The sequence below is a fragment of the Paraburkholderia solisilvae genome (assembly GCF_902859875.1).
In the GTDB taxonomy this organism is placed as follows: domain Bacteria; phylum Pseudomonadota; class Gammaproteobacteria; order Burkholderiales; family Burkholderiaceae; genus Paraburkholderia; species Paraburkholderia solisilvae.
Window position 1 is genome coordinate 1 of sequence record NZ_CADIKF010000008.1, and the last position, 115,343, is coordinate 115,343.

Here is a 115,343-nt window from a genome sequence, read left to right on the forward strand (position 1 = left end):
TGCTGTAATGCTGGCCCGGATCGGCCCCACAGGCGCCGAGGACCAGCAGAAGCGAGAGCGCGCCGCCGAGCCCGAGCGCGCGCAGAACGCGCGAGGCGTGCCGCGGCTCGTTCGGGGTAGCGTCAACTGGCGCAGACGCCGGTACAGAAGTGGCATGTCCGATGTGATTCATCTGTGCCCCCTCAATATAGGGCGATGACATGCCCGAACATGCCAGACACGACGAGGTACGGTGCGAAGCATTTCAGCCTCGACAAATGGGTTGCGCAGACGTTCCTTGAATGCCGACCACCAGGTCTTGTGCGAATCAGCATCGCTTTGATCGTGCGCCGCCGCGGTGCCGCACACGGCAAACGGATAGGCGGCTTGATTCCGGGCGCCTTCCAATTCGATTTCGCTAAATGGCAAGCGCGTACGTGCCACCAAATGGCGCTGTCGATATTCGGGAGCAAGCCTGTTTGCGTTGCCGTAGGAGCCAAGCGCGATCATCGCGATCACCTCAACGTCGTCTGGAATCTCGAAGTTACGACCGAACTCATTAATGTTGAGGCCGCGCATCTGCTGCAGAGCAAGATCGGACGCGTGCGCCTGCAACGCCATGTTCGCTGGCATCCAGTGATTTGTCAGCGCTTACGTACTCATCTTCGCCGCGTCGCTTCTCGACACTGAAGCGAACGCCGAACCGAGCGATCACCTTTCTCGATACTTTTTTGAGGGTGGCGCCGCTATACAGGTCCGGCGTGACTATATCGATAGTCGCTGACATGGATCAATCCGATTAGAGGGATATCACTATATATACGAAAGTATCATCATACATATAAAAATGTCAACGATGGTTCGCTTGCGGAACTGTGCAATATTGGTTCACGCCCAGGCGTTAAGTTGATGCAAGCGCCATCTGTTTCTTGAGTTTCCCATTTGAAGGCAATAAGTAGCATGCAGATAAACGACAGGGAATCTACCGTTTGTTTAAGACGCTCGTGACCTCATCCTTTCGCGGGGTTTAAACGAGATTCTCAATTGGAAGTTTCATATGAAAGACAAACCGTTTCAGGCACAACGCCTAAGATTGACGTGCTACACGGGCAACTTATAGTAGCAACATGCGGTGTCTTCGCCGCCGGTTCCAAAGGCTAATACGATGCAGCCACCAGGCAGATGCTCAGCCCGTGATCTGGGTCGCCGCCTTTGCCTCGAACGAGCGTCCTGTGACGGCCCCGCTGCCAGCAGCGTGCAGTTCCAGCCAGCGCTCAGCGATCATCATGGTTGCAGCTTGCGGGTTCGCTGACGGCAGCGAGGGCATAACCGAAGCGTCGACGACAGAAAGCCCGTCGACGTGGCGCACGGACAGTCTCTCGTCAACCACCGACTTGCAATCGGATCCCATGCGACAGGTTCCCGCCGGATGGTAAACAGTCGTGCCATTCGTCCTCGAGAATGCCAGCAGCTCATCATCTGGACAACGCTGATCATCGGGAAACCTCGTCGCCAGCACGTAAGACGCAAATGGCTGTGCCCAGCGAATCCGCTGCCCTAGCCTCGCTGCCGCGATAACGGCCTTTCGGTCCTGTTCCGCGCTGAGATAGTTAGGCTGGATCCTCGGAGCGTCGAGCGCATTCGGCGTCTCCAGTCGAATCGTCCCACGACTGTGCGGCCGGCACTGATTGAAACTGAACATAAAGCCCGGCTGCTTCGCAAGCACATAGCTCTTTCCGTCGATATAGAAATTCGTAAAGTGATACTGTGCGTCCGCTTCAACACTCGACGGAGACGTTCGCGCGAAGAGCGTTGCCTCCGTTACGCTGCGAATCAATGGGCCATTCTGCGAAAGCGCATATTGCAGCAACATGCCCGCCTTGCGCATCGGGCTAGCCATGATCTCGTGCAACGTGCCTGCCGGCTTCGTCAAAAATGAGAACCGGGTGGCAAAATGATCCTGGAGGTTTGATCCGACGTCCGGCGAATCGGCGACCATCGCGACGCCAACGTCCTGAAGGTGGTCGACCGGCCCCACGCCGGAGGCAAGCAGCAGTTGCGCAGACCCAATGACGCCGGCACATAGAATTACCCGCTGCGATGCGTCGATACGGAACGACGATCCGTCTGCGCGGCGGCCCTCGACGCCCGTCGCACGCCGCCCCGAGAAATTCACCTTCGTGACGGTCGCGTCGGTGATGATCCGAAGATTTCGGCGCGACATCGCCGGCGCTAGATACGCTCGCGCCGTACTGGATCGAAAGGCCCGGCCAACATTGATCTGTGCCGGCCCCACGCCAAGTATCTGGCCGCTGTTCATATCGCGATTGCGCGGCATCCCGAGCGACTCGCACGCCTCGATAAAGGCTTGTGCGCCCCGGGAAAGACTCGCCGGGTCTCGCACCCGAATCGGGCCAATGCCGCCGCGGGTCTCGCTCTCGCCGCCCTCCCAGCGCTCAAGGCGCCGGAATGCCGGAAGCACAGCCTGGTACGACCAGTCCGGACCGCACGTCTGGGCCCATCGGTCAAAGTCGTGCGACGATCCGCGAAGGAAAACCATTCCGTTCACTTCGCCGGAGCCACCAAGGACCCGGCCACGAGGCCATGGCAATAAACGTCCATTGAGTTGACGTTCCGCATCCGTGCTGAAGCGCCAATGAAAACCGCCCATCTGGAAGAGCCGGCCATATCCGGCAGGAATCCGAAACCAGATATTGCTGTTTTTCGGACCTGCTTCGATCAACGTGACGTTGACCGCCGGATTCTCGGTAAGCCGGGCTGCAAGCAGACAGCCGGCCGTGCCCGCGCCGACAATAACGTAGTCTGGGTTCAACAGGTATCTCCGGATACGCCGCGCCGCTTCTCGCGATCAATCGGTGTTGAGAATCAAGGCCTTGGTCTGCAGGTATTCGTCTACGTGATGGATACCGCCTTCACGCCCATATCCGCTCATCTTGTAGCCGCCGAACGGAACGGACGGATCCATGACGTTGTACGCGTTAACCCACACAGTCCCGGAGCGAATGCGTCGAGCGACCTTGTGGGCCTTGCCCACGTCCGTCGTCCACACGCCGCCGCCCAGACCGAAGATCGTGTCGTTCGCGCGCGACACGACGTCGTCGATCGTGTCGAACGGAATGGCGCTGATCACCGGGCCGAAGATCTCCTCACGCGCGATACGCATGTTATCCGTCACATTGCGGAACACAGTCGGCGCTACGAAGTTGCCTTTGCCGTAAGCGCCTTCGGTTAGCCGTTGTCCGCCTGTGACGGCTTCGGCGCCTTCCTGCGCGCCGATGGTCAGATACTCGGTGACCCGCGCCAGTTGTTCTGCCGACACCAATGGACCCATCTGCGTGTTGATGTCTAGGCCGTTACCCACTCGCATCCTGGAACCGAACTCGGCAACCCTCGCCACGAATTCGTCGTAGATCGAGCGCTCGACGAACATGCGCGTGCCCGCGCAACAAATCTGACCGGCGTTATTGAATGTCGCCATCGCGGCACCGGGCACAGCCTTGTCGAGGTTCGCGTCGGCGAAAATGATATTCGGCGATTTGCCGCCGAGCTCCATCGACAGGCTCTTCACGCTGCCGGCCGAAGCCCGGATAATTTTCTGCCCCGTAAAGTGCGAACCGGTGAACGCAATCTTGTCGACATCTGGGTGCGCCGCCAGCCGCGCGCCCGCCGTCTCGCCGAAGCCCGACACGATATTGACGACGCCCGGCGGAATGCCCGCTTCGAGACACAACTCCCCGATTCGCAGCGGCGTGAGTGGCGCTTCCTCTGCGGGCTTCAGCACCAGCGTGCATCCGGCCGCCAGCGCGACGCTGATTTTCTTGACGGTGGCAAAGAGCGGGCTGTTCCAGGGGATGATTGCTCCCACCACCCCGATCGGCTCTTTCAGTGCGCACGTGAAGAATTCGCCATCCAGTGAATTTTCGATCGTCTCGCCATGAATCGACATCGCTTGCGCGGCGTAATAACGGATCGAACCCACGACACGCTCGCGATTCTGGATACTGCGGCCGATCGGCATGCCCATGTCGAGTGTGTCGAGGATGCACAATTCTTCGTAATGCTTCGACACCAGTTCAGCCAGCGCCAGGATCAGATTCTGCCGCTGGTCGGGCTTAAAGTTGCGCCATGGGCCTTCAAACGCGCGGCGCGCGGCTGCAACCGCGAGATCGATGTCCTGCGCGCCGCCTTCGGATACTCGCGCGAGTATTTCACCGGTGGCCGGATTGGTCGTATCGAAGGTCCCCCCTGCTTTCGCCTCGACCCAGCAACCGTCGATAAACAGCTTCTTCACGGTACCGTCGAGGAATGCGGGATTCGCGTTGAACATCGGATTGGTCGTCATCTGAATTTATCTCCATTGCGGCATGCGGGCGCCCGACGACCGGATTTTTGTCGGACGCTGATCACTACATGAGGAAAACGCCTTTACCCGTCTTGCCCGCTTCGAACATTTCGTAGGCCGACTGAGCGTCGGTCAGTGCATAGTCGTTCGTGAAAATCGCGTCGACATCGACGCCATGGTCAGCCACAAACTCAGCGCACTGAGCCTGACCCACCGTCGAGAACGTCCAGTGGCCGAACACCGTCATCTGTTTGCGCAGCATGTCCGGCCCGACGTTGAGCGTTACCTGACCGCCCGATCCGACAAAGCACGCACTTCCCCACACTTTCGTGCAGCGCACCGCGCTGGCCCGCGCGAGCGGCGAAGCGGACGTATCAAGTGAGCAATCCGCACCGCGCCCATGAGTGAGTTCCTTTACGCGGTCAATCGGATCTTCTTTCAAAGGGTTGATCAGTTCCTGAGCACCGAACTCCGACGCTCGGGCAAGTCGTTCGTCACGGGTGTCAAGCGCGATTACCCGCGCCCCCATGACACTGGCAAGCTGAGTGGCCGACAGGCCAACCGGCCCCTGCCCGAAGATGACGACAGTGTCGCGGCCCGATACCTTGAGGCGTTCGAGGGCTGCGTAGGCCGTCCCGGTACCACAGGAGATCGCAGCGCCGGCGCGGAAGCTCAACGCTTCAGGAAGAATGACGCACGTGTGCGCGGGCACTTTCATGTACGGAGCGTGACCGCCGTGATCGCTCGAACCGTATGCGGCAATGGGCGTGCGCTGGCAAAGCTGCGGCCAGCCGGTAAAGCAGTGTTCGCACGCCCGACAGCCTGAGTAGTGGTGAACCATCACACGGTCGCCCACTTTCACCTGGCGCGAATCGACGCTCTTGCCGACTGCCGCGACGATGCCGCACGGCTCATGACCGGCGATAACCGGCCCGTCGGGCGTCGGCATGCCATTGCTGAACGCTTCTCCAGGCGCCTTACGGTACGCCACCAGATCGCTGCCGCACATGCCCGACGCCTTCATCTGCAGCACGACTTCATCCGGACCCGGCGTCGGGTCCGGGAAATTCATGAGCGTGAGCTTCTTGTCGCCGAGAAATACGATGCCTTCCACTAGCCTCTCCGTCAGTTAGCCAGGCCCGAGCCTGAGTTCATTTCAGCACCTTGATGCGGTTCATCATGCGGCGCGGCTTCCTGTTTGCAGGGCGGCCTCCGGACGAACAGCGCAATGCAGATCGATCCCGACAGCGCGATGACGCCAGCCAGGGCGAAAGCGCTCGTGAAGGATCCTGTCTGTTGCACGATGAATCCGGTCGCCGTGGGCGCCAGGACACCGGCGAAATTGCCGAACATATGAACGTAGCCGCCCACTGCGCCGACCCTTGCCTCTTCGATCATGTCGAGAATGAGCGCCCAGTAGCTATTGGCCGACATATAAAGGAAGAAAATTGAAGTTCCCATCAACGCAACAGCGGACCAGACTGCCGTTGCAAAACCGGCTAGCGCGACACAGACTGCTGCGACAAGAAGACCGATCACCAGCACGATCTTTCTGGCGAACACCGCGCGCCCCGTGATCTTCAGAATCCAGTCGGAAGCAACGCCGCCCGCGATGTATCCGACGAACCCCATCAGCCACGGAAGCATGGACACGCCGCTCATATCCCTGATGCTGAGATGACGCTCCATAGTCAGATAAGACGGGAACCAGCTGAGAAAGAAATACAGCAGGTAGCCGAACCCGAAAAAGGCAAACGCAATCGCCAGCACCGCTGGCTGCCGCAGGTAACTGCCTAGCGACCGTGTTTCGGCATCGACGGGGCGCGCGACCGCATGGTCGCCGCGGACTGCAACGGCTCGCGCGGCGGGGGCATCCTTGCCGATCAGAAGCCAGCCAATGATCCACAAAATCCCAATGGCAGCGATGGCAATGAACGAAACTCTCCAACCATATGAAAGCGCGATCACGCCCACGACCGGTCCGGCGATCGCTCCGCCAAGTGTCGTTCCGGATTGCGCGACGGAAATAGCCATCGCCCGGCGTCGAACCGGAATCCAGTTGCCGATCAGCTTGTTCGCGTTGGAGAGAAACGGCCCTTCGGCCATGCCGAACAGAACCCGGATGACAAGCAGGGAAACAAACGTGGTGGAGGCCGCAGTCAGTCCGCAGAAGAGAGACCACAGCACCATGGCCCAAAGCAGCACACGCTTTGGGCCGAAGCGGTCACCCGCCATCCCGCCAAGAAAACACAGAAGCGAGTAGCCGATAAAGAAGGCGCTAAAAATAATGCCCAGGCTGGACGTGCTCAGATTCAGGTCGCGCAGAATCATCGGAGCCACAATCGACAATGCGGCTCGATCCAGGAAGCTTATTCCCCCCGCTGTGAAAAGCATGACGACCATCACCCAGCCTAACCGTTTCTGCATCTTGTCTCCTCGCTTGATTTTGTATGCGAGCCGTCGCCTGTCATTGTCGAAAACAGCCCCGGCTTTTATGTAGATTAACCATGACGGGGTGCAGCGACAACTGACGAAAGAGGCCTGCGAGACCAGGCAGAGGTTGGTCATGGCCGCACGTCCAGACCGGATCGTGGTACTAGTCAGTATTGACGATGAGCGCTTTGGTCTGCAAAAACTCGTCCACATGATGCATACCGCCCTCTCGCCCATAACCGCTCATTTTGTAGCCACCGAAAGGCACGGCGGGATCGAGCACGTTGTAGGCGTTCACCCAGACCGTACCTGCCCGGATACGGCGCGCGACTTTATGTGCCTTCCCGACGTCACGCGTCCACACGCCGCCGCCGAGCCCGAATATTGTGTCGTTTGCGCGCTGCACCACATCGTCGATCTCGTCGAATGGCAGTGCCGAAATGACCGGGCCAAAGATTTCCTCGCGCGCAATAGTCATGTCGTCCGAGACCTGGCTGAAAACCGTCGGCGCGACGAAGAAGCCTTTGGCGTAGGCACCCTCTGTCAGCCGGCCGCCCCCTGAAGCGGCATTGGCGCCCTCTTCCTGACCACGTTTCAGATAGCCTGTCACACGCTCCAGCTGCTTTTCCGAAACGAGCGGACCCATTTCGGTATCCGGATCCAGACCGTTTCCCACCCGCAAGCTATTGCCAAAGCGAGCGACGCGCGCGACAAACTCGTCGTATATCGATCGCTCGACATACATGCGCGTGCCCGCACAGCAAATCTGGCCAGCATTGTTGAAGACGGCCATAGCCGCACCCGGTACGGCCTTGTCGAGATCGGCATCGGCAAAAATGATGTTCGGCGATTTGCCGCCGAGTTCGATAGAAAGCCGCTTCACATTGCCGGTGGATGCCTGAATGATCTTCTGGCCCGTGAAGTGCGAACCGGTGAATGCCACCTTGTCGACGTCTGGATGCGCCGCGAGATGAGCACCGGCTGTGGCGCCAAAGCCCGTTACCACATTGAGCACGCCCGGCGGAAAACCGGCTTCAAGGCAAAGCTCGGCGAGCCGCAACGGCGTCAACGGCGCTTCCTCCGACGGCTTGAGTACCAGCGTGCAGCCCGTGGCCGCGCATACCGCGATCTTTTTCAACGTCTGGTACAACGGACTGTTCCACGGAATGATCGCACCGACGACGCCGACCGGTTCCTTCAACGCGCAGGTGAAATACTCGCCCTCAAGCGAGTTCTCGATGGTTTCGCCGTGAATCGACATCGCCTGGCCGGCATAGTAGCGAATCGTATTGACCACGCGATGGCGGTTACCGAGGGTGCGTCGCATCGGTACGCCCATATCGAGCGTATCGAGCACACACAATGCTTCGTAGTTCTCTTCGACCAGATCTGCGAGCTTGAGCAGCAGGTTTTGGCGCTGGTTCGGTTTGAACGTGCGCCACGGTCCTTCGAACGCTTTGCGCGCGGCGCGAACTGCCAGATCGATGTCCGCGGCATCGCCTTCGGCGACCCGGCAAAGCAGTTCGCCTGTGGCCGGATTGCGCGTTTCGAAGCTGCGGCCGGCTTGCGCTTCGACCCACGTGTTGCCGATCAGCAACTTCTGCACCTTCCCCTCAAGAGAACCAAGCACCGATCCTGCAATTGGATTGATCGTCGTCATATTAGTTACCAGGGTTTTCAGGAGGACGCGCGGAGCGTCCGCTTGCCATTCGTTACGTCCGGGCGGCCTGGCCGGTCGCATACAACGCTCTCGCCTTCGGCCCACGCGGAACGAGGACTGCGACGCTGACCGAGCCGACCAGTGCAACGCCGCCGGCAAGCAGGAACGCGCTAGTGAATGAACCGGTTGCCTGCACGATAAAACCTGTAATCACCGGAGCGAGCACGCCCGCAAAATTCGCGATCATGTGAATGAAGCCACCGACCGCGCCAACACGCGATGCCTCGACCATGTCGAGAATGATCGCGAAGTAGCAGTTCGCCGATACATAAAGAAAGAATACGGAGAAGCCCATCAAACCGGCGGCCATCGTCGCCGTGGTAGCGTGCCCGGCCAGCGCCACGCACACGCCGGCAACCAGAAGACTGGTGACGAGCGTCATCTTGCGGGCGTACAGCGCGCGACCCGTTTTACGGCATAGCGCATCAGTGACCAGTCCGCCCCCCATGTATCCAAAGAAGCCCATGACCCATGGAATAATCGAGACCGCGCTCATGTCGCTCAGGCTGAGGTGGCGCTCCATCGTCAGATACGACGGGAACCAGCTAAGAAAGAAATACAGCAAATAGGCGAAGCCGAAGTAGCCGACGGCTGTCGCGAGCACCGCCGGGTTGCCGATATACGAGAGAACCGTCTTCTCGTTAGCCATCCTGTCGGGGCTCCTGACGTCCGCTGTGTGCAGTCTGCTCAACGGGCTGTGATCGGGCGTGTCCTTTGCCACGAACATGAATCCGACAGTCCAGACAACGCCAAACAATGCGATGACCGCGAACGATACTCGCCATCCGTGCGAGATCGCCAGATATCCCGCAATCGGTCCCGCGATCGCTCCTCCCAGCGTCGTTCCTGACATCGCGATTGAAAGGCCGGTCGAACGTTGGGTGACGGGGAACCAGTTACAGATAATTTTGCTGGACGTGCTGAGGAACGGCCCCTCTGCCATACCGAAGAACAGCCGGATCACGAGCAACGAGACAAACGATAGGGCAACGCCCGTCAGACCGCAAAAGAGCGACCATAACAGCATCGCGCAAATGAGCACTTTGCGCGGGCCGAATCGATCGGCCGCCATCCCGCCGGCCATACAACACATTGCGTAGCCCGCGAAGAACACACTGAATACGACGCCAAGGCTTGCGGGCGGGAGCTTGAGATCGCGCGCGACAAGCGGTGCAAGAACCGACAGCGCGGCCCGGTCCAGATAGCTGATGCCGCCTCCGATAAACAGCATCGCTGCAATGAGCCACTTCCTACCGCTATCCATGTCGTCTCCTGACGTTTTATTGAATTGTTCGCGGTACGCTCGCTTTACCTGCCCGTTCACGCTGCCTCGCGAGTCCGCCACGTTTCCTCTCAATCTATCCGCGGCATCCGTTGAGGGCAATTAACAAATCAGTGCCATACGCAGAACAATTTGTTGGTCGGACTCTCGCGCCTGCTAGCGCGTTGTCGATGACCCACGTCGAAGGTGCTCATGGAGCAGCTAAACGTTGGGTGCGATGAAGTGGGTCCGATGCTACATTTGGCGCGGCAGGCGCAAACGGATTGGCACAACGCGAGGAGACGTCATGGCGATACAGGTCAATGGTGTAGTCGTGAAGAAATTGGGATTCATCGGTCTCGGCGCGATGGGCGAGGCAATGTGCCGAAACCTCGCCGCGCGGGCCGCAATGCCTGTGCTCGGCTACGACCTGCGTTCAGAGCCGCTGCAACGACTCGCCGAAGCGGGGGTAGAAGCTTGCGGCTCGATTGCAGAGATAGCGCTTGAATGTGAACTCGTGTTTATTTGCCTCGCAAGCGACCAACAGGTCGACACCGTCTGCTTCGGTAGCGACGGCGCGATACAGCGAGCGTCGAACGTGAAAGTCATTGTCGACTGCGGAACGACATCGGTTGCTTTCACTCGCGATGCGGCGGCCCGTTGTCGTGAGTTGGGCATCGTATGGATCGATGCACCGATTGCTCGCGGAAGGGAAGGCGCGCAACGGGGCACGCTGGCTTTCATGGTCGGCGCGAAGCGGGACGTCTTCGAAGCGGTTACCCCACTGCTCTCTGCGATGGGAACCGATGTCATTTTCTGCGGCGATGTCGGTTGCGGCCAGATCGTGAAAATTCTCAATAACAAAGTGGTGCTTCAGCAGGTGCACGCACTCGCCGAGGCACTCACGATCGGAGAATCGCTCGGCGTGAACGGCAACGTGCTTTTCGATTCGTTTGCCAAGGGCTCGGCCGACTGTAAGGCCTTGCATGCCCAAGGCACGCATCACCTTCTGACGGGTAATTTCCCCCCGCGGACCTTTTCCACGCTGTACGCCCTCAAAGACATCGGCCACGCGATTCAGCTTGCCGACGAAGCTCAGGTTAACGCCGGTCTGGCGCGAAGCACACGCGACCTGCTCGAACGGTCGCGCGATGCCGGCCACGAGGAGGACTACTACCCCGTCTTCGTGAAGTTGCTTCACCGTCCCTACTGACTCATGCAATTGTGCAACCGGCGCTATCGCCGGATTTGCACGCGCCGATAGCGCAGAACCAGATGACTGTCACGGTCGATGAAGTCACATTCGTACTGCACGAAGATTGCCCACCCGGACATGGTTTCGCGCTCGGTGATGCCTTTATAGCGAGCAATGAGGAAGATCTCTTCGCCGTGGTTCACGTAACGAATGAACTCGACTTCGGTACCGCCATTGACAATCGGGCTGCCGACCAGCGGAAGCGGCGGCAATCCGAAACTCGACGAGCCGACCACACCATCGAAATCCGGATCGTTCGCTCGCTCATGCAAAAGATCCTGGGCGCCGAACGGCAGTCGCAACATCGCAGATGGAAATAGCGGAGGCGCCACCGGCGTGCGGTAACGCGTCGAAGCCGCGTATTCCGGGTCCATGTAGATAGGATCCGGGTCCATCACGGCTTGAGCGTAGCGCCGAACAGCGCCGCGCTCGACAACATCGCAGCATCGCTGAACTTCTGTCTCGATGCCGATCATGCTACGGATTTCTTCGGTCAGTCTTGGCATATCTTGCAAGCTCCTATACGTAATGGCATGCAAGAAATCTACCGACTGCGCGACGCGGGGACAACAGAGAATAGGGTCGCCCATGCCCGATCAAAAGTTATTCGTCGCGCTACCGCAAAGGTTGGGCTTGCTCGAGCAGCCATCGCAGGAAAGCGTCCGTAGCAGCGGAGGTGGGACGGTGGGACGGGCGTACGATGTAGTAGCCTCCAGGGCTTCGATAGACATGCCCGAATGGCGAGACAAGCTGGCCGGAATCCAGATGATGTTGCACGAGCTCCTGAATACCCATCGCCACGCCCATGCCGCCCAAAGCAGCATCAAAGGCCATGGCCGAATTTTCGAATCGCAACCCTCGCGTCGTGACGACCGTATGGCATCCTGCGCTATCGACCCAGGCATCCCACGCACACGGGCGCGACAGCGAGTGCAGCATCGTGAAGCGCCCCACGTCCTCCGGAGTAAGGGGTTCGCTCACATCCGCAAGTAACGCGGGACTGCAAACCGGAAGCAGGTGACAGGGCGTGAGAAATTCGCTTGTCTGCGTCTGCGGATCGCCAGGCGCCGACGCGATGACGGCATCCAGATTTTGCCGGGCAAAGTTGACCGGCTCGAGCGATGCGGTCAGACGCACTTCGATCTCGGGATGCGCCTTGCGAAACGCCGCGAGTCTCGGGATCAACCACCATTGTGCGAAGGTCGTGTAACACTGCACTGAAACGACATTGCGACGCCCGCGCATGCTGACCTGCGAAACAGCGCGTTCGAGTTCGGAAAACGCGACGGTCAAGCCGGACATCAACCTCGCGCCTTCTGCCGTCAACTGGAGCGAGCGTGCGCCACGCTCGAATAGCGCAACCTCGAGATATTCCTCGAGCACAGCAACCTGGCGGCTGACTGCAACCTGGCTCACACTCAGTTCTCTAGCGGCCAGCGTGAAGCTCAGGTGACGCGCTGCCGCCTCGAATGAGCGAAGCGGATTGAGTGGCGGTAGCACCCTACGCATACTGACAATGTCTCCCTCTCACTAGCCTGTTTGTTATCGTAAGCGATTAGCATCTATTTCTCCAGAGCCGCTCGCGCTTCTCCGGCTTTACCCTAGTTCTTGAGCGGCACATTCATATGCAGCCGGTCGGGGTTTCCACCGATCACCATGCGCTACCTGATGACGGGTACACACAAGCCCGCGTGACGGTCGCGGCCTGGCTCTTTTCAGAGGTTTCCAGCCTCGTAGCGGCGACGCGTTTCCTCGCTCATCGGATAAAGGCCGGCAAGCGCGCCGCCTTTCTGTACTTCCGCAAGAATCCACGCTTCCTGACGTTCCTGTTCGACGCCTACCTTGACGACCTCGTCGACGAGCGCCGCCGGGATGACAACGGCGCCATCGTCGTCGGCGACGATGATGTCGCCGGGCAGCACGGCGACACCACCGCAGGTGATGGGCTCCTGCCAGCCCACAAAATGCATGAACGAAACCGCAGGCGGCGCCGCGACGCCCGCGGCCCAAACATTGAAGTCCAACGCGCGAATCCCCACCGCGTCACGAACTGCGCCGTCAGTGAGGAGCGCCTGGACGCCACGCGCCTGCATACGGGCGATCAGGATATCGCCCACGGCGCCGGCGTCCAGACATCCGCCCGCCTCGACCACCGCGATGGACCCGTCGGGCATTGCCTCTACGCAGGCTCGCGTCGACTTTGGCGAACTCCATGCAGCTGGCGTACACAGATCTTCCCGATAGGCGATGAAACGCATCGTGAACGCGGACCCGACTGCACGGACTCCGTTGCCGAACTGATGCCGGACTCCGCGCATCCAGACATTGCGTAGACCCTGTTTGAACAGGATAGTCGTGATGGTGCCGGTTGAAATCTGCTGGAGTTGTCCGCGGCGGTAATGGTCGAGTGTCATCTGCTATTCCTTTGGAAAAAGGAAGGCCGGCAACCCTCACCGGCCTTCGAGAATGGTCGCCTGAACGCGTAGCGTGACGTTTTTTCCGGCGCCCGCTCAGACGTTGGCCAGCATTCCGCCATCCACACGAATCACCGACCCTGTGATGTACGTGGCCCGCTCGCTAGCCAGGAAAGCGATGCAGTCCGCGTACTCGTCGGGCTTTCCATAGCGCTTCATCGGAATGCTTGCGGTGCTTGCCGCGGCGACGGCCTCCGCGCTCGTGCCGTCGCGCTTTGCTTTGGCTTCGTCCAGCTCGACAATCCGGCGCGTGGCAATGCGTCCCGGCACGACGACGTTACAGGTGATCCCATCACACGCGACTTCACGCGCCAATGTCTTCGACCAGCCGACGAGCGCCGAGCGCAACGCGTTGGAGAGGCCGAGGTTCGGAATCGGCGCGATCACGCCCGACGAAGCGCTTGTGACAATGCGCCCCCACTTGCGCTCACGCATCCCCGGCAACAGACGATCAGTCAGCGAAATCACCGACAACACCATCTCGCGAAAGTGTTTCTCCCAGGACTCGCCTGGCTGGCCCGATACCAGTGTGGGCGGCGGGCCACCCGTGTTGTTCACCAGGATGTCGATATTGCGGAAGCCCTCGGGCAAGCCCGCATATAACTCGTCGAAGGCGCCCTGCTCTCCGAGATTCCAGACGGCGGTATGGCTGGTTCCGCCGGTCTGCGCGATCAGCCTCGCCGTTTCATCGACGCTCGCTTGATGAACATCGCCCAACAGACAACGTGCGCCGTTTTCCGCCAGCCTGAGCGCGATCGCGCGTCCGAGTCCACCTCCGGCGCCCAGCACAAGTGCGGTTCGGCCTTCAATTCGAAGGTTCATGGTCGTTGTGGTTCAAGTGGTTGATGATTCGTATAGGGGCATTACGCCGGGCCACCGGACACGGCAGATTCCGCACCGATGTGAACTGCGCCGCTTGACGCCAGAGCGTCGATTTCTTCGGTCGAGTAGCCCAGTTTTGCGAGGATTGCCGCGGTGTCCTCCCCGACGTTTTTCTTACCCAGCCAGCGCATCTGTGCGCGATTTCTGGAAAACTTGGGCACGACATCCTGGATGCGGACCTCGCCAAGCACAGGGTCTCGCATGGTTGCCAACGTACCGCGCTCGCGAACGTGCGGGTCGGCAAAGATCTGCTCGACATCGCACACCGGGCCTGCCACGACTTCCGCGGCCCGGAAAGTCGCAAGCACTTCTTCTTGCGTCCGCTCGGCCACCCAGCTTGCAATCGCGCCGTCGCACTCGTCGATGCGCTTGACGCGGTGCGGATTCGTCGCGAGGCCCGGATCATCGGCAAGATCCGGCCGGCCGATCGCGCGAAACAATCGTTTGGCCACCGAGTTGGCCGCACTGGAAACGGCCACCCAACGATTGTCTCTGGTCAGGTACGCATTGCGGGGAACACTCCAGTTCGAGCGATTGCCGTGACGCGTGGCGACATATCGCAGTTGATCGTAGTCGATCACCATCGCGCCCATCAACGACAGCATCGGCTCGTAGAGACTCAAATCGATCTCGTCGCCGCGGTTGTCCCGGTTACGCGCATGAAGTGCGGCAAGCACCGCATAAGCACCTGTGATCGCCGCCACGCCGTCGGCAATCGGAAACATCGGCAGAGACGGCGGTGCGTCCGGCAGACCGATCGTATGCGCAAAGCCGCTAAACGCTTCGGCCAGCGTGCCCATGCCGGGACGCTCGCGATAAGGACCGGTCTGGCCGTATCCGCTGATGTGCAGCATGATCAAGCCGGGGTTGGTCTTCGCCAGATCGTCGTAACGAAAGCCCCATTCCGCCATCCGGCCCGGCCGGAAATTCTCGATCAGAATGTCCGCACCGTCGATCAGGCGGAGCAAAACATCGCGGCCCGCTTCGGTGCGAATGTCTACCGCCGCAAGTTGCTTATTGCGCGCGGTGACTCGCCACCACAGCGGTTCGCCATCGCGAAACCTCCCCACGCGACGCACTTCGTCGCCCTTGGGGTGTTCCACCTTGATCACGGTCGCGCCCAGATCGGCGAGCAGCGTGCCCACCAACGGCCCCGCAAATAGCATCCCGACATCGACTACCGTAAGACCGCTCAAGGGACCCGTCGACGCGTTTGTTGTCTCGCTCATTTTGTTTTTTTCACCGGTTGATGCGTTGATCTCGTCATATCGTCAAAGCGCACGGCGCAAGTCATCGAGGCTGCCGCCGCGCATGACCGAGCCGGGAAGCGGATGCCCGACGATCTCTTCGGCCAGTTGGGCTGCCTCGATTAGCTTGCCCAGATCGAGACCCGTCTCGATGCCGAGTTCCTCGCACATGAATGCAAAGTCTTCCGTGCACAGGTTGCCCGCAGCGCCCTTGTGCGCGGCGAAAGGGCAACCGCCCAAGCCGCCGATGGACGCATCGAACCGCGACACGCCAGCGTGCAGTCCTGCCAGCGCATTGGCCATACCGAGCCCACGCGTGTTGTGCAGATGAAGAATAATTTCGGTATCCGGATATTTATCCTGGAACGCCGTCACCTTCTCGGTCACCATCGCCGGATGGGCCCAGGCCATCGTGTCCGCCAGCACAAATGTCTTGAGCTTCAGCCCGAATTCATCGGCAATAGCAAACGCATCTGCTGCGCCTTTCATCATCAGGTCAGTACTGATGTCGCCTTCAAAGTTGCATCCAAAAGCGGCTTGCAGTCCACCGTGCTCGACAGGCACGCCGTGGTCGAGATAAGCGCGCACCTGCTCGCGATGCGAGGCCAGGTTTTCTTCAGGCGTGGTTTTTTGATTACGCATCAGGAACGCGGGCGATGCGCACAACACCAGACGACCTCGCACGTCAAGCCGATCGGTCGCAAGCGCGCGACGGAAGCCCTGCTCATTGAGCCAAAGCGCCGTGTAACGCACGCCGTCGGTGCGACGGAATCCGGCGACAACCTCGGCCGCGTCCGCCGCGCCAGGCACACGCTTCGGATTCACGAACGACGTGACCTGGATCTGTTTGAGACCCGTGGTCGAAAGCTTGTCGATCAGTTCGATCTTGCGCGCCGTCGGAATCTGGGCGCCTTCAATCTGAAAACCTTCGCGCGGCCCTTCCTCATTGATCCGCACAGCCTTGGGAAATCCGCTCATCAGAATGCTCCGGCGAAATCGACAGGCGGCACGAACGGATACGGCACGCGTTTGCCGCGATAGGGAAGTGCGACGATGGCCTTGCCAGGCGTCGACTCACGGCCCTCTTCGTTGACAATGCCGAGCTCGAGTTCTACAAGCCCGTACTCCTTCAGTTCATGCGTTGTCGTCACACGCGACCAGACCCAGAGCGACGTGCCCGCAACGTCCATCTTCCGAAACTGGAAGGACACCTTCCAGACCCATCCATTGAGACCGACCCAATCCTTCAATGCTTGCACGATGAAGTTCTGCTTGAACGATCCGTTGACAAGCAACCCTGGCAGCTTGTCATGTGTGATCGAAAATTTTTCGTCGTAGTGAATGCGATGCCAGTTTTCCATTGCTGCCGACCATCGCATCAGATGCATGGTGGTCAATGGCGCCTTGGCGAGGCGCGGAGGTTCATCGCCGACCGATACATCTTCGAAATGCAGTTGCACCGCCTTGATGCTTGTGCTCACATCGATCTCCATTTTGTTTGCGCGACACGATGCCGACCGTCCGGTGCAAGGTGTCTCACTATCAACAGGATTCGCCCGTGCATCGGTGGGTGAGAATCGCTGCAGTCAGGGGAAAATATAACGACCCGCCTGCGCAGCAACAACCAACAAAGCAGTGCGCGAAGATAGAGAAAATGTTGGTCATTAGAGAAGGCGGCGGCGGTGGCCTCTGGCTCGAACCGGCTAGCCGGCGGATGGCCAATTTTTTGTAGGTCATGGCTCACAGTTTTGTCATTTGTGGGGTTGTGCAACACCGCTTACGATCGAACTGTGTGATCTCCGGCCCATCGTCGATTCGATTCATTCCGGATGAGAGCGCTCTAATACATAACTAAACGGAGACTATCGTGACCGCATTGATATGCATGGCGTTGCCCTTTCTCGTGAGCGTCGAATGGATGCGTGCAATCTCGGTATTCGATTCGAACACACCCGGCGATCTTCGAGGCGCCGCCCCTGCGCCTCGCCCTAAGACAGCCGCCCCACTACAGGCGCGAAGATAAAGTCAATCTGACCGTCTCGCGGTCGAGTCGTCCGTTACGTTGATCTGATTGAAGCACTGAGTACTCGCCTCACTGCAACTACGCTTCGAGAGTGGCCAGACGATCCCATTGATATTTCAATGAGCCATTTTGAGAACCGGTTCAAATAATCAGGTATGCGAATTATTACGGAAATCGATAAATATTGGGCCAACCCATGCAACCTCGCGACACTCACTTAATGAAAAAAGTTCTCGTTCTTGCAGCAAGCTCGGTGGCGGCGACCTCGGTGTTTGCACAAAGCATGGTCACCCTGTATGGGACCATGGACGATAGTTTTGCGTATAGCAGCAATCAATCAGGCCAACACGACTATCAAATGAGTCAAGGAGGTCTCGGCAGCAGCAAGTGGGGACTCTTGATCAAGGAAGATCTGGGCAGTGGCTACAGCGCCGTTGCGCGGATGGAGAACGGGTTCGACGCCAACTCAGGCAAGTTGAACAACAATGGGCGGCTCTTTGGTCGTCAGACATATGTCGGCCTGAGTGGACCATTTGGCAGTGTCCTGCTGGGTCGCCAATATGACCTCGTCGCGGATGCTTTGCTGTTCGCCTCGTCTTCGCTGAAGTTTGCCGGTATCTGGGGGGCTCACGTAAACGATGTCGACAATATCTGGTGCAGCTATTCCCTTAGCAACTCGATCAAGTACCTCTCGCCCACCTTCGCGGGCTTCCGCGCGTCCGCTTTGTTCAGTTTTGGAGGAGTGCCGGGCGACTTTTCTTCCGGCAAGAAGGAATCGGTGAGCCTGTCTTATAACTATCAGTCATTCGATAGCAGCGTGGTGTTTTCACGCATCAATAATCCGGCGACCTCGATCTACGACGCCACCGCGCAGCCGGTTTCCGGCGGTTCGTTCGCCAACACCATCACTGTTCCCGCGTTCTCCGGATATGCGTCCGCCCAAAAGCTGCAGGTCATCGGGGCCGCACTGAACTACAAGTTCTGGGGAGCCTCGATCGGCGCCGAGTACACGAACACCCGCTTCCAGGATGTGGTGAGGACTTCGAGCACACCGTTCGCGGGCACCGCAACTTTCAATACTTTCGATCTCAATGCGACCTATCTCATCACCCCAACTGTGCAAGTGGGAGCGGGTTACACCTACAGCAAGGCTGAGACTGCCCGCTACGGCCAACTCAACCTCGGCGCGCAATATTACCTGTCAAAGCAGACGCTACTTTATCTCGTTGGCGCCTGGCAACATGCGACCGGAACGGACTCGACGGGTAAGACGGCTGTCGCTCAAATCTATGGCCTTTCGCCGTCGTCGACTTCGAACCAGCTTGGACTTAGGGTAGGCATCCGGCATAACTTCTAGCGCCTCGCCTTCCATGCTGTCGATACGCGGGGCACCGCTCAATCCGCAGGCCCGCGCACACCGTTATTGGAATCTGATTCAGCACGGCTTTGCGAGCTCATCGGACGCGGCGCGAAAACTCGCGTGACGGACGACCGCCATGGAGGCAGTGAGTTCGGTCAGGCTTGGACGCTCATTCATGGCGTTTTACCATCAGTTCATGCAAATTTTGGCGTATAGACCCGTCAATCGCACCCACCTATAGTCCCAAGCAGACAACGGACAGCTCAAAGCCAATCGCAGCCGATATTGCGATTCGAGCTTCCCGCCCGAGGACCCGCTTCGCTTGCATACAAGTGCCAACCCGATGACTCGACGCATGACCGCGCCTCTGCTGGCAATGCTTTTCATCGCGACGGTGCTTGCCGGTCGAGTCCTTGCCGAATCTCCTTTCCATTTAAACAGGACAATGGCTTCATCAAACAGAGCGGCAGTCGAATCCATGTTCAACGCATGGATGGCCGGCGACAGTAGCGCCTTTCCGTTGCTCCTCAGCGACGATATCGAGTGGACCATCACGGGCAACTCGCTCGCCGCCGGAACGACGCGGGGACGCACCGAACTGATGGCGAAAGTGCTAGGTCCGTTCGGCGCACGTTTTGTGCACTCCGGCGACGGTTTTCGCCCACGCCACATCCACGGCGTGTATGCGGACGGCGACACGGTCGTCGTTCATTTCGACGCGGCTGGCACCGCCAACGACGGCAAGCCTTACTCGAACAGCTATGTGTGGTTACTGACGATGAACAACGGGAAGATCGTCCGGGCGACCGCGTTCTTTGACAGCATTGCATTCGATGACTTCTGGCGACGCGTGCAGCCGGCGCAGAACTGAACGCCGACCTTCCCTCGTCCTTACCGATCGAAGCCGTCAGGAAAAAATAGAATGACTACCGTCAACGCATACGCTGTTTCTCAACCGAAGGGACGCCTCGTCCCGTTTCAGTATGAACTCGGGCCGCTGGCCGCGAGCCAGATCGACATCCGGGTAGAGTCATGCGCGCTCTGCCACTCCGATCTGTCGATGATCGACAACGAGTGGGGCATCAGCTCCTACCCGCTCGTGCCCGGCCATGAAGTGATCGGCACCATCGCCGCCGTGGGTGCAAACGTCACGACCCTGGCGGTCGGACAGCGAGTCGGGCTGGGCTGGTTCAGTTCGAGCTGCATGCATTGCCGACAGTGCATGAGGGGCGACCACAACCTTTGCCCATCGGCCGAATCGACGATCATCGGCCGCTTCGGCGGGTTCGCCGACCGGATTCGCTGCCACTCGTCGTGGGCGATCGCCCTGCCATCCGGTGTCGATGCCGACAGTGCCGGCCCGCTCTTCTGCGGCGGCATCACCGTGTTCAATCCCATCGTACAGTTCGACGTAAAGCCGACGCATAAGGTCGGCGTCATCGGCATCGGTGGACTTGGGCACCTCGCGCTGCAGTTTCTGAACAGATGGGGATGCGAGGTGACGGCCTTCACTTCCTCCGCCAGCAAGACAGAAGAAGCACGACGGTTGGGTGCCCATCACGTCATCGACTCCGGCGACAGCAAACGCATGCAGGCACTCGCGGGACAGTTCGATTTCATTCTGAACACGACGAACGTCAGCCTGGACTGGCCAACCTACCTCAATGCATTGGCGCCTCGCGGTCGCTTGCATACCGTGGGCGTGGTCACCGAGCCGATCGGTGTGCCAGGTCTTTTGATGAATCTGGGGCAACGCAGCCTCTCGGGTTCCCCGATAGGCAGTCCGGCAACAGTTGACGACATGTTGCAATTTTGTGCGCGCCACCAGATCAACCCGCTTATCGAGCAATTCCCGATGTCTCAGCTCAATGAAGCATTCGATCGCCTGCGTTCCGGGGCCGCACGCTATCGCGTTGTCGCCAGGAATGATATGTAGGGCAATCGCTCTGACGCTCATCATGCAAGTGAACGGCATACCGGCGTAGGTCAGTTGGCAAGCAGACCCGATGTGATGGTGTTTTGACCGCGCTTAAACTCTCGGCGGAAGGCAGCCGGAGTCGAACCGACCAGAGAGTGTCTGACACCCCCTACTGGGTTTGAAGCCCAGCCGCACCACCCGATGCGTATGCCTTCCTCTTTCAACCCACACAAAAACAGGTTGCTGTCACAACGTTTCCCCCATGCGGCTATCGGCGCGCAGCAGATGGACGTCGCGCTGAAAACGGGTATATCCAACGCGATCGAAAAACTCTAAAACCTGAATCGCGCGCTTGCGCCCGAGCCCCGTCGCGTCGCGAAATGCCGCCGCACTCAATACGCCGCCCTGCTCCGCAGCCGCCTGCGCCACCAGACGCGCAAGCTCCCGCATCGAATCACGGTGATAAAAAAGATCCCGCACAACCTGATACACATCACCTCGCCTCGCGAGCTTGCGCAGCAACGCGCGCACGTCGTCCTCATGCCGATGCACCGCGCGCGCCAGCTCGCGCACCCACGGCGGATCGTAGCGGCCTTCGACGAGCAACGGCAAGAGCATCTGCTTAAGCGCTTCCTCCTGCTGATCGAGCGACACCGCGTGCGCGGGCAAATGTAGCCAGGGGCCGCTCTTCGAAACAACACGCTCGTCAATCAATGCATCGATCAATACGCGCCATAACGCATCAGGCAACAACGGCGCGGCAATGCGCCGCAAGCGCGCCGCATCCGGGCCCTGCTCATCCGCAAAGCGCGCATGAAACTGCTGAAGCGCACCGATAGCCTGCTCTCGCATCCGATCCCAATGACGGCGCAGCACAACGAAGCCGTCACCGGAGGCCTTGCCGTGCAACGCAATATCGAGTGCGTCGTCGGGCAGCTTCAGCGCGTCGTGCGGCAAGCCTGTCAACGACAGCAGCATCGAGCGCTGCATGCCGCGCGGCGCCTGCTCGAGCAGCGGCTCGATGCGTGCGTCGTCGAGCCACGCCTGCAGCGCGTCGAGCCATACACGCCGTTCCGCCGTTCTGCGTTTGCGCGCGGGTCCGAACGGATCGAGCACGCGCCCGCCGCCGACGGTGCGTGTCGCCTGTGCGTTGCGCACGATAAAGCGGTCACCCGCCAGCGCGCAAAGCGGCGTGTCGAACACCAGTTGTGCGCGCGCGTTCTGCCCTGCGGTCAACATATCGCCGTCCAGCAACACGACGTGTGCGACCCGATGCGTCGTGCCGAGATGAACATGCAGCGGCGTCCAGTGTTGCAAGACGATGCCGGCATCGGCGAGCATCGTCAGTTCGACGTCGATCCGTTCGGACGGATTCGCCAGCCGCGCATCGACAATCCAGTCTCCGCGCGCGATCGCCTCCTTGTCGATACCGGCAAGGTTGAGCGCGCAACGTTGTCCCGCATGCCCGCTTTGCGCCGCGCGATTCTGTGCGTGGATGTCACGTACGCGCACTGGCTTGCGTGCCGGCGCGAGCACCGGCGTGTCGCCGAGGGCGATCCGTCCGGCGAACACGGTACCGGTGACGACCGTCCCATGGCCCGCAAGCGTAAAGACGCGATCGACCGCGAGCCTGAACAAGCCGTCGTCGCGCCGCGCACGCAACGCGAGTGCGGCGTCGCGAAGATACGCGTTGAGTTGTGTGACGCCTTGATCGCGAGCGGACGTCGCATTGGTTTCGAACACCGGCGCTTGCGCCAACGCGGTCGACGCAAGCCACGCATCAATCTCGCCGCGCACCTGCGCAACGCGCGCCGCATCGACGCGGTCGACCTTCGTCAGCGCAACCGCACCGCGCGTCACGCCAAGCAGTTCGAGAATCGCCAGATGCTCACGCGTCTGCGGCATCACGCCATCGTCGGCGGCGATCACCAGCAGCGCGAAGTCGATTCCGCACGCGCCCGCCGCCATCGTATGCACCAGCTTTTCGTGGCCCGGCACGTCGATCACACCGAGCACGTCGCCATTTGGAAGCGGCGCATACGCATAGCCGAGTTCGATCGAAATGCCGCGTGCCTTCTCTTCCTTCAGGCGGTCGGTGTCGACACCGGTCAACGCGTGCACCAGTGTCGTCTTGCCGTGATCGATATGGCCCGCGGTGCCGACGATCATAGGCGCAGCTCCGCGCATTGCGCGATAAACGCTGTCTCGTCCTCTGCTTCGAGGCAGCGCAGATCGAGCCGCAGCGCATCGTCGGCGATACGGCCGATAACCGGGCGCGGCAACTCGCGTAGCACTTTTTCGACTTGCATCAGCGCCCGCCCGCCGCGTTTCGCGGCCGCCACGCGCACCGCGAGGCCGTAACCGGGCAATTGATCGACCGGCAGCGCCCCGCTGCCGATCTGGCTGAACATCGGCTCGACCGTCACCGCATAGCGCTCGCCGAGCGCCCGCTGCAGTGCAGGTTGCACGCGCAGCGCCGCTGCGTGCATTTCAGCGGCAGGCCGCGTGAGCAGCCGCAGCGTCGTCAGCCTTTGCGCGAGGAATTCCGGTGCGCGGTATAACTGCAACACGGGTTCAAGCGCCGCGAGCGTGAGCTTGCCGACTCGCAGCGCGCGCTTTAACGGATGCTTCCTGATCTTGCGAATCAACGCTTCGCGCCCGACGATCAAGCCGGCCTGGGGACCGCCAAGCAGTTTGTCGCCGCTGAACGTGACTAGATCGGCGCCCGCGTCGATCGTGCCGCGCACGGTCGGTTCGGCAGGCAGCCCCCACTGTGCGAGATCCGTCAGCGTGCCGCTCCCCAGATCGAATGCGACCGGCAGCGCATGACGGTGCGCAATCTGCGCGAGTTCATCGATATCGACGCTCTTCGTAAAGCCGCTGATCGCATAGTTGCTGCAATGCACTTTCATCAGCAACGCAGTACGCGGACCGATCGCCTCTTCATAGTCTTTCGCATGCGTGCGGTTCGTCGTGCCAACTTCGCGCAGCCGCGCGCCGGCGCGCGCCATGATGTCGGGAATGCGGAACGCGCCGCCGATTTCGACCAGTTCTCCGCGCGAGACCACCACCTCTTTCCTGGACGCCAGCGCCGAGACCATCAGCAAAACCGCAGCCGCATTGTTGTTGACGACGGTCGCCGCCTCGGCGCCGGTCAATTCGCAAATGAGGGCTTCGATCAGATCGTCGCGGTCGCCGCGCGCACCTGTGGTCAGATCGAATTCGAGGTTGACCGGATGCGTGAGCGCATCGATCACGGTGCGCACCGCCTCATCGGGTAGCAATGCGCGGCCGAGGTTCGTATGCAGTACTGTGCCCGTCAGGTTGAACACCGTGCGCAAATAACCGCGTGAGCGCTGTTCAAGGAAATGAGCGGCGTGCGCAACGATGCGCGCTTCATCGCCGGTGGCGGCTAACGCATCGGCATCGTCGTCCTGACCGTCGGCAATCGCCCGCAATTCGCCGCGCAGCGCCTCGAGCGCGGCACGCACCGCCGCGACCACCTGCGTGCGTCCATACACGTCAGTCAACGTCTGCACCGCGTGCATCGACATCACACGTTCGACCGACGGCATGCGCGCAAGACGCGCGTGCCGCCGTTCACTCATCGCCGCATCGTTCACGCGCGCCTCCGGCTCAACGGTCCGACGGTACGTCAGGCCACAGCAGCGGATTCGGCCCGCTGCGCTGGTAGCCCGCTTCGTTCATCAGCAAATCCAGCGTGAGGCTCGCCAGATCGTCCGCGAGCGGTTCGATATCGACGTCCTTTTCCTGGTAGCCGATCTTTCGATACGTATGACATTCGTCGCACGACTCAGCCTTCAGCGCGTCGCTGCCGCCCTCAACGCCGTGATACGCGATGCCCTTGGTCGAATCGCAATTCGAGCATTTGACCCGCACGCTATGCGTTTCAGTACCGCATAGCCCGCATTGCAGATAGCGATAACCCTGGTACGGACCGCCAATGCGCACGACGCTCGCGACCGGTTGCGCGCCGCATACGGGGCACGTGCCCGGCACGTCGACGTACGGGATATCGGGCACGTCGAACCGGCTGGCGAGATCGGTCCACACGACCTGCAAGGCCGCCATGATGAATGGTGCGGTGGCGGGTTCGACCTCGTTGAAGCGCTGCGACACAATCGCGTCCGCTTGCGCATCCAGTTCCGCGGCGCTCTTCAGACGCAGCGCATCGATCACACGCGCGAGCGCCGGCGCCACCGCACCCGCGGCTTCGACTCGATCGAGCAGGCGCTGCAGCACGTCGCGCCACGCCGGATCGCGCTGCGGCGACGATGCGGGCACCAGCGGCATCGAGTTCTGCTGCGCCTGCGCGATCGCATCGGCGGAAGGCATCGCCGCGGCGAACTTTGCGAGCACTTGCTGCTGCGCGTCGGCAAGCGACGCCATCAGCCGCAAATAGCCGCCGATCGCATTGCCGTTCGCAAGTGTGCGCAACCGCCTCGCGCGCGTCGAAAAGAAAGTCGCCCGCTCGGGCAGACGGATGCGTGGAATGGCGGAAGGATCGAGCGACTCGATCTGCCCCGGGTCGAGTATGCGCTGCACCAATTGCGTGGCTCCGGTTATGCGTCGCTCAGTTGGCTCGCTCAATCGGGTAACTCGATTGGGTAACCTGACTGGGCAACACAGTCTGCACACTTAAGCGTGTGACTACCGATTCTCGCGTCGGTTTCACCGATCGGCAAGAGGAGCAAAAACCCGCAGCCGCGCGCACGCAAGGCGTACGCGCTATTTGATGCTCTCCCGGAACCAGCGCGGATGATGTTTCCTCGCCCAGCCCAGCGTGACCGTGCCGCGCACCATCGCACTGACCGAGCCCTTCACCCACAGCGCCGCATAGATATGCACGACAATGCCGACGATCAGCACAAACGCCGCGACGGCGTGCATCAATGCGGCCGCCCGCACGATACCGATCGGAAAATAAAACGAGAAATACGTACGCCAGATCACGATGCCGCTTACCAGCAACAGCACGAGGCACACCACCATCACAAAGAACAGCAGCTTCTGCCCGGCGTTGTAACGGCCGACCTCGGGCAGTTTTTCCTCGCGATTCGCGAGCACGTCGTTCATCTGCCGCATCCATTGCCAGTCGTTGCGGTCCAGATAGTTGTGATGCCAGAAACGCATAGCGAGAATCAGGAACGACACGAACATCACAAGACCGACGAACGGATGCAGAATGCGCGTCCATTGGCCGCCGCCGAACAGCGCGGACAGCCAGAACATCGCCGGATGAAACATCGACAGGCCGGACAGCGCAAGCAGCACGAACGTAATCGCGGTAATCCAGTGGTTCGTGCGCTCGTTGGCCGTATAGCGCACGATCAGGTTCGGATCGCCGTTTTTCCCATAGTTGCTCATTTGGTCGGCTCCTCGGTTTTGCCTTCCGGCCTGTCGACCGTTTGCGAACCACGCTGCTCCCTGATTCTGCGCGCCTCGTCACGGGCGGCTGCTTCGTCGTCTTCGGTCACTTCGTTCGGTCCGATGCGCGTGTAGTGGAAGAAGCCTGCCAGCGCCGCCAGCGCGATACCGGCCAGCGCGAGCGGTTTTGCCATGCCCTTCCAGACTCGCACCATCGGGCTGATGGACGGATCGTCCGGCAAGCCGTGATACAGCGACGGCTGGTCCGCATGGTGCAGCACATACATCACATGCGTGCCGCCCACGCCCGGCGGATCGTACAGACCCGCATGCTCGAAACCGCGCTCCTTCAGGTCGACGATGCGTTCCTCCGCGTGCGCGATCATGTCCACCTTGGTGCCGAACACGATCGCGCCGGTCGGGCAGGTCTTCACACAGGCCGGCTCCTGCCCGACCGCGACGCGATCCGAACACAGCGTGCACTTGTACACGCGATGATCGGTCTTCGACAGACGCGGAATATTGAACGGGCACCCCGCAATGCAATAGCCGCAACCGATGCAATTTTCCTCATGAAAATCGACGATGCCGTTCGTGTACTGGACGATCGCGCCCGGCGACGGACACGCCTTCAGGCACCCCGGATCCTCGCAGTGCATGCAGCCGTCCTTGCGGATCAGCCATTCGAGATTGCCGTCCGGATTCTCGTACTCCGCAAAACGCATCACCGTCCACGAATGTTCGGTAAGGTCGTGCGGATTGTCGTAGACACCGGTATTGAAGCCGATTTCGTCGCGCAGGTCGTTCCATTCCATGCATGCGGTCTGACATGCCTTGCAACCGATGCATTTGGTAACGTCGATCAGCTTCGCGACGCTGCCGGTGACCGGCTCGCGCACCGACGTCGGCTGCACGGTGGTAGCCGACTGACGCGTGATATCGAGCGATTGCAGTGCCATGGCGCCCCCTATGCCTTCTCGACCTTCACGAGGAACGACTTGAACTCCGGCGTCTGCGTATTGCCGTCGCCGACGAACGGCGTCAGCGTATTGGTCAGATAGCCGGGTTGAGTCAGGCCTTTGAACCCCCAGTGCAGCGGAATGCCGACGGTCTGAATCTTCTTCCCGTCCACCATCAGCGGTTTGATCCGCTTCGTCACGACCGCCACCGCAACGATATAGCCGCGCTTGCTCGACACCCTCACACGATCCCCCGCGACGACGCCGACCTCCTTCGCGAGGTCTTCGCCGATTTCGACAAACTGCTGCGGCTGCACGATCGCGTTCAGGCGCGCGTGCTTGGTCCAGAAGTGGAAGTGCTCGGTGATCCGATACGTGGTCGCGGTGTGCGGGAAATCGGCTGCCTTGCCGAAGGCCGCACGATCGTCGGGGAAAACCCGCGCGCCCGGGTTGTTGGTGGCCAGCGGATTCTGCGGATGGAACGGGTTATAGCCGAGCGGTGTTTCGAACGGTTCGTAGTGCTCGGGAAACGGCCCTTCGTTCAAGCCATCGCGCGCGAAGAAACGCGCGACGCCTTCCGGGTTCATGATGAACGGACCCATGCCGGTATCGGGATTCTCGTCCGCCTTGTAGTCCGGAATATCGGGGCCGCTCCACGCCTTGCCGTTCCAGGCGACCAGCTTGCGCGCCGGATCGAACGGCTTGCCGCTCGGGTCACACGACGCGCGGTTATACAGCACGCGCCGGTTTGCCGGCCACGCCCACGCCCAGCCGAGAGACTGGCCGATGCCGCTCGGATCCGCGTTGTCGCGCCGTCCCATCTGGTTGCCCGCCTGCGTCCACGAGCCGCAGAAGATCCAGCAGCCGCTCGCGGTCGTGCCGTCGTCCTTCAGTTGCGCGAAACTCGAGAGCTGCTCGCCGGCCTTGACGAGCACCTTGGTCGCATCTTTCGGGTCGGTCACATCGGCAAGCGCCTTGCCGCTGAACTCCATCGCGATCTCTTCCGGCGTCGGGCTATCGGGATGCGCGTACGGCCAGCTCAGCCTGAGCAGCGGATCCGCATACTTGCCGCCGTTCTTCTGGTACAGCGCGCGCATCCGCAAGAAAATGCCCGACATGATTTCGAGGTCGCTGCGCGCGTCTCCCGGCGCTTGCGCGCCCTGCCAGTGCCACTGCAGCACGCGCGACGAACTGACGAGCGAGCCGCGTTCTTCGGCAAAGCAGGTGGTCGGCAGGCGGAACACTTCGGTCTGGATCTGCGACGAATCGACGTTGTTGTATTCGCCATAGTTTTTCCAGAACTCGGACGTTTCGGTCGCGAGCGGGTCCATGATCACGAGCCACTTCAGCTTCGACAGCGATGCGGTCATCTTCGCCTTGTTCGGCGCCGACGCGAGCGGGTTGAAACCCTGCGCGAGATAACCGTTCACCTTGCCCTGCGACATCAGCTCGTAGATCTGCAGCATGTCGTACGGCTTGTCGAGCTTCGGCAGGTAGTCGTAGCCCCAGTTGTTGTCCGCGCTGGCCGCGTCGCCGTACCAGGACTTCATCATGCTGACGAAGAAGGCGCGATAGTTCTTCCAGTAGCTGAGCTGATTCGGCCGCAACGGCTGCGCGGCGCGCTTCGTGATGTACCCGTCGAAGTCCTGTTCGGCCTCGGTCGGCAGCGTCATGTAGCCGGTCAGCAGGTTCGACATCAAGCCGAGGTCGGTGAGCCCCTGAATATTCGAGTGGCCGCGCAGCGCATTCATCCCGCCGCCCGCGATGCCGATGTTGCCGAGCAGCAATTGCACCATCGCGCCGCAGCGGATCATCTGCGAGCCGATCGAGTGCTGCGTCCAGCCGAGCGCGTACAGGATCGTGCCGGCGCGGTTCGGCGCCGCGGTCGTCGCGAGCATCTCGCAGACCTTCAGGAACTTGTCCTTCGGCGTGCCGCACACCTTCTCGACCATTTCCGGCGTATAGCGGGAATAGTGCTGCTTCATCAGGTTGTACACGCAACGAGGGTTCTGCAGCGTCGCATCGGTCTTCACGAAGCCATCGTCGCCCAGCTCGTAGTTCCACGAGGACTTGTCCGCGTACTTGTGGTTTTGCGCGTCGTAGCCGGAATAGATGCCGTCGTTGAACGCGAAATCCTCGCGCACGAGGAAGATGAAGTCCGTGTAGTTCTTCACGTATTCGTGCTGGATCTTGTCGTTCGTCAGCAGATAGTTGATCACCCCGCCGAGAAACGCGATGTCGGTCCCGGTGCGAATCGGCGCGTAAAAGTCCGCGACCGATGCGGTGCGGTTAAAGCGCGGATCGACCACGATCAGCTTCGCGCCGCGATGCGCCTTTGCCTCCGTGACCCATTTGAACCCGCACGGATGCGCCTCGGCCGAATTGCCGCCCATCACCAGAATCACGTCTGCGTTCTTGATGTCGACCCAATGGTTCGTCATCGCGCCGCGGCCGAACGTCGGGGCAAGACCTGCCACCGTCGGGCCGTGTCAGACACGCGCCTGGTTATCGAATGCGAGCATCCCCGTTGCGCGGATCACCTTGTGCGTCAGATAGCCGACCTCGTTGCTGCTCGCGGATGCGGCGAGCATGCCGGTGGTCAGCCAGCGGTTCACCTTCTTGCCGTCCGCGGTGGTCTCGATGAAATTCGCATCGCGGTCGTCCTTCATCAGCTTCGCAATGCGGTCGAGCGCATCGTTCCATGAGATCGGCTGCCAGTCTTTGGCGCCAGGCGGCCTGTACTCGGGAATCAGCAGACGGCTTTCGCTATGGATGAAATCGATCAGGCTCGCACCCTTCGGACACAGTGTGCCGCGATTGACCGGATGATCCGGATCGCCTTCGATGTGAATGATGCTCGCGGTAGCGTTCTTCGCACCGTCGCCGAGGCCGTACATCAGAATGCCGCAGCCGACCGAGCAGTAAGGACAGGTATTGCGGGTTTCGGTGGTGCGCGACAGCTTGTACTGCCGCACTTCGGCAAGCGCGACGTCGGGCGAATAACCGAGCAGAGCCAGGCTCGACCCCGCCAGCGTGGCGGCACTTACCTTCAGGAACTGACGCCGGGACATCTGTAGCATGGCGGCCCTCGCGTTCTGTGGTGGGGTACTAAAAAGTATAAGTCGTTTCCGATCGCTCGCATCGACTTCCGCGTCAACGTGACTGCGGGAAAACACGGGGTACCTCCGATCGACATGTCGTCGACGTGGCAGGCATAGCGATTGCACCGACGAATGACGAACTGCGGAGGCTGACTGCGGGGCTGACGGCGAGGGCCGACTGTGGGGCCGACTGTGGGGCCGACTGTGGGGCCGACTGTGGGGCTGACCGCGGGGCTGACCGCGGGGCCGACCGCGGGCGCCCGTTGCGCCGCGTGTGCGCCCACCCGCACGCGCCGCCGCTTCCTGTAGATTCCGTATCAAGCGCCCATCGGAAGGACCGCTATGGAACTCGAAACGATTTCCGCCGACAAGCTGCAACATGCTGCGCGCATGCATGCGTCATGGGCCGTCGGCGCGTTGCGCCAGTTCATCGAAAACCGCTGTCCGGCGCTGGCCGCGGGCATCGCGTTCTACGCGGCATTCTCGCTCGCGCCGACCCTCGTGATGGTGATCGCCGTAGCGGGCTGGTTTCTCGGCGGCGAAGCGGCGCGCGGCGAGTTATATCGTCAGGTGCACAGCGTGCTCGGCAACGACGCGGCCGCCGCCATCACGACCATCGTGCAGAATGCGCACCGCAGCGGCAGCGCGGGTGGCGCGGCCGCGATCATTTCGTTCGCCATGCTCGCGATCGGTGCGTCCGCAACCTTCTCGTCGTTGAACAGTGCGCTCAATATCGTGTGGCCGGCTGCCGGGCCGCGCGCGTCGAGCGTGATGGCGCTCGTGCGGGTGCGCCTGATCTCGTTCAGTCTCGTGCTCGGCGTCGCGTTCCTGCTGATCGTATCGCTCGTGCTCGATGCGACGATCACATTCGTCGGCAACTGGCTGTGGGGCGATTCGCCGTACGTCGCGATCGGCAACCTGCTGCAACTCGCGGTCGGACTGCTCGTGCTGTCCGCGGCCTTTGCCGCCTTGCTGAAATTCCTGCCGGACGCGCCGGTGCGTTGGCGCGATTCGCTGGTCGGCGGCTTTGTCGCGGCGCTGCTGTTCTCGGCGGGCAAAAAACTGTTCGCGCTCTATCTCGCGCATGCCGGCATGGCCAATTCCTTTGGCGCGGCAGGTTCGCTCGCGGTGCTGTTGATGTGGCTGTACTTCTCGGCGCTCGTGCTGCTGCTCGGCGCGGAATTCGCCGCGGCACGCGGACGGCTGCATGACCCGCGCGGCGCGTGGGCGTTCCTGCATGCGACGCCGCCGGGAAGCCGCGCGATGATCGCGTCGATGATGGCGGCGTCGACAGCCGGCGTGGATCCGGCGCGCCGTGGCGCCGCAAGGCGCGACCCCGCCGCGGTTCCAGCCGGGTCCGTGCAGACTGCGCGGCCTGCGGACGCGGCGGAACACGCTGGCGCCGACGCTCGCTCGAACTCGGGCGGCAAGCGCGCCGACACCTTCGTCAAGGCGAGGGACATGGGGCGTTCCGTGCTGAATGCGGAAACACGCGCCACCCATGCAGCCGCGGTCACGCTCGTGCAGGCGGGACGCACCGCGGCGGCCGCAGACCGCTACGTGCGCCGTCATCCGTGGGGATCGGTCCTGCTCGCGGCAGGCGCCGCGATGATCGTGGCCGCCATGACCGGCCGACACAACGGCGAGCGATGAGCGCCAGACCCTAGGCGCCGCTGCCCCATTTGCCCGTCGCCGCCCGCCGTCCAATCCGAAAGCAAACGGAAATGCTTCTTACAGCGTCAAGGTAAGCGGCTGCTTCGTTTAGACAAGTACATTACATATTACTTTCGTAAAACGACAACTTATGCAATTCTGCAGCAATATAGACCGCCGAAAGAACAATAATGCGAGGTAGACGATAAAACATTGTCAATATCGCAATAATCACGTTTAGGCTTGTGAGACAAGGGTTTCCGCCACCTGTCACATTTTAGATACACCTTTATTTTTTTCGTTTCTTGTGGGTCGACCCCCGCGTTATTCTCCGTTTCGCAACAGCAAGCAACAACTAAACAATCATCTGCGTGGAGATTTGGATGAAACGAATCGCACTGTCTACCCTCTCGCTGGCTCTGCTAGGTGCGACCAGCGCGGCGCACGCCCAGAACAGCGTGACGCTGTACGGCATCGTCGACGACGCATTCCAGTGGGTGCACAACGCCGACCCCGCGAACAACAACCTTTACCATCTGCAGTCAGGCAACATCCAAGGTAATCGTTGGGGTTTGAAAGGTACTGAAGACCTCGGCGGCGGCCTGAAGGCGATCTTCCAGCTGGAAAGCGGCTTCGATCCGAACAACGGCAAGATGCAACAGGGCGGCCGCCTGTTCGGTCGTCAGGCATACGTCGGTGTGACGCAGGATGCGTACGGTACGCTGACCTTGGGCCGCCAGTACGACCCGCTGGTCGACATGATCCAGCCGCTCACGGCCGATAACTTCTTCGGCTCCATGTTCGCCACGCCGGGTGACGTCGACAACAACGACAACAGCTCGCGTACGAACAGTGCGGTCAAGTATGTATCGCCGGTGTTCAGCGGCTTCCAGTTCGAAGGCATGTACGCGTTCGGCGGTGTGGCCGGCACGACCGGTTCCGGCCAGTCGTGGGGCGGTGCCGCGACGTACGGCACGGGTCCGTTCAACGTCGCCGCGGGCTACTTCCGCATGGACAACGCCAATGGCTTTGCAGCGCGCGGCGGCGTCAATCCGTCGCTCGCGAACCCGACCGGCACGCTGCCGGGCTGGAGCACGGGCGCGACGTCGGACGCCACGTTCGACGGCTCGACGATCAACAGCGCGTATGCATCGGCCAAGTCGATCAGCATCTCGTCGGCGGCTGCGCAATACGTGTTCGGCCCGTTCACGTTCAACGCGCGTTACAGCTTCGCGCAGTACAAGCCGGATGCATTCTCGGCGTTCTCCGAGCAGGAGAAGTACCAGGTTGCGGGTGCGTATGTCGGCTACCAGATGTCGCCGGCCCTGCTGCTGGGCCTTGGCTACACGTACACGCACGGCGCGGGCGACACGTCGTCGAACTACCACCAGGTGGCAGCCGGCGCCGACTACTCGCTCTCGAAGCGTACCGACATCTACCTGATGGGCACGTACCAGCACGCGAGCGGCACGCAGCGTGTCGATGCGACGACGACCACCGACGCGAAGGCTTCGGTCGGCTCGTACGGCTTCCAGTCGGGCACGAGCACGCAGGAAATGGTCAGCCTCGGTATCCGTCACAAGTTCTAATAAGCAACAATACGCTGCGCAGCTGACGTTCCACGCCGCGCTTCAAAGCCAGCCAGAGGCGCAAGCCGAAGGCTGGCTTTTTTCTTGATGGTTGCGCGAGGCATCGGCGCGTGACTGGACGGGCGGCGCGGGCATCAGGTGCGGTTTGGATTTTCGACCTGGCGCGTGGTGTTGGCGCTTCAACCGGGTTGTGCTGCGGGCGCAACCGGCCGCGCGCGGTGACGGGTTTGCGTGCGTACGCGAAGTATGTGCGGCGGGGCGGGGCGACGGCGTGGCACAGGCGTTTATTTTCAGCGCAGCGGTTCTGGCATGGCGCGGCGGTTTCTTGCTGGCATGGCCATCGCGGCATGGCGCGGCAGTCTCTTGCTCGCGTGGCCGTCACGACATGGCGCTGCGGCCTCTTGCCGGCGTGGCGGTTCCGGCATGGCGCTGCGGTCTCTCGCCGGCGTGGCGGTTCCGGCATGGCGCGTCGTTTTCTTCCCAGCGTAGCGGTCGCAGCGCGCTGCGACCCCTTTCCTAGCCCCGCGCTTTCGGCTTGTCCGCCTGCGCGAGTGTCTGCGCGGGCCGCGCATCGGCGGCATCTTGCGCGGCGCCTGAAGGTGCACGAAACAGCATCGTCTCGCCTTCCATGGAGAGGCGCGGCGGCTCGGCCGTGTCCTCCCAGTCCGGGTCCGGAATCTCGCCGAACACCTGGCGCAACCGCTCGCCCCACGTGCGGTGGATCATCTGGTAGTACGCATTGTCCTGCGTGATCGTCACGAAGCGCGTCACGCGCAGCGTGTCCTTCTGATACACGAGCAGATCGAGCGGCAGCCCTACCGACAGGTTCGAGCGCAGCGTCGAATCCATTGAAATCAGCGCGCATTTCGCGGCTTCGTCGAGCGGCGTCTGCGGCACCAGCACGCGGTCGATAATCGGCTTGCCGTACTTCGATTCGCCGATCTGGAAGTACGGGTTCACGCTCGACGCTTCGATGAAATTGCCGGCCGAGTAGATCATGAAGAGACGCGGGCGCGGCATCGCGGGCGAGCCGTCGCCGCTAGCGCGCGGCGCGATCTGGCCGCCGAGAATAAAACTGCAATTGAACTCGACACTGAATTCCTGCAGCGAATGCGCCTCGCGCTGATGCACGTCGCGCACCGCGCGGCCGACCACCCGCGCCGCATCGGCCATCGTTTGCGCGCTCCACAGCGTCTCCGCGTGCGGGTCGTCCGGCGGTTCGGACAGCTCGCGCAACACCGCCTGCGTGAGCGACAGATTGCCGGCGGCGAGCAGCACCAGCACACGGTCGCCCGGCTGCTCGAAAACGGACATCTTGCGCGCCGTGCTGATATGGTCGACACCGGCGTTGGTGCGCGTATCCGACAGAAACACGAGCCCTTCATCGACGCTCAGTGCGACACAATACGTCATGACAAGATTCCTGGATGCGACTGGACGCCGCTATTGTAATCGCGGTGTGCGTGTTCGGCCCACCCGCGCCCCACCCCGCGGCCCATGCGCAACCCACCCCGCGACCCACGCGAGGCGCGCGCCTGTTGTGCTGTTATTGCGGCGACTGCAACTGCGCGCTGACCGCGACCGACACATCGAGCCGTTCGCCCTGACCGCCGATGCGCCGGCCGCGCACCGGCGACGCGGCTTCGTAATCGCGCGCCGCCGCGAGCCGGCAATAGACATCGGTTGCGAACGCCGCATGCGTGACGTCGACCGACACCCAGCCGAGGCCGGTCAGCCAGACGTCGACCCACGCATGACTCGCGGCATCGTCGACTTCGCCGGGTTCGATATAGCCGCTCACATAGCGCGCCGGCACGCCACGCGCGCGGCAGCACGCGAGCATCAGATGCGCGTGATCCTGACACACGCCGCGGCCGAGCGCGAGCGCCTGCGCCGCCGTGCTGGTGACCTCGGTCACACCCGACTGGAACGGCACGCGTTCGACGATGCGCCCGGCGAGCGCCAGCAGCGCGGCGGGTGTGTCGAGCGGCGGCGCCGAATGCGCGAGCTCGCAGACGGCCGGGTCGGCGTCCGTCAAACGCGTCGCACACGTGTAGTGTTCGAGCGGAATCGGACCGGCGGCGTCGTTCAGGCGCCCGTCGAAAAGCGGCATCGTGTCGACTTCGCCGGACACGTGCACGCGAATCTCGTCGTGCGGCTGGTTCAGCACCAGCGTATGCAGCACGTTGCCGTACGCATCGAAAGTCGCATCGAGCTTGCCGGGCGCGTCGAGCAACCAGCGCCGCACGATCTGCGCCGCGCCGCTCACCGGCGTGAGGCGCAGCTGCTGGATCGAGTAATGCACGGTCGCGTCGTAGCGATAGACCGTGTCGTGGCGGATCGTCAGAAACATGCAGGCACTCCGTTACGCGACGGGCAACAATAGATAGGTGCGCGCGACCATGTTGCCGAGTTCGAACACGCGCGCAAGGAACTGCGTGAGCCATGCATGCAGCCCCGCTTCGAAGATCTGCCGGATATCGGCATACGACAGCTCCGCGCGCAGCTTGCCCGCGAAGCGCTCGCACTGGTTCGAGCCCTGCGTGCGCAGCATCGCGAGATTCGCGCACACGCCGTCGAGCGATGCGAGCAGCGAGCGCGGCATCTGCGAATTGAGGATCATCAGCTCGACGACGCGCGCCGGCGTCACGACATCGCGATACACCTTGCGGTAAATTTCAAGCGCCGAAACGGAACTCAGGATCGACGTCCAGTAATAGAAGTCTTCGAGCTGACGCGCGGCATCGCGCGAATTGGGCGCCGCGTCCGCGAAGCGCACATCGAGAATCCGCGCGGTATTGTCCGCGCGCTCGAGAAACGTGCCGAGCTGCGTGAAGAAGAATGCGTCGTCCTGCAGCGCGGTGCCGAGCGTCACGCCGCGCGACAGGTGCGAGCGGAACTTCACCCACTCGAAGAGCGCCGCCAGATTGCTGGTCTGTTGTCCGGCCGCGGTCCGCTCGTTGAATTCGAGCCAGGTGTCGTTGATCGTCTCCCACCATTCGGTGGTCAGCGTGCCGCGCACTGCGCGCGCGTTTTCGCGCGCCGCGTGCAGGCAGGAATGGATACTCGACGGATTAGCCGGGTCCGCCACCATGAAATCGAGTACATGCTCGCGCGCCGGTTCCGCATAGCGCTGCGAAAACGCGTGTTCGAGCTCGGAAATGCGCAGCACCGCGCGCTGCGCGCGTGCTTCCTGGTCGGGCGTCTGCGGCAGCAGTTGCGCTTTCAGGTTGATGTCGAGCATGCGCGCGGTGTTCTCCGCGCGTTCCATATAGCGGGCCATCCAGAACAGGTGGTCGGCGGTGCGGCTCAGCATGGTGGCCTTCCGTTATGATCGATCGGCACGGGATGCAAACTGCGCGCGCGGGTGACCCGTGATGCCCCACGCGCGCGGCGGGCGACGCTGACGCCCGCCATCGCGGCGACTGATGCGCGGCGAACGCGCTCAGTCGACCATCCAGGTGTCCTTCGTCCCACCTCCCTGCGACGAATTGACGACCAGCGATCCTTCCTGCAACGCAACCCGCGTGAGCCCGCCGGCGACCATCGTCACCGTCTTGCCGGACAGCACGAACGGCCGCAGATCGATATGACGCGGTGCAATGCCCGCTTCGACAAAGGTCGGGCAGGCGGATAGCGCGAGCGTCGGTTGCGCGATATAGCCCGCCGGCCGCGCGATGAGCCGCGCGCGGAACGCTTCGATCTCGGCCGCCGTCGCCGCCGGACCGACCAGCATCCCGTAGCCGCCCGCGCCGTGCACTTCCTTCACGACGAGTTCGGGCAGATGCGCGAGCGTGTAGGCGAGATCGCCCGGCTTGCGGCATTGGTAAGTCGGCACATTGTTGAGAATCGGCTTTTCGCCGAGATAGAACTCGATCATGTCCGGCACATACGGATAGATCGACTTGTCGTCGGCAATGCCGGTGCCCATCGCGTTCGCGAGCGCGACGCGGCCCGCGCGATAGGCGGTCAGCAGGCCCGGAACGCCAAGCGCCGAATCCGGGCGGAACGCGAGCGGGTCGAGAAAATCGTCGTCGACGCGGCGGTAGATCACGTCGACGCGCCGCGGGCCCTGCGTCGTACGCATGAACACATAGTTGTCGTCGACGAACAGGTCCTTGCCCTCGACCAGTTCCACGCCCATCTGCTGCGCGAGGAACGTGTGTTCGAAGTACGCCGAGTTATACATGCCCGGCGTCAGCACGACCACCACCGGATCGTCGACGCCCGCCGGCGCCACCGAGCGCAGCGTGTCGAGCAGCAGGTCGGGGTAATGCGCAACCGGCGCAATGCGGTTCTGCACGAACAGCTCGGGAAAAAGCCGCATCATCATCTTGCGGTTCTCGAGCATGTACGAGACGCCGGACGGCACCCGCAGATTGTCCTCGAGCACATAGAATTCGCCGTCCATTCCGGCGCGCACGACGTCGACGCCGGTGATATGCGCGTACACGCCGAGCGGCACATCGACGCCCTGCATCTCCGGCCGGTACTGCGCGTTCGTATAGACCTGGTCCGCCGGAACGATACCGGCGCGCACGATATTGCGCTCGTGGTAGACGTCGTGAATGAAGAGATTGAGCGCTTGCACGCGCTGCCGCAGGCCCGCTTCGAGCGTCTGCCATTCGCCGCGCGGGATGATGCGTGGAATCAGATCGAACGGAATCAGCCGCTCGGTGCCGGACAGATCGCCGTTCACCGCGAACGTGATGCCGACACGCCGGAACAGCAGATCCGCCTCCGCGCGCTTGCGCGCGATCGGTTCGGCGCCCTGCAGCGTCAGCCAGTTCGCGAAGCGGGCGTAGTGCGGCCGCACGCTTTCGTCGAGTTGACGCATCTCGTCATAGCATCGCATGTCACGCCCCGCTTTTTTTGTCGGATAGAAGGCGAATGCGCTGCGCATTCGGTGTCCGGTTCGTTCAAGCAAGCGTTATGCCATTGGCGTCGCGCACGCACTGCGCTCATGGAAGATTTTCAGGCTGATGCGAGGGCACGGCGGCGGTATGCACTGCGAACGCGCATGCTGCCCGCGCACCGGCCCGATGTTTGAGCGCGACGGCGAACGGCCTGTTCTGATCGTACTGCGCCGGGCATCAATGCGCTACCGCGGTGCGCGGGGCAGCGCACGCAGATCAGTTCGATGCAGCGGCGAACCGACTTAGGGAATAAAAAAATCCCCGCGAGTGTTCTTCGCGGGGATTCGGGATGTTGCCGAAAAATCAGTTGCGACAGAGACGGCCGCAACGGAGATAGCCTTTATGCAGACATCGTTACGCCGGCATCATGGCGTAGCCAGCCTGGCGAAGGCATCGACATGACCGCTCGCCGCCGCCCGAAGACGGCGGCGAGACAAGCCATGCGATGCAACCGCTTAGCCAGCGGCTGCGTCCTTCAGCTTCTTCAGCGCGCGCGCCTTGATGCGCACGGAAGCCGGCTTGGCCGGGAACCAGCGCTCTTCGCCCGTGAACGGGTCTTTGCCGAAGCGCTTCTTCTTCGCCGGCACAGCTTGCACAACGATCTTCAGAAGACCCGACAGCGTGAATTCGCCAGCGCCTTTCTTCTGGACCGAGCCGAGGATCGTGTCTTCGAGCGCGGCCAGCACGGCCTTGGCGGACTTCGGTTCAACACCTGAACGCTCTGCGACGTGAGCAGCCAGCGAGGCCTTCGTGAAGGTGTCCTTGATCGGCGACGGTGCGCCGGACGCCTTCACGGCGACCTTCCTAGCCGCGGCTTTCTTCGCGGGAGCCTTCGTAGCAGCAGCCTTTTTGGTCGCTGCGGTGGTCGCCTTCTTGGCAACCTTCTTTGCGGAAGTCGGCATGTTTCTCCTACCTGTTGTTGGTCAGTGAGCCACGAAACGCGCACGACATGTGCACGCTTCACGCGGGATTCTACAAGCGTCAAGGCATTTAACGCGAATCTTTTATGCGTCCATGTGCTCTTTTGTTGCGTGCCGCAGACTACACGACACATTTTGACGCTTGTTTTACGGGTTAAAAGTCGTCACGTCGCATTTTGTAGGTACCTGTACATCACCATTTCGCTTTCGGACCCGGCCTGGATGTGCGCGCCGGTTCGGCGAAACGGCCGTCAGGTTCAGCGGCGAGCGCGGGCAGCAGTTGGGCGAGTCGGGTCAGCGCGGCGTCGATCTGCGCGGCGTCGATGTTGCCGTAACCGAACAGGAAGCCTTGGCGGGAATCGGCGCCCTGATGGAATGGCGCGAGGCCGTGTAGCGCGATCGACCCGCGACGCGCCGCTTCCACGACCATGGCTTCGGTCAGCCCAGGCTTGAGCAACGCCGCGAGGTGAATGCCGGCCGCCGGCACGATCGGCTCGAACCAGCGCGCAAGGCCGCCTTGCAGATGCGTGAGCAACTGGCCGCGGCGAGCCGCGTACAGCTTGTGCATCCGCTTCAGATGCCTGGCGAAGTCGCCGTTCAGCATGAACCGCGCGAGCGCGGTCTGCGTCAGCATGCAGCCATGCCAGTCGGTCACCCGCCGCGCGTTCACCAGCGCGTCATGCAACGAAGCGGGCGGCACCACATAGCCGATCCGCAGGTCCGGAAACATCGTCTTCGAGAATGTGCCGACATACGCGACGAGCCCCGCACGGTCGAGGCTTTTGAGCGGCTCCATCGGCCGCCCCTCGAAACGGAACTCGCAGTCGTAGTCGTCCTCGACGATGGTTGCGCCGCGCGCCTGCGCCCATTCGAGCAGCGCAACGCGCCGCTCGAGGCTCATCGGCATGCCGAGCGGGAACTGATGCGAAGGCGTCACATAGACGAGCCGAGCGTCGTTCGGCAGCTTGCCGACCACCAGACCGTCACGGTCGACCGGCACCGGCGCCACCTTCGCGCCGACCGCCGCGAACGACGCGTGCGCAGGCGGATAGCCCGGGTTCTCGATCGCGACGACATCGCCGGCGCGCAAGGTGACGCGCGCGAGCAGATCGAGCGCTTGCTGCGCGCCCTGCGTGACGATCACGTCATCCCAGTTGCTGACGACGGCGCGGTTGAACGCCAGATAACGCGAGATCGCGACACGCAGTTCCTGTTCGCCGGCCGCGTCGCGATAGCCGCCGCCGCTGCGCGCCTGCGTGCGCAGCGCGTGATTCACGCAGCGGCGCCACACATCGAACGGAAAATGCGACTTGTCGGTCATGCCGCCGGCGAAGTCGTAGGTCATGCCGGAGGGAGACGGCAGCGGCGGCAGCAGCGGAATGTCCCAGACCGGTTGCGGGCGCGCCCCCGGCTTCGTGGGCGTGCGAGCCTGTTGCACGGCTCGCGCATGCGCGGAGCGCTGCGCGGGCAAGCGCCGCATCCCGTCGGCGACGAAGGTGCCGGCGCCGGGCCGCGCGTGAAGAAAGCCTTCCGCCAGCAGCCGCTCGAACACATCGAGCGTCGTCTTGCGCGACACGCCGAGCTGCGCCGCGAGATCGCGCGTCGACGGCAATTGCGTGCCGCCCGCGAGCCGCCCTTCGACAATGCCCTCTCGCAGTTGCCGGTAGATCTGGCCAGCCAGGTCGTGGCGCCCTTCGACGGTAATGTGGATATCCATCCGGCTCAGTAGGTCCGCTCAGTAGGTCCGCTCAGTAGGCCCGCTCAGTAGGTCCGCTCAACAAGTCCGCTCAGTGAGTCCGCTCAGTAAGTCCGATAGGCGGGGTCGACCAGCTGCGCGCAAACCAGCAGACCCGGCGCCGGCAGCGCGAACAGGATGAACAGCGCGACCTGCGCCGCGAGTCGCGCGCGCCGCGTTGCCACCCAGACGAACGCGACCGCGAACTGCAGCGCGCAGAAGAGCCACACCGGCAAGCTCGTCAGAATGCTCGCGTCACGGGCGCCGCCCCACCCCAAACCCGCCGGCACCGCCACCGCCACAAGCAGCACGAGCGCGCGAAAGAGCGCGCGCTCGCGCACGCGCCGGATGAATAGCGACACGGCAAGCGCGCCTTGCGCGGCCGCGGCGCCGATGATCAGGCGCGGCAGCATGCTGCCGGTTCGATAGGCATGCGGATCGATCAGATAAGCGGTATAGACGATTGCCGTTCGCAATGTATCTGTCATCGTATTGCAGGGGATAGGCAGGCGCACGCGGCAGGAGAATGGCACACGGGCGGGCAGGCTCAGACAACCACCGACGCGACGATTGCGAGCCAGATGAAAGCGACCCCCACGATAAACATGCGCCGCGCGACGCGCACTTTCGCATCGCTGGTGTCAGGTTCGACGGGCGCGGTCGCCATCCATGGCACGAGTCCGAGGAGTGCGAAGCCGAGCAGCGCAAGCGCCGCGATGACGCGGTCCATGCGGGTCCAGCCGCCGGGCTCGTTGATCCCCCAGTAGCCGAGGAACACGATGCCGATCGAGAACACCGTTGCCGAAGCTGAACTGAGCGCCACCACCGACCCTTGAGGACTCGGCATGATTCACCTCCTGTCGCAAGGCTGATTCGGGTGCCGTCGATTCTACTTCAAGCGGTTTGCCGTTCGAGCGCGCGACGCGCCCGCCCGACGGCGCGTGGCGGCGAGCGCGCGCGATTCATGCCTCAATTTTCGAATTTTCCGCCGCGCCGGGGCCGCCGCGTATTTCAGCCGCCGCGCGCCTCGCGTGCCTCATACGCTTTCAGATGGGTATACGCGACGCGCAGCAGCGAAAGCGGCGAACCGGCCTGCTGCGCTTGCGGGCCGCGCGCGATCAGGTCGCCGACAATATGGTCGGCCTCGATCTTCGAACGGTTTTCGATGTCGCGCAGCATCGAGGCGGTCATCGGCGAGCCTTCCTTGAACAGCATCGCGCGGGCGCTCGCCTGCGCGCCGTCGCTCATCGGAAACCCGTTGTGCTGCGCAATGGCGAGGCATTCGCCGAAGATGCCTTCGATCAGCTGCCTGCCTTCCGGCGCCCGCAGAATGTCGCCGATCGACGCGCGGGTGACGCTCGTGCTCGCCGCGAGCGTCGCGAGAAAGACCCACTTGTCCCACATTTGCGCGCCGATATTGTCGGACGCGTGCGCTTCGAAGTTCGCGCCTTCGAACGCGCGCTCGATGTCCCGCACGCGTTCGGAGATTCCACCGGCAAGTTCGCCGTAAGCGATCGTGTGCGTATCGTTCAGATGCTCGATTTCACGCTCGCGGTTGAGCGTCGCGGCAATCAATGCGCGGCCGCCCAGCACGTTTGCCGCGCCGAACTTCGCTTGCAGCATGTCGATATGACGCATGCCGTTCAGCACGGGCAGAATCATCGTCGACGGGCCGACGGCGGGCGCGAACGATGCGATCGCGTCATCGAGGTTGTACGCCTTGCAGCTCAGCAGCACGAGGTCGTACGGCGCGTCGATACGGTCGGCGAGCACGGTCTGCGGGTCGCGCAGCGTCGCGTTGCCGTACGGGCTTTTGATCACGAGACCGGCGCGCTTCAGTTCCTCCGCGCGGCCGGCGCGTACGAGGAATGTCACGTCGCGGCCCGCCTGAACCAGACGTCCGCCGAAATACCCACCCAGCGCGCCCGCGCCCACCACCAGAATTCGCATCGTCATTCCTTCGCTCAAAGATTGCGTAAGTGTACGCAAGAGTTCGCCTGAACAACCGTCAGGCATGCACAGGCCCGCGGCGTATGCCGCGAGCCGCGTCGCTTGCCGGCAGGCGTGCGCGATGGCGCGCACGCCTGCGTGCGTCAGAGCATTTCCAGCGCGAGCGCGATGCCCTGGCCACCGCCGATGCACAGCGTGACAATGCCGCGCTTGATGCCATCGCGACGCATCGAATGGATCAGGCGAGTGGTCAGAATCGCGCCGGTCGCACCGATCGGGTGACCGTGCGCCACCGCGCCGCCGTCGACATTCACCACGTCTTCAGCGAGGCCCAGTTGCTGGATGATCGCAAGCGGCACCGCGGCAAAGGCCTCGTTGATCTCGAAGCGTTCGACATCGGCGAGCTTCCATCCGGCGCGCTCGATGGCCATGCGCACCGCCGGCACCGGCCCGAGACCGAACATGCCCGGCTCGACCGCCGCGACACCGTATGCGACGAGCCGCGCGTGCGGCTCGATGCCGTTCGCTTCCGCGTAAGCGCGCTCGGCCACCAGCATCGCCGCGGCGCCGGCGTTCAGACCCGGCGCGTTGCCGGCGGTAATCGTGCCGTCCCGCCGAAACGCCGGGCGCAGTCTGGCTAGCGTTTCGACGGTCGTATCCGGGCGCAGCTGCTCATCCTGCAGAAACTGGATGGTTTCCTTGCGGCCCTGCACCTCGACCGGCACCCGTTCCGCTTCGAATGCGCCGCGCGCTTGCGCGGCCGCGAAGCGCTGATGCGAACGCGCGGCCCAGCGGTCCTGCGCGTCGCGGGTGATGGAAAGCTGCGTCACGAGATCTTCGGTATGCCAGCCCGAATGCTCGCTCGAAAACGCGTCGAGGAGACCGTCTTGCAACGCGCTGTCGTAGATCTGCGCGTTGCCCATCCGGTAACCCCAGCGGCCTTTGTCGAGCAGATACGGCGCGCGATCCATATTCTCCATGCCGCCCGCCACGGCGAGTTCGCCGAAGCCGAGCCAGATCTCCTGCGCAGCCGATACGATGGCCTGCGCGCCCGAGCCGCACACGCGATTGACCGTCTGCGACGGCACCGACACCGGCACGCCGCCGCCGATCGCCGCCTGGCGCGCCGGGTTCATTTTGTTGCCGGCCTGCACGACATTGCCCATCACGACCGAGCCGAGCTTGCCCGCCTCGACGCCGCCGCGGCGCACCGTTTCGCGCACCACGAGCGCACCGAGTTCGGTGGCGGGCACGTCTTTCAGCGTGCCGCCGAATGCGCCGATCGCGGTTCTAACCGGGTTGCTGATCACGATATCTCGAGTAGTCATCGCTGTTCCTCACACGGAAGTCAGACACGTAAAAGCCTCGCCGCGGCGAGGCGCCTTGATTCGTGCGGCGGCTCGCCTCGCGAGAAGCGAGGCTGGCGTCGCATCGCTCAGTTGACACGCTCAGTTGACACGCCCAGTCAACACGATCAGTTGACGGCGACGGCAGCCGCGGAAGGCTGCGCCGGCGGCGTCACAGAAGCCGGCTGGGCCGCCGGTGTCGCCGCTTGCTTCACATCGGCCGGCTGGCTCGCATTCGCAGCCGACGCGTCCGCCGCCGTCGCATCCCAGCCGCCGCCAAGCGAGCGGTAGAGCGCGACCGCCGCCTGCGCGTGCGAGCGTTTCGCTTCGTTCAGCGCTTCGGCATCGATCAGATACGCCTGCTGCGCATCGAGCACGTCGAGGAAGCTCGACGCGCCGCCCTTGTACAGCTGCGTCGACAGCTTCAGCGCCTTGTCGGAAGCGCCTAGCGCCCCACCCAGCCGCTCCACCTGGGTCGCACCGCTCACCAGGTCGCTGCGCGTATCCTCGATCTCCTTCAGTGCGTTGAGCATCGTCTGGTCCAGCGCAAGCTGCGATTCGCGCATGCGGCTCTCGCTCGCGTCGATATTCGCGGTGATGCGGCCGGCGTTGAAGATCGGGCTGGTCGCGCTCAGCGCGGCGCTGAACAGGTTGTCGGTCAGCGTCGGGGTGCCCACCCACGACGCGGCAAGCAGCCCGTCGCTCAGATTGAGCTCGAACTTCGGATAGCGCTCCGCACGCGACACCCCCACCTCCGCGGCACGCTGCTCGACTTTCGCGTACGCGTTGCGCACGTCCGGGCGGCGCAGCAGCGCGTCGGACGGCAGCGTCACGGGCACCCCCTGCGAGGGCGCCGGAATCGGGCGCGCATCGGTCAGCACGAGCTGGCTGACGCTCTCCGGCGTGCGCCCCGAAAACACCGCGATCAGGCTCAACTGATGCTGGATCTCCGACTGCACGCGCGGCATGCGCGCCTGCAGGTCCTGCAACTGGTTCTGCGCGCGCGCGACGTCGAGCTGCGTCGACAGGCCGTAGCGCAGCCGGTCCTGAGTCAGTTTCAGCGCGCGGCTGCGGATCTGTTCGTTATCGCTGAGGATCTGCCATTCGGATTGCGCCCAGCGCAGGTTGATATAGGCGGCCGCGGTATTGGCCGCCAGCGCGAGGCGCAGTTCGTTGAGCGCGGACTGGCGGCCCGACACCTGGGCCTGCGCGGCGAGCACCGCCAGCCGCTCGCCGCCGAACACATCCGGCTCCCAGCTGGCGGCAAGGCCCGCGCCGGCCGCGTCGACGTAGCCGAGCGGCGGCGGCAGGATCTGCCGCGTATGGGCGAGGTTCGCAGTGGCGTCGAGCTCGGGCAGCAGCGCCGAGTGGCGCACTTTCACGTCGTCCTGAGCCTGCTTCACACGCTCGACGGCCGCTTTCACGTCGAGGTTGCCGTTCAGCACCGACTGCACGAGTTCGTGCATCGCCGGATCGCCGAACTGCGTCCACCAGGTATTCGCGTCGATTGCGTCCTGCGGGGCGTCGACGCTCCATGCGGGCGGCGCGATGGTTTTGACGGTCTGCGGTAAATCGTTGTGCGTCGCGGGTTGCACCGCGCAAGCCGCGAGCGTCAGCACAGCTGCGGCGGCCAGCACTTTCAGAAGAATCGGTTTCATGTCGGTTCCTTCAATGAGCGTCGGGCGGCGGCGCGCCATTCACGCTGAACGGCTTTGAAAACAGCATCGCGAGCAGCGCCACGCCAAAGCACAGCGCCACCGCAAGAAACGTATCGGCGAAAGTCAGCGTCAGCGCCTCGCGCATCAGCAATTGATGCAGCACCACGACGCTGCCTTGCACACCGTTGACGACATCGCCGCCCGCCGCGGTCAGTTGAGCGGCGCCGCCGCGCAGGAACGACTCGACGATCGGCCGGCCCGCCGTCACGTGCGAGTCGAGCCGTTCGTAGTGGAGGTTCAGCCGGTCGTTCAGCATCGTGCTGACCACCGCGATACCGATCGCGCCGCCCAGGTTGCGCATCAGATTGAACAGGCCGCTTGCCGACTTGAGCCGGGATTGCGGCAGCGAGCCGAGCGCCATCGTGACAATCGGCGCGATACAGAACTGCTGACCGAAGCCGCGCAGCGCCTGCGGAACCAGCAGTTCGCGCCAGCCCCAATCGTGCGTGATCGGCACATACAGATAGCAGCCGAGGCCGAACAGGATCAGACCGAACACGAGCAATATGCGCAGATTGATAAAACGCGCTGCCGTCGAATACATCACCAGTCCGATCAGCTGAAAAACGCCGACCGACAGCAGCGCGAGGCCGATTTGCAGCGAATCGAAGCCACGCACGCGCGCGAGGAACACGGGCGTCAGATACACCATGCAGAAGATGCCGATGCCCGTCACGAACGACAGCAGGCTGCCGATACCGAAGTTGCGCAACGCCAGCGCTTTCAGATCGACGATCGGCTCTTTCGCGGTGAACGCATGCACGAGGAACAGGAAGCCTGAAATCGCGGCAATCCATGCACACGCGAGAATCGCGTCGTCGCCGAACCAGTTCTTGCGCGGCCCTTCCTCGAGCACGTATTCGAGGCAGCCGAGAAAACCGCACATCAGCACGATGCCGAGATAGTCGCCGCGCTTGAGCAACGACACGTCGGCACGGTCGACGTGCACGAACTTCGGCACGAGCACCGTGACCAGCACGCCCGGCGCGAGATTCAGATAGAACAGCCAATGCCACGACCATTGATCGGTCACCCAGCCGCCGATCACCGGGCCGATGGTCGGTGCGATCGTCGCAAGCGTGCCGATCGTGGTGGATGCAATCAGTCGCTGACTGCCCGGAAACATCATGAATGCGGTCGTGAAGACGGTCGGGATCATCGCCGCGCCGAGCGCGCCTTGCAGCGCGCGAAAGATGATCATCGAATTGATGTCCCATGCGAGGCCGCACAGCATGCTCGTCACCGTGAAGCCGAAGGCCGATGCGGTGAACAGCCAGCGCGTCGAGAACACGCGCGTGAGCCAGCCGGACATCGGAATGACCAGAATCTCGGCAATCAGATACGCGGTTTGCACCCAGGACAATTCGTCCTGGCTCGCGGACAGTCCGCCGCCGATGTCTCTCAGCGACGACGCGACGATCTGGATATCGAGGGTCGCCATAAAAAAGCCGACGCACATCAGCGTGAACGCGAACACCTTCTCGCGAGTCGGCAGATTCATCGGGTCGATCGGCGCTTGCGCGGGGTGGGTCATGGTGAGCAGTCTCCGGGGGCGTGCGATGCGAAGTCGTCGACGGTTCGATCAGGCGCCAGAGCGCTGTTTGTCCAGATGCACTTTCACCGTCGCCGAAAGTCCCGGCCGCAGCACGTGCATCCCGTTCTTCGGCACGTCGAGCACCACCCGCACCGGCACGCGCTGCACGATCTTCGTGAAGTTGCCGGTCGCGTTCTCCGCCGGCAGGATGCTGAAGGTGGCGCCGGTCGCCGGGGCGAGACTCTGCACCACGCCGGTGAGCGGCGCGCTCGATGCGTCGAGCTGCACGTCGACGCGGTCGCCCGCCTGCATCTGTTTGAGCTGGTCTTCCTTGAAGTTCGCATCGACCCACAGGCCATGCGCCGGCACCACGGTCAGCAGCGACACGCCGACGTTCGCGAGCATGCCCACCCGCGCGGTGCGATTGCCGACATAGCCGTCGACCGGCGCGCGGATCGTCGTGTATTCGACGTTCAGTTGCGCGACCCGCTGCGCAGCCTGCGCGGTCGCCACGCGCGCCTGCGCATCGGCGATCTGCGCATCGAACACGGTGAGCTGACGCTGCGCGGCGGTGAGCGCCGCGCTGCTGCTGTCGAGCGCGGCGCGCGCCTTCTGCAGGTCGGCATCCGCGCGCTCGACCACCTGGTCGGACACGGCCTCGTCTTTCACCAGTTCGCGGTAGCGGTACTGGTCGGCGGCGCTGCGCGTGAGCTCCGCGCCCGACGCATGCACGCCGGCCGAGCGTTCGTTGATCACCGCCAGTTGCAGCGAGCGCCTCGCCTCGAGCTCGGTGACAGCCGCCTGCGCGCCCAGCACGTCGGCATTGGCCTGCGCGAGGCGCGCATCGTAGTCGCGCGAGTCGATACGGATCAGCAACTGGCCCGCATGCACATACTGGTTGTCCTGCACCGCCACGTCGGTGACGAAGCCGCTCACGCGCGGCGCCATCACGGTGACGTCGCCGCCGACATACGCATCGTCGGTGGTTTCGATGAAGCGGCCGACGAAGTACCAGTACGACCCGGCGCCGGCCACCGTCACCACGACGCAAAGTACCGCCAGCCACATCCATGGAATGCGGCGCGTCTTTTGCGCGGTACCGGCTACGGTCGGCGGCGCAACTGTCGATGGAGTTGAGCTCATGATTTTGTGTGCGTATGCACTTTAAATAGTTGAAAAAATGCGCCGTGGGGCGCCATCCCTGGTTAATTCCGCTTCTTCGTCAAAGCGAACAGTTCCTGCCTCAGCGCTTCAGCGCGCTCTTTGCCAAAGCGCTGCTCGAATTCATCCTGCGCCGCGTACCAGTGGTCCGATGCCGTCTCCAGCCTCGCGAGACCCGCCGGCGTCAAATGCATCTTCAACGCGCGATGGTCCATCTCCGACACGTCGCCGCGCACCAACCCATCGCGCTGCAGCGGCTGGATCGCCCGGACCAGCGTCGTGCGCTCCATCACCATCCCGTCGGCCAGTTCCTTCATCGTGATGCCGGGCTTGCGCCGGATCCGGTTCATGATCGAATACTGCGTGATCTTCAGACCCGCCTTGCCGAGATGGCGGTCGTACAACTGCGACACATAGCGCGCGGCCTGGCGGATCGCGAAGCAATCGTCATCAGGAGGCAATTGCCCGGGCATCGGATTTTCATCTAAGTGCATATACACAAACACCGTGTCATGGAATCGAAAACCGGGCTCGCCCGGCCGGAAAATCAAGCAGTGAGATTGAACAGTTCGCTGCGCAACGCCTTTGCGCGAGCCCGGCCGAACTTCGATTCGAATTCGTCCTGCGCGTCGCGCCATGCGACGGCCGCCTGCTCGAAAAGACGCTTGCCCGCATCGGACAAGTTGAACAGATAGGTGCGCCCATCGTGCTCGGATGGCTCGCTGACCACCAGCCCGTCACGCTGCAGCGGCTTCAATGCGCGGACCAGCGTGGTACGCTCCATCACCATCAGATCGGCGAGGTCGACCATGGTCAGGTCCGGCTTGCGCGCAAGCTTCGCCATGATGGTGAACTGCGCCGCCGTCAGGCCGACCCGGCTCAGATGCCGTTCGTAGACCTGCGTCACATAACGCGCTGCCTGGCGCAGCGCGAAGCAGTTGCAGTCGTCATGGGCGATTGGCTTGTTCATGTCCGGAAGTGTATATGTGCGTACGCACACTGTCAATGTCGTTCGCGGAAAAATGTCCGGCGGGCGTCCTTCATCGAAGCTGACGGGACGATTACAACGCCGCCCGTCCTCCCCGTCCCGATACGGGCGCGAACCTTGCGGCCCATCAGCACGGGCCGTATCCTGCGGACGGTAAACTCACGGCAGACGCGATGAAACCCTTTCACTGCAATCGGTGCGGCCAACGTGTGTTCTTCGAGAACATCCGTTGCGAGCGCTGCGGCGCAAGGCTCGGCTTCGTGCCGGAGTTGCGCGAAATCAGCTCGTTCGAAGAAGCGGACGGCGGTTTGTGGCGCAGTCTGCACCCGGACACGGCCGGCCGGATGTACCGGCCATGCCATAACTACGCGGTCGAAAACGTCTGCAACTGGATGCTGCCGGCCGACGACCCGGCGCCGCTGTGCCGCTCGTGCCGGCTGACGCACACCATTCCCAACCTGAACGTGCCGGACAACCGCTATTACTGGTACCGGCTTGAAGTCGCGAAACGGCGGCTTTTGTATACGCTCGTCCAACTGGGCCTCGGCTTCGCATCGCGCGCGTCCGACCCGCAGCACGGGCTCGAATTCGAGTTTCTCGAAGACCCCGTCAACGGCGAGCGGATCATCACCGGGCACCTGAACGGCCGCATCACGCTGAACATCGCCGAAGCGGACGACGCCGAACGCGAACGGATGCGCACCGCGATGGGCGAGCCGTCCCGGACGCTGCTCGGGCACTTCCGCCACGAGTCCGGCCACTACTATTTCGAGCAGTTGATCGCGGGCACACAATGGCTCGCGCCCTTTCGCCAATGCTTCGGCGACGAGCGGGCCGGCTATGCGGCGGCGCTCGACACGTACTATCGGTACGGCGCGCCCGCCGACTGGCCGCAGCGGTACATCAGCGCCTACGCAACGATGCACCCGTGGGAAGACTGGTCGGAGACCTGGGCGCACTACCTGCTGATCGTCGACGTGCTCGACACGGCGACGTCCTATGGTCTTGCGCTGCTGCCGGGCGGCCCGCACGATCTCACGCTGACCGACCAGACTCCGGTCGCACAGGCGAGCTTCGATAATCTGATGCAGCGCTGGTTTCCGCTGACGTATGTCCTCAATGGACTGAACCGCAGCCTCGGCATGGCCGACGGGTATCCGTTCGCGGTGGCGCCGCCGGTGGTCGACAAGCTGCGTTTCGTGCATCGGGTGATCGCCGCCGCCGCGGCGGCACGTCAGACCGGCGCAAGCCCGCACACGGGCATCGCAGATACCGGCGACGCGGCACACTAAACGGTCGCGGCGCGACGGGGAGCGGGGTGCGAATAAGCGCCGCCGCCGAACGAATGCGCCGCGCTCGCATCAACGCAGACCGCGCATAGCAGCACCGCCGCGCGTACCCGCCCGCTTCACTCGCCGAACGCCCCGCTTACGTCTTCTTCTGCAGCAGCGCCTTCAACTCCTGCACGTTCTCCTCCACCCGCTTCGCGATCACCGCATACGAATCGGCCTGCGACCGGTACGCGGCCTGCGCGAGCTGCTGCATGTCGGCAAGCGCCTTATGCAGCGTCTGCTGAACGAGTTCGGCGGTTTGCGCGGACGGCACGCCGCCGCCAGCCGCGTGCTTTGCCGCGAGCGACTGCAATTCGCCAAGCGTCGAACGCAACATGTCGGCCTGCTGTTGCGCAAGCGACTGCATGCCCTGCAGCGCGGTCTGATTCGCGGCGATCAGCGCTTCGACGTCCTTGCGCCGTGCTTCCATCACCGCCGGGACATCGAAACCGGGTAATTTGAACTGCTCCAGCATCTTGTTGAATTCGGCAAACGGATTGGCTGCGTCTTTGGGTTCCATGCTCGATTCTCCGGAAACGATGCGTCGAAAACAGTGGGACGCACGGCTAGCCGCGGCGCGACCGGCTATCCGCACGTGAACGGATCATGCACGTTCTGTTCCCGATATGCCAGCGTTTGCCGGTATCCTCGCACGCGGCGCACGCCTCGCATCGCGCAAAGACTTGCCAACCGCATACAATGGCGCCGAAGTATTGATCCGAGCAGAATTTCGCATACGCGGGCTGGCTATAACGAACCCGCGATTCACGGCGCGTTTGGGAAACGCCTCGCGCTCCACCGGAGACCATCCATGAGCAGCACCGCAAGCGGCAACACGAATCAGACCGACGGCGCACGGGTGCGCCAACTCAGCGATCTGCCGTCGCCGAAAGGCGCGATGCCGTTAATCGGCAACCTGCATCAACTCTCGCTGCGCACGTTTCACACGGATCTCGAACGCTGGGGCCGCGAACTGGGCACGCCATACGTGTTCCGCATGTTCGGCAAGCAGATCGTCGTGCTCGGCGACACGAACCACGTGCAAAGCATCTCGCGCGAGCGTCCACACCGCTATCGCCGCTTCAAACCGGTCGAAGCGGTCCTCACCGAGTTCGGCGCGAACGGCCTCTTCTCGGCGGAAGGCGCGGCGTGGGAACCGCAGCGCCGGCTCGTCATGCAAGCGTTGTCGATCCCGCAAATCCGCGCGGTCTACCCGACGCTCGCCGAGATCACCGGCCGGCTGCACCAGCGCTGGCTGCGCGCGGCGCGCGAGCAGCGTACGGTCGACATGGTCGAAGAGATGAAGCGCTACTCGGTCGACGTGACGAGCGCGCTCGCGTTCGGCGAAGACCCGCGCACGCTCGAGCGCGACGGCAACGTGATCCAGGAGCACCTGAAGCTGGTCATGCCGATGCTGATGTCGCGCACCCAGGCGCCGTTTCCATACTGGCACTACGTGAAGCTGCCGCAAGACCGGCGGCTCGACCGCGCGCTCGTCGAAATTCACCGCTATGTGCGGCAAATGATGGAGCGTGCGCGCGAACGCATGCGCGACGAGCCGGCGGAGACGCCGCGCAATCTGATCGAAGCGATGCTCGCGATGCGCGATCAGCCCGCTTCCGGCATCACCGACGATCAGGTCGCCGCCAATGTACTGACGATGCTGCTGGCCGGCGAAGACACCACCGCCAATTCGCTCGCGTGGTCGACGCTGTTTATCGCCACCGAGCAGCCGTTGCAGGCGCGACTGCTGAATGTGGCGCGCGCGGTGCTCGGCGACGCGCCGGTGTGCACCGACTATGCGAAGCTCAAGGAGCTCGACCTGTTCGAAGCGGTCAGCACCGAAGCGGGCCGCTTCAAGCCGGTGGCCGCGCTCAGCTCGTACGAACCGCTCGAGGATGTGATGATGGGCGACGTGCGGGTGCCGGCCGGCACCTTCATGTTCTTTCTGAATCGTCCGCCGATGCACGACCCGAACAATTTCGTGAACCCCGAACGCTTCGACCCGGACCGCTGGCTGCAGGCACGCGACCCGGCGCGCGGCGCACACGAACCGCGCGCCTACCTGCAATTCGGCGCGGGACCGCGCGTGTGCCCGGGGCGGCATCTGGCCGGCGTCGAAATGCGCGCTGCGCTGTCGATGCTGGTCGCGAACTTCGAGGTGACGCTCGCCGTCGACCCGTCGGAAGTCGAGGAAATCAACGACTTCATCATGAAGCCGAGCAGCATGCCGATCAATCTGAAGATCCGCTCCGACGCGGCATGACCGATACGGCGGACACAACAGCACGTCACTGAAATTACGGACACCACGGCATGGACCGACTGCAGGCAATGACCGCCTTCGTCACGGTCGCCGAGACCGGCGGCTTTTCGGCGGCCGCACGCAAGCTCAACGTGTCGCCGTCGGTGGTGAGCCGCATCGTCACCGAACTCGAGGAACATCTCGGCGCGCGCCTGCTCACGCGCACCACGCGCATCGTGCGCCTGACCGACACCGGCGCGTCCTACTTCGAGAACTGCCGGCGCATTCTCGGCGAAATCGATGAAGCGGAGCAATCGGCCACCGGCGAACACACCGCGCCGCGCGGCGTGATGACGATCACCGCGCCGGTGCTGTTCGGCGCCGCGTATGTGACGCCGATCGTCGTCGAGTATCTGACGCGCTATCCGGAAGTCGATGTGAACTGCTGGTTTCTCGACCGTGTCGTCAATCTCGTCGACGAGGGCATCGACGTCGCGGTGCGCATCGGCGAGCTGCCGAACTCGTCGCTGCAGGCCATTCGCGTCGGCTCGGTGCGGCGTGTCGTATGCGCGTCGCCGGCGTATCTCGAACGCCGCGGCACACCGCTCGTGCCCGACGACCTCGATGCGCACACGATCGTCTCGACGCATGCCGCGTCGACGGCGCCGGAGTGGCGCTTCAACGTCGAGCGCCGCCCGTACACGCTGCGCGTGCAGCCGCGCATGACCAGCACGACTAACGATGCGGCAATCGCCGCGGCCGCCGCCGGTTTCGGCATCGTGCGGCCGCTCTCGTACCAGGTCGCGAGCCATCTGCGCGCCGGCACACTGCAAGTGCTGCTCGAGCAGTACGAACTGGCGCCGCTGCCGATTCACGTCGTGCATCGCGAAGGACGTCATGCCACGCAAAAAGTACGCGCGTTTCTCGACCTTGCGATCGAGCGGCTGCGCGCGGACCCGGCGCTGAACCGGACCTGACGCGCCCGCTTCCCGCTTTGAGGGTGCTACAACCCCCAGCTGATATCGGCGTCCTGACGGTACGCTTCGCGCATCATGTCGAGAAACGGCCAGGCGCGCTGCGCAAGCCCGCCGCCCGCGTCCTCGTTGCGATCGCGCGCGTCATGCAGCGCTTCCAGCGCGGCTTCCGCCTTGTCGTCATCTGAAATCGCCGTTTCGAGGCGGCTGATCGCGCCGGGCAATTCATCATGTGGAATGACGCCGCGCGTATCGAGCCGTTTGCCGACCAGACCCAGCAGATATTGAGCGAGATCCCTCAACATCACCACGTCGGGCGTGGCGCGGGATTGAAATGTGATCATCACGATGCCTCCTTCCCTGAGCGTCGAGGCGCCTGTAAATGACGCCCTCCGCTCTGGCTCCCGGATGTCCATCCGGAATGTCCCTCTTTCATTTTATGTCATGCCGTGACCCGTTTCAGCGAGCCGGGCATGCTGTCTTTGTGCTGCAAGGCCTTGACGGATGGCTTTTTCAATCACCCCGGGTTTCCACGAGATTTTCAATTTATATCACATTGAAATATAATTATGAGCCGTGTTCGACCCATCTCGAACGTCGTTCTCTATAACATCGCGGAGGAGGCCCGGCTCTGAATCTGGCTGGCAGCACCGTTGTTTGCTCGCTGTTCGCCCGTTGCTTGCCTCGCTATTCACCGAGTCCGGCGCTTTCGCCCTTCACTCTTTCCATATCCGCTCATCGTGACCCGCACCAACGTGATTCGCTGGCTCGGCAGCTTTGTGCCCGGCCCCGTTCTTCTCAAGTGGCCCGAGCGGCTGCGCTCGGCGGCCGGCGCGTTCGTCGGTCTCGCACTGACCGCCACGCTGATGCAGGTGGTGTTCGGTTCCAACGCGGCGTTTCCCATGCTGATCGCGCCGATGGGCGCGTCTGCGGTACTGCTGTTCGCCGTGCCCGCGAGCCCGCTTGCGCAACCCTGGTCGCTGATCGGCGGCAATCTGGTGTCGGCCACGGTCGGCGTCACGTGCGCGGCGCTGATTCCGGATCCGGTCATCGCCTGCGCACTGGCGGTCGCCAGCGCGATTGCCGCGATGTTCACGTTCCGCTGCGTGCACCCGCCATCCGGCGCGGTTGCGCTGACTGCCGTGCTCGGCGGCCCCGCCATTCACGCACTCGGTTTCCGCTTCGTGCTCGAACCGGTGTTCGTGCAGTCGTTCATGCTGTTCGGCTCCGCGCTGTTTTACCACGCGATTACCGGACACCGTTATCCGCATGTCGCGCTGGTCTCGCGCGAAACGGCGAGCGCCGATCCGGCCACGCATCATCCGTCGCTGCGCGCGGACCTCGAAGCGGTACTGCGCCGTCGCAGCGAACTGCTCGACGTAAGCTCCGACGACCTCGAAACGCTATTGCGTGAAACCGAAATGCAAGCCTATGCGCGCAACTTCGGTGAACTCACGTGCCGCGACGTCATGTCGAATCCGGTCATCACCGTCACCGAGGGTACGACGGCCGGCACCGCGTCGTATCTGCTGAACCAGCATCGCATCAAGGCGTTGCCGGTGATTACCGAAGACCGGCGCGTGATCGGCATCCTGACGCGTGCGAACCTCGCCGGCAGCACGTCGGACCGCGCACCGCGCTTTATCCGACGGTGGTCGCGGCGCTGGTTCGCACGTCGCACGGGCCTCGGCATCGCGCGGCCCGTGCGCCGGACCAGCGTCAAGGCGCTGATGACCTCCGAGGTCCACACGGTTTCCGTCAACACGCCGATCGTCGAACTCGTGCCGTTGTTCGCGACCCATGGGCACCACCATATTCCGGTGCTCGATGCGCATCGGCGCCTCGCCGGCATCATCACGCAAGCCGATCTGATCTCCGGGCTGTATCGCCGCACGCGTGCGCCCGATTACCGGGCCGCCTGAGCGGCTCGCAAAAAACGCACGAAACAGCGGCGATAGCGAATGGCCGTCACGACGGTCAGCGCATCGTCGCCAGCCGGGCCCGTTCCGTGCCGGCCATCTCGTCATTTTTTATATCACCTCGTGATATATTAACGGTTTCCTTCTGTTCGACACGCCCGCATGAAAACCCTCGCACGTGAGTTGACCAAGACCGACTTCGAGCAGCTATCGGAATTCCGCTACCAGATGCGGCGTTTCGAACGTTTCTCCGAACAGGCCGCGCAAGGCGAAGGCATCACGCCGCTGCAATACCTGTTGCTGCTGCATGTCAAAGGCTATCCGGACCGCGCATGGGCGACCATCGGCGAGCTGGCGGAGCGCCTGCAGGCCCAGCATCACGGCGTGGTCGCTCTGGTATCGCGCTGCGAAGCGCTCGGGCTTGTCGAGCGCCGCGTCAGCGAGTCCGATCGACGGCAAGTTGAAGTGCACCTGCTCAAAGCCGGCGAGCGCGTACTCGCGCGCCTTGCCGAACTGCATCGCGCCGAGCTGAAATCGCTCAAGGGCGCGTTCACGATTCCGCAAATCGATCTGTAAACATCATGAGTCTCGACGCCCACAAGCGCGATTTTTCCAGCAACGCCCGTCTGCCCGGCATTTCCGCGCTTGCCGTGGTGATCGGCGCGCTCAGCACGCTAGCCGCATTCGTATTGCTGAGCCTGATCCACCTGTTCACAAACCTGTTCTTCTACGGCAGCTTTTCCTTTGCCGACCATTCGCCCGCGCTCAACACGCTCGGCGCGTGGGTCGTGCTCATTCCGGTCGCGGGCGGCCTGATCGTCGGCATGATGGCGCGCTACGGCTCGGAGAAAATTCGCGGCCACGGTATTCCCGAGGCAATCGAGGCCATCCTGTTCGGCAAAAGCCGCATGTCGCCGAAAGTCGCGCTGTTGAAGCCGCTGTCGTCGGGCATCGTGATCGGCAGCGGCGGTCCATTCGGCGCGGAAGGTCCGATCATCATGACGGGCGGCGCGCTCGGCTCGCTGCTCGCGCAATGCTTCAAGGTCACCGCGGCCGAACGCAAGACGCTGCTCGTCGCCGGCGCGGCGGCCGGCATGACCGCGGTGTTCGGTACGCCGGTGGCCGCCGTGCTGCTCGCGGTCGAACTGCTGCTGTTCGAATGGCGTCCGCGCAGCTTTTTGCCGGTCGCACTCGCATGCGCGGTGGCCGGCTTCGCACGCGCGCTGTTCTTCGGCACCGGGCCGCTGTTTCCACTGCAGACCGCGGAGCCGAGCGCCATCTCGCTCATCTCCTGCGTGGTCGCGGGGCTGTTGTCGGGCGTGCTCGCGTCGGGACTGTCCACGGCACTCTACAAGGTCGAAGACCTGTTCGCGCGGCTGCCGCTGCACTGGATGTGGTGGCCAGCGCTCGGCGGCCTCGTCGTCGGTATCGGCGGGTTTGTCGAACCGCGCGCGCTCGGCGTCGGCTACGACGTGATCGGCGATCTGCTGCATCAGAACATCGCGTTGCAGCTCGCGGTCGCATTGCTGATCGTCAAAGCGGTGATGTGGGTCATCGCGCTGGGCTCGGGCACATCGGGCGGCGTGCTTGCGCCGCTTTTGATGCTTGGCGCGGGCCTCGGCACCGTGCTTAGCCATGTGCTGCCCGGCAACGAGCCGGCGCTATGGCCGCTCGTATGCATGGCGGCCACGCTCGGCGCGACGCTCGGCGCACCGCTTACCGCCATCGTGTTCGCGTTCGGCCTCACGCACGACGCCAACGCGCTGCTGCCGCTGCTGGCGGCCACGCTCGTCGCGCATGGTTTCTCGACCGTCGTGATGAAGCGCTCGATCATGACCGAAAAGATCGCGCGGCGCGGCTATCACATCTACCGCGAGTACGGCATCGACCCGCTCGAGCGTCATTACGTGGATGAAGTGATGTCGCGCACCGTCGAAGCCATCGATGCAAATGTGACGGTGCGCGATGCGCTCGACACCTACTTCGGCGCCCGGCAGAAACGGCGTGCGTACCCGGTGATCCGCAACGAAGCGGTGCTCGGCGTGATCGACCGCGCCGCGCTGGAACGGGTTCGCGAGACCGCGGCCAACGCCACGGCGAACACCTCTGCAGCCCATGACGCGCCCCGCGACATCGTCGCCGATCCGCTCGACATGCGTATCGGCGACCTGCTGCTGGACACGCCGGTCGTCGCGCTGCAGCACGAAACCTGCCGCCTGATCGCAACACGCCTCGCGGTGCACGGGCTCGAACGTCTGCCGGTGGTCGCCGATCGCAAGTCGTTGCGCCTGACCGGCATCGTATCGCGCAGCGATCTGATCAAGCCATCGCTCGGATACTTCGAAGAAGAGCACAAGCGAGAACGCTTCCGCTATATCGGCTTCGGGCCGAACACCGCCAGGCGTCCGGTCGCGGCCATGCAAAAAGACACGCACAACTGATCCAGGCAAGTCCGCTAGCACAGTCAACTCGTGCTAGCGGACTTCAGCGTTCCCGCAGTCGCGTTCAGCCCGCCTTCCTGCCCGCTTCAATTGCCGACAGCGCCTTCGTGACACCCGCGCCGTAGGCCGGATCCGCCTTCGTGCAATGCTCGACGTGCAGGCTCTGCACCGCCTTTGTCGTGCCCTGCAATGCGCGCGCCGTATTGTCGAACAGCACCTGCTGCTGCGCCGGCGTCATCTTGCGGAACAGCGCGCCGGGCTGCGAGAAGTAGTCGTCGTCGACGCGATGGTTCCAGTGATCGGCCGCACCCTCGATCGACAGCGGCGGCTCGCGGAAGTCCGGCTGCTCCTGCCATTCGCCGACCGTATTCGGCTCATATGAAGCGGTGCCGCCCTTGTTGCCGTCCACGCGCATCGTGCCGTCGCGGTGATAGCTGTGCACCGGCGACTGCGGCGAATTGACCGGAATCAGATAGTAGTTCGCCCCCAGCCGGTAACGCTGTGCATCCGCGTACGAGAAGAGACGCCCCTGCAGCATGCGGTCCGGCGAAAAGCTGATGCCCGGCACAACGCTCGACGGCGCAAAGGCGGCCTGCTCCGTTTCCGCGAAAAAGTTCTCCGGGTTGCGGTTCAACTCCATCACACCGACTTCGATCAGCGGATAGTCCTTCTTCGGCCAGACCTTGGTCAGGTCGAACGGATTGATGTGATACGAACCGGCTTCCTTCTCCGGCATGATCTGCACATAGAGCGTCCAGCGCGGGAAATCGCGGCGCTCGATGCTCTCGTACAGGTCGCGCTGGTTGCTTTCGCGATCGGTCGCGCACACCTGCGCCGCTTCCGCGTCGGTCAGGTTCTGAATGCCCTGCTGCGTGCGGAAGTGGAACTTGACCCAGAAGCGCTCGTTCTGCGCATTGATAAAGCTGTACGTGTGGCTGCCGAAGCCGTGCATATGCCGGAAGCTCTTCGGAATGCCGCGCTCGCTCATGATGATCATCACCTGGTGGAACGCCTCGGGCAGTTGCGTCCAGAAGTCCCACTGGTTTTGCGCGCTGCGCATCCCGGTACGCGGGTCGCGCTTGATCGCATGGTTCAGGTCGGGAAACTTGAGCGGATCGCGGAAAAAGAACACCGGCGTATTGTTGCCGACCAGATCCCAGTTGCCCTCGTCCGTATAGAACTTCAGCGAGAAGCCGCGGATATCGCGCTCGGCATCCGCCGCGCCGCGTTCGCCCGCCACCGTCGAGAAGCGCGCGAACATCGGCGTCTTCTTGCCGATCTCCGAGAAAATCTTCGCGCGCGTGTACTTCGAGATGTCGTGCGTGACCGTGAACGTGCCATGAGCGCCCGCACCCTTTGCATGCATGCGCCGTTCCGGGATCACTTCGCGCGCGAAATGCGCGAGCTTCTCGATCAGCCAGACGTCCTGCAGCAGCGCCGGGCCGCGCGGGCCCGCGGTCTGCGTGTTCTGATTGTCGACGACGGGAGCGCCGAATGCGGTGGTGAGTTTGCTCATGGGGATTCCTTTGAAATGTTGACCCAAGCTGGTTCAAAAACGTCCAGTCTGCGCGCCGGCGCAATCGACGCCGGTGTCACGGTCAGCCATGCTTGTGCGATGGGTCATCGCAGTGCGCGCAGCCGTGCGCATCATCCACCCACGCATTGCCGAGGATGATGCTGCAGAAGTTCACGCGCCGGAACGACGGATCCTTCAACGCGAGCACGTCGTCGTTGACCGTGCCGAACGTCGATTCCGGGCGATGCTTCATGCCTTCGTTGAAGGCGTCGATAATCTGTTCCTTGAAATTCATCGCGCGCGGATGGGCGGCTACCACCTGACGCCGCTGCTCTTCGCTGAACTCGTTGTACGCAAAGCCGAGCACGTCCATCTCGACGCCGGCCGTCACCAGTTGCACAACCGGCTTCTTGAACGGAGGAATGCCCGGCGTCGTATGCAGCGCGATCGCATCCCAGACCATTTCGACATCCGTTTCGGCGATACCATGCGAACGCAGGAACGAGGCCGCGGCGTTTGCGCCGTTCACTTCGAAACGATCCTGCGAAGTGCGGTATGCCTGCGTGAGACCGATGTCATGGAACATGCCGCCGATATAAAGCAACTCAGGGTCGTACTTCAGCTTCCTGCGCTCGCCGGTCAGCGCGCCGAACAGGAAGACCCGCCTCGAGTGGTGAAACAGCAGATCGGATTCGGTGTCGCGAATCAGTTCGGTCGCTTCCCGCGCCAGCTTGCTGTCGGGAATCTTGATGCCGGCGATGACGTTGTTCATTGCGTTGCTCCTAAGGTTGGATGGCCTCCGGTCCGCTGCCCGCACTCTGTGAAGCGGGCGGCTTACCCTGTCTGGACTACGCAACAAGTGTCGTTTACCGCCATGATTCACTCAACGGGATCGATCCATCGAACCATGCCAATCGCACCGCAAGTTCTGCCACATGGCTGTTTTCGGGGGCCGGCCTTCCGGGTAACGGCGAACCGGGGGCCCGCCGGCGGGCCGATCATCCGGCGGCACCGCAGAGCCACCGCACTCCATGCAGCAAGCTGACCGTTGCGCGCGCAACGTCCCCGAGTATTGAGCCGATAAACGCTATCAATGCGTTACGACGTCAGCGTGACAATCCCGTGGCCGGCCGTCGGGGGCCGGCAAATCCGCGAGGCCCCAGCATGATGAAGCGCGATGCCTGCCGCCTTCTGCGATTTTGCACAATGCCTATCCGAAACGCACGATTGACTGTCACAGGTCGGCACGTGCGAAGGCGATAGGCCTACGCATACGCAGACTATCGGAACAGTCAACGAGGAGCGCGACGTGCGCCTCGCCGGCACGGACCGAAGTGGAACGCCTGGTGGAAGCGTTCGCAGACGTTGCTAATTGACTGTGTGGAAGGTGGCGAGTCGGTCGGCGTCACGCTGCCGCTGCCGCGTAAACGGACGCTCGCGTTCCGGCGCGGCGTCACGCAAAGCGTGACGCGCGGCGAATGCACATTGTGGGTCGTGTGAAACGATGGATGCGGTGTGCATCCCCAGCCGATGGCCGGAAAGAGACGCATGTTCGCATGACGGCCATCGGTCAGCCGTTGCCGGTCACAAATGTCGCAGCGACGGTCGCGGCCGGCAACGGAAGATCGACACCAGCCGGTCGAGCCAGCGATCGGTCGTCGCCAGTGCGCCGAAGTAGTCGCTCGTCACCGAAATTTCCGCGGTGCAACCGGCGTCGGTGCTGATGCGGATGCGTTCGCGTTCCGGCAAGCGAAGCACGCCACCCGGTTCGAGCCAGTAGTCGTAGTCGCAATCGGGGCGCGTCAGCCAGACGCGCTCGCTCAGCGTGCGCACTTCGGAACCTGGGGCGCAATCCCAGTAGAACACTTCGCCCGGTTCAACTGCGAAGTGATAGGTGATTTTCGGAAGTCGCACATTCGAATGGATGTGCTGCACCAAGTTTTGCATTCTGCCTCCTTTTCCGGCCCGTCCGGGACCAATGGGTACCCGGTACGCCCGAGTCGACTTACGCCGTTCGGTTCGATCGAATGGCGGCAACGTCACACGTCATCAACAGAACACCTGGCTCGGTACGACTATTCCCACTCCTGAGCATTTCCGCTGCCGGACCGGTGAGCCCACGACGTGTTTGCGATTGAACAGCTTTTACCGGTATTACATCCGTGTGACGTAAATGGATGGCGTATGCTTTATTCTGGTGCATCGCATGAGTCGTTCTTCGCGACGCACGACGCGGCATTACATACCGTCTTTGGAGGAGGCTTGATCAAATGGATCTATTCGCGCAGCGGATAACCATGCGCATATCGTCCGGGCACGCAAGCAGAAGGATGCGAGCGCTCACCGCAAGGTTCATGCTCGTGCTCGCCTGCGTCATACCCATTAAGCCGTCATTCGGCGCGGACACCGAGGCCGCGCTTCGCGACACATACCAGAGCCTCGCGCCACAGCTTGCCAACAACCCGTTTCATCGTCCGCTTCATCTCGATTCGACCGAAGCGCCGGACGCACTGAAGGGAGACATCTATGCGGTGGTCGACTATCCGTTCGCCACAGTCAACGGCGCGCTGAACGATCCGGCCAAAGGCCCCGAAAACTGGTGCGACGTGCTGATCCTGCATCTGAACATCAAGTATTGCCACGCGACGACGACCGGCAATGGTAGCGGCGGCAGCACGCTCAACGTGAATCTGGGAAAAAAGGTCGAGGAGAAACTCTCTTCCACGTTTCGCGTGACGTTCGACTATCGCATGGACGTCGCGCGCGCCGATTACTTCCGGGTCGACCTGAGTGCGGACAAAGGCCCGATGAGCACGAAGGACTATCACATCGTGCTGGAAGCGGTCGCGATCGACAGCACGCACACCTTCATTCACCTGACCTATTCGTATGGTTACGGCACCGCCGGACGGCTCGCGATGAAAACCTATCTGGCCACGATCGGCAGCGACAAGGTGGGCTTCTCGAAGTCAGCCGACAGCGGCGGCTATATCGGCGGCGTACGCGGGCTGGTCGAGCGCAACACGATGCGCTACTACCTCGCGATCGACGCCTATCTCGCGTCGTTATCGCTGCCGGCCGGCCAACGCCTCGACGCCCGGCTGAACCGCTGGTTCGACGCAACCGAAGCGTACCCGCGCCAGTTGCATGAAGTGGAGAAGGACGACTACATCCAGATGAAGCACCACGAGTATCAACGCCAGCAAACAGCGCAGTAGCGGCGCGCAGAAACGCGGGCGTCGGGACTCATTCGAGCCGTGCGCGCCTTGCGGCGCGACCGCGAGTCCAATGCCGCTCAGCCTCCGCCGAAATACACATTGCAGAAGCTGATTGGGCCCACGCAATTGCTCGCGTTGTTGCCGTGACTGTACCAGGGCCAGCCATGTCGATACGTGCCGCTCGCCGTCATCCCCGTCATGCCGGGCCCCTCTCCGGAAGCATTGCCGGGCGCGCTCATTCCGGCGCTGGCGGGTTGTGCGCTCGACGGCTGCGCGTTGGTCGACTGGGCTGATGCGCTCGTGACAACACCGGTCAGTGCGAGCGCGGCCACCGACGTCGTGATCAGGAAAAGCTTTCGCATCACTTCCTCCTTCGATGCAGGACGTGACAGGTCCGACAGACCGCACCCGTCACTTCAGAACTTAGTCAAAAAAGCGCGCCCGCCAGTTCACATTCGCTACGCTATTTCAAATCCGCACGACCTTACGCGCCGACTGACGTTATCCAGACATGCGCGGGCCCGTCGCGTTCGGTGTCTGAAAACAGCGCTGACGTTGAATGTCGATCGCCGCTCGTCGCCGCGACTGCCCATTCCGCGTACGCGATGCACAACGTGGCTGGTCATCGCGGACATCAGCGTACTGATGGAACTTTCGGCCGGTTCATCTGGATTCCTTTTTATGACTCGCTGATATCGGCATATTCATCCGTATTCTTTCGGCAAACGGTGCGCACGACTGCATCTAAGAAGCGGATGACACCACCGCGAGCAATAAAGAAAACCAGCGGCAACAGCATTGCGCCGCGACGCGCGCGAATCGGGCCGCTCATCCGAGCTTCCAGCTTGTCGTGCCGGAAGATATGACGCGTCGTCATATCGGTTAACCCCGCCGGAGCCCGATTATTCCGCTGCGCATGCGCCAGAAAATTCGCTCACACTCACGCATCCACGCGCGGCGCCCAGGCACGCATCGACAACGACGCTTATCGAGTCTCGCCGGAGCCGAGAATCGACTGCAGGCAGCGCGTGAATTCCGCCGCGTCGATCGGCTTGTGAAGAAAGTAGCGCGCGCCATTCTCGCTAGCGCGGCGTCGTGTCGCATCGGAAGGAAACGCAGTCACGAAAATGATGGGCAAGCGCATGCCGTTTGCGATCAGTTGTGCCTGCATCTCGAGACCGGTCATACCGGGCATCTGGATATCGCAGACCACGCATGCTGTGCTGACGCACGCGTTCGAGCGCAGAAACGCGTCAGCGGACGCATAGACCTGCGCGGACCAGCCCAATGATCGAATCAGGCTGGCTGTAGCAAGCCGAACCGATTCGTCATCGTCGACGATCGAAACAAAGGGAGCCGTGACCAAGCTGCACATCCTTCCCGAGGATTGACAAAGCGGGCCTGACGTCGCGCCCCCTTGAAACAGCGGATTCAATCTATCCGCAAGGGCTTTTAGCGTAAATCATATGTAAGTATGAAGCCGTTGACGCATCGGTTATAGCCGACGCATCGGCTTACGTATACGCATCGTCCGCGCGCTGCTCAATGCGATTTCAGCGTATATCGATGCGAATGATTTCGAGTTGCAGCGAGCGACGTGCACTGAACGCGACACGTGCAGGGAATAAACGAAGCGCTGTCCGGTTAACGCATGGACAGGCTGTGCTCAAACAACGCGGTTGAATTTCGCCACGGCAGGTGATGGCACGGCAACGCCGGCAGCGGCAAGAGTGCGCGCTGCCTTTGATCGGACAGTCTCCCAGGGACCGGCCGTGGTCCCCTTTGCGCTGCTCGCTGACTACTGCGAGCAGCGCATTTTTTTGCATGCGCCGACGCGTCGATGGTGGAGTCTGCGTGAGACGTGCGCACGGCCGACGCTACAGCGCGTTATGAAAACCATCCGCCTTAGCGCGGGTCTTGCGCCAGCCCGCCGGCGGCATACCGAACTCCCGTTTGAACGCGCGATTGAACGCTGCCTCCGATTCGTAACCGACCTGCTCGGCGACCGCGGCGAGCGTCTTGCTGCCGGACGCGAGTTCCTGCGCGGCCATTCTCAGGCGCCAGCTCGCGAGATATTGCATCGGCGGCTGGCCAAGCAGATCGGTAAAGCGTTGCGCCAAAGCGGAGCGCGACAGGCCGACCTTGCGTGCGAGTTCGTCGACGGTCCAGCCATATGCGGGCTGTGCATGCAGGCTCGCCAGCGCGCGGCCGACGAAGCGGTCGCGCACCCCCGCAAGCCACCCCGTGCGATCCGCCGGCAACGCATCGATGCAGCGGCGCACCGCTTCGACGAACAGCAGTTCGGAGAGCCGCGCGAGTACCGTCGCACTGCCTGCCCGCCACTGCGCGGCTTCGGCCGTCGCGAATTCGAGCGATGCCTCGAGCCACGCGGAGCGCGGATCGTTGCGCATATCGATCTTGAAGATGCGCGGCAACGCCGACAACACCGGATTATTCGACGTTTCGTCGCAGGCGAGAAAACCGCACAGCAGCCGCGTGCTTTCGCCCCCGCCGCCGAGCGACAGGCGCAGCACGTCACCCGGCGACGACTGCAACTGACTCTCCAGCAACGGCGCGGCAGGCAGGGGCGTGAGATCGGGCGCGCTGCCCATCACGTGTGCTTCGCCTTGCGGCACGACCAGCAATTCGCCGGCTTCGACGCGTATCGCCGAGGCGGGGTCGCCCGGCAATTGCGCCCAGCAATGCCCCTCTGTGATCAGATGATACGAGACCACGCGTTCGACGCGCGGCAGGAAACTCGCGCACAACGTCGCGTCCGGCTCACCGCTCATGCACCACGGCGCGGTGAATTCGCCGTTCAGATAGAGCGCGCCGGACAGGCGCACGAAGCGCAGCACGTCGGATACGGCATCCATGTTCAGTGAATCCTGCGAACCTGCGTGAGGTCGAGTTCTGGCGTTTCGCGCAAAAAATGTGGAGGCCAGATCATTCATCGGTAAGGTCTTTGTCAAGATACTACTTCCACGTACAGCTGCAACAGCATGCATCCGACGCAAACGACGATGCACGCGGAAACGGTCATCCGTGATTTGAAGTTGAACGATCAACACGTACGTTTTTTCACGTCCCGGAGGGGTTGATCGGCATCAGGCGGCGCAGCACTCCGACATTCGACCGTTCGACTCTTCAGGAGCACTATCATGACTCGCAGCCGTTTCACCACCATCGCCCGCTCGATCGCCTGCGTATTCGCATTGCGCGCGCTCTGCGCGCCTGTCTTCGCAAGCGGCTACGGCCCTTCGCCCCACTATCAGCCGAATGACGGCGCACCGGTATCGCAGCGCGGCATCAGCACGCAGACGCTATCCGCCGAACAGAAGTCCGGCCGCTCAATGAATGAAACGGACACTGCGGATGCCGCGCAGCACGATGTCGCAAAGCCGATGATCACGGTAAACGAAAGACGCTAGCCGTCGCCGTAAGCGCCGTACCCGACGATCCATTCGATACGGCGCGCGCATCGCCCAAAGCACGAAGGGCCGGCATGCATCGGCACGCCGGCCCTTCGACGCCACGGCGGCTACGGCCTGCGTCAGCCCGCGCCCATGCGCGTCTGATCGACGAACTGCTCGGTCGCGTCGTCGATCTTGCGGCCCTTGCGGCCGACCGGGCCGTGGATATAAAGCGTCTTCGCACTGGTGCGCGTTTCGGTGGACGAGGTCTCGGGCGGCGGCGTCATCTGATAGCGCACTTCGCGCGCGTGATCGGCAAGCTGCAGGCGCGGATCGAACACGGAATTGAAACGCCACAGCATCCGCACGAAATTCGTCTGGCCGCGCAACAGCAGTTGACACGCTTCGCTCGCCGCACCACGCAACGCGGCCCAGCCGAGATGCTTGCGATTGAGCACCTGTTGCGTATTGACCAGTTCCCGGTAGAACTCCGGCAGTGGCAAGCGGGTCGGCAGCACCGCGTGCTGGATGTCGTACAGACGATAGTCGAGGCTCGTCAGCCGCCGTTGCTCGCGCAACCAGATCTCGGTGCCCGGATAAGGCGTGTTGACACTGATGTTCACAATTTCAGGAATATCGAGGCACCATTGCCGCACCGCTTCGAAACGGTCGTGATCCCAGTCGGGGTCCGCGATCAGGTTGATCGCGACCGTGATGCCGAGCGAGCGCGCGAACTCGAGCGCTTCGAAATTCTTGTCGATATCGATGCGCTTGCGAAACGCTTCGAGGCCTGCCGTGTCGATCGCTTCCATGCCGATAAACATGTATTGCAAGCCGAGCGTGCGCCAATACTGAAAGACCTCCTTGTTGCGCAACAGAACGTCGCCGCGCGTCTCCAGGTAATACTTCTTGCGAATCCCGCGGCGTTCGATCGCCTCGCCGATCGCCATACCGTGGTCCGCATGCACGAACGCGACATCGTCGACGATAAACACGCCCGGTTCGCGAAGCGACGCGAGTTCGTCCGCGATCACCTCGGGGCTGCGCGAACGATACGTGCGCCCGTAGAAGGTCCACGCGCTGCAGAATGTGCAATCCCACGGGCAGCCCCGCGCAAATTCGATCGACGCGCAAGGATCGAGCACGCCGATAAAGTACTTGCGGCGATGCCTGAGCAGATCGCGCGCAGGACGGATGTGATCGAGCGATTCGACAAGGCCCGGCGGCGGTCCCGAGCCGTCGCGCGTCACGACGCCCGGCACGCGCAGCAGGTCGCCGCGCTGTTGCAGCGTGTCGAGCAGCAATGCGACCGACGCCTCGCCTTCGCCTTTGAGCACGCAGTCGATCGCGCCTTCGGCATGGCGCAGCATATCGGCCGCGACAAACGACACGCTATGGCCGCCGACAAACACGAAGCAGCCTGGCCGCTTCTGCTTGATCGCTTTCGCGAGGTCGACAATTTCAGGAATATTCGCGAGATAGTTGCCGGAGAAACAGACCACATCCGGCTGCCAGTCGCGTATGCGGCGATGGAGATCGCGATGCGTCTCGACTTGCAGGTCGAGCAGGCACACGTCATGGCCCGCTTCGCGGATCACCGCCGCCACGGTTTCGAGACCCAGAGGCTCCAGGCGCAGGAACACACGGGTGTACATCAAGCCACTGGGGTGAACCGCAAGCACTTTCATGCAATCTCCTCGCGGCCGCGATGGCACGCCAAGCGCGGCAATGGTCAACTGCCGCCGGTTACGATGAAGTTTCCTGCGCGCATCGTCCGCTACCGGTCATGCAAGGGCAGCGGACATGCTGCGAAGTTGGCGCCCCCGCTCAACTCTCCTCCTTCAAGGCGATTCTACTGTCGAAGCGGACAACTCTGCGCTCGAGCATGCGCGAGCCCAGACCGGCAACACCGGCAGCCGCTTGTGCACGCCGCATGGCCGGCTTTGCCGTCCCATGCTGTGTTGCGCGCTGCCCGCCTGCCGACGGCCTGCATCGCGGCTTTCCCCGCATGTTTCCACGCATTCGTTTGCCGCCCACACAAGGTCAGCGAGCTCGACGTCACACGCCAGACCGACGTCGCACATCAAAGCCGCACACCGACGCGGCGGCAACAGGCATACGCCGCCACCCGCCAGACATGGCCCGGCGTCTCTACGTCAATGAATGGTCGGACTCGCACAACGCGTATTTGTTCTTCAAAAGGCGCTGAAGCGGGCGCCGTCGAGCATGGCGCGGCTAATCGAGGTCGCGCGTTTCCAGTTCGACCGACTGGCCGCCATTGCGCTCGAGCACGCGCTGCGCGGCCGCTTCGATGCGCGGCCGGTTCGCTTCGAATGACTGGATCAACTCGTGGGAAGAGGTGCCCGTGTTGCCGAAATGATCGTTCAATGCATCCATCGATACGCTGCACCAGACTTCTTTTCCGCGGATCTTCGCTTCGAATGCGACACGCGACGCCGCCACGACATGGCGCCGGCCGGTAAATTCGATCGTCATTTTGCTTGTCCTCGTGTGCTGCAACCGTTGCACGATGAATCAGTCGCGCAGCAAGGATCGCTCCTGGATGCCAGCGATCGTGCGACAGCGCGGGACCGGGCGTGGCGCCCTGCGTCATCGGACAGCGTATGCCGTTCGCTGATGACACACAATAGCCGCTCTATAATCGGACACTGGTGTTGAACCGTGTTGCCGAACTCATCCGCGGGCCGCGCCGGCATACGGGCATGGGCGCCCTTTCATGCCATTGCGCACCGCATAGGATCGCTACCCATGTATATCGCAATGAATCGCTTCAAGGTCGCCCTCGGTTCCGAGGCCGCGTTCGAGCAGGTCTGGAAAAGTCGCGACTCGCGTTTGCAGCAAGTGCCGGGCTTTGTCGAATTTCACCTGTTACGGGGCCCGCAGAAGGAGGATCACGTGCTTTACGCGAGCCATACTATTTGGGCAACCCAGCAGGCGTTCGTCGACTGGACGCAGTCCGACGCGTTTCGTGCGGCGCACCGCGATGCCGGCACCAACCGGCCGCTCTATCTGGGCCACCCGGAATTCGAAGGGTTCGAGGTCATCCAGACCATCGAGCGGTAAGCGCGCGGCGCGCTCAGGCCTGCCAGTAAGACTCGTCAGCGAAGAGCGCCGCATAGAAGTCGAGGAATGCACGCACTTTCGACGAAACGGTCTTCTTCGGCGGATACACCGCCCAGATCGCGGGCTCGCCATGGGACGTCTGCGCGTCCCAGTCCGGCAGCAGTTGCACGAGCCGCCCTTGCCGCAATGCGTCAGCCGCGCTCCATGTGGGCAGTAGCGCGATACCGCAACCGGCAATCGCGAGTTCGAGCAGCGCGTCGGTATCGTTCGCGCGAATCCGGCCTCTCAGTTGCACCGCCACTTCGTTCTGCCGTGCGTGACGTCGCGTGCTCCGCCGTAAGCCCTGCGAGTGCGCCGAGTCTGGCTGCCCCGGCCGGCTCGATGCCGTACGCGCCGGCGCCGCCTCGCCGCTGCGCTTTACCAGTATCCACTTGTCGTCCGGTGCGAGCGAAAAGCGCAATGCCGTATGCGCGGGCAGGTCGGCCGGCGCGGCAGGCACACCATGCTGCTTCGTATAAGCCGGACTCGCGCAGATAATGCGTCGATGCCCGGCCAGCCGGCGCGCGACCAGTTGCGAATCGGGCAGCGCGCCGATGCGGATCGCCAGATCGATGCGCGCTTCGATGATATTCAACGGTTCATCGGTGATCACCGCATCGATGTCGATATGCGGATAACGCTTGATGAATCCGGGCAAGTGCGGAATTACATGCCGGCGCCCGAACGACGCCGGCATCGTCACGCGCAGCACGCCCTGCGGCGAGGCATTCAGCGATGACGCCGACTGCCGCGCTTCATCGAGGCTGTGCACCGCGGTCAATGCGTGCGTGCGAAACACGTAGCCGCCTTCGGTCAGCACGAGCCCGCGTGTCGAGCGGTTGAAAAGCGCGATGCCGAGATCGGCTTCGAGTTCGTTGATATGCCGCGACACCGTCGACGTCTTGACCTCCATCCGCATCGCGGCCTTGCTGAAGCTGCCGAGTTCCGCCGCATGAAGAAACGCGCGCACCGCAGCGAAATAGTCCATGGTGATGAGCAGGTGGTCGAAAAGGTGAATGACGCGAGGCCGAAATGCCGCTGCGAGACCCGCATGGGCTCGAACCGGTGAGCGCACCGCTGCGTGCACGGCGTTGCAACGGAACATAACGTTGCAGCGCGCAATTGGCTAGCCCTTTTTTGCAAAGCAGATTCGCGCTTGCGGCCGTTCAACGCAACGCCGGCCCGTCCTACAGTGACGTCAACGCAGTCACTTAACGGAGGGCAATCATGCTGGACCAAACCGATGCTGCAACCCTGGCAATGAACGATGCGCTCGGCGCCGACGCGCAATACTTCGAGTACACGTCTTCGGCGAATCCGATCGGCGCGAAGCTGATCTCACGCGTGCCTTATCGCACATTTCACGCGTCGCTGTACGACAGCGGCCCGACGCGCATCGTGCCGCTCGATCTTTCCGCGGAACTCGGCTGCGCGGCGCCCGCGACCGGCCCCGCACTTGCCGCGCACTTCGTGCGTATCGTCGCGGGCGAGCAGACCGAATTCGCACCCAATGCGACATCGCTGCTGTTCTATGCGATCGACGGGTCGGGCATCGCATCGCAGGGCGACATACGCTTCGCGTTTGCCAAGGGCGACTTCTTTACGATGCCGGGCGGCGCGCCCGTGCGGGTTACTGCCGATTCCGCGGCTGATTCGACCACGCGCCTCTACTACGTGAACGACGCGCCGCTGCTCGCGTATCTGGGCGTGAGCGCGAGCGTCGCACGCTTTACACCGACGCTGTACCCGGCGGCGCGCGCCGAGGAAGCGCTGCGCAAGGTATCGGGCGCGCCCGGTGCGAGCCAACGCAATCGCGTGAGCATCCTGCTGGGCAATGCGCGCTTTCCGCAAACGCGCACGGTCACGCATTCGCTGTGGGCGATGTTCGGCGTCGTCGCGCCGAACACGATGCAAAAGCCGCATCGCCATCAGTCGATTGCGCTCGACTTCATCTCCGCTTGCCAACCCGGCTGCTATACGCTGGTGGGCACCGAGCTCGACGAGCACGGACAGATCGTGAAGCCGCAGCGCGTCGACTGGGAGCCCGGCATGGCGTTCGTCACGCCGCCCGGCTACTGGCATGCGCACTTCAACGAGTCGGGTGAAAACGGCTATGTGATCCCGATTCAGGACGCCGGCTTGCAGACTTATCTGCGCTCGCTCGACATCCGTTTTGCGCACTGATCCGCACGCGCTTTTGTGCCCCGCCGGCGGGTCGCTCGGCTCGCGGCAGAGCGGCAGCGCACGCGCCGACGCGCCGCGCGCAGCGCCCCGGCGAACGCGTGCGATTGCTCATACGATCGCACGCGAGCCCTGCCCCGCAAGCCTTTGCCGCTCATGAAACAGCTCGACATAGTTTTCTAACAGACTTCGCGAGGCCGCCCTTCTATAGTTCGATCCGTCGCCACGCAATGCAGTACGAAGCATTGCGAAGTGGCCCGAACCGCCCGAACCTCGAAGGACTTGCCGTGAACACCCAATCGAACGTCGCTCCCATCGGCCGCGTGACGCCGGCCTCCACCGCACCGGCCGCGCGCTCGCGCAACACGGTGCGCCGCCTCGCCATCACTGCCGCGGCGGCCGTGCTCACGCTCGGCAGCGCATCGGCGTGGGCCGGCTGGGCGCACGGCGGCACCGCATACACGTCGCACGGCACGTACAGCGGCGGGCACTACACGTCGTGCGGCGGCAACAGCTGCTCGCATGCGGGCGGCGCGGTCGGGCCGTACGGCGGCGTCGGCACCAACAGCGGCACGGTCACGCGCACCGCGCCGGGTCAATTCTCGAACTCGGGCACCGCGGTCGGCCCTTATGGCAACTCGGTCCAGCACGCCGGCAACACCAGTTGCGCGGGCGGCAGCTGTTCGCACACCGGCTCGATGACCGGCTCCAACGGCAATACCGCGACCACGTCGGGTAGCGTGACGCGCACGGCGCCGGGCCAGTATTCGTCGTCGGGTACGATCACCGGGTCGAACGGCAACACGGTCAACCATTCGGCGTCGACTAATTGCGCGGGCAATGCGTGCTACCGGTCGGGCACGGCCACCGGCAACGACGGCGGCACGGTCACGCATTCGGGCAGCGCGACGCGCGTGTCGAGCGGCACGGTGGTCACGACCGGCAGCGTCACCGGCACGCACGGCACAACCGTCACGACGAGCGGCTCGGTGACGACGGTAGGCGCGACGGTCGCGGTCGGCGCCGCGCCGGTGGTGGTTGCGCCGCCGCCGGCCGTCTACGTGCCGCCGCCCGCGCCGGCCGTCGTGGTCGCTGCGCCGCCCCCGCCGCCGGCAGTGGTGGTGACCGCGCCTGTCGCGTACGTGCCGCCGCCGCCGAAGACGGTCTATGTCGCGCCGGCGCCTGCAAAGACGGTCTACGTTGCTCCGCCGCCGCCGAAAGCCGTGGTGTACGTCGCGCCGGCCCCCGTTGTGTATGTCGCACCGAAGCCGCGGCCCGCGGTCTGGGTGCCGGGACATTGGGTCGGGCGCGTGTGGATTCCGGCGCACTGGGTTTGAGCGGCACGCCCGGCTCACCTGAACCTGAAGGTTTGCGAGGCGACGCTCGAAAACCTGAAAGCCAAAGAGGCGCGGGCCGGAACCGGATCACACCGGTTCCGGCCCGCGCCATTTCGTCCTGATAGCGGGAAGCGATCTACAGATTCTCATTGACCGGCAACCCCGGCTGCACACGAAAGCGCATCCAGTAGATCAAAAAACGTCCGGCGAAAATACCCGCGACGATGCCCGATACGAGCGCGTCGAGCACCACATAGCCCGAGTCGGCCGGCACCGGCGCCGACGTCGCAAGCTCGACGCCGAGCCAGAACTTCGATGCGAACGTCACGAGAATCAGAATGAGCGACACAGCCGAGCCCGGCAGCGTGACGGTCTTCTGCGAGCGGTCGACAGTGAAGCGGCTCTTACGCGCGATGAACGCGCCCGCGAGCAGCCCGACGGCTACGCCGAACACCCATGCGCACGCCGCCTGCCAGCCCGCGGCCGGCTCTGTCGCGAGGTGCACGATGCCCCAGACCGCGAACACCACCGGCACGATTGCAAGCTTGCCGAGCGGCGCGGTCCCGCCGTTGAGCGCCTTGACGCCGCGCGACAGTAGAAACACCAGCAGAATCCACACCCATACCGGTGTGCCGCGCACGATCTGTTCAAAGGTCATGGTCGTCTCCGACAAGCGTCCAGACAGCGTCACGCGAATATTCACCCGCGGCTGACGGCGAGGCAAGGCCGCGCCGAACAAAAATGCTTCGCCGCGTATGCCATGCCTTCGCATGAACCGCGTCGCAACAGAAGTTGGACGCTCTCGTGCAGGAAATCGTGCAGCCCCAGATACGCGGATTCGCTGCACCGCACCCTATCATCAGCACGGCGATCGATCTTTTTCTCAAGGAGTCCGCATGTATTTCCCGTGCCACGCCACCGTCGCCATCCCCGAAGCAACGCGCTTCGCGCGCAGCAACCAGTGGATACGTCCACAAGCCCGCCGCTCATCCATGGGTTTCCCCACTACAATCGACCTTGGCACGTAACCGAACGGTTGCCTATCACCGACATGGACGACGACGCCGTTTTCCGCGCCCTTGCCGACGCGAGCCGCCGCCTGCTACTCGACCGGCTGCATGAACGCAACGGCCAGACGCTGGTGCAACTCTGCGCAGGGCTCGATATGACACGCCAGGCGGTTGCGAAACACCTGGCGTTGCTCGAATACGCGAACCTCATATCAACCCGGCGCCAGGGCCGCGAAAAGCTGCATTTCCTGAACGTGGCGCCGATCAACGAGATCGCCGAGCGCTGGATCGGCAAGTTCGAGCGTCCGCAATTGCCGGTGCCGTCCGAACTGAAGCACGCACTCGAGCACCCGGACGGCGAACCCACCGAATGACGCCCGCAAGCGCCGTGCAATGCGACGCCGGGCGGACTACGCTGAAAAGCAGCAGGTTCGTGAATTTCATATCTATCCGCTGACGGGGAATCGAACCGTCCGACGAACGCCGCACTGTGTTCTGCTGCTCAGCACTGTTTTGTGCCTGCCTCGCGCGGGCCGCCGACGCTACGCTAGCGTGCGTCGCAAACAGAATCATCGAACGGAGACAGCACGAATGCGCAGCAGCCTGCCGGACGCAACAGCGGTCGACCGCTGGGCCGAACGCGCGCGCGGCACGCTGAACCTGCCCGCGGTACTGCATCTATGGAGCGGCAACGCCTACCCGCTCGGCACGCACCGCACGCCGCCGCGTATCGACATTCGCGCCCTTGATGCATCGGCGCTGCCGCTGCTGTTCAACGGCAGCCTCGATGCATTATGCGAAGCGTATGTGAAACAGCGCATCGACGTGCGCGGCGTACTGCCCGATATCGTCGACGTCGCGCTGCAGCTGGCGCAACTGGGCGCGCCGCAGCCGCACGACACCGCGCACGCGGCGCGATCGCGCCGCGCTTCGGAGCCGTCCGCGTCTGCGCGGCCGTCCCTGCCTGCGCATTCGCGCCCGCCCTCGCTCGAAGCGGACCGCGAACTCGAACTGCTGCGTTACCGCTACGATCTGTCGAACGATTTCTACCGGCTGTGGCTCGACGACAATCTCATCTACGCGCCCGCCCATTTCGAACAGCCCGGCACCCCGCTCGAACTCGCACAAACCGACGCACTCGACCGCATGCTCGACCAGCTCGGTCTGCAGCCGCAACATACGCTGCTCGATATCGGCTGCGGCTGGGGCGCGCTCGTGATCCGCGCGGCGCAACGCACCGGCGCACGCTGTCTCGGCATCACGCAATCGGAGTCGCAGTACCAGCTCGCGACCGAACGCGTGCGCGCGGCAGGCCTGTCCGATCGCATCGAAATCCGCCTGACCGACTATCGCGCGCTGGCTGGACGCTACGACCGTATCGCGGCCGTCGGCCTCGACGCGCCGACCGCCCCGCGTGCGCTGACGCGGCGTCTCGCGCAGCTTGCCGGTCTGCTTGCCGACGACGGCATCCTGCTCACGCAGGTGATCACGTCGGCCCGCGCCGCGACGGATCGCGCCGCGTTGCCGGGCATCGCCGCCGCGGGCCGCTACGTGTTCCTGTCCGCGCAACTTCCGCCCATATCGTTCGCGTTGCGTGTGCTGCAACGCAGCAGCCTGCAGGCGCTCGATGTCGAGGATCTGCGGCGCCACTATGCGCAGACGCTGCAATGCTGGCTGCAACGCTTCGAGCAGAACGCCGCGCTGATCCGCGACGCGATCGGCGAGACCAAATTCCGCATCTGGCGCGTGCATCTGGCGGGACGCGCATACGCATTGACGGCCGGGCACACCGCGCTGCACCAGATCGTCGCGCGCAAGGCCGGACGAGCCGCCGCGCAAAGACGGTAAGCGTGTGCGGGACGCGCAGCGCAACACCGCGCAGATGCCGAAATGACCGCACGCTCGCACGTCCGCACACCCGGCTAACTGTGCTCTATGGAAGGCGTCCGCTCTGTACGCGCGCAGCACACCTCAACCGCCCTATTCTGACGATAAGGCGCATCTGCGCGGCGCAGCCGACCGTCGCCGCACCTACGCCAGTCGCACCGACCGGGCCAATCACGGCCAGGCCGCGCGCGCCGCGCCCCGAGGATCTGCGTTGAGCACAGTCTGTTTTCCGGAAGCTGAAGCCGAGCCGTCCACGCGATGGACCGACGCGCTGCTGCGTGCGCCGTCCACGCGCACCTCCGCAGCCGGGTCCGCCCCCGGACTCGCGATGTCGAACACGCAGGAAGACTGCGTCGACGCGCTGGGCCGTCCGTTGAAAGACCTGCGGCTCTCGGTCATCGACCAGTGCAACTTCCGCTGCACATACTGCATGCCGAAGGACGTATTCACGAAGGACTATCGCTTTCTGAGCGCATCGGAGCGCCTGTCGTTCGACGAGTTGACGACGCTCGCGGGCGCGTTCGTGCGCCTCGGCGTCGACAAGATCCGGCTGACCGGCGGCGAGCCGCTGCTGCGCAAGGACCTCGAACGCCTGATCGAGCGCCTCGCCGTGATGAAAACGCGCAGCGACAGGCCGGTCGAACTCGCGCTCACGACCAACGGCTCGCTGCTCGCCGCCAAGGCCCGCGCGCTGAAAGCGGCCGGCCTGCAGCGCGTGACAGTCAGTCTCGACAGCCTCGACGACGACGTATTCCGGCGCATGAACGGCGCCGACTTTCCGGTTTCGCGCGTGCTCGAAGGCATCGAAGCCGCGTGCGCGGCGGGGCTCGGGCCGGTCAAGGTGAACACCGTTGTCGAGCGCGGCGTCAACGATCATCAGATCGTGCCGCTCGCGCGCTATTTCCGTCACAGCGGCGTGACGGTGCGCTTCATCGAGTTTATGGACGTCGGCGGCGCCGCTTCGTGGACGCAGCGCGGCGTGTTCACCTCCACCGATGCGCGGCGCGCGCTCGAACAGGTGTTTGCGTTGCGCGCCGGCACGCAACACAAGCTGAGCGATACCGCACAGGTCTATCGATACGCGGACGGCGCGGGCGAAGTCGGCTTTATCTCGAGCGTGTCGCAGCCGTTTTGCGGCGACTGCACGCGGGCGCGCGTCAGTGCGGACGGCAAGCTGTTCCTGTGCCTCTTCGCGACCGATTCGTTCGACTTGCGCCGGCTCGTGAAAAGCGGCTGCAGCGCCGACGATCTCGCCGGCGAAATTCGCGCCGTCTGGACGCGCCGCGGCGACCGCTATTCGGAACTGCGCGAAGAAACACGCGCCGCCGAAGGGAAAAAGCGCTACCCGACCGTGCGTATGTCACTAGTCGGCGGTTAGTGCACCACGGCGCCGCGCGCCGGTCGCGTTGCGCGCATCACGAACCGCTAAACAGATCGGCACACACCTGCACACCCTGTTCGGTCAGCGCTGCCGTACCGGTCCCATCCGGCCGCAACTCGACATCGACGAGGCCGCCCGCCGTCAATTCGGTCAACAGGCGTCGCAGCGTGCTCATCGGCAGTTGCACGCGCTTGCTGAGCTTCGCAAGCGACCACGGTTTATCCGGCGCTTCATTGCGCGCTTCCCATAACTCGCCGAGCACCGCAACCAGCTGCACTTGCGGATCGCTCATATCCAGCGCGCCGTTGTGCGATTGCGGATCGTCTTGCGGGTTGTCTCCGTTCGAAGTCATCTGTGCCTCGCTTTTATAGGTTGACTGCGTTTCGCGCGACAGCCTGCACGTGACACGTGCAAGCGCTCACGCCGCTGATCGCATGCACGACGCGACCAGCTTGCCGAGCGTAATCACCGCCTGTTCGATTCGCTCGTTCCACGGGTAGCTGTAGTTGAGCCGGATAAAATTGCGGTAGCTCGGTGTTGTCGAAAACATATACCCGGGCCCGACCGTAATGCCGTTTTCGAGCGCGAGCTGATAAAGCCGCATCGAGTCGACCTCGGCCGGCATCTCGACCCACAGCACGTAGCCGCCCACCGGCTCCGACATCTTCGTGCCTTCGGGAAAGAAACGCTTGACCATCGCCTTCATCAGACTGGCCTGCTGCGCGTACGCTTTGCGCAGCTTGCGCAGATGATGGTCATAACTGTCATTCTTCAGATACTCGGCAATCGCGAGCTGCGGAATGGACGGCGTGGTCAGCGTATTGAGGAACTTGAGCTTTTCGACCTGCTCGCGGTAGCGCCCGGTAATCGCCCAGCCGATCCGGTACATCGCGGACAGGCTCTTCGAAAACGACGCGCAATGCAGCACGAGGCCTTTCTCGTCGTAAGACTTGAGCGCGGTCGGATGAGAGCCGCCGTAGTAGAGCTCGTGATACACGTCGTTTTCGATGGCCGGGACATCGTAGCGCGCGAGCAGTTCGACGAGTTCGCGCTTCTTGTCGTCGGGCATCTGGAAACCGAGCGGATTCTGGAAATTCGGCATCACCATGCATGCGCCGATCCGCTGCGTTTTCAGTATGTCGGCCAGCGCGCCGAGATCGATGCCTTCGCGCGGATGCGTCGCCACCTCGATCGCGCGCATGCCCATCCGTTCGATCGCGTGCAGCATCGCATAGAAGGTCGGCGATTCGACCGCGATCACATCGCCGGGCTTCGCGACCGCCTGCAGACACAGATTGATCGCTTCGGTCGCACCGACCGTAATCACGATCTCGTTCGGATCGATCGACAGGCCGTTCTCGAGATAGCGCTTCGCGATCTGCCCGATCAGCGGCCGGGCGCCTGGCGGCAACTCCTCCGAGCCGTGCCACAGACCCGGACGCCGCGCGATCGCATTCGCGTACTGATTGATGCGCTGATACGGAAACGCGGACGGGTCCGGATACGGCGAGCCGAGCGGCACCGCTTCGTCGCTGCGGATCGAACGCAGCGTCGACAGCACGAGGCGGCTCACGTCCACTGACGCGGAAATCGCAAGCGGCTTCGACGGCGCAAGCCCGGCAGCAACGATCGGCCCATGCGGACGCACGATATAGCCGGATTGCGGGCGGCTTTCAATCACGCCGCGACTTTCGAGCAGCGCATACGCGCGCAACACGGTGGTAATGCTCAGGCGATGATGCTGGCTCGTGCGGCGTACCGAAGGAATCTTCTCGCCGGGCCGATAGACGCCCTGCGTGACGAGCGCCTCGATGTCGTCGGCCAGCTTCTCATAGAGTTTCAACGCCCTTTCTCCCCGGTGGCGGACGCGCCCCGTGCGCCGCCAGAGGCGCCGTTCGAGGCAATGAGCCGCATTGTGCCATCGCTTGCGCCTCGTCTGCTCGCGCTGTGCCCTTTTCGAGTGCAGCAACACTCGACTGTGCTCTTTGCTGATCGCCGGTTGTGTGTCTGCCCGGGCCGCTTGCGTCGCCCTACCATCGCCTTCATGGACCGCAATGCGTGGCGCCGTGCATCCAAACGGCACGGCACCCGGCAACGCCAGCCGGCGCGGCGGTTGCAAGCACATGCTTTCCGGAGTGAACGTCGTGGAAGAACTGAAGCAGGAAGGTCGCATCGAGCCTTACAAGCACGCAGCCGCGGGCTGGGGTGCGCTCAAGTACGTTGCGTTGAACCTGATCAAGGAAAAGGTCGCCGGCACCAACTACAAGACGCTGTTCCGCCAGAACCAGCCTGATGGATTCGATTGTCCGGGCTGCGCGTGGCCCGACCGCGAGAAGGCGTCCACCTTCGAGTTCTGTGAAAACGGCGTCAAAGCCGTGGCCGCGGAAGCCACCGGCAAGCGCGTGACGCCGGCGTTCTTCGCGGCGCACACGGTCGCCGAGTTGATGGAACAAAGCGACTACGAACTCGAACAGCACGGCCGCATCACCGACCCGATGGTCTACGACCCGGTCACCGACAAATACAAGCCGATCGGCTGGGACGACGCGTATCAGTTGATCGCGCGCCACCTGAACGCGCTCGACGACCCGCATCAGGCCGCGTTCTACACGTCGGGCCGCGCGAGCAACGAAGCGGCGTTTCTGTATCAGCTGTTCGTGCGGATGTACGGCACCAACAACTTCCCCGACTGCTCCAACATGTGCCACGAAGCGACGAGCCGCGGCTTGCCCGGCACGGTCGGCGTCGGCAAGGGCACCGTGCTGCTCGACGACTTCGAGCATGCGGACACGATCCTCGTGTTCGGCCAGAACCCCGCGACGAACCACCCGCGCATGCTCGGCGAACTGCGCGAATGCGCGAAGCGCGGCGCGACCATCGTCTCGATCAATCCGCTGCGCGAGCGCGGCCTCGAACGCTTCACGAGCCCGCAGCATCCGCTCGAAATGCTGGTCGGCGGCAGCACGAAAATCGCGTCGACGTTTATCCGGCCGACACTCGGCGGCGACTTCGCGTTGCTCAAGGGCGTCGCGAAACGCCTCGTCGAAATGGACGATGCGGCGCAGGCGGCCGGCGCCGAACGCGTGCTCGACGTCGAGTTCCTCGACGCGCATACGTCGAACTTCCCCGCGTTTGCCGACGACCTGCGCGCCGAATCGTGGGACCTGCTGATCGAGGAATCGGGCGTGCCGTTCGCCGAAATCGATGCGCTCACGCAGATCTACGCGAAGGGCCGCCGCGTCATCTCGTGCTGGGGCATGGGCCTCACGCAGCACAAGAACTCGGTCGCGACGATCCACATGCTGTCCAACGTGATGATGATGCGCGGCAATATCGGCCGCGAAGGCGCGGGCCTGTGCCCGGTGCGCGGCCATTCGAACGTGCAGGGCAACCGCACGGTCGGCATCGAGGACAAGCCGACCCAGGCGTTCCTCGATCGGCTCGGCAAGGCGTTCGACTTCGAACCGCCGCGCGAACACGGCCTCGATGTGGTCGAGACGATTGCCGAAATGCTCGAAGGCAAGGTGAAGGTGCTGATCGGCCTCGGCGGCAACTTCTCGATCGCGACGCCCGATACGCCGCGCACGTGGGAAGCGCTGCGCATGTGCGAGCTGTCGGTGCATATCACGACCAAGCTGAACCGCAGCCACCTCGTGCGCGGCAAGGAAGCGCTGATCCTGCCGACGCTCGGCCGCACCGAAATCGACGTGCAGGGCGGCCATGCGCAAGGCGTGACCGTCGAAGATTCGATGTCGATGGTGCACGTGTCGTACGGCATGAATATTCCGGCATCGAAAAACCTGCAGTCGGAAATCGCGATCGTCGCCGGCATCGCGCACGCGACGCTCGGCAGCAAGAAAGTGCCGTGGCTCGGGTACGCGGAAGACTACGCGCGGATTCGCGACGCGATCGAAAAGAGTATCGACGGGTTCGACGGCTACAACGAGCGCATCAAGCAACCCGGCGGCTTCCGGCTGCGTATCGCGTCGAGCGAGCGGATCTGGCTCACGCCGACCGGCAAGGCGCAGTTCATCGTGCACCCGGTCGAGCGCGACACGCCGATCAAGCGCGCGCAGGCGCTGCATGGCCAGCGCGTGATGACGCTGATGACGACGCGCTCGCACGACCAGTACAACACGACGATCTACGCGCTGGACGACCGCTATCGCGGCGTGTACGGCCAGCGGCGCGTGGTGTTCGTCAATGCGGAAGACCTGAAGATGCTGGGTCTCGCGGCAGGCGAATGGGTCGATATGGAAACCGTGTGGGAGGATGGCGTCGAGCGCCGCGCCGACCGCTTCCTGCTGGTCGAATACGACATTCCGCGCGGCTGCATCGGCGCGTATTACCCTGAAACCAATCCGCTCGTGCCGCTGCACAGCGTCGGCGACATCAGCAATACGCCGACGTCGAAGTCGGTGCCGGTGCTGCTGCATCGGCGCGCGGCGTAGGTTCCCCGCTGCGACATCGAGGTTGCGAGCGAAGTGACCGGGCTGTTCGGCAAACTGCCGAACAGCTTGCCGCTCGACGCGCTGACGCGCGACTTCGAACGCTCGCTGCTCGATCCATGCGGCGAGACGACATCGGCGCCGTGGAGCGCCGGCCGTGGGCTATCGATTGACGTCGCGCCACCCCGGTGCGATTGCGCAGCGAGCTCACCCCGACCGCGCGGGCGTCCGCACAATCTGATCGATCAGGCTTTTGACCGCCGGCGCACGCTCGAACCGGCGAAACACGGCCGCCACTTCGGACAGAATCGGCTCGCCCGCAATCTCCTTGAACACGACGTTCGGCACATCCACCGCCCTCGATAGCACATTCGGCACGATGCCGACGCCCGCGCCCAGCGACACTTCGGTCAGCACCGCCAGCAAGCCGCCCGGCGCGCCGCCGATGGCCGGACTGAAGCGTCCGCGCCGCGCCAGTTCGAGCGTGCCCTCGCGCTGCTCCGGCATCACGAAGGTTTCGCCGGCGAACGCTTTCGATCTGATCGGCGACTGCGCCTGCGCAAGCAGATGCTCGGCCGGCAGCGCCGCGCAAAAGCGGTCGTGCAGCAATACGTGCGTGCGCAACGAATGGGTCAACTCGATCGGCAAGCGTACAAACGCGATATCGACACGGCCGTCTTCGAGCAGTTGCGGCAACTCGACCATCGGAAACTCGCGCGCATCGATCAACACGTGCGGCCGCGCCTCGCGAAACGTGCGCACCTGATATTGCAGCACACCGCTGAACGCCGCTGAGCCGACAAAGCCCAGATTCACGCGGCCGAGTTCGCCGCGGCCCGCGCGGCGGCCGATGTTCAGTGCCCGCTCGAACTGCTCGAGCGCCGCGCGCGCTTCGACCAGAAACGCCTCGCCAGCCTGCGTCAATGCAACGGAGCGCCTCGTGCGGGTAAAGAGCTGGGTATCGAGCGTGCGTTCGATCTGCTGGATCTGCACCGTGAGCGTGGGTGCCGCAATGCCCAGCCATTCCGCGGCCTGGCCGAAATGCAATTGCTCGGCGACCGCGACAAAATAACGTAAGTGTCTTAGTTCCACGGCGCTTCCATGCTCATTCTATTAGGTAGAAACTAATTATATTGGCAAACGCCGATAATGAAACAAATGGCCGACACTGGTTCAATGATGACCTGTGCACCGCCGTTTCCAGCCGCTTCGCGTGACCGTACAGGCATTCGTCTGCCCGCGACCGCGCGCATCGCATCACACCGCACTGCAACGCAAAGGTCTCCATGAGTTCGATTTCCGCCGCGCCGACGATGTCGCGCAACACCTCTCTACTGCTGACCGCTTCGCTCGGCTGCGCGATGACCGTGCTGGATACGAACGTGGTCGGCATCGTGCTGCCGTCGATCGCGCGCGACCTGAACGCATCGTTTGCCGATATCGAATGGGTGATCAGCGCGTACGTGTTGTGCTTCGCCTCGCTGCTGCTGCCGGCCGGCTCGATCGCCGACCGTTTCGGCCGAAAACGGGTGTTCATCACCGGCATCACGCTGTTCGCGCTCGCGTCGCTCGCGTGCGGCCTCGCGCCGACTGCACAGGCGCTGTATGTGGCGCGGGCGCTGCAAGGCGTCGGCGCCGCGCTCCAGCTCGCGCCGGCGCTCGCGGTCATCGGCCATGCCTTCCATGGCGAAAACGAACGCGCGCGGGCATGGGCCATCTGGGGCGGCATCATGGGGCTGACCATGGTCGTGTCGCCGTTGATCGGCGGCGTGATCAACGCGCTGCTCGGCTGGCGCTGGGCGTTCAATATCAATGTGCCGATCTGCGCGGCGCTCGCCATCGCGGTGTTCAAGATCGTCGACGAATCGCGCGACCCGACGCCGCGTACGCTCGACTTTCCAGGCATCGCGCTGTTCGCGTCCGCAATGTTCGGGCTCACGTGGGCGCTGATTCTCGGGCCGGAGCGCGGCTGGACCAGCGCAGCGGTCGTGCTGCGCGCGCTCGCCGGGCTGTGCCTGTTCGCGCTGTTCGCAACCGTCGAGCGCCGTCGCGCGCATCCGATGCTCGATCTCACGCTGTTTCGTTCGTGGCCGTTCGTCGGCGCGATCGTCGCAATGTTTGCGTATGCCGCGTGCGCGCAGGTAATGGCGTCGCTGCTGCCGCTCTTTCTGCAGAACGCACGCGGCGAAAGCGCGCTCGATGCCGGCGTCGGCATGCTGCCGTTCGCGCTCGCGATGCTCCTGCTGCCGATGGTGGGCCGCCGGCTCGGCCGCTACCTCGCGCCCTATCAGATCCTTACGCTCGGCCTGGTGATCGTCGGCTGCGGCAACGCGGTGATGAGCGTGGCCGCGCACGCCGACGGACTGACCATACTGATCGCCGGCATGGCGCTGCTCGGCAGCGGCGGCGGCCTGCTCAACGGCGAGACGCAGAAAGCGATCATGGGCACCGTGCCGCGCGATCGCGCGGGCATGGCGTCGGGCATCAGCACGACGTCGCGTTTCTCAGGCATCCTGCTCGGTTTTTCCGGACTCGGCGCGGTGCTGGCCGTCGGCGTGCACAACGCGGTGCTGCGCAATCTCGCTGACGCACAGGTGCCCGCCGCGCCCGGCTTCGTCGACCGCATCGTCGCCGGCGACTTCGAACGCGCGACACAGTTGTATCCGCAATCAATCGCCCGCAGCGTCGCGCGGCTGGCCCGCGCCGGCTACGGCGTGGGCTTCGGTCATGCGTTCCTGGCCGCGGCGGTGGTCGCGCTGGCAGCCGCGGGAATCGTATTCTGCTCGATGCGGCGCAGCGCGCGATAATGTCATGCGCGCATCCGCGCGCTCATGACAATAATCGCGATGACACGTTACGAAGTACTCGCCAATACGATGGCGGCTGAGATCCGCTCGGGGAGCCTCGCGGTAGGCGCGCGCATGCCTTCGCTGCGTCAGGTGATCGCACAGCATGGCGTGAGCCAGTCAACCGTGTTTCGTGCGTACTACCTGCTCGAAGAGTGGGGGCTGATCCGCGCGCAGGAGCGCTCCGGCTATTACGTCGCGCCGGGCGCGGCGATCGCGCGCGGCAACGCGCACGCACAGGCCAAGGCGCCCGCCGAACCGGCGAAGGTCGACATCAGCAATCTGGTGTTTTCGGTGCTTGACGCGGCGAAGCATCCGGGCATCGTGCCGCTCGGTTCCGCGTTTCCGTCACCGCTACTGTTTCCGCTTCAGCGCCTCGCGAAGTCGCTCGGCCAGGCTGCGCGTTTCGTGAGCCCCTGGAACAGCGTGGCCGATTTGCCGCCCGGCAATGAAACGCTGCGCAGCCAGATTGCGCTGCGCTACCTCGGCATGGGCATCGCCCAGCCACTCGACGAGATTGTCGTCACCAATGGCGCGCTCGAGGCGCTGAATCTCTGTCTGATGGCGGTCACGCGTCCGGGCGACGTCGTCGCGATCGAATCGCCCGGCTTTTACGCGGCTTTGCAGGCCATCGAACGCCTCGATCTGCGCGCCGTCGAGATTCCGGTCGACCCGCGCACCGGGCTCGACCTCGACGCGCTTGCGCATGCGCTGCAGACCTATCCGGTGCGCGCATGCTGGTTTATGACCAACTTCCAGAATCCGACCGGCGTCACGCTCACGGTCGAGAAAAAGAAGGCGCTCGTCGACATGCTCGATCGGCACGATGTGCCGCTGATCGAGGACGACGTATACGGCGAATTGCATTTTCAGGCTGACTATCCGCTGCCGGCGCGCGCGTTCGATACGCGCGGAATGGTGATGCATTGCAGCTCTTTCACGAAGACGCTCGCGCCCGGCTATCGGATCGGCTGGGTCGCGGCGGGCAAGTTTGCCGACAAGGTGCAGAAGCTCAAACTGATGACGACGCTGTCGTCGAGCATTCCGGTGCAGGCCGGCCTTGCCGACTATCTTCAGCACGGCGGGTACGACCGGCACCTGCGCAAGCTGCGCTCGGCACTGCTCGCGCAACTGGCGAGCATGGACGCCGCGATCCGGCGCTGGCTGCCGCCGGGCGTGAAGTGGGCGCGGCCCGAAGGCGGCTACTTTATCTGGCTCGAGTTTCCCGAACCGATCGACGCGATGGAACTGCATCGACTGGCAATCGAACAAGGCATCAGCGTCGCGCCAGGGCCGATGTTTTCCGCGGCACGCGCGTTTGAGAATTGCGTGCGGCTCAATTTCGGGCACCCGTGGAGCGCAAAGATCGATGACGCACTGCGCGTGCTCGGCGAACTGATACATCGCGTGAAGCGCTAACCCCTTTGAGATTTCGACGAGGTCATTCCCATGTTCGACGCAACCATTGCCACTGATTTGCCGAAGCCGGCGTTCTATGCCGAACTCGAGCAACAGGCCCGTGCGCTGCTAGCGGGCGAGTCGAACCAGGTCGCCAATGCGGCCAATTTCTCGGCACTGCTTTATCACGCGATGCCGCTGCTCAATTGGGCGGGCTTCTATTTTCTGATCGACGGCGAACTGGTCGTCGGTCCGTTTCAAGGCAAACCGGCCTGTGTCCGTATTGCGATCGGGCGCGGCGTATGCGGCACCGCCGCCGCGACGAAACAGACCCAACTGGTGCCGGACGTGCATGCGTTCGCGGATCACATTGCATGCGATGCGGCATCGCAATCGGAAATCGTGATTCCCTTAATCACGCGAGCCGGTGAACTGCTCGGCGTGCTGGATCTGGACAGCCCTGTGCCGGCGCGCTTCGATGAAGAGGACAGGAAGGGATTGGAAGCCCTTGCGCGTGTGTTTGTCGAATCGATCGACGGGTCATTGCGGTAATTCGGCATCGAGAAGGAGTGGGGACGCGCCGTCCCCCGCTCTCCGTCACGCATTTCCGTCTCTTAACCGCCGAAGTAAGGCACGCAAAAGCTAGCGGGACCGACGCATTCGTTGCCTGGACGATGATGTGCCGGCTTGCGCGAACCGCTCGCGCTCGATCCGGACATGTCGGCGCCCATACTGTCCGCCGACATCGCTTCATTGCTTCGCGCGTCAGCAACCGCGTTGCCGGTTTCACCGCCGCTACCCGTCCCGCCGACCGCAGCCGTGCGTCCGGCATCCTGCGCGGCGATCTTCGCTTCAGCGGCCTGGATATCGGCCGGATAGTTGACGTTCTCACCCGCCGACGGGTCGTAACCCGCCCGTTCGAGACGCGCGAGCTCAGCCTCGACTTGCGCACGCGTGGGCGAGCTTTGCGCGAAAGCTAAAGCGGGACTTGCGATGGCGCTGACCGCTAAGGTCAGATAGACAAGCGTCTTCATGATTTGAATTCCTTGATTCGTCAAAAGGTATTCATTGCCGGAGAACTGCGCATCAGCTACCGAAGTAGAGATTGCAATAGCTCACCGGACCGACGCATGCCTGCTGCCTGCTCGACGCAGCGTCAGGCATCGCTGTGCGACGGCCGCTCTGGTTCATGCCCGCCATACCGGCGCCTTCGCCGCTGCCGGGTTGTTGCGCCTTCTCGCGCGTGACCTGATCCTGATTGCTCGGATCGGTGTCCTCATACGACGCGTCGGCTATAAAACGCGACCCGTTGTTTTCCGCCTGAATCAGTTCCTGCCGAACTTCCGCACGCGTTTGTTCCTGCGCGAACGCATGCGTGAAAACCGTCGTCGAAGCAAGTACGGCAGCGGACATCGTCAACGTTGCAAGCAGCTTCATCTTAAGACTCCGTGAATGTTCGAGGGGGGTGGGAGATACAGTGCCCACATCTGCATGAACATCGCGGCCACGATCACTATTCCGGCGTCCGAAAAATTAAATGCATGTCAACGCGGTCCCCGTCCTTTTTCGATGTGCTTCCGTCTCTTTAACTGTATTTTCGCGGTCGGTCTATGAGCGCTCTTACGCGATATCGGAAAAATTTCATCAACGCACGGTTGCCCTGGAATAAACGCGGCGAACTGGTGTTGCGCGGGTAGACAACGACACGCCGCGCCGGCGAGTCGGATGCGGACGCAACCATGTATGCAGTGGTGTGGAAAGTGTTACGCGCTTTGCGGAATGCTTTACCGGTCTTTAGCGATGCGATCGATCGCATCGTCAGACGGCACAACTAAAAAATGAAAGGTCCGCTTCACGGCGCACCAGGCTATAAATTCAATCGAGCCCACGCGGCGATGCGTGCATCCGCTGGCTTACCCGTACGTTCCATCACCTCACCCGCTAGCCGTTCCAATGCATCAAGGAAACCGTCATGTTCATGAAGGCTCTTGTATTGAATCGCCACGACGGTCCGCTCGAACTGACGAGTTTGCCGATGCCAACACCCGCGGCCGGACAGGTGCTCGTGCGCATTGCCGCCAGCGGATTAAATCCGCTCGATGCAAAAATTCGCGCAGGTCAGGCGGCGCACGCGAAGCATCCGCTGCCGCTCGTGCTGGGTATTGATCTCGCGGGCACCGTCGAAGCAGTCGGGCCCGGCGTCACCGGCTTCGAGGCCGGTGACGGGATCTATGGGATGACCGGCGGCGTAGGCGGCATGCAAGGATCGCTCGCGCACTACGCGGCCGTGGATGCGCGTTTGATTGCGTTGAAACCCGCCCGTCTGTCGTTGCGCGATGCAGCGGCGTTGCCGCTGGCGTTTATCACCGCGTGGTCGGGCGTGGTCGATCGGGCACACGTGCAAGCCGGGCATCATGTGCTCGTGCAAGGCGGCGCGGGAGGCGTCGGTCATGTCGCGGTACAACTCGCCGCCGCATTGGGCGCCAAGGTGTTCGCCACAGCCAGCGCGCGCGATCTGGACTACGTCGCACAACTGGGCGCGACACCCATCGACTATCGCGCGCAAACAGTCGACCAGTACGTCGCGTCCTGCACCGCAGGCGCCGGTTTCGACGTGGTGGTCGACACCGTCGGCGGCGCCGCGCTCGATGCGTCGTTCGCTGCCGTCAGGCATTTCGGCCACGTGGTCAGCGCGCTCGGCTGGGGCACGCACGCGCTCGCGCCGTTATCGTTCCGCGAGGCGAGCTACTCCGGCGTATTCACGCTCTATCCGCTGTTGAGCGGAGAACATCGCGCGCACCACGGTGAGATGCTGCGCGAAGCAGCGCGTCTCGTCGACGACGGCAAACTGACGCCGCACGTCGACGCGCGCCGCTTCGACCTCGATTCGGTCGAAGCGGCGTACCAGGCGCTCTCCGACGGCACTGCGCGCGGCAAGCTCGTCGTCGATATCGTCTGAGGCCGACGCAGGCGCCGACGAGCCGGAACAGCGCCTGCGCAGCCTTCAGCGCGGGTTACGAACCCCAGACCTGCATCTCGTCGAGCGAATAGCCCCACGCGGTCGCGCGCTGCGTGCCGTACATGCGCACATAGCGGCCGCTGCCCTTCAGCTTCGCGAGCGACACGTGACCCGAGCCGACGCCGCTCGACGTCGAATAGATCGTGGTCCAGTTCGCGTTGTCGTTCGAGGTCTGGATCTGATACGTCTTCGCGCCCGCATCCCAGTAGAGGTCCACAGCCGTGATGCTCTTCACCGCGCCCAGGTCGACCGAAAGCCACTGCGTACCCGCGCTGTTGCCTTCGATCGAATCCCAACGCGTGCTCGACGTATTGCCGTCGAACGCCTTGTCCGCCGTCAGGCTCGAGTTGTAGCTCGACGAAGCGCTAGCCGGCTTGCCTTGCGACAGCAGCGTCTTGCCCGGCGTCGACGTGCTCGTGCCGCTGTAGTAGTTCGAGCCCAGCTTCGCCTTCGTGGTGTCCGAGTTCACGCCGAACTGCGACAGGCTCCAGCGCTTGCCGGTCGAAACATCGGCCACATACAGCTGATATCCGCCTGCGGTCGTCGACGAGAAAAACACGTAGTTCGTGCTGTCGACCGGCGCCGGATCCGAGTTGTTGCCCTTGCAGTCGTTGATCGACAGCTGGTTCGGCGTATCGCCCGGGTTGACCTTCGAATAGATCTGGTCGAGCTGGCTCGATGCGTCCTTCCAGCGCGCGTAGAACACTGTGCCGTCCTTGCGCACCATCGGGTAGTAGGTTTGCAGGCCGCTCGGCGTATCGAACGCGACCTTCTGGTGCGTCGAGATGGTTTCCTTGTACAACCCGAGACCCGCACCGGTGCCGGTCGCGAAGTACACCGCGCTGCTATCGGGCGACGGGAACGGCATCGAGCTTTCGATCGACGGCGCCGTGTCGGTCACATCGACCACCGACGTGAATTGCGGACCGCCGCTCGTGAACGACAGCGTCGCTTCCATCACATCGCCGTTCTGCTTGAAAAACAGCTTGCTGCCGTCGCTGCTGAATTTCGGATCTTCGTTGCGCGTTTGACCGGTGCTGTTCGTCATGTTGATCGGCGCGCTATTCGAGCCGACCTGCCAGAAGAACACGTTCCACGCGTTATTGGTCTCGCCCATAAACACGAGCCATTTGCCGTCCGGGCTGAACACCGCGTTCATCGGATCTTTAATGCCCCACGAGCTTTTCGACACCTGCGTGAGCGTACGGGCCGAGAAGTCGTAGATAAAAATCTGGCTGGTGCCGTCGCCGTAGCTCACATAGCTGTGGTACGCGAGCTTGCCAGTGAGCGTGGCAGGAAAGGTGGCGTTCGATTGTGCCGCGGGGCTATTCACACAGGCGGCCTCTACCTGTGCAGCAAGAACGGACAGCGCAAGACCCGCTGCGGCGATACGGAGGGAGGGGGTGAGCAGACGCAAAATTCAGTATTCCTATGATTAATGGCCGTACGAATCCAATTGGCGCGGACGTGGTAAATCTGTCCGATTTCCTTTTTCAAGGAAAAAAGCTCCGCCACCCGGATCGATGCCGAGGAAAAAAACGCCAATTCGCTAAAGTTGGCGAAGCTGAAGGAAAGGAGTTCGGAATTCATTGCCGAAAAAGACCGGCACGAACCTTCGTTCCTTTCGCGGTGGCAGGCTTCGATGCGTATCCCGTGGGCTACGCAGGAAACCTAATGACAGACGAAAGAGCCTGGAGGATACCCGCAGTTATCGTAAAAATAAACCCTCGGGAATGGAAAATGCTCTGGTCTGTTCTGAAATAATGACCTTGCGTCGCATTGCATCGGGGTCTGAACAGAAACAATTACGTAGCACCCCTATTTTATTTTTCATCGGGGCCAAGCCCGCATAACGTCGCATCTTTCGCGATGCGAACGGCATTCGTCTGCTAGAGTGAAACGTAACAAAAACGCAGGTACGTCGAGATGAAAATGCCCGTTCGCCTCCGTAGCTACCTTGCTTCTGTTTCACATCGGCTGTTGCATCGCGATCGCCGCCCGCTAGACCCGGAGCGTTTCGATCGCGCCGAATGCGTGAGCCTGGATCACGGCGATCCATTTCCCCAAACGTCGAATGAAAATAAAAAGTCCGATGAAATCATCGTCGCACCGATGACGATGGGGTTCGCCCTATCCGGGGGCGTGACTCGCGCGTACGAAAGCGACCCTTATTCGGAGTTGAATGGTCCGAACAATGATGGCGCGGCGTGGCTGGGATTGGGTGTCGCGATCAGTGCGTTCGCACTGGTGTTCGGCGGATATGTGGCGATTGCCGGAATGGGAAATCCGGCGACGCTGCGGCGTGCCGAAGCGCTGATGCCGCGCGCGGTGATGGGCATGGCATGGCTGCCCGGCGATCTTGCGGCATTGCCCGAGATACCGGCACCCGTCGCATCGCCGGCCTCCTCTGCACTGGCGGCATCGGAGGCCAGCGCGCTCACCGACATGCAGCGCACCCCGAAAAAGGAAGGGGCCGCGACGGCGGCTGCGGCGCGTGAACGCGCGCGCTCAGCCTCGACAACCACGCGCCGCGACGAGAAATTGCGGACGAGCGACGCATGCGTGAACAAGGATCAGCGCGGATGCTTCCGCAGGTATCAGACGAAGGCGCCGTCTGCCGATCCGTTCCGCGGCGGAGCAAACGGCCCGCGCCGCGTGCAGCGCGATTTCGATCAACCGATGCAGTGGCACAGCGAAGTCGACGTTGCGCCGCCGCTCCGATCGACCACCTACCTGCACCACTGATCGGTCATTCGACCGTGACCGATTTCGCCAGATTGCGCGGCTTGTCGACATCGGTGCCGCGCAGGCAAGCGACATGATAAGCAAGCAGCTGAAACGCGACCACATGCAGTACCGGCGATAGCGGCCCATAGTAGGCAGGCATCCGGATCACATGCAGGCCCGGCGAACGGGCGAATTGCGTGTCCGCGTCGGCAAGCACATAAAGCCGGCCGCCGCGCGCGCGCACTTCCTGAATATTGGACTTGAGCTTGTCGAGCAGCGCGTCGTTAGGCGCGGTGACGATCACCGGCATCGCGTCGGTGACGAGAGCCAGCGGACCATGCTTCAGTTCGCCGGCCGGATAGCCTTCGGCGTGGATATATGAAATCTCCTTCAGCTTGAGCGCGCCTTCGAGCGCGATCGGAAAATGCAGTCCGCGCCCGAGGAAAAGCGCGTTTTCCTTGCGATGCAGTTCGTCTGCCCAGGCCATGATTTGCGGTTCGCACGCCAGTACGCTGCGCAATGCGTCGGGCAAGCCCGCGAGCTGACGCAAATAGACAACCGCGTCTTCATCGCTGATGCGGCCGCGCCGCCGGCCAATGGTCAAGGCGAGCAGAAACAACGCAGCCAGCTGCGTCGTAAAGGCCTTGGTCGACGCGACGCCGATCTCCGGTCCCGCCTGCGTGATAAACGCCCATTGGCTTTGCCGGACCATCGCGCTTGCCGCGACATTGCAAATGGTCAAGGTGAGCGCCTCGCCCATCGACTGCACGTAGCGCAACGCAGCGAGCGTATCGGCGGTCTCGCCGGATTGTGAAATCGGCACGACAAGCGTGCCGCGCTCCTTCACATGATCGCGATAGCGAAACTCGCTCGCGATCTCCGCCTGCGCGGTGATGCCGGCCAGACGCTCGAACCAGCCGCGCGCGGTGAGCGCCGCGTAATAGCTGGTGCCGCAACCGAGCATCAACACGCGCTCGATGCCCGTCAACATCTCGGGGGCGGCCGTGCCGAACGGTTCCTTGTCGAGTGAATGAACGTGACCGGCCGTGCGCGCAAGCGCAAGCGGCTGCTCGAAAATCTCCTTCTGCATATAGTGGCGATAGGCGCCGAGCTCGGCGTCGTCCTGCTGCCGCGCGACCGCGCGAATCTCGCGCGCGACTTCACGGCCGTCGGGGTCGAACACGCGAACCTGGCCATGCACGATATCGGCCATATCGCCGTCTTCGAGATAAATGAATCGCCGCGCGCAGTTGGCCAGCGCAAACGTATCGGACGCGAGAAACGCGCTATCGTCGGCCAGCCCGACGACGAGCGGCGAACCTTGCCGAGCGCCGATCACGCGCCTCGGCTCGTCCCGGCAGATCACGGCGATCGCATACGCGCCGCGCAGCACGCGCGTCGTGTTGTGCACGGCGGCGAGCAGATCGCCGCAGTAGTGGCTGTGAATCAGATGCGCGATGACCTCGGTATCGGTCTGGCTGTTGAACTCATATCCTTGCGCGATCAACGAATCGCGCAGCGCTTCGTAGTTTTCGATGATGCCGTTATGCACGACCGCGATCTGATCGCGCGAAAAGATCGGGTGTGCGTTGTCGATTGCCGGCACGCCGTGCGTCGCCCAACGCGTATGTGCGACGCCCGTCGAACCGTCGAGCGCCTGCGCCGCGACGTCGGTCTCGAGTGCGCGTACACGCGCGAGCGTCCGCACGCGCCGCGTCGCGCCTTGCTGAAGCACCGCGACACCACATGAGTCATAGCCGCGGTATTCGAGGCGTTTCAGTCCATCCAGCAACATCGGCACGATATTGCGCTGGGTCACGCCAGCCACGATTCCACACATGTTCGCCTCCACTATGCTTGTATATGACTGCTCTATCAAACTGTCTGATTGCTTTTGCGTTCCTCTCCTGTCCGTTCGCGTGTCATTGCGCCGCGCGCACCACGCATCGATCGGCGGGTCCGGCCGCTACCTCGCCGTGTGATTTGAAATCCGCCTCGCGCAGCCCCTCCGGCGACAGCGACACGAAATGCACCGAATCGCCGCTCGCGATGCCGGTGACGCCCGTATTGCCCCATGCGAACGGCGCACGCTGTGTGCCGCGCAGCGTGATATGGTCGGCCGCCAGCGCAAGCGTCATCAGCCGTCCGTCCTGCGTCGGCACATAAACGGCGTTGTCCTCCACCGCGATGCTGCTTTCGCGCACGAGCGCGGGCAGACAGCCCAGTTCGGCGGTGCGGTGTCCCTGATCGTCGACGAGAAACGCCACGGCCCGACCAGTATCGAGCGTTGCGAGCACAACGAACCGGTCGATTGCCGACACATAGGCGGCCGCATAAACGTAGTACTGCACGCGAAACGGATCGACGCTCTCTTCGGGTCGAGTCAGCTTGCCCGTGTCCGGATCCAGCACCGCGTATTGCAGCGACGCGATCGTGCTGTCGGGAATGTATTTCTGCCAGACGAGCAGCGCGCGGCCCGGCGAGCCCGCCACCACCGGCCACCATTCGCGTACATGAGCCGCGACGTTGACATGCCGCATCAATCGCCCGCGCCCGTCGTACACGTTGGCATAGACGCCACCGCCCGTGCCCAGATTGTCGACGCCGCCGCCGTTCACCCAGTCGGCGGAATAGAACACGACGAACTGCTCGCCGACCGCCGCGACATGACCCGAGTGCCCGCCGGACTCGACATCTCTCGGGTAAGGCCGGATCGGCTGGAGGTTCTGTCCATACACGCCATAGCGCTGGCTCACATTGCGCGGCGCATTCCAGCCGTCTTCGAACGTGATGAAAATGGTGCCCTTGCTGTTCTGCGCGACAGAAACCGGCTCCTGCGCTTCGGGCCGCTTGATAAAAGTGCGCAGGTTCGACACATGCGGCTCGCCCGGCGCCCATTGCCCGACATACACGTCGTGCGGCCAGTTGCCGTCGCGGTTCGCGCCGCGTGGCGGCACGCCCGAACTGCTGAAGAACACCCACGTCCTGCCGCCGCCCGCATCCGCCTGGCCGATGCCGTGCATAAAGCTGCGCTCGTCGCGTACGCCGGGCGCGGGCACCGCCATCACCGCGCCGACCGGCGCGACGAAAGGCTTCGTGGCAGATGCGGCGACCGGCGCGGCGGATGGCAGCGCCGCCGGCGGCTGCGTGCCGGCCGCATCGGAGATCTGCGACGACATCGCCGCGAGGGCGAGGGCGATGGTGAAGGCCATGCCGATACCGATCGTTGATAACGTCGCGCGCACCGCATGCGCGCGCAGGCCATGCATGTCGATAGGTTTCACTTGCGCCGCTCCGGAAGGTCAGACGGCATGAACCCGGCAACGTCCTGCAGCCCATGCCGCATTCTGAGTCGATAAAGAGTGATACGCGATATGTCGAGCTCTTCAGCCACTTCCCCTGGACGGTTGCCATGCGCGATCAACGCGTCGATCAGGCAGTGGCGCTCCGCTTCGTCGCGCGCATCGGCAAGCGTCAACGCGCGGCGTGCCGGCGGTTCGCCCAGGCCGAGGTCGATCGCGCGAATATAGGCGCCGTCCGCCATCACGATCGCGCGCCGTACCCGGTTCGCGAGCTCTCTGACATTGCCGGGCCAGTCGTGCAGCAGCATCGCGCGTAACGCGGAAGGCGTGAAGCCGTGAATCCGCGACTTTCGTTCGCCCGCGTACAGACCCAACAGATGAAACGCGAGCAAATGGATGTCGGTGCTGCGTTCGCGCAGCGGCGGCACATCGATGCGTAACACGCAGAGCCGGTGGTAAAGATCGAAGCGAAACGACTGGCTTTGCATGGCGGCCTCGAGATCGACATGAGTCGCCGAGATGATGCGTACGTCAAGCGGAATGGACACATCGCTGCCGAGCCGCTGGATCGTGCCGTCCTGAGCGAAACGCAGCAGCGTCGCCTGGCATTCGAGCGGCAGATCGCCGATTTCGTCGAGGAACAGCGTGCCGCCGTTGGCCGCTTCGATATGGCCGATCTTGCGGCGTTCGGCATCGGTAAAGGCGCCGCGCTCGTGACCGAACAGTTCGCTTTGCACGAGCGTGGGCGGTATCGCGCAGCAGTTGATCGCGACGAAAGGTCCATTCGCACGGGACGACGCATCGTGTACCGCGCGCGCGGTCAGTTCCTTGCCGCTGCCCGATTCGCCGGCGATAAAGAGCGGTGCATCGGTGTAGGCGACTTTCTGGATCTCGCGCTGCAATGCCTGCATCGGTTCGCTGCGCCCGACCATCGCTTGACCGCCTGCAAGCGGCGCTGCATGCGGCACCCCTCGCACCAGCGATGCGAGGCGCAACGCACGACGCAATGCAGACTCGACGACATCGAACGCATATGGCAAAAACACGTAATCGAGGCAGTAGCAGCCGATCAACTCGCGCGTTGCGGCTCGCCGCAACTGGTTCGTCGTGACGGCCGCGATCCAGTGCACCTGCGGTGCGCCGAGGCAATGTTCGACGATACTGTCCATCGCGCCGGTGGACTCGTCGCCGAGTTCGAGCAGGCCCACATGCGGCGCCGTCGAATGCCGCAACGTCCGCTGCAGCTCCTGCGCACTGCCGGTCAGCTCGACCGACCAGCCCGCTTCGCGCAAATGGCCGCACAGGCCCGGGTCAGGTGCCGGCGACGCATATAAGAGCGCCGGCGCGTCACGGTTCCTTTTCGGCACGAAATCATCCTCCTCAGCGCTGCGTTCCTTGTCACTGCAGCGAAAGAACGTATTCGGTTCGCGTCGGGCCGTGTGCGCGCACAATGACGATGATGCGCAACGCGGTCAAACATACGATGAAATTCCAATCCGCCGCGTGTTCAATGCGCGCGCACAACATCCGATCCGCAAAGCGCCATGAATCGAGACAAGCTGCTTGCCCCTGCCCAGATGAAGCATGCGTCCGCCTCCGCCGTGTCCGGTCTATCCAGCGCGCCCGGCATGCGCTTCGCCGACTACGACAGCGTGCTCACGCAACTGTCGCGCCGCCTGCATCTGCTCGAACGCGTCGACGACTTCGTTTGCATCGACCTGCACGCCGGTCAGGTGGTATGCGATTGCAACGAAATCTTTCACCACGTGTACTTCCCGCTTACAGCGCGTCTGGCGCATGAATGCATTCTCGACGACGGCCGCTCGATCGAGCTCGTCACGATCGGCCGTAACGGTTTCGCGGGATGGCCCGTCGTCACGCGCAGCGGGTCGATGCCGTTTCGCACCATCGTCACCGCATCGGGCACCGCGTTTCGCTGCAGCGAAGCATCGCTGCTCGCGTGCCTGAAAGAGGAGCCATGGGTCGAGGCACGCATGCTGCAATACGTCGAGCTGATGTTCGCCGAGATGGCGCAGATGGCCTCATGCACACGTCTGCATTCGATCGAACAGCAGGTGTCGTGCCGCCTGCTCACGCTTGCGGATGCCTGCCATGCGGCGCGTGTCGATACGTCGGCCGTCGCATTGTCCCGGGCGCTCGGCGTAACCGCACGTTCGGTGCGCTCCGCGCTGCACGCGCTCGGCGTGGCAGGCATTGTCACGCACGACCGCCACGGCGTGCTGATCCAGCAGCGCGCGGCGCTCGAGCACCGATCGTGCGAATGCTACCGGGTGTTCAAAGCTCTGTATCGGTCATCGGACGACTCCCCATCACGTAGCGAACCCGGATCGGCATATTGACCGGCATATGCAAGGGCCCGTCGTGAGGCGTATGCAGCGACGTGTCGTACCAGCGCGCATGACCCGGCTCCGCGCCGATCGGCGCATCGGCGGGCCCGTCATCGTCGCCCTCCACTTCAGGCTCCGACATCGCACGCAGCGCGGCGATCAGACCGTTGGCATCGTGCGACGCAATAAAGACTCTCGCGACCGCGCCGCGGCACTTCAGCGAAGCGGCGGCAAACGGCCCCGGTTCCACGGTGAGGCCCGCGGTGCGCCGCAACAGCCGCTGCATGCGTGAACGCGACGCGAACGGGTGCGCGACGCGCGACACGGTCATCCATACGACCAGCGCGGCGGCAATCGAGCCGATCGCCGCCATATACGACAGCAACTGGTCGAGCGGCAATTCGTTCTCGTTGAACGGCATCAGATAGCGATACGTATAGACGCCGATCGCCGCCCATAACGACCCTACCGTTGCGGGACGTATCAGACGAAACCACACAACCTGCAGCAGACCCAGTTTGACTCCTTTGTCGGCAATGATCTCGCTGGGCGTGCGGAGTGACAGGTCGATGACAGGGGCGTTATTCATGCTGGATTCCTCGGTCTGGGCTTGTCCATACCGCGCGCTTGCCGCGCCGGCGCAGGACGATGGATGGCAGAGCAATGACAGTGGTGACCATATTGATCAACCAGAAAGCAAGCGGGTACCACACGGTGTCCATGAAATAGAACAACAGCTTTTCGTCGTATTGACGATCGATCATGCAGCCGACAATCAGCTGCAGCACACAGGTCGCGACCAGCAGCATGCCGTGCCAGTGCGGCAGCAGCGAAATGTGCCAGTCGGACGGCAACGGCATGAGCATATTGATAAGGCCGAGCAGCATCACGAACGACATCGAATAGGCCCAGGCGATACCGAGCAGGTATTCGAGGAAGAGCGGCCACATCATCAGCATCGACGGCTTGAGGATTTGCGGCGCGTATTTCATCAGCACCTGAATGCCGCCCTTCGCCCAGCGCAGGCGTTGACGGTAAAGGCCGGTGAGCGTCTCGGGCATCAGAATCCAGCTAAGCGCGTGAGGCTCGTAGGCGACACGCCAGTCGCGCGTCTGCAGCTTCCAGCTGATGTCGATGTCCTCGGTCAGCATGTCCGAGCTCCAGTAGCCGACGTCGGCAAGCGCGCTCTTGCGAAACATCGTGATCACGCCGGACACCGTGAAGATGCGCCCGTACACCTGCTGCGTGCGCTTGATCAGCCCGACGATCGACGAAAACTCGCCGACCTGCATGCGCCCGAGCAGCGACGTGCGCGTACGGATGCGCGGATTGCCGGTCACGGCCCCGACGTTCGGATCTGAAATAAAGTGCTCGAGCATCCATTCGATCGCGTCCCGGCCGAGCAGTGAATCGCCGTCGATACACATCAGGTATGGCGCGTCGCTGACGGTTGCGGCTGTCGTCAGACCGATCGCCTTCCCTTCGTTCTTCGAATGATGAATCACCGTCAGGCGCGGAATGTCCTTCGCCAGTTCGTTCAGAATCGCACCCGTGCCGTCCTTGCTGCCGTCGTTCACCGCAATGATGTCGTAGTTTGCGTAGCCGAGATTCGCGAGGTGATAGATCACGCGCCGCACGTTCGATTCTTCGTTGAAGCACGGCACGATCACCGACACCTTCGGCATGCCGGCCGCCACCAGCGCCCGATGCGACCGGGCCCGGCCCTTCTCCAGCGCGAGGTAGTGAACGAGGCCTCCGATCATCCAGAAATACGACATGAAAAACGGGTAGAAAAAGATGAAATCCTGCAGACGGCTGATCAGATCGTGCGTCATCAGCGTGTTACTCCTTTGGGCTGCTGCGCCTGAAGGAGCGCATTGATCGAAGTCGGATCGAGCCGCGAACGCAGCGACATCACGTCGCGCATCGTTTGCATCTGCGGCACGTCGGTCGCGAAACGGTCCGGGTAATAGCCGAAGTTCACCACCCCGCGCTGGCGCAAATAGCGCATTTCGTCGAGCAGACGCGGCGTCGGGATTTGCGCGCCGGTTTGCGGGTCGACCACCGGCAGTTGAAATACGGTCTGCCGCAGACCGTTCGGCGTTGTCGACGCGACGTCCGCAAGCGAATCGAGCCGCCCGTTGATGCTGCCGTAGTGGTCGCCGGGCGGCATCGCGAGCAAGGCGACGAAATCGTAGGCACGCAGAAATGCTTCGTAGCTCTGCGAATAACGCGCTTCCGCGCTGCGGTCGAGCAGCACCTCCGCATACAGATCGCGAATGGTCAGCACGTCGCCGCCGTTCTGGCTGTCCAGCACGATCTTCTCGAGATCCGTCGAGAAGTCGACCAGGTACTTCGTCTTCGCCACCGTCCAGCGCGTCATCAGCGCGGGATTCGCGCGGATTGCGCCGAGATCGGCGGGCAGGCCCCATTGCTGAAACGTTTGCGCGGCATGCCGGCCTGCGTCCTCATAATCGTCGAGCATCGCATCGCCGCCGAACAGCAATCCGGTAAACGCCGTGTACTTGGCGAGATCCTGATAGATTTCGCGAATCATCGTCTGGGCGGCCGGGTCGAACGGACTCAGCCGGTACAGCTTCGCGGCGCGCCGGTCGGCCGGCGCGCCCGCCGCGGCCGTCACCCGTTCGATGCGCCCTTCCTGTTGCGGCGGCAAGCGGAATGCAAGCAGCGGCATCCACGCATAGACCTGCACATTCGAACGCGTATTCAATTGCCACGCGGCACGCGAAAACAGATCGGCACGCATCGGCAGATGGCGATTCGGGAAGTACAACGCTTCCGCCACGCCGGTGTTGTTCGGATCCGAATAGGCCTGCAGATAAACCGAACTCGGCTGCATCCGATAGATTCGCTCGATCAGATCGCCGAGTTTCTTCTCCTGCACACCGCCGTCGGGATCGTAAACGTCATCGAGATGCACCCGCACCACGCGTTCGACCGGATTGACCTGCCCGCGATTGGTCGCGGGCTCGCGCATCGAGCGCTCGAATCCGCCCACATCGACGTCATACGTCATCAGAATGCGGCGCAGCCGGTCCAGCGGCACATCCGGCGTATTCGGCCCCGCCTCGAGACTGAACTGCGTGTGCATGCCGAGCGACGCGGAGATCTTGCGTACCGGCTGGTTCTCCGCGCCATAAGGCCAGACCATTGAACGCACCGTGACGCCCGCATGTTCGTGCAGCCGGCGCAGGCTGCCGGCCAGATCGCTTTGCACGCGCGCTTCGAACTCGTCGTCGGTCTCGTAGCGCTTCTGGTCCTGCAAATACAGGTGCGATGTCGCGGCCGGCAGTTCATTGCCCTGCGGATTCGCGATCGCGCCATGATGCAGGTCGTGCGTGTGCGACGCGAGTTCGACGAATGGCGATTTCGACAACTGCGCGACTTCGTCCCACGACATGAATGTATCTCTCGGCACTTCGAGCTTGGCCGAAAGACGGATTTTCGTGTCGGGTGGCGTATCGGTCCAGGACGTGACGATACCCATCACCGCCGGAAAGCGGAAACGTTCGAGCAGCGGCAGGACCTTCGTGTAATGACTGCGAAAACCGTCATCGAATGTCAGCATCACCGAGCGCGGCAGCAACGGCTTGCCGCCGCTGCGCGACGCTTCGACGTCCTTTACGGTGATCGGATGATAGCCGTTGAACTGAAGCCACGAAAAAATAGACGTCAACGTGCCCGTATCGACGGCATACGGATCGATCATGTTCTGCGAGTTAAACGACGACAGCAGGTTGTCGCGAACATCATGAAAACAGATCACTCTGAAAGTTTTGCCGTCAACCGGATCCGACGGCGGAAGAATGTCGACCAGTTTGGCCGGCGCCAGCTTAGGAAATAACGAACAACCTGCCATCGCTCCAAGACAACCACAGATAAAACGTCTGCGCGACTGCATCGTCGAACCCCCAAAAAACGTTAGAACGGTATGGTGACTAATGCGTATGCGGTCTCTGATAGTTCCTGATCTCCGTCATAGGCATGCCGGCCAATGCCGATGCCATAGGTCAAGGTGATATCGTGGCTGAACGTCCATGCATGCTCGAGCCGCGCGGCCCAAAAACCGCTAGTGCCGAACCCCCGTTGGTTATACGCACCTCCCGAAATGTAAAAACGTTGCAGCAATGAACGCTCCCCGCTTCTCCATACGGCCCATTGATGCATGAGCCCGACCTCGCCCGAGTAATCGCGCGACGGACTGAAGTACGGCGTGTTCTGAAGCGTGTTGCTGCTGGTCCCCAGGCGCAGCGTCGCATTGATCTGTTGATTCGGCGCCGTGAAAATTCGCTGCGTGCCGCCGGCTGTGATCTCCTGGTGAAAGTTCTCATCGCTATAACGGCCGATGTTATAGCCGATGTCAGCGGAACGGCGGTCACCGTCCGTATAGCTGAACGCGACCTGCCCCGTACGCCCCCATATATGACTGACATAAGCCTTCGATGGCAACTCGTTCGAATCGCTGTCGAAACCGGCCGTCGCCTTGAAGAAATCGTTGAACGAATATTCGACCTGACCATTGCCGCCGGTTCGCCCATCGCCGCCCGTCGAGCGCGACACTTCGCCCTGCACGGTCAGCGGTCCGCGGCGAAAGTCACCGCCTGCACCGTTGCGGATGCGCTGCAGCCGGCCGATATCGGTGAGCGCCCACATATAGAAGTTGTGCGCGAAGATGCGCCAGTAATCGTAGATCGGCGGCGAATAGATGTACGTGTCCGCGCTGAACTGTTCGTCCGCAATCGCAGACGCGCCGTGTTCCGCGGCCAGTTCGGTCGATACGGTCGGCGCACGCCACGCATCGTAATCGCGCTTGAAGTTCCTGACTGAACCGTTCTCCGGAAACGTATCGTCAAATGCGGTGTTGATCTGCGTGGCGTTCGCGTAGTCGCCTGTATTGAGCGACGTGCGGCCGAGCCCCGCGAGTGCCTCGATATTGTCAGGATGGTCGTTCAGCGCGGCGACGTACATGTCTTTCGCAAGACGGTTGCGGCCTTTACCGAGCATCGCATCGGCTTCCGCGTTGCGCACCTCTGCGCTAAACGGCACCTGTTCCTCGAGGCGTTTGAGCTCTGCGAGGCCCGCATCTGTCTGACCAACGTAAATCAGATACTGCGCACGCAACCGATTGAGCCTCAGATAATCGTCGTTGGCAAGATCCCATGGCCTCACCTGATCCGGCGGCGGCAGTGTCGAACTGATATCGTCGAGCACCTTGCCGGCCTCGACGAATTTGTTCTGATCCGTCAGTGCATAGAAGAGCCCCTCGCGCAAATCGATCGGACGCGTGCGCGACCCGTATTGATAACCACGCGTAGCCGGATCGGTGTTCGCTGCCGTCTCCTGCTGAATAGCACGCCGATACGCCACTTCGGCTTTGGCCGGGTCGTTCAGATAGCTATACGCTTCACCCGCCGAAGCAAGCGCTTCGACAGAAACGGGCTGGTTCGCGGGGATAGACTCATATGACGATACCGCCTTGTTCATCTGTCCACGCCCGGCATAGGCCACAGTGCGATCGCCGGCAAGGGAGTAACGCACCTGCTGGTACTCGGGCGTATCCGGCAGACGCGCTTCGAGATCGTCCGCTGCCTTGAGCGCCGCGTCGATACCATCGAAGCGATCGGGGCTCGTCATGGCACGCGCTTTATCGCGGCCGCCTCTAACCTGCTGACGAATGGAAAGTTCTTCAAGCTGTGCAATATCTACTGGCGTGAAGATATCGGGACGCGCCTTGGCCTCTTCGAGCGCTTGCACTGCACCGCCTCCTGTTGCAAGACCGAACACTTCCGTGCGCAACGTACTGGCGGTCTGCGCACCGCCTGCGCTGCTCGCGGGCTGAGGCGCGGCCGCGGGCGCCTGCTGTCCCGCTGGTGGTTGCGCCGGCGCGCCGGGTTGAGGCGCGGACTCGACTGGCTGTTGAATCTGCGGCTCAGGCATTTGCTCAGCCGGTTGTTGCGCGATCGTCTGAGCTTGCGTCATCGACGACGCTTCCGCGACGTCGTTAGGTTCGCGTGCGCCTCCATTGTCCGACTCGACGGCAGAACACATCGACGAAAACAATAGCAGCATGACCGGTGCACATGTCACGAGTGAGATGCAGTTGGCCGGATGAAATCGCTTCGGCTGAGCAAGCACTGCATAAAGACGCTTGGATTGCGCGTTCACAATATGTCCTTAACGTTGAGTGCTTTGTTCTGAAGGACTGCTTCTTTGGAGAAGTCGAGACCGTTCGCTATAAGCGACATCCATGCCATTGCGTACCCGTCTAACGATGCGCAACATGAAATGGGATTGACAGGCATTTCGCCATGCTTGCGTTTCATTTGCGATACATCCCCGAGCCGCCCCTCATCCCTTTGTGAGCAACGCGCGAAAGCACAAACGCAACGACATGGCCGATTCGGAAACAGCGCACAGACTCGACCATGTCGTGCGTGTTACTGACGGTCATCGCGTGAGGCGAGACACGTTCATATCAGGCGCTCAACCGGGCTGTATTGCTATACGTACTATCTTTGACGCACCTGAACATCGTCTCAGACGAGATTTATCGCAAACCCCATTCTTCTTTGTCGAGCTTGTCGAAGATGTTTCATTTTTGATTCATGGTTTCGCTAACCAGGCTCGAGGCGTGTGCGAATTGTTTCAGGCATGCAAACGGGTAACCTTTCGTTACAACGGTACGCGTCACGGAAATCGGTGTTATTTGAGAAATGATACGCATCACTGAATAATAGAAAGAAATTTTTGCTGATGCTTTTCGATTGCGTTTTATCGTGCCTGTTCGTATTCTTTCCTTTCCACGATCCGAGGAGGTCGTCATGTGTGCCGTCAGGTGTGCTGTCATAAGTACAAGTAAAAGCAAAGGTACAACGCTGCTCGTCATGGCGCTCGCGCTCTGCGCATCGAAGTTTGCGGCGGCGCAAAGCGCCTCTGCTCCCGAAGCGGTTTCCGGCGCCAACCCGGAAGCACAGGAAATGCTCTACTACGTGTGCGGTCAGGCGGGGCTCGAAAAGACGGTCACCTCGCCGGACCCGAAACATCCGTTCAATCTCGGCGTCACGTTTCTTGCGCAACAGAACGGTACCCCCCTTTCGGACGTCACAGTCCGGCTACGGCGGCATGGAAGAGTGCTGATGGATTTCGTCGCAGGCGGACCGCATTGCCTGTTCTCGGTGCCCTCGGCCAGCTATCGCATCGAAGGAACGTATCGCGGTGAAATGAAGTTCGAAATTGTCGAAACAGGAACGTTTGATACGCAGATCAAGTGGTAAACCGCCCCCTGCGCACCGCTGGTGCCGCGCATGCAGTCACCGTCGTCGCGCAGGGATTCTTGCCTCTCGTGAAGGTCGCACGCGCATCTGATCATAAGAAGCAACCGGGTTGCCCTGGCATAGCCGGGTATACGTCTGTTGCCGCGACGATGCGCTTTCCTGCCGGAGCAACACCGTGACAACCGACAGACTTTCGTCAGACACGCCGACACTGGGCAGTGTGAAGACCGTGTCAAAAATCGAAACCCCTGCTGCAAGCGGTCACGCAACCGTGCCGCCGCGGCCCACGGCCGCACGCTGGATCACATGGGGGCCGGGCAGCAGTGCGGCGCTGAGTGTCGTGTGCTTTGTGTTGATTCTTGGCGCGGCAATCGGCTTCCAGCATGCCGAACAGAAACCGGCCGCTCGCGAAGAAGCCACGCCGCGCGCCACGATGCCGACGACGCGCGAACGGTCCACGCTCAGCGGCGTCGACACGCCCGGCAGCAGCGCGCCAGCCGTGGCGATGCCGGTCGCGGCGGAGAGTCAGGCGCCCCCGCCCACCATCGAAACAACGCTGGCGCACGCACGCGCCTGCGCAGCGGCGGCACGCTGGAGCTGCGTGCTCGAAGCCGCGAACAGCGTGCTGGCAATACAGGAAGGCAATCCGGAAGCGCAGTCACTGTTGCAGCGTGCGATCGTCCAGGGTGGCTGGGCAACCGAGACGTCGTCGAGCACGTATCAGGCGGCCGCAGCGCCGGGCACGGCGGCCACGCCCGTGGTGAAATCGCACGCACGCCGCCATTGGCACACGGCGTCGCGCAAGAAGTCGCCGGAGACGGCGGATACTGCGGCCGACTCGTCAGCCGACGAATAACAGACGCGACACAGCGGCACGCCGCACAGCGTGCCGCCTCCACGCAGTCCCCACCGCAGCCCCTCGCTGCGTGGCCTCAATCGTTCCAGTAAAATCAGACCACCTTGCACACCGCTGTACGCAGTACAGCGGCGCGGCGCCGGATGCGAATTCCCAAACGACTACAACACACACGGCTTTTATGGATTTACTCAGCCGACTTCTTTCGCTGATGCCGGTCAGCGGCCGGCTCGAGGTGCGCTGTCACTTTGGCGCACCGTGGGCGATCGAGGAACAAACCGCCGGCATGCGCGAAATTCCGTATCACGTGTTGATGGCGGGCACGGCGGTGGTCGAAGACGGCAATGGACCACCGCAGCGGATCGGCCCCGGCGATATCGTGCTGTTTCCGTCGGGTAGCGCGCATCGCATTCACGATGGCAGCGGCAAATCGCCAAAGCCGCCACTCGCGCGTCAGAACGAGTCGCTGCTGATCGTCGAGAACAGCGAGCCGGGCGTGTCGGCGGATCTGCTTTGTGGACGCTTTCTGGTCGGCGCCGTGCCGGACCGGCTGCTGCGCGATCATCTGCCGGGACGGCTGATCGTGCACGGCGCGCCGCAACACGCGGCCGCGAGCGACGGCAACGCCGGCACACGCCTCACGCGGCTGATCGAATTGATGCGTGAAGAAGCCACCGACCAGGGCCCCGGCAGCGAAACCCTGGTCAACCATCTGTCGGCGGCGCTATTCGGCCTCACGCTGCGCTTTGCCGCCGAAGCGTCGCAGGCGCCGCTCGGACTGCTCGCGCTTGCCGGCCGGCCGCGCCTGCAACCGGCGATCACCGCGATGTTCGACAGGCCTGGCGAACCCTGGACGCTCGATCAGTTCGCCGCGCTCTGCAACATGTCGCGCGCGACCTTCGTGCGGCAGTTTCAGGAAGCGATCGGTCGATCCGCAGCCGACGTGCTCACCGAAGTGCGCATGACGGTTGCCGGCCGCCTGCTGTTGCAAACCACGCGGCCAGTCGCCGATATCGGCGAGACCGTCGGCTATCAGTCCGACGCGGCGTTTCAGCGCATCTTCAAGCGGCACACCGGCATCACGCCGTCGCGCTGGCGTTCGTCCGGCGGCAACGTCCACGCGAAACAGACTGACGACGCGGAACTGGATAGCGCCGAGTCATAACGTCGAGCAACGCGCGGGATCACGTGCAGGATCTTTTGTGCAGCGCGCTTCGCCGCGGCGCGCTGCTCGAGCGCGACGCGGCGTAGCCGTGATGGCCACGCCGGCGCCGCACCTTGCACGCGCAAGCGTCAGCCGGTCTGCTCGACCGGCGTCACGGTCAGTTCGAGCCGCTGCGCGCCGCGCAGTACCGTCATACTCACGGCGCGGTCGATCCGCGACGCGTCGAGCACGCGCTGCAGCGTGTCGACCCCATCCACCGGCAACCCATCGATCGAAGCTATGCGATCGTCGGTCCTGACACCCGCCAGCGCGGCCGGGCTGTCTTTCACCACTTCCATCACATACACCGCGCTGCCGGACGTCAGGCCGAAATAGCGCTGCATGCGTCGCGGCAACGCGACCGTCGTGCCGGCGACGCCGATATACGCACGCCGTACGCGGCCGTGCGCGAAGATCTGCATGATGACCCACTTTGCGGTATCGATCGCAGTCGCAAAGCAGATCGCCTGCGCGCCCGGAATGATCGCGGTGTTTACGCCGATCACCTGGCCCGCGGAATTGATCAGCGGGCCGCCGGAATTGCCGGGGTTGAGTGCGGCATCGGTCTGAATCACGTCATAAATCATGCGGCCGGAATTCGAGCGCAACGAGCGGCCGAGCGCCGATACGACGCCGGTCGTCACGGTCTGCTCGAGCCCGAGCGGATTGCCGACCGCGATCGCAATCTGCCCGACGCGCAGTTTGCCGGAATCGCCGAGTTCGACATGCGGCAACGGCTCGGCTGAGCCGATGCGCAGCACCGCGAGGTCGGTGTGCGGATCGTCGCCGACCAGATCGGCGTCGAACTTCGCCCCGTCGGCAAGCGTCACGCGAAGATGTGCCGCGCCGTGCACGACGTGGCTGTTCGTCAGCAGGTAGCCGTCCGGCGTAAACAGAAAGCCCGAGCCGGTGCCCGCGCGTGCGGTTCGGCCATCGGGCATGCGGCGCTCGACATCGATAAACGCGACCGCCGGGCGCACGCGGTCGAGCGCACCGATCACGGTGCGCGAATACGCGTCGAGCAATGCGTCATCGAATGACGCGGAAGGAATCGGGGTGGCGGGCTCCGGCGCGCCCGGCGCGGCGCCCGACAGATCGTCGATGAAACGGGGACGGCTTCCCATGAGGTAGCTCCAGGATAACTGGGCTCGCACATGCGGGGCCTGGCAGGCGTTTTTCAAGGGTATCGCGCGTGCTGCCGCGCCGGCGCGCCCCCCCCAGCAAACACCCGGACAGAGCCGGGCGCTTAAGCGCCTAGGCGCCGCCTGAACCTGTCACCCGTAAGAATTCAGCCCGCACCGCGCTATCGCTCGCGAATTCGCCCGCAAACGACTGCGTCACGACCCGCTCGTCGCCGCGTCGAACCTCGCCGATCAACTGGCAAAGCTGCTCCGCCTCGATCACGCAAGCCGCGCCGCGCGCATGACCGTGTGTCATCAATGCGTTCGCGATGGCGTCGGTCGCCCACTCCTGGTACACGAACCGGTGACACACCGCGTCGACGAGCCGCGTCAGACCGCCGAAACCGTACAGCCGCCCGCCCGGCAGATAGGCGATATGCGCGACCCCGCGAAACGGCAGCAAATGATGCGGACACATGCCGTGCACGGTAATGCCGCGCATGATCACGACATCGCGGCGCGCATCGGCGAAGCCGCTGCCAAGCGCCTCGCCCGGTTCGATGCCGTAGCCGTCGAGCAGCCGCTGTTGCCACAATTCGCGCACGCATTGCGCGGACGTGCGCAAGTGTTCGCTTTCGACGTCGACGCCCGCGGCGGTCAGCATCGCGGTCACCGCTTTTTCGAACGCGGCCGCATCGAACGGCCGCACGCGCGCAATGCCGGTAGCGGGCCGCTCGCGCGGCGCATCGTCGCGCGTGTACTGATGTCCGGGGTATGACATGGGCTTCTCCACATGGTCGGGCGGCAGTTGCCGCCAGGAATCGACACCCTGCGACAATAGAGAACAGGCCCGCCACGGGGATATTCCTTTTACCGCCTTCGACGAATAGCGTAGACAAGACTTCGCGCCACCCGATCAAGACGGATGTTCGTCCACGCGAATGCAAGCGACCTTGCCGGGCCGACGCGGCCACGCGCGCGCGGCCGGCACCTCCGCCGCGCAGGCTTCGATGGCCTGCGGGCAGCGCGTGCGAAACACGCAGCCCGACGGCGGATCGAGCGGCGACGGAATCTCACCGCGCAACAGCAGATGGCCGCGCGTGCGCTCGACGGCCGGATCGGGCGTCGGCACCGCCGACAGCAAGGCACGCGTGTAAGGATGCAGCGGCGCGCCGTAAACCGACTCCTTCGTGCCGAACTCCATCACCCGCCCGAGATACATCACGAGCACGCGATGGCTGATCGCCTTGACCACCGCGAGATCATGCGCGACGAACAGCAGCGACAATGAAAGCTCGCGCTGCAGATCGCGCAGCAGATTGACGATTTGCGCCTGGATCGACACATCGAGCGCGGACACCGGCTCATCGCAGATCACCAGCCGCGGCTCGCCGATCAGCGCGCGCGCAATGCCGACGCGCTGGCATTGGCCGCCCGAAAACTCATGCGGATAGCGCTGCAGATGGTATGCATTGAGGCCGACGCGTTCCAGCATGGCTTGCACACGCACACGCACCTCGGCGCGGCTCATATCGGGCCGATGCGTTTTCAGCGGTTCGGCCACGATCTGCCCGATCGTCATGCGCGGATCGAGCGACGCGAGCGGGTCCTGAAAGATCATCTGCACATCGCGGCGCAACTGCCCGATATCGCGACGCGCGCCGAACACCGTTTCCTCGCCGCGCCAGCACACGCTGCCGCCGGTCACAGGAACGAGGCCGATCAGCGCACGCGCAAGCGTCGACTTGCCGCAACCGGATTCGCCGACAAGGCCGACCGTCTCGCCGCGCCGCACGTCGAACGACACGCGTTCGACCGCTCGCACGGTTGCTTTCGGCGACCACGGCAACGCACGCCGGCCCGCGCGCGCAACGCTGAAATGAACGGTGAGATCTTCGACCGACAGCAACGGCTCGTCGCCAGATTCGCGTGTCGTGTGATGCGAAAGCGGCGTCATGCCTGCGCTCCGATTCGTAAGCCGGCGATTTCCGCGGGCGATTTGTGACATGCGCGCGCCCCGCCTTCAAATACCTGCAATGCGGGCCGCTCGACGCGACACACGTCGCCCGCATACGGACAGCGCGGCGCAAACGCACAGCCCGCGCCGGCCATGCCCGGCAACGGCGGATTGCCCGCAATCGTGCGCAGCGGCGCGTCGCCTTCGTCGGTGAGGCGCGGCAGCGCATGGAGCAAGCCGGCCGTGTACGGATGGCTCGGCGCCGCGAACAAGGTGCGCGCGCTCGCGTGCTCGACGGTGCGCCCCGCGTACATCACCATCACGTCGTCGCACAATCCCGCGACCACGCCCATGTCGTGCGTGATCAGAATGATCGCGGTGCCGCGCTCGCGATTCAGTTCGCGCAGCAGTTCGATGATTTGCGCCTGCACGGTGACGTCGAGCGCAGTGGTCGGCTCGTCGGCGATCAGGATATCGGGCTCGCACAGCAGCGCCATTGCGATCATCACGCGCTGCCGCATGCCGCCGGAAAACTCGTGCGGGTACATGCCGATGCGGCGTGCGGCATCCGGAATGCGCACGCTGTCGAGCACGTCGATCGCGCGCCGCCGTGCTTCGCGGCGCGACATCTGCCGATGCAGCTGCAACGCCTCGGTCATTTGCCGCTCGATCGTCAGGAACGGATTCAGCGACGTCATCGGGTCCTGGAAGATCATCGCGATACGGTCGCCGCGAATACGATTCAGCTCGCGCGCATTCAGCTTCAGCAGATCCTGCCCGCGATACGACGCTTCGCCCGATACCGTGCCGTTCGAGGCGATCAACCCAAGCAGCGCCATCACGCTCTGGCTCTTGCCCGAACCCGATTCGCCGACGATGCCGAGCGTACGGCCGCTGTCGAGCGAAAACGATACGCCCTGCACCGCATCGACCGGCGCGCCATCGTGACGCGCAAAGCGCACGCTGAGGTTCTTCACTTCGAGCAGCGCCATCTCAACGCTCCTTCGGATCGAACGCATCGCGCAGGCCGTCACCGACGAAACTCACGCAATAGAGCGTCACGCACAGCGTCAGCGCGGGACACAGCAGCAGCCAGGGCATTGCTTCGAGCTTTTGCGCGCCATCCTCGACCAGCACGCCCCAGCTCGTCATCGGCTCCTGGACACCGAGACCGAGGAACGACAGCACCGATTCCGTCAGCACGATGCCCGGCACCGTCACGCTCGCATACACGACGACCACGCCGATCAGGTTCGGCACGATATGCCGCGCGATGATCGCCAGCGGCTTCACGCCCGTCGCACGCGCCGCGTCGACGAATTCGCGCGTGCGCAGCGTCAGCGTCTGACCGCGCACGACACGCGCCATATCGAGCCACGAAAACGCGCTGATGGCCAGCACGACCAGATAGAACGCACGGCCGAACAGCGTCATCATCAGGATCGCGATCAGCATGTACGGAATCGCGTACATCATGTCGACGATGCGCATCATCACCGCATCGGTGCGGCCGCCGGCATAACCGGAAATCGCGCCATACGCGACGCCGAAAACGCCCGATACGAGCGTGCCGAGCAAGCCGACCTCGAGCGACACGCGGCCGCCTTCGAGCGTGCGCACGAGCAGATCGCGGCCGACCTCGTCGGTGCCGAACCAGTGCGCGCCCTGCAAAGTGGGCGCAAGGCTGATCGCGGACCAGTCGCTGTCGATCGCGTTATTGGGCAGCAACAGCGGCCCGATGAAACACGCAAGCACGATAAGAAACAAGATTGCAAGCGCAACGAGCGCCGCGCGATTGCGCATGAAACGTGCGCACGCCAACGCGAGCGGGCTGCGCGAACGCGGCGGCTGTGCCGGCGCCGGAGCGGCTGACGACGAAGGAGAGACCACACCGGCAACGAAAGATGAGCGATTCATAGAGTCAGTACCGGATGCGCGGGTCGAGCCACGCATAGGCAAGATCGACGAGCAGATTGAACAGAACGGCCACGACGGTGGTCAGCACGACCAGCCCGAGCACGAGCGTGTAGTCGCGATTGATCGCACCGTTCACCACAAGCTGGCCCAGCCCCGGCAGCGCGAACACCGACTCGGTGACGATCGCCGACGTAATCGACGAGATGCACACCGAGCCCATCAGCGACACGACCGGCATCAACGCGGGTTTCATGGCATGCCGGAGCACGATGGTGCGCATCGGCAGGCCTTTCGCGCGCGCGGTGCGAATAAAGTTGCCGCTGAGCACTTCGATCATGCTGCCGCGCATGACGCGCGCGATGGTCGCCAAATTGATCAGCGTGAGCAGCACGACGGGGAGCACGCGATATGACCACGCGCCATCGCCCCAACCGCCCGCGGGCAGCCAGCCGTGGCCGCTCGCGGTGCGCAGCAGGATTGCGAAGATCCACACGAGCACGGGCCCAAGCACGAAAGCCGGCACCACGTTGCCGATATTGCCGAGCACCATCACGCCATGATCGACCACGCTCCCGCGACGCACCGCCGCGAGCGTGCCGAACCCGACGCCGAGCGCCAGCGCGATCGGCACCGAGATGCCGCCGATGCCGAGGCTCACCGGCAACGCCTTGCGCACGAGATCGTTGACGGTCCAGTCGCTATAGCGGAACGACGGCCCGAGGTCGCCATGCAGCAGCGCGCCGAGATAATTCAGGTACTGGCGCCACAGCGGCTGGTCGAGGTGGTACTTCGCATTCAGGTTTTGCAGCACGGCCGCGGACAGTTTGTGTTCCGCGTCGAACGGGCCGCCCGGTGTCAGATGCAGCAGCAGATAGCAGACGGTGATCACCGCCAGCACGGTCGGAATCGCCCACAGCGTGCGGCGCAGCGTATAAGCGAACATCAGCGCACTCCGTTGCCTAGTGTTTGACGATGTACATGTCCTGCGTCACGCGCTGGTCGATGTAGTTGGTCGACGAATAACCGCCTACATACGGCTTCACCAGCCGGTTCGTCGCATACTGGTAAAGCGGAATGACCGGGTAGTCGTTCATCGCAAGTGCATGCGCCTGGGTCAGAAGCGCGGCGCGCTTGGCGTCGTCGACTTGCGCATTGCCCTGGTCGATCAGCGCATCGACTTGCGGATTGCAATACTCCTCGTCGTTTTGCGAGCTATTGCAGCGTACCAGGTCGAGGAACGACGTCGCGTCGTTATAGTCGACGTACCAGCCATTACGCGCCACCTGCGTCCTGCCTTCGTGGCGCATCTTCAGCAGCACCTTGTATTCGACGTTTTCGAGCTTGATGTTCACACCGAGCTTGGTGCGCCATTCCGACGAGATAAACAGTGCGATCTTCTTGTGCTGCTCGTTCGTGTTGTACGTGAGCGTGAGCGTCAACGGTTTCGCATCCGAATAGCCGGCGTCCTTCAGCAAGCCACGCGCATAGTCGACGCGCTTTTGCATCGGCCACGACGCCCAGTCGGGCTTGAACGGCTCGGCGCCCTTCGTGCCATTCACCACCAGACCGTATGCCGGCACTTCGCCTGACTGCATCAGCCGCGCGGTCAGCAGATCGCGATCGATCACCATCGACAGCGCCTGCCGCACCCGCTTGTCGCGCAAGGCGGGATCCTTGTTGTTCAGGTTGTAGTAGTACGTGCCGAGCGAGAGCCCCGATTTCAGCTCACCGCCGAACTGTTTGCCAAGCTGGGGGAAGACGCCGGACGGAATGGTGTAGGTCATATCGAACTGCCCCGCCTGATACATCCGCTGCGCGGTTTCATCGCTTTCGATCGGCAGATACGTGACCTTGGTGATCTGCACGTCGCGTGCGTCCCAGTACTTGCCGTTTTTCACCATCACGATCTGGTTATTCGGCTGCCAGTCCGACAGCGTGTAGGCGCCGTTGCTGACCATATTGCCGGGACGCGTCCATGCGTCGCCAAACTTCGCCACCGTATCGCGATTGATCGGCACCAGATCCGACTTCGCAACTACGTCCGGCAGGAACGACACCGGCGTTTCGGTTTTCACTTCGAGCGTATAAGGGTCGACTGCGCGAATGCCGAGCGTGGACGGCGCCGCTTTGCCCGCGACAATCGCCTTCCCGTTCTTCACAAATTCAACGAGGATCGTGTATTTGGAGCCCGTTTTCGGGTCCGCGAGGCGCTGCCACGCGTAGACAAAATCGGCTGCGGTGACCGGCTGGCCGTTGCTCCAGCGGGCCTCATGACGCAGCTTGAAAACCCATGTATCGGGCGCGGTGCGCGTCCACGACTGCGCGACGCCGGGCACGACATTGCCGGCCGCATCGACGCGCGTGAGGCCCTCGAACAGATCGCAGCCGATCGTATTGGCGATCACGGTCTCGATATGCGCGGGGTCGAGCGATTCGACCTCCGATTGCGCGTCGCGCGTCAGTTCCTGCTGCGCCGCGAGCGTGACGCCGGCGGGAATAGTCGCGGCCGGCGCATGAGCCGCAAGCGAAACGACGAGCGCACCGAGCGCCGTCACAGACAATAGCTTCGATTTCATAGGCGATTTCAACGGAACTCCACGTACGGATCAGGCTGCGCGACGTCGCCGATCCGGTCAACATCAAACAAAAAAAGGCCGGCGGTGCGCGCAGCACCGCCGCCAAGCCCTTTCATCGGAAAGCAGAAAGAGCGAGAGGAGAATCACCTCACCTTCGACACCTCCACAGCCGTACTGCCACCGGCGCACATCACGCCGGTGCTTGATGCCCCTTCACATCAGAAGCGGTACGTCGCACCGATCTGGAAAGTCCGGCCCATATCGGTGTACAGCGACTGGTCGTAACCGGTGATGTCCGGATACGACTGCCATTCGACGTCGAACGGCGGCGAGCGGTCGAACAGGTTCGTGATGCCGCCGTAGATCGTCCAGTGCTTGAAGCCGGTGTATGTCGCCATCAGGTTGAACTGGCTATACGACGCGACCGACAACGTGCCGCCGTCGCCGAACTCTTCCGCGACCGCATTCGTGTACGGGCCC

At 63.0% G+C, this 115,343-nt stretch carries 99 protein-coding genes and 1 tRNA gene (1 of these 100 running past the window's edge); 30 read left to right on the forward strand and 70 right to left on the reverse strand.

Annotated features, from left to right (window positions below):
- Nucleotides 1-168 precede the first annotated feature (168 nt).
- The 7 genes from HV675_RS06970 to HV675_RS07000 form a co-directional block, all read right to left on the reverse strand.
- Nucleotides 169-600: a nitroreductase family protein gene (locus HV675_RS06970; RefSeq protein WP_175110148.1), complete on the reverse strand. Its 432-nt coding sequence runs from the start codon at nt 598-600 to the stop codon at nt 169-171.
- Between the two features lie 565 nt (nt 601-1,165).
- Complete coding sequence (locus tag HV675_RS06975; RefSeq protein ID WP_217478045.1) at nt 1,166-2,812, reverse strand: GMC family oxidoreductase; 1,647 nt, start codon at nt 2,810-2,812, stop codon at nt 1,166-1,168.
- A 36-nt stretch (nt 2,813-2,848) separates the two neighbouring features.
- Complete coding sequence (locus tag HV675_RS06980; protein ID WP_175110149.1) at nt 2,849-4,342, reverse strand: aldehyde dehydrogenase family protein; 1,494 nt, start codon at nt 4,340-4,342, stop codon at nt 2,849-2,851.
- A gap of 64 nt (nt 4,343-4,406) precedes the next feature.
- Nucleotides 4,407-5,456, reverse strand: a complete 1,050-nt coding sequence (locus HV675_RS06985; protein WP_175110150.1) for a zinc-dependent alcohol dehydrogenase family protein — start codon at nt 5,454-5,456, stop codon at nt 4,407-4,409.
- 11 nt (nt 5,457-5,467) lie between these two features.
- The gene (locus HV675_RS06990; RefSeq protein ID WP_343056768.1) at nt 5,468-6,910 is read right to left on the reverse strand and encodes an MFS transporter; all 1,443 of its coding nucleotides are present in this window, start codon (nt 6,908-6,910) and stop codon (nt 5,468-5,470) included.
- Nucleotides 6,911-6,938: 28 nt separating this feature from the next.
- Nucleotides 6,939-8,435: an aldehyde dehydrogenase family protein gene (locus tag HV675_RS06995; protein WP_175110151.1), complete on the reverse strand. Its 1,497-nt coding sequence runs from the start codon at nt 8,433-8,435 to the stop codon at nt 6,939-6,941.
- Nucleotides 8,436-8,487: 52 nt separating this feature from the next.
- Complete coding sequence (locus tag HV675_RS07000) at nt 8,488-9,819, reverse strand: MFS transporter (RefSeq protein WP_246270130.1); 1,332 nt, start codon at nt 9,817-9,819, stop codon at nt 8,488-8,490.
- Between the two features lie 244 nt (nt 9,820-10,063).
- Here HV675_RS07000 and HV675_RS07005 point away from each other — a divergent pair, with 244 nt between their 5' ends.
- Complete coding sequence (locus HV675_RS07005) at nt 10,064-10,969, forward strand: NAD(P)-dependent oxidoreductase (RefSeq protein ID WP_175110152.1); 906 nt, start codon at nt 10,064-10,066, stop codon at nt 10,967-10,969.
- 23 nt (nt 10,970-10,992) lie between these two features.
- Here the strand turns inward: HV675_RS07005 and HV675_RS07010 are convergent, their stop codons facing one another.
- The 7 genes from HV675_RS07010 to HV675_RS07040 form a co-directional block, all read right to left on the reverse strand.
- On the reverse strand, nt 10,993-11,517 hold the full coding sequence (locus HV675_RS07010; RefSeq protein ID WP_175110153.1) for an FAS1-like dehydratase domain-containing protein: 525 nt from the start codon (nt 11,515-11,517) through the stop codon (nt 10,993-10,995).
- Nucleotides 11,518-11,626: 109 nt separating this feature from the next.
- Nucleotides 11,627-12,520, reverse strand: coding sequence for a LysR substrate-binding domain-containing protein (locus tag HV675_RS07015; protein WP_175110154.1), 894 nt, complete (start codon nt 12,518-12,520; stop codon nt 11,627-11,629).
- A 206-nt stretch (nt 12,521-12,726) separates the two neighbouring features.
- Nucleotides 12,727-13,425 (reverse strand): ribonuclease activity regulator RraA, encoded by a 699-nt coding sequence (locus tag HV675_RS07020; protein ID WP_175110155.1) that lies wholly within the window; start codon nt 13,423-13,425, stop codon nt 12,727-12,729.
- A 96-nt stretch (nt 13,426-13,521) separates the two neighbouring features.
- Nucleotides 13,522-14,307, reverse strand: a complete 786-nt coding sequence (locus HV675_RS07025; RefSeq protein ID WP_175110156.1) for an SDR family oxidoreductase — start codon at nt 14,305-14,307, stop codon at nt 13,522-13,524.
- 41 nt (nt 14,308-14,348) lie between these two features.
- The gene (locus HV675_RS07030; protein WP_175110157.1) at nt 14,349-15,596 is read right to left on the reverse strand and encodes a CaiB/BaiF CoA transferase family protein; all 1,248 of its coding nucleotides are present in this window, start codon (nt 15,594-15,596) and stop codon (nt 14,349-14,351) included.
- A 42-nt stretch (nt 15,597-15,638) separates the two neighbouring features.
- A complete protein-coding gene (locus HV675_RS07035; RefSeq protein ID WP_175110158.1) occupies nt 15,639-16,592 on the reverse strand; it encodes a hydroxymethylglutaryl-CoA lyase in 954 nt (317 codons plus the stop codon).
- Nucleotides 16,592-17,095: a hotdog family protein gene (locus HV675_RS07040; protein ID WP_246270131.1), complete on the reverse strand. Its 504-nt coding sequence runs from the start codon at nt 17,093-17,095 to the stop codon at nt 16,592-16,594. The genes HV675_RS07035 and HV675_RS07040 overlap by 1 nt, the downstream gene beginning before the upstream one ends.
- A gap of 762 nt (nt 17,096-17,857) precedes the next feature.
- Between HV675_RS07040 and HV675_RS07045 the strand changes: the two genes are divergently transcribed.
- From HV675_RS07045 to ahr, 3 genes are all read left to right on the forward strand, one after another.
- Nucleotides 17,858-18,994, forward strand: a complete 1,137-nt coding sequence (locus HV675_RS07045) for a porin (RefSeq protein ID WP_175110160.1) — start codon at nt 17,858-17,860, stop codon at nt 18,992-18,994.
- 358 nt (nt 18,995-19,352) lie between these two features.
- The gene (locus HV675_RS07050) at nt 19,353-19,868 is read left to right on the forward strand and encodes a nuclear transport factor 2 family protein (protein ID WP_217478048.1); all 516 of its coding nucleotides are present in this window, start codon (nt 19,353-19,355) and stop codon (nt 19,866-19,868) included.
- Nucleotides 19,869-19,919: 51 nt separating this feature from the next.
- Nucleotides 19,920-20,933, forward strand: a complete 1,014-nt coding sequence (gene ahr / locus HV675_RS07055) for an NADPH-dependent aldehyde reductase Ahr (protein ID WP_175110162.1) — start codon at nt 19,920-19,922, stop codon at nt 20,931-20,933.
- 105 nt (nt 20,934-21,038) lie between these two features.
- Here ahr and HV675_RS07060 read toward each other — a convergent pair.
- From HV675_RS07060 to fdnG, 7 genes are all read right to left on the reverse strand, one after another.
- Nucleotides 21,039-21,131 (reverse strand) — tRNA-Sec (locus HV675_RS07060).
- A 30-nt stretch (nt 21,132-21,161) separates the two neighbouring features.
- Nucleotides 21,162-23,084, reverse strand: a complete 1,923-nt coding sequence (gene selB / locus HV675_RS07065; protein WP_175110163.1) for a selenocysteine-specific translation elongation factor — start codon at nt 23,082-23,084, stop codon at nt 21,162-21,164.
- A complete protein-coding gene (gene selA, locus HV675_RS07070) occupies nt 23,081-24,523 on the reverse strand; it encodes an L-seryl-tRNA(Sec) selenium transferase (RefSeq protein WP_175110164.1) in 1,443 nt (480 codons plus the stop codon). The genes selB and selA overlap by 4 nt, the downstream gene beginning before the upstream one ends.
- A 28-nt stretch (nt 24,524-24,551) precedes the next feature.
- The gene (gene fdhE, locus HV675_RS07075; RefSeq protein ID WP_175110165.1) at nt 24,552-25,484 is read right to left on the reverse strand and encodes a formate dehydrogenase accessory protein FdhE; all 933 of its coding nucleotides are present in this window, start codon (nt 25,482-25,484) and stop codon (nt 24,552-24,554) included.
- Nucleotides 25,485-25,664: 180 nt separating this feature from the next.
- Nucleotides 25,665-26,303, reverse strand: a complete 639-nt coding sequence (locus HV675_RS07080) for a formate dehydrogenase subunit gamma (protein WP_175110166.1) — start codon at nt 26,301-26,303, stop codon at nt 25,665-25,667.
- Nucleotides 26,300-27,262: a formate dehydrogenase subunit beta gene (gene fdxH / locus HV675_RS07085; RefSeq protein ID WP_175110167.1), complete on the reverse strand. Its 963-nt coding sequence runs from the start codon at nt 27,260-27,262 to the stop codon at nt 26,300-26,302. The genes HV675_RS07080 and fdxH overlap by 4 nt, the downstream gene beginning before the upstream one ends.
- Before the next feature lie 8 nt (nt 27,263-27,270).
- Nucleotides 27,271-30,342, reverse strand: a complete 3,072-nt coding sequence (gene fdnG / locus HV675_RS07090; RefSeq protein WP_175110168.1) for a formate dehydrogenase-N subunit alpha — start codon at nt 30,340-30,342, stop codon at nt 27,271-27,273.
- Between the two features lie 363 nt (nt 30,343-30,705).
- Between fdnG and HV675_RS07095 the strand changes: the two genes are divergently transcribed.
- Together HV675_RS07095 and HV675_RS07100 are read left to right on the forward strand one after the other, a co-directional pair.
- Nucleotides 30,706-32,016, forward strand: a complete 1,311-nt coding sequence (locus HV675_RS07095; RefSeq protein ID WP_175110169.1) for a YihY/virulence factor BrkB family protein — start codon at nt 30,706-30,708, stop codon at nt 32,014-32,016.
- A gap of 383 nt (nt 32,017-32,399) precedes the next feature.
- Entirely contained in the window at nt 32,400-33,605 is a 1,206-nt protein-coding gene (locus HV675_RS07100; RefSeq protein WP_175110170.1) for a porin, read from the forward strand.
- A 516-nt stretch (nt 33,606-34,121) separates the two neighbouring features.
- Here HV675_RS07100 and HV675_RS07105 read toward each other — a convergent pair.
- The 15 genes from HV675_RS07105 to HV675_RS07175 all read right to left on the reverse strand — a co-directional run bounded on the left by HV675_RS07105 (nt 34,122) and on the right by HV675_RS07175 (nt 49,855).
- A complete protein-coding gene (locus HV675_RS07105) occupies nt 34,122-35,018 on the reverse strand; it encodes a proteasome-type protease (protein WP_175110171.1) in 897 nt (298 codons plus the stop codon).
- A gap of 133 nt (nt 35,019-35,151) precedes the next feature.
- Nucleotides 35,152-35,958 (reverse strand): transglutaminase family protein, encoded by an 807-nt coding sequence (locus HV675_RS07110; protein WP_175110172.1) that lies wholly within the window; start codon nt 35,956-35,958, stop codon nt 35,152-35,154.
- Between the two features lie 12 nt (nt 35,959-35,970).
- On the reverse strand, nt 35,971-36,921 hold the full coding sequence (locus tag HV675_RS07115) for an alpha-E domain-containing protein (RefSeq protein ID WP_175110173.1): 951 nt from the start codon (nt 36,919-36,921) through the stop codon (nt 35,971-35,973).
- A gap of 129 nt (nt 36,922-37,050) precedes the next feature.
- The gene (locus HV675_RS07120; RefSeq protein WP_175110174.1) at nt 37,051-38,460 is read right to left on the reverse strand and encodes a circularly permuted type 2 ATP-grasp protein; all 1,410 of its coding nucleotides are present in this window, start codon (nt 38,458-38,460) and stop codon (nt 37,051-37,053) included.
- A 516-nt stretch (nt 38,461-38,976) separates the two neighbouring features.
- A complete protein-coding gene (locus tag HV675_RS07125) occupies nt 38,977-39,423 on the reverse strand; it encodes an HU family DNA-binding protein (RefSeq protein ID WP_175110175.1) in 447 nt (148 codons plus the stop codon).
- Nucleotides 39,424-39,634: 211 nt separating this feature from the next.
- The gene (gene pdxR, locus HV675_RS07130; RefSeq protein WP_175110176.1) at nt 39,635-41,158 is read right to left on the reverse strand and encodes a MocR-like pyridoxine biosynthesis transcription factor PdxR; all 1,524 of its coding nucleotides are present in this window, start codon (nt 41,156-41,158) and stop codon (nt 39,635-39,637) included.
- 83 nt (nt 41,159-41,241) lie between these two features.
- The gene (locus HV675_RS07135) at nt 41,242-41,664 is read right to left on the reverse strand and encodes a hypothetical protein (protein WP_175110177.1); all 423 of its coding nucleotides are present in this window, start codon (nt 41,662-41,664) and stop codon (nt 41,242-41,244) included.
- A gap of 59 nt (nt 41,665-41,723) precedes the next feature.
- Nucleotides 41,724-42,023: a hypothetical protein gene (locus tag HV675_RS07140; RefSeq protein WP_175110178.1), complete on the reverse strand. Its 300-nt coding sequence runs from the start codon at nt 42,021-42,023 to the stop codon at nt 41,724-41,726.
- A gap of 164 nt (nt 42,024-42,187) precedes the next feature.
- Nucleotides 42,188-43,126, reverse strand: a complete 939-nt coding sequence (gene panE / locus HV675_RS07145; protein ID WP_175110272.1) for a 2-dehydropantoate 2-reductase — start codon at nt 43,124-43,126, stop codon at nt 42,188-42,190.
- A gap of 143 nt (nt 43,127-43,269) precedes the next feature.
- The gene (locus tag HV675_RS07150; protein WP_175110179.1) at nt 43,270-44,454 is read right to left on the reverse strand and encodes a thiolase family protein; all 1,185 of its coding nucleotides are present in this window, start codon (nt 44,452-44,454) and stop codon (nt 43,270-43,272) included.
- A 146-nt stretch (nt 44,455-44,600) separates the two neighbouring features.
- Nucleotides 44,601-46,130, reverse strand: a complete 1,530-nt coding sequence (locus HV675_RS07155; RefSeq protein ID WP_175110180.1) for an efflux transporter outer membrane subunit — start codon at nt 46,128-46,130, stop codon at nt 44,601-44,603.
- Nucleotides 46,131-46,140: 10 nt separating this feature from the next.
- Nucleotides 46,141-47,724 carry a DHA2 family efflux MFS transporter permease subunit gene (locus HV675_RS07160; protein WP_175110181.1) on the reverse strand — a complete coding sequence of 528 codons (1,584 nt, stop codon included), beginning with the start codon at nt 47,722-47,724 and terminating at the stop codon, nt 46,141-46,143.
- A gap of 48 nt (nt 47,725-47,772) precedes the next feature.
- Nucleotides 47,773-48,867 (reverse strand): HlyD family secretion protein, encoded by a 1,095-nt coding sequence (locus tag HV675_RS07165; RefSeq protein WP_175110182.1) that lies wholly within the window; start codon nt 48,865-48,867, stop codon nt 47,773-47,775.
- Between the two features lie 62 nt (nt 48,868-48,929).
- Nucleotides 48,930-49,379, reverse strand: a complete 450-nt coding sequence (locus tag HV675_RS07170) for a MarR family winged helix-turn-helix transcriptional regulator (RefSeq protein ID WP_175110183.1) — start codon at nt 49,377-49,379, stop codon at nt 48,930-48,932.
- A gap of 53 nt (nt 49,380-49,432) precedes the next feature.
- The gene (locus HV675_RS07175; protein WP_175110184.1) at nt 49,433-49,855 is read right to left on the reverse strand and encodes a MarR family winged helix-turn-helix transcriptional regulator; all 423 of its coding nucleotides are present in this window, start codon (nt 49,853-49,855) and stop codon (nt 49,433-49,435) included.
- A gap of 191 nt (nt 49,856-50,046) precedes the next feature.
- Between HV675_RS07175 and HV675_RS07180 the strand changes: the two genes are divergently transcribed.
- Nucleotides 50,047-51,165, forward strand: coding sequence for a zinc-binding metallopeptidase family protein (locus tag HV675_RS07180; RefSeq protein ID WP_175110185.1), 1,119 nt, complete (start codon nt 50,047-50,049; stop codon nt 51,163-51,165).
- A 136-nt stretch (nt 51,166-51,301) separates the two neighbouring features.
- Here the strand turns inward: HV675_RS07180 and phaP are convergent, their stop codons facing one another.
- On the reverse strand, nt 51,302-51,724 hold the full coding sequence (gene phaP, locus HV675_RS07185; protein WP_175110186.1) for a phasin family protein: 423 nt from the start codon (nt 51,722-51,724) through the stop codon (nt 51,302-51,304).
- A 291-nt stretch (nt 51,725-52,015) separates the two neighbouring features.
- Between phaP and HV675_RS07190 the strand changes: the two genes are divergently transcribed.
- Complete coding sequence (locus HV675_RS07190; RefSeq protein ID WP_175110187.1) at nt 52,016-53,470, forward strand: cytochrome P450; 1,455 nt, start codon at nt 52,016-52,018, stop codon at nt 53,468-53,470.
- Between the two features lie 50 nt (nt 53,471-53,520).
- Nucleotides 53,521-54,426 carry a LysR family transcriptional regulator gene (locus HV675_RS07195; protein WP_175110188.1) on the forward strand — a complete coding sequence of 302 codons (906 nt, stop codon included), beginning with the start codon at nt 53,521-53,523 and terminating at the stop codon, nt 54,424-54,426.
- Between the two features lie 26 nt (nt 54,427-54,452).
- On the opposite strand, the gene HV675_RS07200 is transcribed toward HV675_RS07195, so the two are convergent.
- Nucleotides 54,453-54,770, reverse strand: coding sequence for a DUF1840 domain-containing protein (locus HV675_RS07200; protein ID WP_175110189.1), 318 nt, complete (start codon nt 54,768-54,770; stop codon nt 54,453-54,455).
- A gap of 393 nt (nt 54,771-55,163) precedes the next feature.
- Between HV675_RS07200 and HV675_RS07205 the strand changes: the two genes are divergently transcribed.
- From HV675_RS07205 to HV675_RS07215, 3 genes are all read left to right on the forward strand, one after another.
- The gene (locus HV675_RS07205; RefSeq protein WP_175110190.1) at nt 55,164-56,345 is read left to right on the forward strand and encodes an HPP family protein; all 1,182 of its coding nucleotides are present in this window, start codon (nt 55,164-55,166) and stop codon (nt 56,343-56,345) included.
- Between the two features lie 159 nt (nt 56,346-56,504).
- A complete protein-coding gene (locus HV675_RS07210) occupies nt 56,505-56,918 on the forward strand; it encodes a MarR family winged helix-turn-helix transcriptional regulator (RefSeq protein WP_175110191.1) in 414 nt (137 codons plus the stop codon).
- Between the two features lie 5 nt (nt 56,919-56,923).
- Nucleotides 56,924-58,783 (forward strand): chloride channel protein, encoded by a 1,860-nt coding sequence (locus tag HV675_RS07215; protein WP_175110192.1) that lies wholly within the window; start codon nt 56,924-56,926, stop codon nt 58,781-58,783.
- 64 nt (nt 58,784-58,847) lie between these two features.
- Here HV675_RS07215 and HV675_RS07220 read toward each other — a convergent pair whose 3' ends face one another.
- The 3 genes from HV675_RS07220 to HV675_RS07230 form a co-directional block, all read right to left on the reverse strand.
- Complete coding sequence (locus HV675_RS07220; RefSeq protein ID WP_175110193.1) at nt 58,848-60,299, reverse strand: catalase; 1,452 nt, start codon at nt 60,297-60,299, stop codon at nt 58,848-58,850.
- A gap of 82 nt (nt 60,300-60,381) precedes the next feature.
- On the reverse strand, nt 60,382-61,071 hold the full coding sequence (locus tag HV675_RS07225; protein ID WP_175110194.1) for an HD domain-containing protein: 690 nt from the start codon (nt 61,069-61,071) through the stop codon (nt 60,382-60,384).
- Between the two features lie 812 nt (nt 61,072-61,883).
- Entirely contained in the window at nt 61,884-62,246 is a 363-nt protein-coding gene (locus tag HV675_RS07230; protein ID WP_175110195.1) for a DUF2917 domain-containing protein, read from the reverse strand.
- A gap of 383 nt (nt 62,247-62,629) precedes the next feature.
- Between HV675_RS07230 and HV675_RS07235 the strand changes: the two genes are divergently transcribed.
- Complete coding sequence (locus HV675_RS07235) at nt 62,630-63,517, forward strand: hypothetical protein (protein ID WP_377700748.1); 888 nt, start codon at nt 62,630-62,632, stop codon at nt 63,515-63,517.
- Nucleotides 63,518-63,594: 77 nt separating this feature from the next.
- Here HV675_RS07235 and HV675_RS07240 read toward each other — a convergent pair whose 3' ends face one another.
- The 4 genes from HV675_RS07240 to HV675_RS07255 form a co-directional block, all read right to left on the reverse strand.
- Complete coding sequence (locus HV675_RS07240; protein WP_175110196.1) at nt 63,595-63,879, reverse strand: hypothetical protein; 285 nt, start codon at nt 63,877-63,879, stop codon at nt 63,595-63,597.
- Between the two features lie 317 nt (nt 63,880-64,196).
- Nucleotides 64,197-64,349: a hypothetical protein gene (locus tag HV675_RS07245; protein WP_175110197.1), complete on the reverse strand. Its 153-nt coding sequence runs from the start codon at nt 64,347-64,349 to the stop codon at nt 64,197-64,199.
- A gap of 153 nt (nt 64,350-64,502) precedes the next feature.
- Complete coding sequence (locus HV675_RS07250; protein WP_377700747.1) at nt 64,503-64,883, reverse strand: response regulator transcription factor; 381 nt, start codon at nt 64,881-64,883, stop codon at nt 64,503-64,505.
- A 511-nt stretch (nt 64,884-65,394) separates the two neighbouring features.
- Nucleotides 65,395-66,393: an AraC family transcriptional regulator gene (locus tag HV675_RS07255; RefSeq protein WP_175110199.1), complete on the reverse strand. Its 999-nt coding sequence runs from the start codon at nt 66,391-66,393 to the stop codon at nt 65,395-65,397.
- Between the two features lie 285 nt (nt 66,394-66,678).
- Here HV675_RS07255 and HV675_RS07260 point away from each other — a divergent pair, with 285 nt between their 5' ends.
- Entirely contained in the window at nt 66,679-66,948 is a 270-nt protein-coding gene (locus HV675_RS07260; RefSeq protein ID WP_175110200.1) for a hypothetical protein, read from the forward strand.
- Between the two features lie 122 nt (nt 66,949-67,070).
- Here the strand turns inward: HV675_RS07260 and hpnR are convergent, their stop codons facing one another.
- Both hpnR and HV675_RS07270 read right to left on the reverse strand, forming a co-directional pair.
- Nucleotides 67,071-68,618 (reverse strand): hopanoid C-3 methylase HpnR, encoded by a 1,548-nt coding sequence (gene hpnR / locus HV675_RS07265; RefSeq protein WP_175110201.1) that lies wholly within the window; start codon nt 68,616-68,618, stop codon nt 67,071-67,073.
- Nucleotides 68,619-69,165: 547 nt separating this feature from the next.
- The gene (locus HV675_RS07270; RefSeq protein WP_175110202.1) at nt 69,166-69,426 is read right to left on the reverse strand and encodes a DUF1488 family protein; all 261 of its coding nucleotides are present in this window, start codon (nt 69,424-69,426) and stop codon (nt 69,166-69,168) included.
- A gap of 273 nt (nt 69,427-69,699) precedes the next feature.
- Here HV675_RS07270 and hmuQ point away from each other — a divergent pair, with 273 nt between their 5' ends.
- Nucleotides 69,700-70,014 carry a heme-degrading protein HmuQ gene (gene hmuQ / locus HV675_RS07275; protein ID WP_175110203.1) on the forward strand — a complete coding sequence of 105 codons (315 nt, stop codon included), beginning with the start codon at nt 69,700-69,702 and terminating at the stop codon, nt 70,012-70,014.
- Between the two features lie 13 nt (nt 70,015-70,027).
- On the opposite strand, the gene HV675_RS07280 is transcribed toward hmuQ, so the two are convergent.
- Nucleotides 70,028-71,041 (reverse strand): LysR family transcriptional regulator, encoded by a 1,014-nt coding sequence (locus HV675_RS07280; protein ID WP_175110204.1) that lies wholly within the window; start codon nt 71,039-71,041, stop codon nt 70,028-70,030.
- A gap of 239 nt (nt 71,042-71,280) precedes the next feature.
- Between HV675_RS07280 and HV675_RS07285 the strand changes: the two genes are divergently transcribed.
- Together HV675_RS07285 and HV675_RS07290 are read left to right on the forward strand one after the other, a co-directional pair.
- Nucleotides 71,281-72,237, forward strand: coding sequence for a cupin domain-containing protein (locus HV675_RS07285; RefSeq protein ID WP_175110205.1), 957 nt, complete (start codon nt 71,281-71,283; stop codon nt 72,235-72,237).
- A 284-nt stretch (nt 72,238-72,521) separates the two neighbouring features.
- Nucleotides 72,522-73,571 carry a hypothetical protein gene (locus HV675_RS07290; protein WP_246270132.1) on the forward strand — a complete coding sequence of 350 codons (1,050 nt, stop codon included), beginning with the start codon at nt 72,522-72,524 and terminating at the stop codon, nt 73,569-73,571.
- Nucleotides 73,572-73,707: 136 nt separating this feature from the next.
- On the opposite strand, the gene HV675_RS07295 is transcribed toward HV675_RS07290, so the two are convergent.
- A complete protein-coding gene (locus HV675_RS07295; protein WP_175110206.1) occupies nt 73,708-74,229 on the reverse strand; it encodes a DUF6622 family protein in 522 nt (173 codons plus the stop codon).
- 393 nt (nt 74,230-74,622) lie between these two features.
- On the opposite strand from HV675_RS07295, the gene HV675_RS07300 reads away from it, so the two are divergent.
- The 3 genes from HV675_RS07300 (at nt 74,623) to moaA (ending at nt 77,846) form a co-directional block, all read left to right on the forward strand.
- Nucleotides 74,623-74,955: an ArsR/SmtB family transcription factor gene (locus HV675_RS07300; protein WP_175110275.1), complete on the forward strand. Its 333-nt coding sequence runs from the start codon at nt 74,623-74,625 to the stop codon at nt 74,953-74,955.
- 217 nt (nt 74,956-75,172) lie between these two features.
- Nucleotides 75,173-76,429 carry an SAM-dependent methyltransferase gene (locus HV675_RS07305; protein ID WP_175110207.1) on the forward strand — a complete coding sequence of 419 codons (1,257 nt, stop codon included), beginning with the start codon at nt 75,173-75,175 and terminating at the stop codon, nt 76,427-76,429.
- Between the two features lie 367 nt (nt 76,430-76,796).
- On the forward strand, nt 76,797-77,846 hold the full coding sequence (gene moaA, locus HV675_RS07310; protein WP_175110276.1) for a GTP 3',8-cyclase MoaA: 1,050 nt from the start codon (nt 76,797-76,799) through the stop codon (nt 77,844-77,846).
- 37 nt (nt 77,847-77,883) lie between these two features.
- On the opposite strand, the gene HV675_RS07315 is transcribed toward moaA, so the two are convergent.
- On the reverse strand, nt 77,884-78,201 hold the full coding sequence (locus HV675_RS07315) for a helix-turn-helix domain-containing protein (RefSeq protein WP_246270133.1): 318 nt from the start codon (nt 78,199-78,201) through the stop codon (nt 77,884-77,886).
- Between the two features lie 66 nt (nt 78,202-78,267).
- Nucleotides 78,268-79,692, reverse strand: a complete 1,425-nt coding sequence (locus HV675_RS07320; RefSeq protein WP_175110208.1) for an aminotransferase-like domain-containing protein — start codon at nt 79,690-79,692, stop codon at nt 78,268-78,270.
- A gap of 301 nt (nt 79,693-79,993) precedes the next feature.
- Between HV675_RS07320 and HV675_RS07325 the strand changes: the two genes are divergently transcribed.
- Complete coding sequence (locus tag HV675_RS07325) at nt 79,994-82,300, forward strand: FdhF/YdeP family oxidoreductase (protein WP_425496131.1); 2,307 nt, start codon at nt 79,994-79,996, stop codon at nt 82,298-82,300.
- 204 nt (nt 82,301-82,504) lie between these two features.
- Here HV675_RS07325 and HV675_RS07330 read toward each other — a convergent pair whose 3' ends face one another.
- Nucleotides 82,505-83,389 carry a LysR family transcriptional regulator gene (locus HV675_RS07330; RefSeq protein ID WP_175110210.1) on the reverse strand — a complete coding sequence of 295 codons (885 nt, stop codon included), beginning with the start codon at nt 83,387-83,389 and terminating at the stop codon, nt 82,505-82,507.
- Between the two features lie 194 nt (nt 83,390-83,583).
- Here HV675_RS07330 and HV675_RS07335 point away from each other — a divergent pair, with 194 nt between their 5' ends.
- Genes HV675_RS07335 through HV675_RS07345 form a run of 3 tightly spaced genes read left to right on the forward strand, consistent with a single transcriptional unit; the run spans nt 83,584 to nt 87,093 of the window.
- The gene (locus tag HV675_RS07335) at nt 83,584-85,104 is read left to right on the forward strand and encodes an MFS transporter (protein ID WP_175110211.1); all 1,521 of its coding nucleotides are present in this window, start codon (nt 83,584-83,586) and stop codon (nt 85,102-85,104) included.
- Between the two features lie 39 nt (nt 85,105-85,143).
- Nucleotides 85,144-86,562, forward strand: coding sequence for an aminotransferase-like domain-containing protein (locus tag HV675_RS07340; RefSeq protein WP_175110212.1), 1,419 nt, complete (start codon nt 85,144-85,146; stop codon nt 86,560-86,562).
- A gap of 30 nt (nt 86,563-86,592) precedes the next feature.
- Nucleotides 86,593-87,093, forward strand: a complete 501-nt coding sequence (locus HV675_RS07345; protein WP_175110213.1) for a GAF domain-containing protein — start codon at nt 86,593-86,595, stop codon at nt 87,091-87,093.
- Nucleotides 87,094-87,155: 62 nt separating this feature from the next.
- Here the strand turns inward: HV675_RS07345 and HV675_RS07350 are convergent, their stop codons facing one another.
- Entirely contained in the window at nt 87,156-87,575 is a 420-nt protein-coding gene (locus HV675_RS07350) for a DUF4148 domain-containing protein (RefSeq protein WP_175110214.1), read from the reverse strand.
- A gap of 52 nt (nt 87,576-87,627) precedes the next feature.
- A complete protein-coding gene (locus tag HV675_RS07355) occupies nt 87,628-87,978 on the reverse strand; it encodes a DUF4148 domain-containing protein (protein WP_175110215.1) in 351 nt (116 codons plus the stop codon).
- Nucleotides 87,979-88,513: 535 nt separating this feature from the next.
- On the opposite strand from HV675_RS07355, the gene HV675_RS07360 reads away from it, so the two are divergent.
- A complete protein-coding gene (locus HV675_RS07360; protein ID WP_175110216.1) occupies nt 88,514-89,500 on the forward strand; it encodes a zinc-dependent alcohol dehydrogenase family protein in 987 nt (328 codons plus the stop codon).
- 55 nt (nt 89,501-89,555) lie between these two features.
- On the opposite strand, the gene HV675_RS07365 is transcribed toward HV675_RS07360, so the two are convergent.
- Nucleotides 89,556-90,977 carry a discoidin domain-containing protein gene (locus HV675_RS07365; protein WP_377700745.1) on the reverse strand — a complete coding sequence of 474 codons (1,422 nt, stop codon included), beginning with the start codon at nt 90,975-90,977 and terminating at the stop codon, nt 89,556-89,558.
- 899 nt (nt 90,978-91,876) lie between these two features.
- Between HV675_RS07365 and HV675_RS07370 the strand changes: the two genes are divergently transcribed.
- A complete protein-coding gene (locus HV675_RS07370; RefSeq protein WP_175110217.1) occupies nt 91,877-92,305 on the forward strand; it encodes a hypothetical protein in 429 nt (142 codons plus the stop codon).
- 4 nt (nt 92,306-92,309) lie between these two features.
- On the opposite strand, the gene glmS is transcribed toward HV675_RS07370, so the two are convergent.
- From glmS to HV675_RS07385, 3 genes are all read right to left on the reverse strand, one after another.
- A complete protein-coding gene (glmS, locus tag HV675_RS07375; protein WP_175110218.1) occupies nt 92,310-94,127 on the reverse strand; it encodes a glutamine--fructose-6-phosphate transaminase (isomerizing) in 1,818 nt (605 codons plus the stop codon).
- Between the two features lie 82 nt (nt 94,128-94,209).
- Complete coding sequence (locus tag HV675_RS07380) at nt 94,210-95,571, reverse strand: hypothetical protein (protein WP_377700744.1); 1,362 nt, start codon at nt 95,569-95,571, stop codon at nt 94,210-94,212.
- On the reverse strand, nt 95,568-96,956 hold the full coding sequence (locus HV675_RS07385; RefSeq protein WP_217478049.1) for a sigma-54 dependent transcriptional regulator: 1,389 nt from the start codon (nt 96,954-96,956) through the stop codon (nt 95,568-95,570). Before HV675_RS07385 ends, HV675_RS07380 begins: the two co-directional genes overlap by 4 nt.
- Before the next feature lie 177 nt (nt 96,957-97,133).
- On the opposite strand from HV675_RS07385, the gene HV675_RS07390 reads away from it, so the two are divergent.
- Nucleotides 97,134-97,949 (forward strand): Crp/Fnr family transcriptional regulator, encoded by an 816-nt coding sequence (locus HV675_RS07390; protein WP_175110219.1) that lies wholly within the window; start codon nt 97,134-97,136, stop codon nt 97,947-97,949.
- On the opposite strand, the gene HV675_RS07395 is transcribed toward HV675_RS07390, so the two are convergent.
- From HV675_RS07395 to pgaA, 4 genes are read right to left on the reverse strand one after another with little or no spacing between them, the layout of a single operon-like run.
- The gene (locus HV675_RS07395) at nt 97,885-98,526 is read right to left on the reverse strand and encodes a hypothetical protein (RefSeq protein WP_175110220.1); all 642 of its coding nucleotides are present in this window, start codon (nt 98,524-98,526) and stop codon (nt 97,885-97,887) included. The genes HV675_RS07390 and HV675_RS07395 overlap by 65 nt on opposite strands.
- Nucleotides 98,519-99,775 (reverse strand): poly-beta-1,6-N-acetyl-D-glucosamine synthase, encoded by a 1,257-nt coding sequence (gene pgaC, locus HV675_RS07400; protein WP_175110281.1) that lies wholly within the window; start codon nt 99,773-99,775, stop codon nt 98,519-98,521. The genes HV675_RS07395 and pgaC overlap by 8 nt, the downstream gene beginning before the upstream one ends.
- Nucleotides 99,772-101,859 carry a poly-beta-1,6-N-acetyl-D-glucosamine N-deacetylase PgaB gene (pgaB, locus tag HV675_RS07405; protein WP_175110221.1) on the reverse strand — a complete coding sequence of 696 codons (2,088 nt, stop codon included), beginning with the start codon at nt 101,857-101,859 and terminating at the stop codon, nt 99,772-99,774. Before pgaB ends, pgaC begins: the two co-directional genes overlap by 4 nt.
- Before the next feature lie 20 nt (nt 101,860-101,879).
- On the reverse strand, nt 101,880-103,937 hold the full coding sequence (pgaA, locus tag HV675_RS07410) for a poly-beta-1,6 N-acetyl-D-glucosamine export porin PgaA (RefSeq protein WP_246270134.1): 2,058 nt from the start codon (nt 103,935-103,937) through the stop codon (nt 101,880-101,882).
- A 797-nt stretch (nt 103,938-104,734) separates the two neighbouring features.
- On the opposite strand from pgaA, the gene HV675_RS07415 reads away from it, so the two are divergent.
- From HV675_RS07415 to HV675_RS07425, 3 genes are all read left to right on the forward strand, one after another.
- Nucleotides 104,735-105,232: a hypothetical protein gene (locus tag HV675_RS07415; protein WP_246270135.1), complete on the forward strand. Its 498-nt coding sequence runs from the start codon at nt 104,735-104,737 to the stop codon at nt 105,230-105,232.
- A gap of 175 nt (nt 105,233-105,407) precedes the next feature.
- Nucleotides 105,408-106,088: a hypothetical protein gene (locus tag HV675_RS07420; protein ID WP_175110223.1), complete on the forward strand. Its 681-nt coding sequence runs from the start codon at nt 105,408-105,410 to the stop codon at nt 106,086-106,088.
- A 181-nt stretch (nt 106,089-106,269) separates the two neighbouring features.
- Nucleotides 106,270-107,253 (forward strand): cupin domain-containing protein, encoded by a 984-nt coding sequence (locus HV675_RS07425; protein WP_175110224.1) that lies wholly within the window; start codon nt 106,270-106,272, stop codon nt 107,251-107,253.
- Nucleotides 107,254-107,381: 128 nt separating this feature from the next.
- Here HV675_RS07425 and HV675_RS07430 read toward each other — a convergent pair whose 3' ends face one another.
- From HV675_RS07430 to HV675_RS07465, 8 genes are all read right to left on the reverse strand, one after another.
- Nucleotides 107,382-108,416: a S1C family serine protease gene (locus HV675_RS07430; protein ID WP_175110225.1), complete on the reverse strand. Its 1,035-nt coding sequence runs from the start codon at nt 108,414-108,416 to the stop codon at nt 107,382-107,384.
- 130 nt (nt 108,417-108,546) lie between these two features.
- The gene (gene folE / locus HV675_RS07435) at nt 108,547-109,194 is read right to left on the reverse strand and encodes a GTP cyclohydrolase I FolE (RefSeq protein ID WP_175110226.1); all 648 of its coding nucleotides are present in this window, start codon (nt 109,192-109,194) and stop codon (nt 108,547-108,549) included.
- A 135-nt stretch (nt 109,195-109,329) separates the two neighbouring features.
- Nucleotides 109,330-110,370, reverse strand: coding sequence for an ABC transporter ATP-binding protein (locus HV675_RS07440; RefSeq protein WP_175110227.1), 1,041 nt, complete (start codon nt 110,368-110,370; stop codon nt 109,330-109,332).
- Nucleotides 110,367-111,362, reverse strand: a complete 996-nt coding sequence (locus HV675_RS07445; RefSeq protein WP_175110228.1) for an ABC transporter ATP-binding protein — start codon at nt 111,360-111,362, stop codon at nt 110,367-110,369. The genes HV675_RS07440 and HV675_RS07445 overlap by 4 nt, the downstream gene beginning before the upstream one ends.
- A 1-nt stretch (nt 111,363) precedes the next feature.
- Complete coding sequence (locus HV675_RS07450) at nt 111,364-112,287, reverse strand: ABC transporter permease (RefSeq protein ID WP_175110229.1); 924 nt, start codon at nt 112,285-112,287, stop codon at nt 111,364-111,366.
- Between the two features lie 4 nt (nt 112,288-112,291).
- Nucleotides 112,292-113,230 (reverse strand): ABC transporter permease subunit, encoded by a 939-nt coding sequence (locus HV675_RS07455; protein WP_175110230.1) that lies wholly within the window; start codon nt 113,228-113,230, stop codon nt 112,292-112,294.
- Nucleotides 113,231-113,246: 16 nt separating this feature from the next.
- Nucleotides 113,247-114,863, reverse strand: coding sequence for a peptide ABC transporter substrate-binding protein (locus HV675_RS07460; RefSeq protein ID WP_175110231.1), 1,617 nt, complete (start codon nt 114,861-114,863; stop codon nt 113,247-113,249).
- A gap of 218 nt (nt 114,864-115,081) precedes the next feature.
- Nucleotides 115,082-115,343: the end of a TonB-dependent receptor plug domain-containing protein gene (locus tag HV675_RS07465; protein ID WP_377700743.1), read on the reverse strand. 2,399 nt of this gene lie beyond the right edge of the window; only the last 262 of its 2,661 coding nucleotides appear in the window; its start codon lies off the right edge, out of view; it ends in the stop codon at nt 115,082-115,084.

What these genes read in the sequence shown, in the direction of transcription:
- HV675_RS07215 (WP_175110192.1), top strand. Translation starts at nt 56,924, where the DNA reads ATGAGTCTCGACGCCCACAAGCGCGATTTTTCCAGCAACGCCCGTCTG.
- HV675_RS07425 (WP_175110224.1), top strand. Translation starts at nt 106,270, where the DNA reads ATGGATTTACTCAGCCGACTTCTTTCGCTGATGCCGGTCAGCGGCCGG.
- HV675_RS07350 (WP_175110214.1), bottom strand. Translation starts at nt 87,575, where the DNA reads ATGAAGACGCTTGTCTATCTGACCTTAGCGGTCAGCGCCATCGCAAGT.
- HV675_RS07155 (WP_175110180.1), bottom strand. Translation starts at nt 46,130, where the DNA reads ATGAAACCGATTCTTCTGAAAGTGCTGGCCGCCGCAGCTGTGCTGACG.
- HV675_RS07080 (WP_175110166.1), bottom strand. Translation starts at nt 26,303, where the DNA reads ATGAGCAACTATGGGAAAAACGGCGATCCGAACCTGATCGTGCGCTAT.
- ahr (WP_175110162.1), top strand. Translation starts at nt 19,920, where the DNA reads ATGACTACCGTCAACGCATACGCTGTTTCTCAACCGAAGGGACGCCTC.
- HV675_RS07345 (WP_175110213.1), top strand. Translation starts at nt 86,593, where the DNA reads ATGTTCGACGCAACCATTGCCACTGATTTGCCGAAGCCGGCGTTCTAT.
- HV675_RS07015 (WP_175110154.1), bottom strand. Translation starts at nt 12,520, where the DNA reads ATGCGTAGGGTGCTACCGCCACTCAATCCGCTTCGCTCATTCGAGGCG.
- HV675_RS07135 (WP_175110177.1), bottom strand. Translation starts at nt 41,664, where the DNA reads ATGACAGATACATTGCGAACGGCAATCGTCTATACCGCTTATCTGATC.
- HV675_RS07125 (WP_175110175.1), bottom strand. Translation starts at nt 39,423, where the DNA reads ATGCCGACTTCCGCAAAGAAGGTTGCCAAGAAGGCGACCACCGCAGCG.
- HV675_RS07455 (WP_175110230.1), bottom strand. Translation starts at nt 113,230, where the DNA reads ATGTTCGCTTATACGCTGCGCCGCACGCTGTGGGCGATTCCGACCGTG.
- HV675_RS07300 (WP_175110275.1), top strand. Translation starts at nt 74,623, where the DNA reads ATGGACGACGACGCCGTTTTCCGCGCCCTTGCCGACGCGAGCCGCCGC.
- HV675_RS07210 (WP_175110191.1), top strand. Translation starts at nt 56,505, where the DNA reads ATGAAAACCCTCGCACGTGAGTTGACCAAGACCGACTTCGAGCAGCTA.
- HV675_RS07045 (WP_175110160.1), top strand. Translation starts at nt 17,858, where the DNA reads ATGAAAAAAGTTCTCGTTCTTGCAGCAAGCTCGGTGGCGGCGACCTCG.
- HV675_RS07095 (WP_175110169.1), top strand. Translation starts at nt 30,706, where the DNA reads ATGGAACTCGAAACGATTTCCGCCGACAAGCTGCAACATGCTGCGCGC.
- HV675_RS07020 (WP_175110155.1), bottom strand. Translation starts at nt 13,425, where the DNA reads ATGACACTCGACCATTACCGCCGCGGACAACTCCAGCAGATTTCAACC.
- hmuQ (WP_175110203.1), top strand. Translation starts at nt 69,700, where the DNA reads ATGTATATCGCAATGAATCGCTTCAAGGTCGCCCTCGGTTCCGAGGCC.
- HV675_RS07160 (WP_175110181.1), bottom strand. Translation starts at nt 47,724, where the DNA reads ATGACCCACCCCGCGCAAGCGCCGATCGACCCGATGAATCTGCCGACT.
- HV675_RS06995 (WP_175110151.1), bottom strand. Translation starts at nt 8,435, where the DNA reads ATGACGACGATCAATCCAATTGCAGGATCGGTGCTTGGTTCTCTTGAG.
- HV675_RS07190 (WP_175110187.1), top strand. Translation starts at nt 52,016, where the DNA reads ATGAGCAGCACCGCAAGCGGCAACACGAATCAGACCGACGGCGCACGG.
- panE (WP_175110272.1), bottom strand. Translation starts at nt 43,126, where the DNA reads ATGCGAATTCTGGTGGTGGGCGCGGGCGCGCTGGGTGGGTATTTCGGC.
- HV675_RS07430 (WP_175110225.1), bottom strand. Translation starts at nt 108,416, where the DNA reads ATGGGAAGCCGTCCCCGTTTCATCGACGATCTGTCGGGCGCCGCGCCG.
- HV675_RS07395 (WP_175110220.1), bottom strand. Translation starts at nt 98,526, where the DNA reads ATGAATAACGCCCCTGTCATCGACCTGTCACTCCGCACGCCCAGCGAG.
- HV675_RS07115 (WP_175110173.1), bottom strand. Translation starts at nt 36,921, where the DNA reads ATGCTGAGCCGCACCGCCGACCACCTGTTCTGGATGGCCCGCTATATG.
- HV675_RS07010 (WP_175110153.1), bottom strand. Translation starts at nt 11,517, where the DNA reads ATGCCAAGACTGACCGAAGAAATCCGTAGCATGATCGGCATCGAGACA.
- HV675_RS07280 (WP_175110204.1), bottom strand. Translation starts at nt 71,041, where the DNA reads ATGGACTATTTCGCTGCGGTGCGCGCGTTTCTTCATGCGGCGGAACTC.
- HV675_RS07220 (WP_175110193.1), bottom strand. Translation starts at nt 60,299, where the DNA reads ATGAGCAAACTCACCACCGCATTCGGCGCTCCCGTCGTCGACAATCAG.
- HV675_RS07150 (WP_175110179.1), bottom strand. Translation starts at nt 44,454, where the DNA reads ATGACTACTCGAGATATCGTGATCAGCAACCCGGTTAGAACCGCGATC.
- HV675_RS06990 (WP_343056768.1), bottom strand. Translation starts at nt 6,910, where the DNA reads ATGACCAACCTCTGCCTGGTCTCGCAGGCCTCTTTCGTCAGTTGTCGC.
- fdxH (WP_175110167.1), bottom strand. Translation starts at nt 27,262, where the DNA reads ATGGCACTGCAATCGCTCGATATCACGCGTCAGTCGGCTACCACCGTG.
- pgaB (WP_175110221.1), bottom strand. Translation starts at nt 101,859, where the DNA reads ATGCAGTCGCGCAGACGTTTTATCTGTGGTTGTCTTGGAGCGATGGCA.
- HV675_RS07140 (WP_175110178.1), bottom strand. Translation starts at nt 42,023, where the DNA reads ATGCCGAGTCCTCAAGGGTCGGTGGTGGCGCTCAGTTCAGCTTCGGCA.
- HV675_RS07110 (WP_175110172.1), bottom strand. Translation starts at nt 35,958, where the DNA reads ATGTTTCTGACGATCCGCCACGACACGGTCTATCGCTACGACGCGACC.
- phaP (WP_175110186.1), bottom strand. Translation starts at nt 51,724, where the DNA reads ATGGAACCCAAAGACGCAGCCAATCCGTTTGCCGAATTCAACAAGATG.
- HV675_RS07360 (WP_175110216.1), top strand. Translation starts at nt 88,514, where the DNA reads ATGTTCATGAAGGCTCTTGTATTGAATCGCCACGACGGTCCGCTCGAA.
- folE (WP_175110226.1), bottom strand. Translation starts at nt 109,194, where the DNA reads ATGTCATACCCCGGACATCAGTACACGCGCGACGATGCGCCGCGCGAG.
- HV675_RS06970 (WP_175110148.1), bottom strand. Translation starts at nt 600, where the DNA reads ATGGCGTTGCAGGCGCACGCGTCCGATCTTGCTCTGCAGCAGATGCGC.
- HV675_RS07260 (WP_175110200.1), top strand. Translation starts at nt 66,679, where the DNA reads ATGACTCGCAGCCGTTTCACCACCATCGCCCGCTCGATCGCCTGCGTA.
- HV675_RS07255 (WP_175110199.1), bottom strand. Translation starts at nt 66,393, where the DNA reads ATGGATGCCGTATCCGACGTGCTGCGCTTCGTGCGCCTGTCCGGCGCG.
- HV675_RS07450 (WP_175110229.1), bottom strand. Translation starts at nt 112,287, where the DNA reads ATGAATCGCTCATCTTTCGTTGCCGGTGTGGTCTCTCCTTCGTCGTCA.
- selA (WP_175110164.1), bottom strand. Translation starts at nt 24,523, where the DNA reads ATGAGTGAACGGCGGCACGCGCGTCTTGCGCGCATGCCGTCGGTCGAA.
- HV675_RS07315 (WP_246270133.1), bottom strand. Translation starts at nt 78,201, where the DNA reads ATGACTTCGAACGGAGACAACCCGCAAGACGATCCGCAATCGCACAAC.
- pdxR (WP_175110176.1), bottom strand. Translation starts at nt 41,158, where the DNA reads ATGGATATCCACATTACCGTCGAAGGGCGCCACGACCTGGCTGGCCAG.
- HV675_RS06980 (WP_175110149.1), bottom strand. Translation starts at nt 4,342, where the DNA reads ATGACGACCAATCCGATGTTCAACGCGAATCCCGCATTCCTCGACGGT.
- HV675_RS07390 (WP_175110219.1), top strand. Translation starts at nt 97,134, where the DNA reads ATGAATCGAGACAAGCTGCTTGCCCCTGCCCAGATGAAGCATGCGTCC.
- HV675_RS07335 (WP_175110211.1), top strand. Translation starts at nt 83,584, where the DNA reads ATGAGTTCGATTTCCGCCGCGCCGACGATGTCGCGCAACACCTCTCTA.
- HV675_RS07030 (WP_175110157.1), bottom strand. Translation starts at nt 15,596, where the DNA reads ATGAGCGAGACAACAAACGCGTCGACGGGTCCCTTGAGCGGTCTTACG.
- HV675_RS07285 (WP_175110205.1), top strand. Translation starts at nt 71,281, where the DNA reads ATGCTGGACCAAACCGATGCTGCAACCCTGGCAATGAACGATGCGCTC.
- HV675_RS07170 (WP_175110183.1), bottom strand. Translation starts at nt 49,379, where the DNA reads ATGCACTTAGATGAAAATCCGATGCCCGGGCAATTGCCTCCTGATGAC.
- HV675_RS07225 (WP_175110194.1), bottom strand. Translation starts at nt 61,071, where the DNA reads ATGAACAACGTCATCGCCGGCATCAAGATTCCCGACAGCAAGCTGGCG.
- HV675_RS07245 (WP_175110197.1), bottom strand. Translation starts at nt 64,349, where the DNA reads ATGAGCGGCCCGATTCGCGCGCGTCGCGGCGCAATGCTGTTGCCGCTG.
- HV675_RS07460 (WP_175110231.1), bottom strand. Translation starts at nt 114,863, where the DNA reads ATGAAATCGAAGCTATTGTCTGTGACGGCGCTCGGTGCGCTCGTCGTT.
- HV675_RS07100 (WP_175110170.1), top strand. Translation starts at nt 32,400, where the DNA reads ATGAAACGAATCGCACTGTCTACCCTCTCGCTGGCTCTGCTAGGTGCG.
- HV675_RS07050 (WP_217478048.1), top strand. Translation starts at nt 19,353, where the DNA reads ATGACCGCGCCTCTGCTGGCAATGCTTTTCATCGCGACGGTGCTTGCC.
- HV675_RS07235 (WP_377700748.1), top strand. Translation starts at nt 62,630, where the DNA reads ATGCGAGCGCTCACCGCAAGGTTCATGCTCGTGCTCGCCTGCGTCATA.
- hpnR (WP_175110201.1), bottom strand. Translation starts at nt 68,618, where the DNA reads ATGAAAGTGCTTGCGGTTCACCCCAGTGGCTTGATGTACACCCGTGTG.
- selB (WP_175110163.1), bottom strand. Translation starts at nt 23,084, where the DNA reads ATGATCGTCGGCACCGCGGGCCATATCGATCACGGCAAGACGACACTG.
- HV675_RS07270 (WP_175110202.1), bottom strand. Translation starts at nt 69,426, where the DNA reads ATGACGATCGAATTTACCGGCCGGCGCCATGTCGTGGCGGCGTCGCGT.
- HV675_RS07180 (WP_175110185.1), top strand. Translation starts at nt 50,047, where the DNA reads ATGAAACCCTTTCACTGCAATCGGTGCGGCCAACGTGTGTTCTTCGAG.
- HV675_RS07305 (WP_175110207.1), top strand. Translation starts at nt 75,173, where the DNA reads ATGCGCAGCAGCCTGCCGGACGCAACAGCGGTCGACCGCTGGGCCGAA.
- HV675_RS07440 (WP_175110227.1), bottom strand. Translation starts at nt 110,370, where the DNA reads ATGACGCCGCTTTCGCATCACACGACACGCGAATCTGGCGACGAGCCG.
- HV675_RS07120 (WP_175110174.1), bottom strand. Translation starts at nt 38,460, where the DNA reads ATGCGATGCTATGACGAGATGCGTCAACTCGACGAAAGCGTGCGGCCG.
- HV675_RS07025 (WP_175110156.1), bottom strand. Translation starts at nt 14,307, where the DNA reads ATGAACCTTCGAATTGAAGGCCGAACCGCACTTGTGCTGGGCGCCGGA.
- HV675_RS07355 (WP_175110215.1), bottom strand. Translation starts at nt 87,978, where the DNA reads ATGAAGCTGCTTGCAACGTTGACGATGTCCGCTGCCGTACTTGCTTCG.
- pgaA (WP_246270134.1), bottom strand. Translation starts at nt 103,937, where the DNA reads ATGACGCAAGCTCAGACGATCGCGCAACAACCGGCTGAGCAAATGCCT.
- HV675_RS07005 (WP_175110152.1), top strand. Translation starts at nt 10,064, where the DNA reads ATGGCGATACAGGTCAATGGTGTAGTCGTGAAGAAATTGGGATTCATC.
- HV675_RS07445 (WP_175110228.1), bottom strand. Translation starts at nt 111,362, where the DNA reads ATGGCGCTGCTCGAAGTGAAGAACCTCAGCGTGCGCTTTGCGCGTCAC.
- glmS (WP_175110218.1), bottom strand. Translation starts at nt 94,127, where the DNA reads ATGTGTGGAATCGTGGCTGGCGTGACCCAGCGCAATATCGTGCCGATG.
- HV675_RS07295 (WP_175110206.1), bottom strand. Translation starts at nt 74,229, where the DNA reads ATGACCTTTGAACAGATCGTGCGCGGCACACCGGTATGGGTGTGGATT.
- HV675_RS07035 (WP_175110158.1), bottom strand. Translation starts at nt 16,592, where the DNA reads ATGAGCGGATTTCCCAAGGCTGTGCGGATCAATGAGGAAGGGCCGCGC.
- HV675_RS07240 (WP_175110196.1), bottom strand. Translation starts at nt 63,879, where the DNA reads ATGCGAAAGCTTTTCCTGATCACGACGTCGGTGGCCGCGCTCGCACTG.
- HV675_RS07195 (WP_175110188.1), top strand. Translation starts at nt 53,521, where the DNA reads ATGGACCGACTGCAGGCAATGACCGCCTTCGTCACGGTCGCCGAGACC.
- HV675_RS07370 (WP_175110217.1), top strand. Translation starts at nt 91,877, where the DNA reads ATGCCGCGCGCGGTGATGGGCATGGCATGGCTGCCCGGCGATCTTGCG.
- HV675_RS07165 (WP_175110182.1), bottom strand. Translation starts at nt 48,867, where the DNA reads ATGAGCTCAACTCCATCGACAGTTGCGCCGCCGACCGTAGCCGGTACC.
- moaA (WP_175110276.1), top strand. Translation starts at nt 76,797, where the DNA reads ATGTCGAACACGCAGGAAGACTGCGTCGACGCGCTGGGCCGTCCGTTG.
- HV675_RS07340 (WP_175110212.1), top strand. Translation starts at nt 85,144, where the DNA reads ATGACACGTTACGAAGTACTCGCCAATACGATGGCGGCTGAGATCCGC.
- HV675_RS07175 (WP_175110184.1), bottom strand. Translation starts at nt 49,855, where the DNA reads ATGAACAAGCCAATCGCCCATGACGACTGCAACTGCTTCGCGCTGCGC.
- HV675_RS07105 (WP_175110171.1), bottom strand. Translation starts at nt 35,018, where the DNA reads ATGACGTATTGTGTCGCACTGAGCGTCGATGAAGGGCTCGTGTTTCTG.
- HV675_RS07230 (WP_175110195.1), bottom strand. Translation starts at nt 62,246, where the DNA reads ATGCAAAACTTGGTGCAGCACATCCATTCGAATGTGCGACTTCCGAAA.